The organism is Devosia sp. Root105 (assembly GCF_001424865.1).
Lineage (GTDB): Bacteria > Pseudomonadota > Alphaproteobacteria > Rhizobiales > Devosiaceae > Devosia_A.
Genome location: NZ_LMCR01000012.1, coordinates 670576 through 783845, shown reverse-complemented (window position 1 = coordinate 783845; position 113270 = coordinate 670576). Strand labels below are relative to the sequence as shown.

The following is a 113270-nucleotide window of genomic DNA, read 5'->3' as shown; positions in this document are numbered from 1 at the left end:
CATGCTGCCGGATATCCCGGGCCGTGACGTCTATTTCTACGTGTTCACCGGCGACATCGAAGCCGGAGGCCAGAGCTTTGGCGAAGCCGAGCAGGGCCTGTTGCTCGCTGGCGAGACGCTGGAGATCGAGGCAAAGACTGCCGCGGTGGTCGTGGCCTTCCTCATCGATCCCACCGCGCAACTGGTCCGCCAGGGGACCATCGGCGATAGCGCAAAGATTCCGCCGCCCTCACGTGCACGGTTGCTGCTCTGGCTTCTCGGCGTGCTGCAATGGTTCCGGCGGCGAACGTGATCCATCACCGGAGCCCGACGAACTCATCCATCTCACCGCGGTTGCCAAGCACGTACTTCGTCCCCTCGAAGCCATCCCACAGCCGCTGATGCGCCTGCCGCGAGTTGGCGTTGCTCCTCGTCGGATACTCGGCAACCCAGGCCAGCAGCGCCGCGAACGAGGCTTCGCTGCCGCCGCCCTGGTTGCCGCGCCGGCGCACATTGTCGAGACACGCTTCGACCGGCAGATCGAGGAAGATGAACTCGGTGGCGCGGGGCAGGGCGGCCGGCAGCAGCCAGCCATAGACGCCCTCCATCACCCACGAACCCTCGGTGGCGCGTTCGACCACCTCGTCGAACACCACCTGTTTCTCCCGCTCCTTGCCGCCATAGGCACCCTCCCAGTAGAGGTCGTCGAGCCGCACCAGCGGCAGCGACAGGCGCTGCGACAACCGCTCGCCCAGCCAGGTCTTGCCGGAGCCGCCATTGCCGGTGATCAGCACGCGCACGGCGTCAGCCATCGATCCGTACCCCGCCCTGGCTCATACGGTCGGCGCGGCGCTTTCCATGTAGTTGCGCGAGTAACGACCCTTGAGGCTGGTCAGCACTTCGTAGCCGATGGTGTTGGCGATGTCGGCATGGTCGTCGACGGTGATCTGCCTGCCGATGATCTCGGCCATCTCGCCCGGCGCCGGTGGCCGCGGCAGGTCGGTGACATCTACCCCGATCATATCCATCGACACGCGCCCGACCACCGGGCAGGGCTGGCCATTAATCACCACATGCGTGCCGCGGTGGTTGTTCGACGAGCTCAGCGAGCGGAAGAAACCGTCGGCATAGCCGATGGCAACGATGGCGAGGCGGCTGTCGCGCGACATGGTCTGCAGCGCGCCATAGCCGACCGTCTCGCCGGTCTTGACGTCCTTGGTCATCAGCACCGGCGCCTCGAGCGTCACCACCGGCGCCATCGGGTTGCGCCGCCCGGCGACCGCCCGCCCGCCATAGAGCGCGATGCCCGGGCGCACCATCTGGAAATGGTTATCGCGGTTGCTCATCAACCCGGCCGAGTTCGAGAGCGACGCCGGAATGCCGGGGAACTGCGCCATCACCGAGGTGAACAGCGCCAGCTGTGTGCGGTTCTTCTCGTGCGCCGGCATATCGGCGCAGGCGAGATGGCTCATGATCATCTGCGGCGCATAGCCGATCGAGTCGATCAGCCGCTTGACGATCGAGGTCTCGTTGAGCCGGAAGCCGAGCCGGTTGATGCCGGTATCGAAATGCAGCGCCGCCGGCAGCGCCTGATTGGAAGCGGCGCAGGCCGAGAGCCATTCCTCCAGCATCGGGATCGAGGCCAGGCACGGCATCAGTCGTTCGCCGACATAGAGCGGCGCCGACCCCGGATAGAGCCCGGAGAGGATGAAGATGTGGCTGTCCTCGGGCAGCGCCGCGCGCACCGCGATGCCTTCGTCGGGCGTTGCCGCAAAGAAGAAGCGGGCGCCCGCCTCGTAGAAGGCGCGCGAGGCCTGGGCGATGCCTGTGCCATAGGCATCGGCCTTCACCACCGCGCCGGTCAGCGCGCCGCGGCTCACCTTGTCGAGAGCCTGCCAGTTGCGCTTCAGCGCGCCCAGGTCGACCGTCAGCCGCCCGCCGTAACCGGTCGCAATGGCCGGTGCCGCCATCACTATTCCATCCTTTCGGGAAGGTATTCGGAGCGCGCCAGATTGCCGAAGCGCGTGAACTGCGCCTCAAAGCTCACCTGCACGGTCCCCGTCGGGCCGTGACGCTGCTTGCCGATGATCACTTCGGCCTTGCCGTGCACCTGTTCCATCTCGCCCTGCCACGCCATGTGTTCCGGCGTGCCCTCCTTGGGCTCCTTGTTCTTGAGGTAGTACTCCTCGCGATACACGAACAGCACCACGTCGGCGTCCTGCTCGATAGAGCCGGATTCGCGCAGATCCGAAAGCTGCGGATGCTTGTCGTCGCGGTTTTCCACCTGTCGGCTGAGCTGGCTGAGCGCGATGATCGGCACTTCCAGCTCCTTGGCCAGCGCCTTGAGCGTGGTGGTGATTTCGGTCAGTTCCTGCACGCGGTTCTCGCTCGACTTCTTGGACGAGCCGCTGAGCAGCTGCAGGTAGTCGACGATCAACAGGTCGAGGCCCTTCTGGCGCTTCAGGCGCCGGGCGCGGGCGGCCAGCTGCGCCACCGAGATGCCGCCGGTATCGTCGATATAGAGCGGCACCTGCGCCATCAGGTTCGAGGTGTCGACGAGCTTCGAAAACTGGCTCTCGTGAATGTTGCCGCGCCGGATGTCGGACGAAGAGATCTCGGCCTGCTCGGCGAGAATACGCGTCGCCAGCTGCTCGGCGCTCATTTCGAGGCTGAAGAAGCCGACATGCCCGCCATCGATGGTCTTGCTGTGCCCATCCGCCTGCACTTCGCCGCGAAAGCTCTTGGCCACATGGAAGGCGATGTTGGTGGCGAGCGACGTCTTGCCCATGGCAGGACGCGCCGCGAGGATGATCAGGTCGGAGCGCTGCAGCCCGCCCATCAGCCGGTCGAGATCGGTGAGCCCGGTCGAGGTGCCGCTGAGCGTGCCGTCGCGGCCATAGGCTTCGCCGGCCATCTTGATGGCTTCGGTCAGCGCTGCCGAAAAGCTCTGGAAGCCGCCGTCGTAACGGCCCTTTTCCGCCAGATCGAACAGCGCCTTCTCGGCCTCCTCGATCTGCTTGTTGGCCGTCGCCTCGACATCGGAGTCATAGGCGATCTGCACCATCTCCTCGCCGATCTGGATCAGGTTGCGGCGGATCGCCAGATCGTAGATCGATTGGCCGTAATCGGCCGCGTTGAGCACGGTCGTTGCTTCCGCCGCCAGCCGCGCCAGGTATTGCGGCATGGTCATTTCAGCGGTCAGGGCGTCGGCGAGGTAGGTCTTAGCGGTGATCGGCGTCGCCGTCTTGCCGGCGCGGATGATCTTGGCCAGCACCTCGTAGATGGTGCGATGGATCGGCTCGTAGAAGTGCTCGGGTATGAGGAAGTCGCTGACCCGGTAGAACGCCTCGTTGTTGACGAGGATCGCTCCCAGCAAAGCCTGCTCCGCCTCCACATTGTGGGGCGCGAGGCGGAAGCCCTTTTCGTCTTCCGGACGCAGGCGATGCACGTTGTTGTCGGCCATAGCGACTCGATACTCCCCCGCTCGTTAAGGTTTGCTTTACCAGCGGCTGTCCCGGCGACGGTCAAAAATGTGACGCCGGGGTGACCGAATCGGGTCCTCGGCGCGACGCCTGTGGTTAGTGTTGAAAGCGGGGGAAACCAAGGCGGCGCGTTTGCATTCGCGTCATCAGGCCGATCGCCGATTCGTACCCCTCATTCAGTGCCGGAATCGCGCTCCAGCGCTGCGATGATCCGGCGCATCATGCCGTAAAACACCTCGCGCTCCTCGGGCTCTAATGCATCGGTGGCGAGGCCGTTGACCTCGATGGCGGACACGAAAGCGGCCCTGGCGCGCTCGCGCCCGAGCGGCGTCAGCGACACCCGGGCGCTGCGTCGGTCGTTGGGGTCGGGCGTCCTCGCCACCAGCCCGTCGCGCTCCATGCGATTGAGCGTGTTCGCCATGGTCGGCTGTTCCACCGCGGCAAGCAGGGCCAGCTCTTTCTGCGTCATCGCCCCACCGTCCTGCAGCGCGAAGAATACCGGCATCGGCCCCGAACTGCCGCCCGCCAGTCGCCGCTCGATGGCGCGGGCGAATAGCCGCGCCGCCCAGTTGGTGAGGTAGCCGGCTGAGGTCTCGCGGACATAGCTCATTTACATAGCTTGCTATTTAAATTCATAGTGTGCTATGTAACCGTAGTTGGCCACGAAACGCAAGGAGCCTTCGATGTCCGCAACAAGCAGTTCGACGCGCTACGGCAGCGTCGCCATCGCTATCCACTGGCTCACCGCGCTGATGATCGTTGCGCTGTTCGCCACGGGCTTGCTCGCCGCCGCGCAGGTCGACCCGGCCGCCAAGCTCGTATTGTTGCGCGCCCACATTCCGTTCGGGGCAGGGGTGTTGCTGCTGACGCTGCTGCGTATCGTCTGGTGGCTCGCCATCGATCGGCGCCCGGCTCCGCCCGCCGATCAGCCCGGCTGGCAGAAGCTCGTGGCCAAAGCGGTGCACATCGCCCTCTATGCGGTGGTTCTCGTCACCGCCTCGAGCGGCATCGCCACCATCATCCTGTCGGGTGCGCTTCCCGCCATCATCGGCTCCGCCACGCTCCCCAACCTGGAGACCGTTCTGCCGCGTGCCGTCCACGGCATCGCCTCGCGCCTGATGCTGGGGCTGCTTGCTCTCCATATCGGCGCCGCTCTCTACCACCAGTTCATCCGTCGCGACCGCCTGCTGGCCCGAATGGGCGTAGGGGTCGCCTAGCGCACTTTCTAGCGCCCGGCGATCAGCGCCTCGATCCCGTCGAGCAGCCGCTCGAGGCCGAAGCGGAAGGCCTTCTCACCCCAGAACTCGCCCTGCCGTGCCGCCGTGGCAGCCTGACCCACCCGTGCCGTGAGGGGAAAGCGGCGCGGATCGACTAACCGCTCAAGCTGCGGCATGGCCTCGCGCCACCATTCCGGATCGCCCAGCCCCGTCTTCTCCCGTTCCGCCAGCAGCCCGGACTGCAGCGCGGCGGTGTGGGCCGCGTGGTTGAGCACGGCGGCCAGCGCCTGCTCCATCTCGAAATCCGTGAGGCCGATGCCCTCGAGCACTGCCAGTTCGACCTCGTTCTTCTCGATCTCGTGCGGTCCCATCGGCGAGCGCGCCGGGCGCGCTGCGGTTAGCCACGCGTTGGCAAGGAACAGCCTATGGTTCGCCTCGGCGACTAAGCTCAGTCCTTGGCGCCAATTGCGGCCATGCGGCGGGGCTCCATCCGGGTAGAGGCCGGCATAGACCCGGTCGACCATCAGCGCCAGCAACGCCGCCTTGCCTGGTGCGAAGCTGTAGGTCGCCATGGTCCGCACGCCAAGCCGAGCGGCAATGACACGCATCGACAGCGCCTCGAGCCCCTCGGCCCGCACCAGCTCGGTCGCCGCCGAAACGAAGTCGTTGATGGTGCGACCGCTGCGCCCGACTGGGCGAGAGTGGTCACTCCACAGCAGCGCAATGGTGTCGGCAAGGGAGCTATCGGTGTCGTTGCCGGCCAAAATTGTCTCCGGGCTGATGCTCCTCACTCCATAGCACCGTCACTTGGCTCGACCATAGGTTTGACGATCAGTCTTGCAGCCGATACAGTGTATCGGTACGTTGTATCGAAAAGGAGTGATCATGACCACGGACAACGCGCTTCGCATCGAGGACTCGCTGGCGTGGCGGTTCGCCGCGGAGGGGAGACTTGATCCCTCGGCTCCGGTTGCCGCGTCGGGGAACATTGAGATAGCCCGTGCTCCCGAAGTGGTGTGGCGCTTGCTGCACGACGTTACCAACTGGCCCGACATCCGTGCCGATGTTCAGGACGTGGTCGTCCTGGACGGCGGCGCCTTCACCTGGTCCGCCGGCCCGATCCCGGTTCGCTCCCGCTTTGCGCTCACTGAACCAGGGTGCACGCTGACCTGGTGCACGCTGACCTGGTGCACGCTGGCGGCGGGCCTCGAGGCCGTACATGTCTACCACTTCGAAGCGGTTGGTTCGGGCACCCGGCTGAACGCGGCGGAATCGATGAGCGGGCCGCTTGCCGGGCCGGCAATCAGCAGCGCGCAGCTGCAATCCCAGATCGCTTCCTGGCTTGAGGGTATCAAAGCGCTCGCCGAGACGCGCTGAAAACAAAAAGGCCGGGATCGCTCCCGGCCTTGTATTCGCTGCGATTGTGCCGGCTTAGAAGCCGAAGGTCAGACCGACCTGCACCACGTGCGAGCCGAGGTCCGCAACGGCATCGATGGCACCGCCCTCAACTTCAGCGCCGACGATCGCCTTGTAGCGATAGCCGAGGTCGAGCGTCATATTGTCGGCCACGTCGACCTTGACGCCGGCGCCGACCTGGTAGGCCCAGCCCCAGCCGGACAGGTCGACCGAGGTGCCGACGGCGGTGCCGTCGGCGGTCACATAACCGGCGCCGAGACCACCGCCGATATAGGGCGTGAAACCCGAACCGGTGTCGATATCGAACCAGAGGTTGCCGAGCAGGTAGGTGGTAGAGGCCCAGCCGTCCGTGATCGGGTAGGTGTCGTTATCGAACAGTGCGGGCGGGCCGCCGCTGATCGTCACGTCAGGCAAGCCAACCGCGCCGGTCGACAGTTCGACTTCGCCGCGCAGATTGTCGGTGAAGTTGGCGCCGAGTGCGACGCCGAACTGCCAGCCGATATCGCTGTCGAAGTCAAAGAACTGCCCACCCGGCGGCGAGCTGTCATCGGCCGAAATAGTGGTCCACTGGGCGCCGCCAAAGACGCTCAAGTACCAGCCCATATCAGCAACTGCCACGGGCTCGTCGACCGGGACGTCAACGACCAGATCCGCTGCCAGGGCAGGGGTGCCGACAATCAGCGCCACAGCAGCAGCGCCGCTGAGCAGTTTGAACATGTTCATAATGGGAGCCTCCCGCAATTAAGTTGGCACCATGATTTGCAGATGAATTGTATTCGTGGAAGTAGGGAACGCAGCTTTCAAGGCATCAATTTCGGTCGTGGCACATAATGGCAACACCAGGCAGAAAGTGAGGCAAGCAACCAGGCCGCGGCCGTTGCTGATACATTCCGGATCGGAAGAAATCCGACCTGTCCAAAAGCTGGACTCGGGCCGTACCGCCAAGCTCTAGCGGAAGGTCGCCGCCCGGCCGGGGCGCGCAAACAAAAGGGCCGGGATTGCTCCCGGCCCTTTCTCGTATCGATGCGATACGTTCTTACTCTTCGTCGCCGAAGGCCTCGGTAGCGGCGGAGCCGACTTCGGCCTGGCCAGCAGCGAACTGTTCAGCCGCTTCGTCGTCGTAGTTGATCGCGGTGAGATCTTCACCGGCGGCCTGACGGGCAGCCTCGTCTTCCGAGCGCGCCACGTTGACGGTGATCGACACGGCAACTTCGGCGTGCAGGTGCAGCGGCACCGGGTGGACGCCGACGGTCTTGATCGGGTTGGCGAGGTCGACCTGCGAACGCGAGACGGTGAAGCCGTCCGAGATCAGTGCGTCGGCCACGTCACGCGACGATACCGAGCCGTAAAGCTGGCCGGTTTCGCCGGCTTGGCGGATGATGACCACCGACTTGCCGTTGAGGCCCGACGCGATACCGGCAGCGGCCTCGCGGCGCTCCTGGTTGCGCTGCTCGATGTCGGCGCGATCGCGCTCGAACTTCTTGCGGTTGGCTTCGGTGGCGCGCAGCGCCTTCTGCTGCGGGAGCAGGAAGTTACGGGCGAAACCGTCCTTCACCGACACTTCGTCGCCGATGTGGCCGTGCTTGCCGATACGCTCGAGGAGAATGACTTTCATGGTGCTTTCCTTTGCTGTCCTGCCTCGAAGGCAGTTAGGAGCCGCCGACGATCGGCAGCCCCAGCGAGTCCCTGAAACCGGTTCTTACTGAACGGCGTAGGGCATGATGCCGATGAAGCGGGCGCGCTTGATGGCCTTGGCCAGTTCGCGCTGCTTCAGGGCGGAGACCGCAGTGATGCGGGAGGGGACGATCTTGCCGCGCTCCGACACGTAGCGCTGCAGCAGGCGAACGTCCTTGTAGTCGATCTTCGGCGCGTTCGGGCCCGAGAACGGGCAGGTCTTGCGGCGGCGCTGGAACGGACGGCGGGCCGTGGTCGTGGTCAGGTCTTTGATGGCCATTTGGCTTATCCTTCTGGGTGGGTCGCATTCCGAACCGGAAAAGTCTGCAACTTTTCCTGGAATACTCCCGAAGCGTTCTTAGAAGCGGCGCGGGCGACGGTCGCCGCGGTCGAAACCACCACGGTCGCCACGCGGGCCACCCGGACGGTCACCGCGGTCGTCATCGCGATCGCGCTTCTGCATCATGGCCGACGGGCCTTCCTCGAGCTCGTCCACCCGGATGGTCATGAAGCGCAGGATGTCTTCATTGATGCCCATCTGGCGCTCCATCTCGGCCACCGCGGCGTGCGGAGCGTCGATGTTGAGCAGGGTGTAGTGCGCCTTGCGGTTCTTTTTGATGCGGTACGAGAGCGACTTCAGGCCCCAGTACTCGTTCTTGGTGACCTTGCCGCCGCCATTGCTGAGCACTTCGGTCAGGGCTGCGGTCAGCTCTTCCACCTGCGTGGGGGAAACGTCCTGGCGGGCCAGGAAAATGTGTTCGTAAAGGGCCATAAGCGCCTTCCTTCAAGTTGGTTCACAACACTTCCACTCGGCGCGGAGCCCCTTTGAAGCCGGAAAGGCGATCAAAGCAGTCTTCTAAAGAGCGGGAACACGGGAGGACGGGCGAACCCTATCGTACAAATGCACGAACCCTCCGTTCAGCCCCCGGCCGAACGAATGCGAGGCGGGCTATAGGGGAAAACGCCGGCAATGGCAAGCCGCGTGGGGCGGGGACATCCCGAAGGCGTCTGCCACAGGCGGAACGATATCGGCCAGCCGACCCTTTCCCTTTACATAAGGAGAAGGTCATGACCAATCGCAAAACGCCAGTGCCGCCTGCCACCCAGCCCGACGACATCCCCTTGGACATTCCCGATGCCGAGCAGACCGAGAGGGAACTTCCGGAAGGACAACTGCCGGGCCTGCCGGTATGGCGCGATCCGCTGCTGAACCCGGGGCCGACGCCTTCGGAGCGCGAAACGCCACCGCTCGACTGATCCGGTCAGCCCGATGCGGAGGTCTCGCCGGCGCGCTTCGGGATCTCATACCCCTCTGATACCAGCAGCGAGGTGATGGACGGCGTCAGCGCCCGGCAGCCGCAGTGCTGGGCGTGCTCGTAATGCCAGGCGGCGCGCTGCTTTTTGGTCGCATTGGCCGGCATCCGGTGTTCGCGGTGCCACTCGGAGTTGATCTTGCCCATCGTCGCGGCCTCTTTCATCGTCCCGACACTTGCTTTAGGCAGGCCGGGCGGCTCCACTATGTTAACCTTGTCGAGACCGCCATGACCACCACCGAAGCTGTCGCGTCTGCTCCGCCTGATCGCAACGCGATCCGCGCCGCCGAAGCGGTGATCCGCCCGCACATCCGGCGCACCCCGGTGGTCGAGGTGGCGGCGGCCGATTTCGGGCTCGATGGTGCGCCGTTCTCCTTCAAGCTCGAATTCATGCAGCACTCCGGCACCTTCAAGGCCCGCGGCGCCTTCGCCAACCTCTTGATTCGGCCGGGCGCCGCACGCGGCGTGGTGGCGGCATCGGGCGGCAACCATGGCGCCGCCGTCGCCTACGCGGCGCATAAGCTCGGTATCAAGGCGCATATCTACGTGCCGCGCATCTCCTCGCAGGCCAAGATCAACCGCATCCTGCAATATGGTGCCGAGATCGTCATCGGCGGCGACACCTACATCGATGCCTACAATGCCAGCCACGCCTTCGCGGCAGAGAACGACCTGCTCGAGGTACACGCCTACGACATGTTCGAGACGCTGTGCGGGCAGGGGACGGTCGGGCTCGAATGGCTGGAGCAGGCGCCTGGCCTCGATACGCTGCTGGTGGCCGTGGGCGGTGGCGGGCTGATCGGCGGTATTGCGGCGGCGGCTACTGGCCGGGTCCGGCTGATCGGCGTCGAGCCGGAGAATGCGCCGACCCTGCACAACGCCATCGAGGCCGGACGACCGGTCGACGTGCCGGTGAGCGGCGTTGCCGCCGACAGCCTCGGCGCCCGGCGCATCGGCAGTTTGAGCTTTGCGCTGTCCGGCTTCATCGATCGCTCGGTGCTGGTTACCGACCAAGCCATCGTCGCGGCGCAGAAGGCGATCTGGGACGTGTTGCGCGTGGCGGTGGAGCCGGGCGGGGCCGCCGCAATGGCCACCGTCCTCTCGGGACGCTATGTTCCGGCGCCGGGTGAAAAGGTCGGCGTACTGCTCTGCGGCGCCAACACGACGGCGGTGAAGTTCGACTAGATCGGCTGCGAAACACCGACACCGAGCCGGTTGGCGGCCTTGCTCAGCCGGTCATCGCGGCTCCAGAGTTGGCAGCCAACTGTCAGGCGGGCAGAGGCGAGCAAGTGAACATCCACGAAGTTCAGCCCGGTTGAGAACAGTTTCTCATTCTCGATCAGCAGAGCCACCTCTGCCTCACTCGACACTACCGGCGGTAGCAAACGGCGCAGGAAGCGCAGCGTCATAGCTCGGTCGGGCAGCGATCCCAGTGAAAGCTCAGTCAACACGAAGGGATGCATCAGGATGTCGGCCCGGGCGGCAAGCTCACCGACCGATGCGACCCCTCGCCTGAAGTGATCGATCCAAATCGAGGTGTCCGGCAGGATCATGCGCCACCGAGGCGGCGAGGCCGCGGGGCGTCAAAGTCCGGAACGGAGCCGCCGAGCATAGCCAACCGCTTTCCCGCCTCCCTCGCCACGAACCAGCGCAGCGCCTCGTTGATTACGGCCGACTTCTCCTTGATGCCGGAGAACTCCTGGGCATCCCTGAGCAGTTCATCATCGATGGTGATCGTCGTGCGCATTGGCACCTCCTGATGCACGAAAAATAGCATCATTTGATGCGATATTCAATGCGCGCCCCATCCCGCCTTGACTTTGCCATCCCCCTCCTGCAAACGCCGCCGCCAACTGGACGCCTGTCCGGGCGGGGCTTAGGCTCGGCCTCAACGACGAAGAACAACGGCGGAGGCCACCACCTTGACCAAGCGCGCATTCACCTTCCCGGGGCAGGGCAGCCAGGCTGTCGGCATGGGCAAGGATCTCGCCGACGCTTACCAGGAAGCCCGCAACGTCTTCGCCGAAGTCGACGACGCGCTCGGCCAGAAACTCTCCGCCATCATGTTCGAAGGGCCGGACGAGACGCTGCGCCTCACCGAGAACGCCCAGCCGGCGCTGATGGCCGTCTCCGTCGCGGTGACGCGCGTACTCGAAAGCCGCGGCTTCTCGCTGAAGGATAATGCCGCTTACGTGGCTGGCCACTCGCTCGGCGAATACTCGGCGCTGGCTGCGGCCGGCGCCTTCAGCCTTGCCGACGCGGCGCGGCTGCTGAAGATCCGCGGCCAGGCCATGCAGCAGGCCGTGCCGGTCGGGCAGGGCGCCATGGCGGCGATCCTCGGGCTCGACCTCGAAACCGTGCTGCGCGCCGCCAATGATGCCGAGGACGGTGAGATCTGCGGCGTCGCCAATGACAATGCCCCCGGCCAGGTGGTGATCTCCGGCCATGTCGGCGCGGTCAACCGCGCGATCGAGCTGTTGAAGGCGGCCGGCGCCAAACGCGCCCTGCCGCTGCCGGTCAGCGCCCCGTTCCATTGCGCGCTGATGCGCCCCGCCGCCGACGCGATGGAGCATGCGCTCAACCAGGTGACGGTGAAGTCCCCCATCGTGCCGGTGGTCGCCAACGTCCTGGCCAAGCCCATCACCGATCCCGAAGAGATCAAGAAGCGTCTCGTCGAGCAGGTCACCGGCATGGTCCGCTGGACCGAGTGCGTTGGCTGGCTGGTGAAAGACGGGGGCGTGACGCAGCTGGTCGAGCTCGGCTCAGGCAAGGTGCTCTCGGGCCTCGCCAAGCGCATCGCGCCGGAAACGGCGGCCGTATCGATCGGCGCACCGGCCGATGTCGATGCGTTCCTCGCCGAACTCGGCGCTTGAATCAGTTTCTCCTGAGGAGTCCGTAAATGTTTGATCTCACGGGCAAACGCGCCCTCGTCACCGGTGCTTCCGGCGGCATCGGGCGCGAAATCGCCAAGGCCCTCGCCGCGTCCGGCGCGCGCGTGGCGCTGAGCGGCACCCGCGTCGGTGCCCTCGAAGAGACCCGCGACCTGCTCGGCGGCGGCGATCACCCGATCCTGCCGACCAACCTCTCCGACCTCGACGCGGTGGATAAGCTCATCCCCTCGGCCGAGGCGGCGCTGGGCGGCATCGACATTCTCGTCAACAATGCCGGCGTCACCCGCGACAACCTATTCATGCGCATGAAGAACGAGGAGTGGGACGAGGTGCTGGCGGTGAACCTCACCTCGGCGTTCCACCTCACCCGCGCCGTGCTGCGCGGAATGATGAAGCAGCGCTTCGGCCGCATCATCGGCATCACCTCGGTGGTCGGCGTCGTCGGCAACCCGGGGCAGGGCAACTACGCAGCGTCGAAGGCCGGTCTCATCGGCATGAGCAAGGCCCTGGCCTATGAGGTCGCCTCGCGCAACATCACGGTCAACACCGTGGCGCCCGGCTTTATCGGCTCGGCCATGACCGACGAATTGAACGATAAGCAGCGTGAAAGCATTCTGGGTAAGGTGCCGGCTGGCCGGCTCGGCGCCGCCGATGAGGTTGCTGCTGCGGTGGTGTTCCTTGCCAGCAACGAGGCCGGCTACATCACCGGCCATACGCTGAACGTCAACGGCGGCATGGTGATGCTGTAAGCCGGAGCGTGAGCAGCAAAAGTTGCAGACTTTTGCGGTTCGCGAGCGCGACAAAGGAAAACGTGCCATCGCGAAGGCTGGGGAAACCGGGGCCTGCGCAATATGGCAATGGCGGGGGAAGTATGTTACCTCCGCCGCTGATTTCGGGTTCGGCCCGTACTTGCGAGGGTACGAAGCCGCGCCTACAGTCTGCCGCGAACGGCGGCAAAGGTCAGTGGGCCCGGGCAATTCCGGTGTCTGGGGCCGCGTACGAACGAACAACCTGTTTGGTAACAAGGGAAGTCAAATATGAGCGATATCGCTGATCGCGTCCGCAAGATCGTGGTCGAACACCTCAACGTCGATGCGGAGAAGGTCGTCGATAAGGCCAGCTTCATTGACGATCTGGGCGCGGACTCGCTCGATCAGGTCGAGCTGGTTATGGCTTTCGAAGAAGAGTTCAACGTCGAAATCCCGGACGATGCCGCGGAATCGATCCAGACCTTCGGTGACGCCGTCGCCTATCTGACCAAGGCCGTCGGCTGATCGCCGACCGCTAACGGCTCTTCTTCGATGGAACTGCGCCGCGTCGTCGTCACCGGGATGGGGATCGTCAGCCCTTTGGGCTGCGGGATCGAACCAACCTGGGCCAACATCCTCGCATCCAAGAGCGGTGCTAAGCGCATCGACGACTTCCAGGTCGACGATATTGCTTGCCAGATCGCTCACCGGATCCCGTTGGGCGACTACGCCGACGGCAAGTTCAATCCCGACGAATGGATGGACGTGAAGGATCAACGTAAGGTTGATCCCTTCATCATCTACGCCATGGCGGCGGCCACTCAGGCGATCGAAGATGCCGGGGTGGAACCCAAGACCGAAGAAGAAAAGCACCGCATCGGCACGCTGATCGGCTCGGGCATCGGCGGCATCGGGGGCATCTACGAGACCTCGATCATCCTGCATGAAAAGGGGCCGCGCCGCGTCAGCCCGTTCTTCATCCCGGGCCGCATCATCAACATGGCATCGGGCAACGTCTCGATCCGCTTCGGCCTGAAGGGCCCGAACCACTCGGTGGTGACGGCCTGTTCGACCGGCGCGCACGCCATCGGCGATGCCGCCCGGCTGATCATGCTGGGCGATGCCGACGTGATGGTGGCCGGCGGCGCTGAATCGCCGGTCAACCGCATCTCGATCGCTGGCTTCGCCGCCTGTCGCGCCCTCTCCACCGGTTTCAACGATCGCCCGGAAATGGCTTCGCGTCCCTACGACAAGGACCGCGACGGCTTCGTCATGGGCGAAGGCGCCGGCATCGTCGTGCTCGAGGAATACGAGCGCGCCAAGGCCCGCGGCGCCAAGATCTATGGCGAAGTCATCGGCTACGGCCTCTCTGGCGATGCCTACCACATCACCGCTCCCTCCGAGGACGGCGATGGCGGTTTCCGTTGCATGCAGATGGCGGTCAAGCGGGCCGGCATCGATCCCTCCGAGATCGACTACATCAACGCCCACGGCACCTCGACGCCGCTCGGTGACGAGATCGAACTCGGCTCGGTCACCCGCATGCTGGGTGACGCTGCTCCGAAGGCGGCGATGAGTTCCACCAAGTCGGCCATCGGGCACCTGCTCGGCGCCGCCGGTTCGGTCGAAGCGATCTTCTGCCTGCTCGCCATGCGCGACTCGATCGTGCCGCCGACCATCAATCTCGACAATCCGTCGGTCGCCTCGGTGATCGACCTGGTGCCCCATAAGCCCAGGAAGAAAGAGGTCAATATTGCCCTCTCGAACTCCTTCGGCTTCGGCGGCACCAATGCCTCGCTGATCTTCCGCAAGGCGAGCTAAGCGACCGAACCCTGGCATCCTGCCGGATGCCGGGTTCGCATTGATGTCATTTTTCAAGCGATTAGTGCGCGTTTCTGGAGGTTCGACCGATGGCTAACGAGCGCAGCGAGAAGCGAGCCCGCAAGAAACGGCGGAGCGGCGGCCTCCTCAGCGTCATCAACGCGCTGCTGACTCTGCTTGTGCTCGGCATCCTCGTTGCCGTCGGGATTTTCCTTTACGGCGCCAGCCAGTTCTATGCCCCAGGCGCGGTCAAGACCGAGGCCAACTTCACCGTCGAGAAGGGCTCGTCGGTAATGACCACGGCTCGCCGGCTCGAAGAGCAGGGGCTGATCCCGCAGGGCCAGTTGCTGCCGTCCGAATGGTTATTTTGGGGCGGCGCTCGTGCCTTGAAGAAAGAGGGTGACCTCAAGGCCGGCGTCTACGCGCTGAAGCCGAATTCGTCGATGGCCGACATCCTCACCGAGCTGACCGAGGGCAAGCCGCTCGATTTCTTCGTCAACGTCATCCCGGGCGATACTTCGTTTCAGGTGGCCGAGCGGCTGAATGCCGTAGGCCCGAACCTCACCGGCGAGCCGGTCCCGGTTCCCCCCGAAGGGACGCTCCTGGCGGTGCGCTATGATTTCTTCCCCGGCGACTCCCGCATCTCGGTGCTCGAAAAGATGCAGGCCGAGATGAAGAAGACGGTCGACGAGATCTGGGCCGGCCGCGACCCTGCCATCGACTCGGTGATCAAATCGCCGGCCGAACTGGTGACCATGGCTTCGATCGTCGAGAAGGAAACCGGGGTCGCCTCCGAGCGCCCGCAGGTGGCCGCGGTGTTCATCAACCGGCTGAAGAAGTCGATGCGCCTGCAGACCGACCCCACGGTCCTCTACGGTGTTACCGAGGGTAAGGCGGTGCTGAGCCGCGGCCCGACCTCTTCGGAGCTGAAGGCTAAAACCGCCTACAACACCTACCAGATCGATGGCTTGCCCCCCGGCCCGATCGCCAATCCGGGCGAGGACGCGCTGCGCGCCGTCGCGCACCCGGCGGCGATCAAGGACCTCTACTTCGTCGCCAAGAGCGCCAACCCGGCCGACGGCCACCTCTTCGCTGAGACTTATGCCGAGCACCGAAAGAACGTGAGGCTCTACCGTAAGGCGGCGGCCGAGGCGGACTCGGAAGCCGCCAAGGAAGCGCTGGAAGCCGAGCAGGCCGAGGACGCCGGCGAGACCGTCGAGCCCGCCAACTGATGGCTGCATCGCTTGCCAGCATGACCGGCTACGCCCGCGCCGGCGGTTCGCTGCCGGGCGTCGGTTTCACCATCGAGATCAAGTCGGTCAATGGCCGCGGCCTCGACCTCAGGATGCGCCTCGCCTCCGGCTTCGATGCGCTGGAGAGTGAGATCCGTCGGCTGATCGGCAAATCGATCACCCGCGGCTCGCTGACCATATCGCTGAATGTCGACCGCGAAGGGGAGGGCGGCCGCGTCGTCGTCAATCACCAGGCGCTGGAAGCCGTGCTCGAGGGCTTCAAGTGGCTGGAGGGCCGCGTCGATGCCGACAAGCCCCGCCTCGACGGCATCCTGGCGCTGCGCGGCGTGCTCGAGCAGCACGAGACGGCGCTGTCGGCCGACGAGGAGGAAGCGCTCAACGCCGCCATTCTCGGCGCCGTGGCGGAGGCCGTCACCGGCCTGGTCGCGGCGCGACGCGAGGAGGGGGCCCGTATCGCGGCCATTCTCGCCGAGCGCATCGACGAGATCGCCGCCCTCACCAAGGCCGCCGAGATCCACCCGGGCCGCAGCCGCGACGCCATCCTCGCCCGGCTGCGCCAGCAGGTGGCCGAGCTCAGCGAAGCGAGCCCGACGTTGTCGGATGAGCGGCTGGCGCAGGAAGCCGTGCTGCTCGCCACCAAGGCGGATATCCGTGAAGAGCTCGATCGGCTCGGCGCCCACATCGCTGCGGCGCGCCAGTTGATCTCGGGCGGCGGACCGGTGGGCCGCAAGCTCGACTTCCTGTCACAGGAATTTAACCGCGAAGCGAATACGCTTTGCTCGAAATCCAACGACGTGGCCCTGACCGGCATCGGCCTCGACCTGAAGGCGGTGATCGATCAGCTCCGCGAACAGGTCCAGAATATCGAGTAACCCGGCGAGCGCCGCGAAGCGGCCGAGAGTTCTGCGCAGGGCATAAGGACGAAGTACGAATGGAATTCACCCGACGCGGAGTGATGCTGGTTCTCGCCTCGCCGTCCGGCGCGGGCAAGTCGTCGATTTCTCGCGCCCTGTTCGAGGACGACCCGAACATCGCACTGTCGGTCTCGGTGACGACGCGCGCCCGCCGCACCGATGAGATCGACGGCAAGCACTACCACTTCATCGACGTGCCGACCTTCAAGAAGATGCGTGAGGACGGCGAGCTCTTGGAGAGCGCCGAGGTGCACGGCAATTTCTACGGCACGCCGCGCTCACGCGTCGAAGAGCGGCTCTCGGCCGGCCGCGACATCCTGTTCGATATCGATTTCCAGGGCACGCTGCAGCTCTATGAGAAGTGCCGCAGCGACATGGTGACCATCTTCATCCTGCCGCCATCGATCAAGGAGCTGCGCAAGCGCCTCGAGCGGCGCGCCCAGGATAGCGCCGGCACCATCGAGAAGCGGCTGAAGAACGCCCGCATCGAAATGGAGCACTACGGCGAGTACGACTACGTGCTCGTCAACGAGGATCTCGAGGATTCCACCTCGCGCGTCCGCACGATCCTCGCCGCGGCTCGCCTTGCTCGTCCGCGATTCATCCAATTGGATAAGTTCGTCAAAGACTTGCAGGATCAGATCGACTCTCTCTAACAAGAGACGAGAGGGTTGCGAGCCTCAGGGCGCCAGCAAGGCGCAATAAAATCGTTAAGGTAACACCTTAACTCTTCCGATAGCTGCCTGTGGATAAGCCATGGACATCTGTGGATGGTTCGCGCGCCCGCAGTTCCGAAACCTCGGAATTGGGCGGAACCTACCCTCGCGGGGGACTTGAGCATGCCGTTCGAAGTGAAAGCGTGCAGCATCGATGAAATGCAGCGCCATCCGACCTTTGCCGATCGGACCCAGGCAAAGGTGAAGGTGCTGCTGCGCGAGATCCGCTCGCGCGAAACCTTCGATCACAACCTCACCTTGCGCGTCTGGGCCAACACCCACGACAAGATGAGCCCATCGGAAGTCAAGACCGCGCTGCTGGTCAAGGCCGCCGCCATCCTCAAGCGCACTGTCTCGGTCGCCGAGATCGAGATCAGCGGCGACGGCGCCGTGACCCGGCCGACGATCAGCGGCTGATCTTCTCGCCAAATTATGGTCCGGTGCGGGCCGCAGCCACCGGCCTGTAGGGCGGTCGCCTACCGCCGCGACACCAGCATCACGAACTTCGCGATCGCCCCGGCGGCGAAGCCGAACAGCATCAGGCCGAAGGTGAACGGCCCCAGCGTCTGGGTGATGCCGTCGGGTGAGGCGAGGTCGAGGTTGACCCAGGCGAAGAACAGAGCGCCGAGCCCCAGCAGGATAACCAGGGTCCGCCAGCGCTGCGCGAACAGTGGCACGGCGATCGGGATGCCGAACGCCAGCAGTGCGGTGACGATGGCGATGACGCCGCCCATCAGCGCCGTGCCTTCGCCAGTTTCAGGAACGTCTCGACCGGCAGCACTTCGGCGCGCTCGTCGCCCCTGAGTTCGGCCGCCGTCAGCAGCGGCTCCATCGGCACGCCCAGCGATTTGAGGCTCTGGCGCACCATCTTGCGGCGTTGCCCGAAGGCGGCGCGGGTGACCGCCTCGAGGTCGCGTACGGCGACGCCGTCATTGGTCGCCTTGGGCTTCAGGTGCACCACGCTGGAGGTGATCTTGGGCGGCGGCGTGAACGCCTCGCGCCCGACATTGAAGGCGATCCGGGCCTCGGTGCGCCAGCCGCACAAGACGCCCAGCCGGCCATAGTGATTGTCTCCGGCCTTGGCGACGATCCGCTCGGCTACCTCGCGCTGGAACATCAGCGTCAGGCTCTCGAAGAACGGTGGCCAGTTCTCCACTGTGAGCCAGCGCGTCAGCAGCTCGGTGCCGATATTGTAGGGCAGGTTCGAGACGATGCGGGTAGGGCCGTCGGCCAGCGCGGCGTAGTCGATCTCGAGCGCATCGCCAGCGATCACTTCGAGCCGTCCAGGATAGGCCTCGGCGATCTGGGCAAGCGCGGGCAGGGTGCGCTCGTCGCGCTCGATGGCGATGACCTTCCTCGCGCCCTCGGCGAGCAGCGCCCGGGTCAGCCCGCCGGGACCGGGGCCTACTTCGATCACCGTCGTCGCCTCCAGCGGACCGGCGACGCGGGCGATCCGCGCCGTGAGGTTGAGGTCGAGCAGGAAGTTCTGCCCGAGCTCCTTCTTGGCCCTCAGGTCGTGTGCGGCGATGACCTCGCGAAGCGGCGGGAGATTGTCGATCTGCATGGCAGGGGGATAGCGGATTTATCGGCGAAGGCAAATGGGCCGCGCAGAACACGCTTGACCTTGCCACGATGGGAAGGTGCAGGAAGAGGGTACGGCCACTGAATCAGGCCCGATCTGGAAGGAGATTGATATGCACAAGTTCACCCTCGCCGCCGCGCTGCTGCTGGCACTCGCCGCCCCCGCTGTGGCGCAGCAGGATCATGGCGCTCACGCCGCCACGCCGGCCGCCAACCTTCCGGCCATCTGCCTCGCCAACGCTCCTCAGGCGACAGCCCCCATGACCATGCAGCACCAGGCAGGGGCTTCCGAAGCCCATACCGAGCTGATGGCCGGGATGGACGCGATGAACGCCGACATGATGGCCGGCGGCACGGCCACCGATATCGACGTCGCCTTCGTCTGCTCGATGATCCCGCATCACCGCGGCGCCATCGACATGGCCAAGGCGGAGCTCAAGCACGGCGACGATCCGTGGGTGCGGGAAGTGGCTCAGGCGGTGATCACCGCCCAGGAAAAGGAAATCGCCGACATGCTGGCCTGGCTGGCAAAGCAACCGCAGTAGCAGCCGTACTGAAGCAGACGGCCCCTCCCGGCCTCCCCCATGAAGGGGGAGGTGAAGAGTCGAGGCTCGGCCTTCGATCGCGCCAAATACACCGGCGGAGCACCTCCCCCTTCATGGGGGACTTCGAGCCGTCCCGTAGGGCAAATCGCTCCAGTGGAGCGATTTGAGGGGAGAAGGCCATGAGAGCTACGCTCGAATGGCCACGGAGGGGGCCGTCTCTCTCAGTAGTGCCTACTGCGCCGCCGCCCGATGCACTGCGCCGCCAGTCAGCTCATCCGCCAGCCGGATCGCATTGAGGAAGCTTGCATCTGAGCCCTTGCCGGTCCCGGCGAGGTCGAACGCCGTGCCGTGGTCGGGCGAGGTGCGCACGATCGGCAGCCCGAGCGTGACATTGACCGCCTGGTCGAACGCCACCGTCTTGATCGGGATCAGCGCCTGGTCGTGGTACATGGCGATCACCGCGTCATACCTCCGCCAGTGCGGCAGGTGGAACAGCGTGTCCGCCGGCATCGGGCCTTCGGCGAGGATCCCCTCGTGCTGCAATTGGGCGATCGCCGGGCCGACAATGTCATAATCCTCGGTGCCGATATTGCCGCCTTCGCTGGCATGCGGATTGAGCCCGGCAAAGCCGATGCGGGGCTCGGCGATGCCGAAGCGGGTCCTGAGGCTGTGCGCCACGATCCGCCCGGTGCTCACCACCAGCTCGAACGTCAGCAGCGAGGGCACGGCGCTGATCGGCACGTGGATGGTCGCCGGGATCACCCGCAGCGCCTCATGCGCCAGCATCATCACCGGCGTCGGCGTTGCGCCGCCCTGAGCACAGAGCGCCGCGAGGAACTCGGTATGACCGGGATACTTGAAGCCGGCGGAATACAGCACCGCCTTATGAATCGGCGCCGTGACGATGGCGCGGCAGACGCCGGTAAGGCTGTGCTCCACGGCGCGGCTGATCGCTTCAATCACCACCTTGCCCGAGAGCGCTGTCGGATCGCCCGGCTTGTCGGGCACGAGCCCGTCGATATGCACCACCGGCAGCGCTTCGGCGAACCTGGCCGGCGCCTCGAGCGGCGTGCTCTCGACCATCGCCACCGGCAGCCGCAGCCGCGCAGCACGGGCGCGCAGAAAGTCGACATGGCCGTAGACGATAAACGGTGGCAGGCCCAGCTCGTCGCGCTTGGCATAGAGCCTCAGGATCAGGTCTGGCCCGATCCCCGCGGGCTCACCCATGCTCACGGCCAGCGGCGCTTGATTGTCGGCCACGGTGTCCTCGCTTGCGTAAACACAACTGGCGCAGCCAATCGCCGCGCCAGGTCTGCTGCCACTAGCATGGACTCGCTAAGCCAACGGGCTGCTATTGCCTTCGATTTGTCGAAAGGCCGGCAAGAGTCCGTTAGTTGTAGACGATCTTGGCCTTGGTCCGCAGCTCGGCCTTGTACTTCTCGGCTTCGGCCTTCATCTGCTCGCCGCCCTGCTCGCTGCGCAGCTTGTTCTTGAGGAAGGTGGTGTCGCGCGCTTCGTTCTTGGCGCAGATGGCCAGCATCGACACACCCGACTCGGTCACGCGCGGCTTGGTGATGCCGCCCACGTTGAGCTTGGCAAGTTCGGCGGCCAGCGGTTCGGGCAGCTGGGTGGCGTGGCGGCGGCCCATGTCGCGTACTGCGGCATCGGTGAAGTTCAGCGACACCTGCACAGCGCTGTCGCAGCCCTTGAAAGCCTGGCGATACTGGTTGGCCTGGCCGGTGCGGGCCGAAGCATTGCCGGTCGAACTGATGAACAGCACTTCCTTGAGGATATAGTCATAGCTCAAGGCCTGGTCGAGCTTGGCCTCGGCGGCCTTCTCGAGGTCGAGGTCCGACACCTTGACGCGCGAGGCGACCACCATGCCGCTCACCTGCTGCCAGGCGATCGCCGCGCGGAGGCGGGCGCGCATGGTGTCCATGTTGACGCCGGCCTGCTGCAGAATCTGGCGCAGCTTGTCGCTGGACACCTTGATGTTGCGAGCCACCTGCTGGAACGCGTCATCGACCTGCTGGTCGGAGATGACGATGTTCATTCGTTTGGCTTCCTGGACCTGCAACTGCTCGTCGATCAGCTGTTCCATGGCCTTCTTGGTGCCGCCGCCGCCTTCCAGCGCCAGCAGCTTGGTGCGCTGGGCGACTTCGATATCCGAGATCGGCACGCCGTTGACCGTGACCTTGGTCGCGGCGAAGGCCGGCATGACGCTCAGGGTAAGGCCGATCAGCGTTGCAGCGATGAGGCGGAGCATTGTCGTCACCATTTTCAGTTCTTTGGAAAGCCACCGGATCGCCCCCGGCTCGGCCATCTCAATGTTGGAAGAATACGGCCAAAATCGGTTGGCCGAGGTCGTTGCACCGGTCGATCGCACCGACCGGACTAGTAGTTGAGAATATCGAACTGCGCCCCTGGCGCCTTCAGCTTGAACTGCACGCCGAACGTCACCGAGTTTGGCGTCTCGTGCGTCGCCCCGTTCGCCTGCGCAAAGCCGCCTGCGAGGAAGAAGCCGTCGTCATAAATCAGCTCGCCTCGGGCCTCCAGCCACTCGCTGGCGGCGATATCCCACGAAACGCTGCCGATGGCGCGCCAGTAGTCCAGCGGCAGTGGCGTGCTGCCACGCACCGTCACTTCATGTTGATCCACCGGCACGCCCGTTGCAGCGTCGGCAGGCAGGTAGACGTAGTCGCTGCCCACCGAGTAGGGGCCGATGGCATAGTTGCCGCCGACGCCGGCGCGCGCCACGCGTGGACCGTCGGGGTCGACCTGCAGCTTGGCGCCCAGCGTCAGCCCCGCATAGGGCGAGCCGCGAGCGCCCAGCACCATGTAGGACGCATCGTCCTCCATGCCGCTGCCGAGGCCGGTATTGACCGGATCGTCGACGCCGAACGCGTTGACCCCGGCAAGATGGAAGCTCTGCCCGGCGACGATCTCCAGCCACTGGCCACCGGAGAAATTGGCGAGATAGCGTGCCCCGACATTGGCGCGGAGCCCGGTTTCCTGCCGGTCGGTGCCGGTGAAGCGATCGTAGGAGAAGATGTTGGTGTCATCGAGCACGAAGCTGTGCGCGTTGTCGTTGGTGATGCCCACCAGCGAGGTGTCGCTGCCGCGATAGACCAGCTGCGCGATCGGCTCGAGCAGGTGGGTATCGAGCCCGTTGGCGGCAAACAGCGGCCAGCGGAAATCGACCGCGGCAATCGGCGTCGCCGCAAAAAGAAACTGGTCGGAGGGCTCACCAGCGGTGAGGGCATCGCCACTGTCGTAGTTCGCGACGTCGGCGCGGAGCCCAAGGTACGGCGTCACGACCACGCCGCCCGACGCGATGATCTGGTTCTGCCAGACGAGTTCGCCCGAGGCATGGGTCTTGGAGCCTTCGTAGCCGAACACGTAGTCCTTCGTGCCATATGTTGCCGCAGAATCCAGGTCGCGTTGAACGCCGAGCAAATTGCCGTTAGCTCGCACCTGGCCCCAGTCACCGAGGTCGAAGTAGCCAGCTCCTCGAGCATTCGGCACTGCCAGTGCCTGCTGGGCCTGTGCGTCGTCTGCGCCCTTGATCGTGCCGTACTGCCCCAGCTTCAGAAACTCCTGCAGGCGCAGATCGGCATAAAAATCGCTGCTGAGGTGCGTCGCGTAGACCTCGTTGGTCACCCAGTCGGCGGTGCTGAAATCGTAGTCGTCGAAATAGGCGGCATCGGTGAAGGCGCTGTACGACCAGCCGACGGTCCAGTCGGCAATCGGCTGGAAGCGGCCGGAGCTCTGGATCGCGCCGCGCCATTCGCGGTTGCCGAGCTCGCTGAACGCACCCGGATCGAGCTGGTAGAGGCCCGACGCCTTCACCGTAAGCGAGCCGTAGTCGAACTGCTGCTGCCACTCGGCTGCCATCAGGAAGCCCTGGCGCGACATCAGCGAGGGCGCCAGCAGGATCTGCGTGTCGTCGCCGATATTGATGAAATACGGCGCCGTGATCCGGCCGCCATAGATCTGCTTGTAGTTGACCCGGGGGAGCAGGAACCCGTTGCTCTGCTTCGAGCTCGGATCGGGCAGCGACAACCACGGCAGCCAGGCCACGGGAATGCCGAGCACTTCCAGCGACGGCTGCTCGAAATAGATCGTCTTGGTGTCGGCGTTCTGGATCAGCTTGGCGGCTTTCACCCTCCAGCCGATGCGGTTGCCCTTGGCGTCGATACATTCGCCGCACGGCGTGTAGGTCGCCTGGTTGAGCACGGTCTCGAGCGTGCTGGAATACTGCACGTCGTTGGCGGTCACCCGCGCGCCATCGGTGGTCGTAAGGGTCAGCGACTGGATGAAGGCCTGCTTCATCCCGCCGGTTACCTCGATCGTCTCGGCGGTGTATCTGGTGCCCGCCGGATCAACCAGCTGCACGTTGCCGATGCAATTCAGGTTGCCGGTCTGCTGCTCATAGCGCAGGTCGTCGCAGGCGATCGAATAGCCTTCGTACTGCATCAGCACGCGGCCCTGCGCGCTGATTACGTCGCTGCTTTTGTCATAGGAGAGGACGTTGGCCTCGACCTTGGCCGGGGCACCCGGCTCGGGCAGCGTGGCAAAGAACCCTTCGGGCAGGAACTGCGCCGCGGCGGGCGATGCGGCCACCAGGGCGAACACAAGCACCGCGCCGAACTGGCGCAGGCGCGTCCCCATCCCCCGGTCGCGGCGCATAATGCTCACGTCCGCCCGTCTTCCCTGTTGAGCAGCACCGTCACTCCAATGACGATAGCTACTACCGCCGGCCCTGCAACTGCGATGGCCGGATGCATCACGCCGGCACCCCCGGCGCGTCCCGCCATCTCGGTCACGACATAAACCAAGACGCCAAGGACGATACCATAAAGCACCGCCCCACCATACTTATTGGTCCTTCGATAACCGGCCGTAAACGCGAAGGCAATGACCAGCGAGCCACACAGCGTAAGTGGCAGTGCAAGCAGCCTGAGGAACCGCGTTTCCGTCTCGGCGCGTTCCCGGGAATCGGTGAGCCGGGCCGCCAGCGATCCTGCCAGTTCCCACACTGTCATGTCCTTGATCGATGCAATCCGGGCCCGCATGTCGCCGGCCGTCCGAGCCGTTGGCAGCCGGAAATCGGTCATCGCCTCAGGCATTTCGTTGGAGCGATAGCGCGTCGCTTGCGCCATCACCCACTCGTTGCCGACCAGCTCGGCAGCCGGCGCCTCGATCCGGTCGCGCGGGGCTTCCATCATGAAGACGTCGATGCTGCCCAGCGCCGTCCCCGACGGGTTCACGTACCCGGCCTCGAGAATGTAGTGGACATCGCCCCGTCGCTCGTCGAGCCAAAGCGTGCCGGAACTGCCGACCTCGCCGCTCGTGGTGCTTAGCGACAGCGTGCGATTGAGCTGAATCACCGCCGTGTCGACCAGCAGCGTCACCAGCACCCCGCCGGCGAAGGTGACCGCCAGCGGCAGTATCATCACCCGCCAGACCGAGCGGCCCGAGGCCTTGATCACCGTCATCTCGCGTGTCGCCTGGAGGTTCAGCAACCCGGCGACGGTGCCGACGAGAAAGGTGAGCGGCAGCGTGTCGATGATCCATCGGGCCGCTGCCAGCGCCACGGCGGTCAGCGCCAGCGGTGCACCGCCGGTTGCTGAGAGGGCGGAAAAGCGGCTGGTATTGAGCGATTCGACCAGCAGTACGATGCCGAACAGCACGGCGAGCGTCAGCCCGACATTGCTCGCCACGCGCCGAACGATGATCAGGTCGATCCGGTTCATCGGCTGTGCGCCTCCCGGGGCAGCGGAGCAAACAGCCGCAACCGGTAGATCAGGATGGCCGCTGCGATCACGATCAGCGCGATGACGCCGCTGGTCTCGCGCGCCCAGCCCGCAACCGGCGCGTAGGAGGTGACCGCGCGCTCGAACAGCACTGCCCCCAGCACGGTGATTTCTACCGGCAGCACCGGCTCCTTGCGGCGCCCCGAGGGGAAAGCGCTGATCGCGGCGACGAACAGGCAGAGCGCCAGCACCCGGAAGCCGTCCGATGTCCGTTCGGCCATGCGGCGCAGCGACTCGGCGGGCCACTCCCCCTCCGTCAGCCCGCGCATGATCATGCCGTAGGTACTCTGATCGCCGCGCCGCTCGCCGGTGTCCTCATCGCCGGTAAGGCGCTCCAGCGCGATGTCGTAGCGCTCGAACGAGATCTCCGAGAATTGCCCGTCGGCGGTGCGATACTGGATGGTCCCGTCTTCGAGCTGCAGCACGTAGCCGAGCTCGTCGGCCGTGATCAGGGCAGAGTCGGCGATGTAGGTGCGTCGGGTGCCCGCGTCGCGCCGGTCGTCGGCGAAGAACGAGGTGATCTCGCCGTCGGCGCCGCGACCGCCGACCGTGATCGTCACGCCATCACCCAGTTCGGCGAAGCGGTTGGGCACCAGCGAGCGCCCCACCAGGTCCGCCGCAGCCTGGGCCTTGATCTGGTTGTTCTCGCGGCTCGCCAGCGGCTCGATCACATGCGCCAGCAGCAAGACCATCAGCGTGCCGATGGCAGCGTACCCAAGGATGGTACGGATCAGCGCCGGCAGCCGCTGCGAGACATGGATGATGTGCAACTCGCGCGAGCCTTGCATGGCGCGCAGCGCCCGCGCCAGCCCGATGGCGAGGCACACATAGAGGAACGCGATGGAGAGTGGTGGCAGGCCGAGAATGGTCTGCCAGAACAGGGTACCCAGCCCGCGATCGCGCACGGCCCCGATCTCGACGATTCTGAGCAACTGCACGAGGTATAGAATCGTCAGCGCGACCCCGAAAAGCGCAGCGGCCTCGGCGGCAAAAAGCCTGAAAAGATAAGTGCCTAGCCGAGTCATGCCGACAATCTGGTTCCGACGCGCGCTCACCTCCGGTCTGCCCCCGGGCAGGTGAACCGGGCGGACATTGCCCGCCCCCGACATGGCTTGGCAAGCCAATCGGGCGGGGTCGTGGCGGTCGGCCTCCCGGGTGTTGCGGGATTGACGCGACGGGCGTAGCCACTATCAGTCGTGAACCTGCCCTTTCTCGGACAACGCGTCCGCCCCATTGCCATAAGGTATTTTCGCCCATGCCGAACCGGATCGAGATCAAGACCGCCGCCCTGCCGCTGAAGGCGACCGGGACACTGGTTGTCTACGTCGCCGAAGGCGCCGCGCCTGCCGGGGGCGCCGCCGACGTCTGGAAGGCCACCGGGCTCGACTGGCAGAAGGTCTCCGCCGCCGCCAGCTTCAAGGGCAAACAAGGGCAGGTGATCGACCTGCTGGCGCCGGCCGGTGTGGCGGCCGACCGCTTGCTGGTGCTGGGCAGCGGCAAGGCAGAGCAGGGCGCCAGCCTGTCGGCCTGGACCGACCGTGGCGGCTCGCTCGCCGGCAAGCTCACGGCGATCAAGGCAAGCAAGGCTGCGGTGCTGCTGGACGAGGCCGAAGCGACGCCCGAACGCATCGGCGAACTCGCTGCCGGCCTCCGGCTCCGCCACTACAAGTTCGACCGCTACAAGCCGGCCAAGCCCGACGACAACGGCAATAGCGCGTTGACCGTCACGCTGTACGTCGATGCCAAATCCGCCGTCGATAAGGCCATCGCCGACCGCCAGGCCACTGCCGAAGGGACGCTCCTGGCCCGCGATCTGATCCATCTGCCGCCCAACGTCCTGGGCACCCTCGAATTTGCCGCCGAGGCGGCCAAGCTCGCCGAGCTTGGCGTCGAGATCGAACAGCTCGACGAAAAGGCCATGCGCAAGCTTGGGATGAACGCGCTGCTCGGCGTGGCGCAGGGCTCGGCCCGGCCGCCGCGGCTCGTCATCATGCGCTGGAACGGTGGCAAGGCGAAGGAGCAGCCGATCGCCTTCATCGGCAAAGGCGTGGTGTTCGATTCCGGCGGCGTCTCGCTGAAGCCCGGCCTCGGCATGGAGGATATGAAGGGCGATATGGGCGGCGCCGCCGCCGTCACCGGGCTGATGCATGCGCTCGCCAGCCGCAAGGCCAAGGTCAACGCCATCGGCATCATCGGGCTGGTCGAGAACATGCCGTCGGGCACCGCTTATCGCCCGGGCGATATCCTCACGGCGATGAGCGGCACCACCATCGAGATCGTCAACACCGACGCCGAGGGCCGCCTCGTCCTCGCCGACGCGCTCTGGTACACACAGGACCGCTTCAAGCCGAAGTTCATGATCAACCTCGCGACCCTCACCGGCGCTATCGGCGTGGCGCTCGGCAGCGATCACGCGGGGCTGTTCTCCAACAACGACGATCTTTCGGCCAAGCTGCTGGCGGCTGGCCTCGCCACCGGCGAAAAGCTCTGGCGCCTGCCGATGGGCGCTGCCTATGACAAGCAGATCGACAGCCGCTTCGCCGACATCAAGAACTCAGGCGGCCGCCCGGCCGGCTCGATCACCGCTGCGCAGTTCCTCGCCCGTTTCGTCAACGATGTGCCATGGGCGCACCTCGATATCGCCGCCGTGGCGCTTGCCTCACCCACCAGCGAGACCAACACCGCCTGGGCTTCCGGCTTCGGCGTGGCGTTGCTCGATCGGCTGGTGCGCGATAATTACGAGGCCAAATGACCGGCGCCCAAACCACCGGCGCGCTACCTGATCTGCCGCTCGTCGCCAACCCCTCGCGCCTGTGGCTGTCGCCGATCGCGGCGATCGCCCTGTTCGCCGGACTGGTGGCGCTGCTGCCGACCCTCCTGCTGCTGGCGAGCCTCGTTGGCTTGCTCGGCATGCACCCGAGTGTCGAATTGACGCTGCTGGCGCTGCCGACGCTCGCCGTGGCGGTGTTCTTCCTCGCCGTCGGCAGCGTGGTGATCGGTGATCTCCGCCTCATGCGTCCGGTACTGACCATCGACGAGCACGGCGTCTTCGACCGCCGCGTCACCGACAGCCCGATCGCCTGGTCCGACGTGGTGGAAGTCGCCCCAGCCCCCGGGGGTGGTGGCGTCCTGCTGGCGCTGAAGACCCCGCTCGAAACCCGCCTCAGCCCCTATCGCGCCGGCACTGCCGGGTTTCGCCAACCGGCCGCGGGCCTCGCCAATATCCCGGTGCGCGCCATGGACCGCCCGGCAAAGCTGCTTGCCGAGACGCTGACCGCGCTGGCGCTGCGCAACGGCGCCATACCGCCGGCGGAGGAAGCCGCGTGACCGAGATCCTGTTCTACCACCTCGAAAGCCAGCCGCTCGAGCGCGTGCTGCCGGTGCTGCTGGAAAAGTCGCTGGAGCGCGGCTGGAGCGCTGTTGTCGAGACCAGCAGCGACGAGCGTGCGCAGGAACTCGATTACATACTCTGGACCTACCGCGACGACAGTTTCTTGCCGCACTCACTCGCCGGCGGCGATGCCGACCACCTGCAGCCGGTGCTGATCACCACCCGGCCGCACAACCCCAACAAAGCCGAAGTGCGCTTCTTCGTCGACCGCGCCGTGCCGCAATCGGGTGAAGGCTACCAGCGTATCGTCTTCATGTTCTCCGGCCACGACCCGGATGCGGTGACCGAAGCCCGGGCCGCGTGGAAAGCGCTGCGTGATGGCAATGAGGTGACCTACTGGCAGCAGGACGGCAACGGCCGCTGGGCAAAGAAGGGGTAGGGCAGTCGAGGAGCGACTAAGCTCCCGGCTCCCAGCCGGGCTCCGCCTGCTCGAACTTCGAGAACTGGAACCCCGGCGCCACCGTGCAGCCGACCAGCGTCCAGTCACCCAGGCACGCCGCGCGCTGCCAGGCGTTGCCGGGGATCACCAGTTGCGGCCGTTCGCCGGCGGCGAGGTCGTTGCCCAGCGCGTGCTCGGTGACACTCTTGCCGTCGCGCGAGATGTCGAGCCGCATCGGGGCGCCGGCATACCAGTGCCAGACCTCGGCCGAATCCACCCGGTGCCAGGCGCCGGTCTGGTGGTTGCTGAGCAGGTAGTAGATCAGCGTCGAGTGCGGCCGGCCGGCGGCATTTGGCCCATCGGCGAAGGTCTGCCGGTAGAAACCGCCCTCGATATGCGGCTCGAGCCCGAGCAGGGCGACGATCTCGGCGGCGGTCATCGCAGTCATCCCATCGCCCTCTCGGCCTGCTCCAGCTCTTCGCTGAGCGTCAGCCAGCTTTCCTCGATCTTTGCGATCTCGCCTTCGAACCGCGCCTTGTCCTTGCCGAGCAGGATCACCCGCTCGGGCGCCCCATCATAGGTCTTGGGGTCGGCGAGGAAGCCATCCACCCGCGCCAATTCGGTCTTGAGCCGCCCGAGCTTCTGCTCGAGGTCCTTGATCGATTTGCGCAGCGGCGCCACTTCGGCGCGCTTGGCTGCGGCATCCTGTCGGGCCGCTTTGCGGTCCTCGACCACCGGCGCCGCCGCTTCCTTCTTGCCCTTGCCGCTGCTGTTGGAGGTCAACAGCCGCTGGTAAGTATCGAGATCCTCGTCGAATTCCTCGATCGTGCCGTTCTGCGCGATCCACAGCTTGTCGACGGTGGCGTCGATCAGGTGGCGGTCGTGGCTGATGATCAGCACGGCGCCCGAATAATCGTTGAGCGCCGCCACCAGCGCGTCGCGGCTGTCGATATCGAGGTGGTTGGTCGGCTCGTCGAGGATCAGCATGCCCGGTCCGCCGAAGGTGATGAGCCCAAGCAGCAGGCGCGCGCGCTCACCGCCCGAGAGGTTCTTCACCTTGGTGTCCATGCGCGAGGTGGTAAGCCCCATCTGCGCCACGCGCGAGCGGCGCTTGGCCTCGCTGTCATACGGCATCAGGTCGATGACATGCTCGAACGGCGTCTGTTCCGGCTTCAGCTTGTCGAGCTGGTGCTGGGCGAAATAGGCGATCTCCAGCCCCTTGCCCTTGCGCATCTCGCCGCCCATCGGCTTCAGGTCGCCCGACAGGAGCTTGGCGAAGGTCGACTTGCCGTTGCCGTTGACGCCGATCAGCGCGATGCGGTCGTCCGGATCGATCCGGTTGGTGATGTGGCGGAGGATCACCTTGTCGCCATAGCCCACCGACACGTTGTCGAAGGTCATCATCGGCGAGGCCGGGACCTTCTTGGGGTCGGGGAAGTTGAACGGCGACGAGCTCTCGTCGAACATCGCCGCCGGCGGCTTCAGTTTGGCGATCATTTTGACGCGCGCTTGCGCCTGTTTGGCTTTGGTGGCCTTGGCCTTGAAGCGGTCGACGAATTTCTGCAGGTGCGCGATCTGGTCGAGCGTCTTCTCGCGGCTCTTGTTGTTGAGCTCCATCTGCATCCGGCGCGTCTCTTCGAACGTATCGTAATTGCCCTTGTAGAAGGTCAGCTTCCGATGCTCGAGATGCGCGATCGAGTTCACCGCCTTGTTGAGCAGGTCACGGTCGTGGCTGATCATGAACACGGTGTAGGGGTAGGTCGCGAGATACTTCTCGAGCCACAGCGTGCCTTCGAGATCGAGATAGTTGGTCGGCTCGTCCAGCAGCAGCAGATCAGGCTGCGAGAACAGCACACCCGCCAGCGACACGCGCATGCGCCAGCCGCCCGAAAGCTCCGAGGTCGGGCCCAACTGCCGGTCCTTCTCGAACCCCAGCCCCTTCAAGATGGTCGAGGCGCGCGCTTCGGCGGTATGCGCATCGATCTCGGCGAGCCGCGTATGAATGTCACCGATGCGGTGCGGGTCGGTCGCCGTCTCGGCTTCCGCCAGCAAGGCTGTCCGCTCTTTGTCGGCCGACAGCACCACGTCCAGCACGCTGATCGAGCCCGCCACCGCTTCCTGCGCCACCGCGCCGATACGGGCTTTCTTGTTGACCTCGATCGTCCCACCCTCGGGCGCGATCTGCCCCAGGATCAGCTGGAACAGCGTAGTTTTGCCCGTGCCGTTCTTGCCCACGAAACCGGTCTTCGATCCGTCGGGCAAAACGAGCGAGGCATTTTCGAACAGGGGACGACCCTGGATGCGATAACTGAGATCGGTAATGGTCAACATGGCGCGGCCGATGCATCCGCGGCGCGCGGAATGCGTTACGAGAGGGATAGGGTCAAATCGAAGCGACCCAATAGACCGAGAACCCGGAGAAGTCCAATGCGCCTCGTCCCAGCCACCTTCGCCCTGTGCCTCGTCTCCGGCGTGGCCCTCGCCCAGGAACTGGCTCCGCTCAACGATCTGAAGGCTTGCCGCCTCGATGCCGAACTGGTGTCGCTGAGCTTCAGCTACGATGGCGGCGCCTGCGAGCAGACCGGAAACGGCAGCGTCGACCTGGTCGAATCCGGCACGGCGACGGTCACCATCCCGATCGTCTCCACTGCCGAGGTCTGCACCATGCAGGTGGTGAAGGTGAGCCACACCGGCGCCATCAATGCTGTCGAAGACGTCACCGCCCTCGACGTGCAACTGGTCAGCCCCGGCGGCGAAGTGCAGGCCAAGGGCAAGGTCGAGATCGCGCCGCATACCCCGGACTGCGTGCCGCCGGCGCCGAAGGACTAGGGCACTCAGGCCCGGCAAGGGCCGTCGCGGGCCCTGTCACTTCGATCGGTCGCGGTGCGCGAGCCTCAGCGCCACAGCCGCCAGCACAATCAGAACAGTCAGCAGCAAGGCTCGGGTCAGCGTCATCACCACGCCGTACTCAAACGCCCCCTGGTTGGTCCGCAGATACTGCTGCAACAGGTCGTCGATCTCGCCTGACAACGACGATGTCGACGCGTTCCGGAGTTCGAGAAGCCGCTTGAGGTGAGCGACTTCGCCACTCACAACGGCCTGTAGCCACCGCAGCCCATTCCGCGCGTCGTCGGCACTGATATGGGAGTAGATCGAAGAGAGTTGCCGGCTCTCCTCCGCAGTAAGCGTGACGGTGGCGATCGGGTACCGAACGATGCCACTTTCGTCCCTTGGCACTGTGAACAGGCAGAAAAACAGGTCCAGCGCGACCAGTTTGCTGCCATCGGCCATCGTGTCGATGTCGCGTCTGGCGCTCCAGACCGGCGTCGACCACGGATAGCCGGCGGTGCAGGATTGCTCGAGGTCGAGCACCCTCCGCAGGTCCAGGAAAGCCTCGATCATCGGGCCGGCGCCGCCGCTTTCCGCGGTGTTCTCCAGCAGCCTCGTGATGGTCGAGAGGTATGGCGCATCGACTTTGCTGCGCTCCTCCATCAGGAAGATGTCGCGTGAGTAAGTATTGTAGTCGCGGAACTTCGACTTGAGGCTGCCGAACACCTCGCTCGTCGATGCCGAAGCTGCCGAGTTGTCCTCGCTGGTCCTGAAGAAATGTGACCAGGCGTAGCCGAACCCGGCATAGTCAGTCAGTGCGATCGCCAGGGCGATCACCACGATCAGGGAGCCGACCAGAACCCGCCTGTCGGTCCATATCCGGCTGCCGCGCCGGGTGGTCGTGATGTCGCCATGCGGCGTATGCGCAGACCCCACAGAAGACATTTGTCCCCTCCGGTTGAGCCCGACTGTTATCATCCTACTCCCGTTTGACCGTGGTGTCAGAGGGCGCGAGTGCACGTATCTCCCGTCTCGGACGCCGTCCCGCCAACGGAGTAGCGCTAGTTCAGCCCCACGCGCATCAACAGCGCCTTGCCGAACTGCGTCTCGGTCACGCCGGTCTCGACGAAGCCGACCGACCGGTAGAAGGCGAGGGCGTCATCGGCGGCGACGACATGCAGCGTCGACGCGCCCATGGCCCGTGCCAGTTCCTTGGCCCGTTCGACCAGCCGGCGCCCGATGCCGAGGCGCTGCATCGCCGGATCGACGAACAGCCCGTCGAGTTCCGCATCACCGTCCGGCCTCGGCAGCACGACGGCGAAACCGGCCGTGGTGTCGGCGGCGTCCGCCACGCACGCCGTTATCAGCGTCAACTGTTCGATCGGCACCTGCACCGCTTCCGGGTGCGCCAGCAGCGTGTCCCGATCGCGTTCACTTGCCATCACCGTCTTCCAGACGATAGCGACCAGCGTCGGCTGATCATCGGCCCTTGCCGGGCGAATAGTGTATTCGGAGCCCATCGGCCCTCCGGTAGCTGCAATGCTGGTGACGGAACGCCCGTCTTGCGCCCGTCACGCCTTCCCGTTAGAAGGCCGCACCCAATTCAGACCCACTCCAAGGACCAGACACATGGCCATTGAGCGCACCTTCTCCATCATCAAGCCCGACGCGGTTCGCCGCAACCTGATCGGTAACATCCTTGCCGTGTTCGAAAAGAGCGGCCTGCGTCCGGTCGCGCTGAAGAAGATCAAGATGACCCGCGCCCAGGCCGAGGGCTTCTATGCCGTGCACAAGGACCGCCCGTTCTATGGCGAGCTGGTTGAGACCATGACCTCGGGTCCGGTCGTCGTGCAGGTGCTGGAAGGCGAGAACGCCATCCTGAAGAACCGCGAAGTGATGGGCGCCACCAACCCGGCCAACGCGGCCGAGGGCACCATCCGCAAGCTCTATGCCGTTTCGGTCGGCGAGAACTCGGTGCACGGCTCGGACGCTCCCGAGACTGCGGCCGAGGAGATCAAGTTCTTCTTCACCGACGACGAGATCGTCGGCTGATCGCCGGCTAGACCACGATTTTCCGAGGGCCGCCTCCGGGCGGCCCTTTTGTTTTGCTAGTGCCGCATCCACGATGTCCTCCCCGCGCAAGCGGGGACCTCCGTTTTTGCGACCGCGCCGCAGGCCAGAATACTGAGGTTCCCGCTTTTGCGGGAATGACCCGGTGAGTGTGATACTCATCGAGCAAACAGCAAAGATGCACCCGTGAACCTTCCCGAGACCATTCATCCCGCGCTCGCCGCCGCCCTCACGGCCCGCGGCTACGACACGCTGACGCCGGTTCAGTTGAGCGTGCTCGCGCCCGAGGCCGCCGAGCGGGACCTCCTGGTGTCGGCGCAGACCGGTTCGGGCAAGACGGTGGCCTTCGGCATGGCCATTGCCCCGACCCTATTGGGCGAAGCCGAAAAGTTCGAGCGCGCCGCCACCCCGCTGGCGCTGCTGATCGCCCCGACCCGCGAACTGGCCATGCAGGTGCAGCGCGAGCTCGAGTGGCTCTATGCCGAGACCGGCGCGCAGATTGCCGCCGGGGTAGGGGGCATGGACATCCGCACCGAGCGGCGGGCCTTCGAGCGCGGCGCCCATATCGTCGTCGGTACCCCCGGGCGGCTGCGCGACCATATCTCGAAGGGGGCCCTCGATCTGAGCAACGTCCGCGCCGTGGTGCTGGACGAAGCCGACGAAATGCTCGACCTGGGCTTCCGCGAGGACCTCGAGTTCATCCTCGACGCCGCGCCGGAAGGCCGCCGCACCCTGATGTTCTCGGCCACCGTACCGCGCGCCATCGCCGATCTCGCCAAAACCTTCCAGCGCGATGCGCTTCGCCTTGTCGCCACCAGCGCCGGCGAGCAGCATGCCGATATCGAGTACCAGCAGATCGTCGTCCGCAACGACGAGCGCGAGCATGCCGTCATCAACATGCTGCTGCTGCACGACAGCTCCAACACCATCGTCTTCTGCCACACCCGCGAGTCGGTGAAGCATCTGACCGCTCGCCTCGCCAATCGCGGCTTCCCGGTGGTGGCGCTATCGGGCGAACTGACCCAGGCCGAGCGCTCCAACGCGCTGCAGGCGATGCGCGATGGCCGCGCCCGCGTCTGCGTCGCAACCGACGTCGCCGCCCGTGGCATCGACCTGCCCAACCTCGATCTGGTCATCCACGCCGACGTCCCGTCCAATCCCGAGACGCTGCTGCACCGTTCGGGCCGCACCGGCCGCGCCGGCCGCAAGGGCATTTGTGCGCTGATCGTACCGCTGCATCGCCGCAGCGCCGCTGCCCGAGTGCTGCGCGCCGCCAACCTCGACGCCACCAGCCGCGGCGCCCCAACCATCGCCGAAATTGATGCCCGCAACCGCGAGCAGATCATCGCTACGGCGGTGGCCGTCACCGCGCCGAATGAGATCGAGGCGCCGTTCGTCACCGAACTGCTCGCCCGCCTGACGCCAGAGCAGCTCGCCGCCGCCTATATCCGCCGCGAGCTCGCGGCCCGTCCGGCGCCCGAGGAAGTGTCCGAGCAGGCGGTTCCCGCTTTCAACGAGAAGCCGCCGCGCCGCGACAAGCGCTTCGTCGACGAAGACGGCGCACCGCGCGGCAAGCCGGAGCCGATGCAGAATGGCCGTTGGTTCACCCTGTCGATCGGCCGCAACCGCCGCGCCGATCCCAAGTGGCTGCTGCCGATGATCTGCAAAGCCGGCGACGTCACCAAGCGCGATGTCGGCTCGATCAAGATCCTCGACAACGAAACTCGCTTCGAGATCGCCGCCGACAAGGCCGATGCCTTCGCGGCGGCCATCGGTCGCGTCGGCGGGCAGATCGAGAACAACACCACCATTGCCGCCTCCGGCCCGCCCTCGGCGCCGCAGAAGAAGAGCTACAATCGCGACAGCGCCCCGCGCTTCAAAAAGCACGACGACGCGCCGCGCTACGACAAGCCTCCGCGCGAGGACGGCCCGCGCTACAAAGTGCGCTCCGACAAGGGCGCCAAGCTCGCCACCAAGCCGGCCCGCGAGATCACCCCGCCAGTAGCATTCGACGCGCCGCCGGCCACCCGTGAGCCGGTGCTGTTCAACAGGAAGCCCACCGAGAAGCCGAAGGTGAATCCCAAGGACAAGGGCAAGCCGAAATACAAGAACCGCGAGAAGCGCGACCCGCCCGCCGACGCTGCCGGGGCGGCTCCCCGCAAGAAGCCGAAAAAGGGCTACGATCCGCTCGGTTGACGAACGTACCTCGGCTGCCGCATCCTCCGCTCGGCTTAGGGGGAGGAAACCATGCCTTACGTCCGTATCGAAATCACCGACGGCGCGACTTACGAACAGAAGTTGCAGATCTACAAAGAGACCACGGAGATGCTGGTCCGGATCCTGAACAAGAAGCCGGAATATACCTTCGTGGTCATCGAAGAGGTCGACAACAAGAACTGGGGCCACATGGGTACGTCCGTGGCCAAGATCCGCGAGGCCGAGGCCAAAGAGAAGGCGGCCGGCAGCAAGAAAGCCGGGGCCGGCAAGAGCGCCACCAAAGCGGTGAAGAAAAGCTCAACCAAGAAGGCCTGACGTGCCCGAGATTCTCGTCCACATCGTCGAAGGCCGCTCGAAAGAGAGCAAGAAGGCGCTGATGAAGGATATCACCGACGCGGTGGTGAAGAACTTCAACGTCCCCGCCGAGCGCGTCGTCGTGCAGATCGTCGAAAGTCCGAAAGACAGCAAGTCGAGGGGCGGCGTGCCCTTCGACGAAATGTAGGCCGGAGCCAGAGCGCTTCACGGACGAACTGAACCACCCTGCAGCGCCCCTGCCGCTGACAGCCGGCGGTAGTCGTAATGCGGCGCCGTGGTCGAGCCGATCCACCGCGATCACCCCACCTACGATGTCATCCCAGCGAAAGCTGGGACCCAACCAGCAGCTTGTGCAAGCGGTGAAATGGGTCCCAGCTTTCGCTGGGATGACACCGGTGGGTGGGGCACGGGTCGAGCCCATCAGCTTCGCCGGTGAACCGCTCTACTCCCTGGAACTTAGTTCCCCGGATCGGGGATATTCAGCACGTGCCCGCAGGCCTTGCAGTGCACGGCGTCCGGCTCGTGCCGCTGCAAGCCGCATTGCGGGCAGGGGAAGAACACCTTGTGCGGGCGGAACAGTGACTGCGCCAGCCGCACGAACAGCGTGATGCCCACAATCATCACCGCGATCGAGGTGAGCCTGCCGGCCGTGCCCGGGAGCGTTACGTCGCCGTAGCCGGTGGTCGTCACCGAGGTGACGGTGAAATAGAGCGCGTCGACATAGCCTTCGATGCCGGAATCTGGAGCAGCGAAGAAGGTCAGCACGAACCCCGAGACGAGGAACAGGAACGTCACGATGTTGACGATCGCCTCGCCCTGTTCGCGGTACTGCGTCAGCTTGAACTTCTTCAGCGGCCGCCACAGCACGCCGCTTTGCGACAGTGTCCAGAGCCTCAGGATCCGCAGGAAGCCGAAATTGGCCAGCCAGGCAGGGAGCAGCAGCGTCACGAGGATGAACACGTCAACGATCGTTGTCGGTTGCTTCAGCCAGCGCATCGGATCGGTGGAGGCGAGCCCACGCGCCACCAGGTCCGCGATCAGCAGCACGGCGACGGCGATGTCGATCCAGATGAAACTCGGCCGGTCGCGCAGCAGCGGCGTCGCGATAAAGAAAGCGATGATCGCCAGGTCCACCAGCAGCACGGCGAACTGGAAGCGCAGCGCCGTGGTCGAACTGCCGTGGTAGAGCAGCCGTAAGGTCGAGCGGAGCCGCGTCAGGCCGTGCTCGGGCTTTGCCTCATCCATCGCGTTGTCTCCTCACCGGGAGCTTGCCCGGACGGCGTCTGCTGTCAATGCTGCACGGCCGGCTGCCGTTGCAGCACATTGTGCGCCACCACCAGCACCACTGCACCGCAGGTCGCCAGCGCGGCCGCGACCCAGAACAGCTCGAGATACCGACCCGGCGCCGCCACCAGCCCGAAAATCCCGGCCGAAAGCATGCCCGAAGCGACGATGGTCACGTCGAGCAGCGAGGTCGAGAGCCCGACCCGGCCGCGGATCGCCTCCTGCATGTAGCTGATCGGCACGCTCATCAGCACGGCGATCGCAACCGCCCGCGGGATCTGCAGCCAGAACACCTCGGTGACCCCGCTCGCCTGCGTCAGCAGCACCTGGTAGAGCGCGTAGATCAGAGCCCCGGCGGCGATCAGCGTGTGCTTCCTGAACCGGCGGCCGAGCAGGCCCCAGGCCAGCATCAGCGGAATCTCGAGAAATGCCCCGATGCCCGCGGCGATGCCGACATCGCCGATATTGCCGCCGAAATGGCTGACCATCGCCAGTGGCGTCGCCGTGCCGCTGACCTTGATCGCCACATTGATCAGCAGCACGCCGCAGATGCCGACCAGCATCGGCAGCGCGATGCCGCCTTTGCCGTCGGTACTCGGCTTGGGCGGAGCGGAGATCACCCGGGTGGCGGGGTCGGCCAGCATGACCAGCGAGATGGCGCCGCAGACGACATAGGCCACGGCCGCCAAGAGGTAGACGTCGAACACCTGGTAGACCGCGGCGATCCAGCCGGCGAGCGGCGGCACCATCACCCATGATGCCGCATAGATCGAGCGCAGCACGGTGATGCGGAATTCGGCATCTTTAGGCCGCGTCTGGTCATAGTAGACGCGGGCATAAGCAAAGGTCTGGCTGAATGCCGAGTTGCCGAATGGCAGGATCACGCAATAGGCGACGACAAAGGCCATCGGGCTGCGCAGCCAGTACATCAGGCCCATGCCGAGCGCGCCGAGCAGTGCGGTGACCAGCATCAGCAGCCGGCGGTCGCCGATCCGGTCCGACAGCCAGCCGAGCGCCACTGAAGCGACGACGCCGACGATCGAGGCGAGTGTCAGGATCAGCGCGAAATCGCCGTGCCCGATCTTCAGTGCGTCGATGGCGATGATCGCGTCATAGGGTGCCGTCGAGGCATAGCCCACGCCGATCGACAACAGGCTCGCAGAAATGAGCGCCGCCATCGGCAGGCGTGGCTGGGCAGTCTCGGTCATCTCAGGCAGTTCTCCCCCGCGATCCCTAATGCAGAATCGCGCGGGCAGGCCAGTGCTTTACTTGGCTACTTGCAATCGAAGCAGCAATCGTCGCACGGCTCTTCGACCGGCTCTGCAGCCGGCTCGTCGCCATCATCCTTCACCAGGCTCTCGGCCTGCGTGCTGGCGACGAACCCCTTCTGGAAGCACTCCTTGGCTTCTTCGACGCGGAACGCGCCGAGCAGCGGGGCCTGCGACTGCGCATACTTGAAGTTCGCCTTCAGATCGTCGCGGGCAGCGCCCTTGAAGTCGTCGGTGTGCCCAAGAATCTCGGACTTGCCGAGGTCATAGGCGCCCAATTCGCAGGTATCATCGAGCGTCACGCAGGCGTTGCTCAGATTACAGAGCACGACCTGCCCATGATACAGCAGCACCTTGGTTTCCTGGGTGCTGGAGTTGAAATCGAACGAGGTGCCGCGCACCCCGATCGTGCCGGTCGGCGTCTCGATGATGTAGCGATCCTTCGGCGCCCGGCCGGTGGTGAAGCGGAAGGTGCCTGACAGCGCGTTGATGGCGAACTTGCCGGCCGAGTCATCCTGACGCAGCAGGTAGTCTTCGATCAACAGCGCCGAGTTCGGGCCGACCACCAGTTCGGTCTGGTCGCTGAACTTGATCTGCACCTGCCCCTTGGCGCCGGTGACCACACGGTCGCCGATGAAGATGTCGGCGCCGACCGTCAGCGTCTTGGTGTCCGCCTTGGTTTCGACCGCGGCGGCGGGATCGACTCCCAACGCCTTGCCGCTGGCGGCGAGTGTGGGGAATGAAAAGGAAATGAATCCAAGCGCAGCAAGTGCGCAGGCGAGGGGGGCTCGCCACATCAGGGGGTGCATATGCGTCCTCGGCTATGCAGTGGCACGGAAATCGCCCGGCCCCCCGGCGGGTGCGATCGTCGGTCTCCTACACAAGCCAGTATGCCGGTTCCAGCCCGAAAAACCGGATTCATCTGTGCTGGTGACCGGCTTGTTCAGGAATCGTTCAGCTTGTCCGCGCCGCGAAGGCGGGCCAGCAGATCTGCGCCCCGGGCACTTCTCAGCAGCTTGGCCCGAGCCTATATCCAGTGCGCCGGGGACGACCCCGACACTTCCCAATAATCAGGCGGGACGGCCCGCGCTCAAGGAGTAACTCCCATGGCGTGGGTTTACCTCACTATTGCCGGCCTGCTGGAAGTGGTGTGGGCCATCGGCCTCAAATACACCGAGGGCTTTTCGAGGCTCGGCCCGACCGCCATTACCGTGGCGGCGATGGTCGCCAGTATCGTATTACTGGGCATCGCGCTGCGTGACCTGCCCGTCGGTACCGGCTATGCGATCTGGACCGGCATCGGCACTGTTGGTACGGCTGTGCTCGGCATCCTGATTTTCCAGGAGCCGGCGACAGCCCTCAGGCTCGCCAGCATCGGCCTCATCGTCGCCGGCATCGTCGGCCTCAAGCTGGTCAGCTGAACGGGGGCTGTTGCTTCCGCGCCAGCCTGTTTGACGAAAATGCGGGATAACGCAAAAGTTGATGGAACCTTTTGCGCTTTTCCGTAACGTGAGTTGCGGGGGCTCCGTCAGGCGGAGCTAATCCGCGCCGAGCGTCAGCGCATCTCGAAAAGAAAGTAAAGGGGAGCCATGCTGTTCCGCTCTGCTGAGGTCGTGTCTGTCCTCATGCTCGTTGTTGCCTTGATCATTGCCAAGCATCTGCCGCTGTTTTCCGGCCTGCCCTTGTCGCAGATCACCGGCATTGTCTGCTTCATGTTCGCCATCTATCTCAGCCTGCGCATCTACAATGCCGAGCTGAAAAAGCTTCGCGCCGAAGAGTAGGCCGGGCCACAGCCCGCCATTTAGAGAATGAAGTCGGCTGCGTACATCGGCAGCCGGCCATTCAGTTCGATCTGAAAATCCGCCACGCCGTCACCGTCTGTGTCGCCTTCGACCAGCGTTACGGCGGAAAGGTCGGCGCGCTGCTCGTAGACCCAGCGCAACTCGCCGGCCTTGCCGGTGAACTCGGCAAAGCCCAGCAGCTGGAACGCCTGGTTACCGGCGAACTGCTCGTTGGCGTCGATCGACCCGAGGTTGATTTTGTCCCCCGTCGGCTTGAAGTCCCAGATCACGTCGCGCGTCGTCTCGCCGATACCGATCTCCTCGACGCTGCGAAAATCGAAGCGATCCCGGCCCTGTCCGCCGAGCATGAACTCCGTGCCGAGCCCGCCGATCAACAGGTCATTGCCGGCCCCGGCGTTGAGATAGTCGTCACCGTCGCGCCCGTCGAGCCGGTTGCTGCCGCCCCAGTCGATCAGCTCGTTGTCCGACGCGTTGCCCAGCAGCGCCCGGCCGGAATAGTCGATGGCCATGGTGAGGTTCTCGATCTCGGGATAATCCTCGAGATCGATCGCCACCGTGGCGCGGATGGTGTCCACCCCACCGATATCGACGACGGTGTCGGAGCGATCGTCGATAAGCTGGTAGATGTCGTCGCCTAGCCCGCCCTCGAGCAGGTCGGCGCCACCGTGGCCGAACAGCTGGTCGCTGCCGCCCAGTCCGATGATGTGATCGTCACCGGCAAACCCGAGGATGGCGTCGTTGGCATCGCTGCCGGTGAGCGTCTCGGGCGCGTCGGTGCCCATGATGTAGGCCATGGAATTCTCGCTCAGAGCGCTTTCAGGAAAAGTTGCAGGCTTTTCCGGTTCGAAAGCGCGACCAAATCAATGACCTAGATACTTTCGCCTTTTCACTTGAAACGGTGAGAAGATCTAGAGAATGAAGTCGCCCGCCGTCAGCACATGCTGGCCGCGCAGTTCGAGGCCGAAATCGGCCTCCCCATCGCCATCCATGTCACCCTCGATGATGGTCACCACTTCACCATTGGTGAAGGTGAAGTAGTCGTAGCGGAGCTGGCCCCACTTGCCGGTGAACTCGCCGTCGCCGATGAACGTGAAGGCCTGGTTGCCGTTGCGCCAGACGTTCGAGTCGACGCCGGCAAGGTTGATCACCTCGCCCGCTTCGAAGTCGACGATCACGTCGCGACCCACGGTCGGTTCACTCTGGTAGTTGGCGAAATCGAACCGATCCGTTCCGGCGCCGCCAATCAGCACATCGCGCCCAAAGCCACCGATCAGGATGTCGTTGCCGCCGCCGCCCTCGAGCCGGTCATTGCCGTTCCCGCCGGAGAGCACGTTGTCGCCAAAGCCGCCGACCAGTCGGTTGTTAAGGTCGTTGCCGCTCACGTGCCAATCGCCCGCATCGGCAAGCACCAGGTTTTCGATCTCGGGATTACCGGCGAGGTCCCAGTGCGTCGTGGCGCGGATCGTATCGATGCCGCCGCTATCGATGATGCTGTCGGTGCGGTCGGCGAACACGAAGTATTCGTCGTTGCCGAGCCCACCTTCGAGGGTGTCTGAGCCCGCGACGCTGCGCAGCGAGTCATTGCCAACATCGCCGATCAGGTGGTCGTCGCCGCCATGGCTGATCAGCACGTCGTTGCCGAGCCCGCCACGCACCGTCTGGTCGCCGGCGGCGTCGATCCGGGTCACCGCTTCGGTGGGCTTCAGCCCGTACACCACCGCAGTGGTCCCAGAGAGATAGAGGCCGCCCGGGCTGGCGTTGCTGTTGCCGAAGGCGAGGTCGGCGAAGCCGTCGCCGTTGAAGTCGCCGAGTCCGGCAACGTTTTCGACGCCGGAATAGGGGTCGGAGCTGTCGATTTCGAAGCCGCTGCTACCGTCGAGATCGTCGACGTCGAAGCCCGGCGTGTGGAAGTTCGCGCGGCCGAACACGACGTGCGCCCGGCTGTAGCCGGTCTGCACCAGCACATCGTCGAAGCCGTCGCCGTTCACATCCCCGGCGCCGGCCACCTCGGTCCCCAGCCGTGACAGGGTCGGCCCGCGGATGACAAAGCCATCGCTGCCGTCGAGCGCCTCGAGGTCGAGCGAAGCGTCGAACCCGTCAGCCTTGCCGAACACCACATAGGCCTCGCCGCCCTCGATATGGCCGTGCGGTCTGGCATTGGGATTGCCGATGATGAAGTCGTCGATGCCGTCGCCGTTCACATCGCCCGCCGCCGCGACCGTGCGGGTGACATCGGGGTCGAGCCGGAAGCCGTTGCTGCCGTCGAGCAGGTCGACGGTAAAGTCGGCGGGAAAGCCATCTGCCCCGCCGAAGATCACCGCCTCGCCAATGGCGACGTCGCCATACCCGTCCCCATTGATATCGCCGATACCGGATGGAGGCTCGTACCCGCGCTCCAACTGCCTGAAGATCGATGCGGTGACGTCGGTGACGATCGCATCCGCCGCAAAACCGTCCGCCTTGCCAAGCAGGAGCCGGGCCTCGTAGTCGGTGGTGATCAGCACATCGTCGAAGCCGTCGCCATTGGTGTCACCGGCCGAGGCGATGGTGTAGTTGGCGGTCGATCGCGGCGGTCCGTTGAGCGTGAAGCCGTTCTCGCCGTCGAGCTGCTCTAGCCAGAAATACGGCTCGAACCCATCCGCTTTGCCGAAGACGACGTGCACGTCCTCGTAGCCGTACTGGTCAGTGTCGTTGGTGGTGCCGACCATCAGGTCGTCATAGCCGTCGCCGTTGATGTCGCCGGCGCCTTGGACGTGCCAGGGCTTGTCCACCGTATCGATGGCAAAGCCGTTGCTGCCGTCGAGTTCGGTGATGTTGAAATCGGCCGGAAACGGCTCGGCCGAACCGAAGACCAAGTAGTTGTAGACGGCACCGCCCATCCGGTCGCGGCCGCTGACGATGATATCGTCGAAACCGTCGCCGTTGACGTCGCCGGCGTCCTCAACGCTGGTCCCCAGCCTGTCGTCGGTGGTGGCGCCGGTGATGTTGAAGCCGTCGCTGCCATCGAGCGCGTCCGGATCGATGCTAGGTGGATAATAGGCCATGCTGAAAATCCTCCCGAATATCGTTCAAGGCTCCGCCTCGGCCCGCGATCCGGGAACGCAGCGACCTGCATGGGGGACATGTCAGCCGCGCATGGATCGGCCTGCTTTCGGCGCTTCCATCGCCTAACCAGTACTGGCGGATGCCTATTTTTGCGGCATCCGCCTATCTGCCAAGTGACGGCGCCCGTCAGGCGGGCACAGATGAACGCCACCCCTGCTAGAGGATGAAGTCGCCGGCGCTGAGCGCGATGCTGCCACGCAGCTCGATCTCGAAATCGGCGACACCGTCGCCGTCGGTATCGCCGGCAATCACCGTCACCGTTTCGGTGCCGGCATTGATGAGTTCCTCGTAGGTCACGAGCTCGCCGGCCGAGCCGGTGAAGCTGGTGGCGCCTAGAAAGCGGAAGCCCTGGTTGCCGGAATGTCCGGCGTCGGCGTCGATCCTGCCCAGATGGATAAGGTCATCGCCGCGGGTGAAATCCATGATCTGGTCGCGGCGGTCGATGCCCGGACCCGAGCCGATGCCGGTCTCGGCTACGTCGTGGAAGTCGAAGCGATCGTCGCCGCTGCCGCCCTGCAGGTCGTCGGCGCCGAGCCCGCCGGTGAGGATGTCGTCGCCACCACCGGCAACGAGATAGTCCTGGCCCTCGCGTCCATCGAGGATGTTGCTGCCACCCCGATCGAAGATTTCGTTGTTCAGCGCGTTGCCCAGGGCGCGCCGGCCGGAAGCTTCGGTAGCCATCACCAGGTTCTCGATCTCCGGGTAGTCTCTGAGGTCGAGGCTGGTGGTGGCGCGGATGGTGTCCCAGCCGCTGACGTCGATGATGGTGTCCGAGCGGTCGGCGTTGAGCTCGTAGGTGTCGTCGCCCTCGCCGCCCTCGAGCAGGTCGGCGCCAGGGCCGCCGATGAGGCCGTCATTGCCGTTGAGCCCGATAAGGTGATCGTCACCACCGAGGCCCAAGATCCTGTCGTCGTCGTCCTCCGCGCCGATAATCGTATCCGGCCCGGACGTGCCGATAATGATTGCCATGATGTTCTCCCTCTCACACCCCAGCTTGCGACGGCCTTGTTCGGCGCAGCACAACCGCGATCGGCATGACGGCTACGCTCAGGCCGCATGGCGACAGCAGATTCTGCTGCAAATGGTCCCGGCGGCTGCCTAATTCCTGGGCGTGACGGGTCTCGGCGCTCGGCGCTGCCTGGCCACTTGGCAGCGGCCTCGCCAGTCGCACGCGACGTCGCCCCGTGCTAAATGTGCGCCCATGAACGCCATCACCACGCCTCGCACCGCCCGTTCGGTGTGCCCACATGATTGCCCGTCGACCTGCGCGCTCGACGTCGAACTGATCGACGAGCGGACCATTGGCCGGGTGCGCGGCGCCAAGGACGATCCGTACACGGCCGGCGTCATCTGCGAGAAGGTGGCGCGCTACGCCGAGCGGATTCATCACCCGAACCGTTTGACGCATCCCCTTCGCCGCGTTGGCAAAAAGGGCTCCGGCGAGTTCCAGCAGATCAGCTGGGATGAAGCGATGGATGAGATCGTCGCGCGCTGGCTGGAGATCGAGCGCACTGACGGCCCCGAGGCGATCTGGCCCTACTTCTACGCCGGCACCATGGGCCACGTGCAGCGCGACGGCATCGAGCGGCTGCGCCACGCCCGCGGCTACTCGCGGCAATACGATACCATCTGCACCGGCACCGCCTGGCCCGGCTTCATCGCCGGCACCGGCGTGCTGGCCGGCCCCAACCCCGAGTCGATGGCCGACAGCGATTGCGTGGTCATCTGGGGCACCAACGCCGTCGCCACCCAGGTCAACGTGATGACCCACGCCATTCGCGCCCGCAAGGAGCGCGGGGCCAAGATCGTCGCCATCGACATCTACCGCAACGGCACCATGGAGCAGGCCGATATGGCGCTGGTGCTGCGGCCTGGCACCGATGGGGCGCTGGCCGTGGCGGTGATGCACATCCTGTTGCGCGACGGCCTCGCCGACCGTGCCTACATGGCCAGCTACACCGACTTCTCGACCGAGTTCGAGGCGCACCTTTCGACCCGCACCCCCGAATGGGCCGCGGCCATCACCGGGCTTGCTGTCACCGAGATCGAGGCTTTCGCCCGGCTGGTCGGCACCACGCCGAAAACCTATTTCCGTCTCGGCTACGGTTTCACCCGCCAGCGCAACGGCTCGACCTCGATGCATGCGGCGCTCTCGGTCGCAGCGATGACCGGCTCCTGGCAGCACCATGGCGGCGGCGCCTTCCACTCCAACTCCGGCTCGTGGAAGCTCGATAAATCAATGATCACCGGCGCCGACATGGGCCCCGGCGGGCGCGAGCTCGACATGAGCGAGATCGGCAAGGTGCTCACCGGTGACAGCACGGCACTGAAGGGCGGCGGCCCGGTCAAGGCGTTGTTCATCCAGAACACCAACCCGGTCAATGTCAGCCCGGAGCAGGGGCTCACCCGCGCCGGCTTCGCGCGCGACGATCTGTTCACCGTCGTCCACGAGCAGTTCATGACCGATACGGCCAAGCTTGCCGACATCGTGCTGCCCGCTACCATGTTCCTCGAGCACAACGACTATTACCGCCGCGGTGGCCATACTCGGCTGCTCTACGGCCCCAAGCTGGTCGACGCTCCCGGCGAGTGCCGTTCCAATTTCGAGGTGGTCAACGAGCTGCTGCGGCGCCTCGGCAGCGACCACGCCTCGATGCACCTCACCGATCGCCAGATGGTGGCCGAGACTTTCCGTCGCTCCGGCTTCGGCGAGCTCGACGAGATCGAAAAATTGGGCTTCATCGACGGCGCCTGGCCGGACGAAAAGGCGCGCTTCGCCGACGGCTTTGCCTGGCCCGACAAGCGCTATCGCTTCGAGCCGGACTGGGACGCCGTGGCGCGGCTCAAGGGCTACACCTGGGTCTGCGATCCCTCAGAGATGCCGCGCTTCGCCGACCATTGGGATGTCACCGAGCGGATCGACGCCGAAACCCCGTTCCGCCTTGCCACCAGCCCGTCGCGCAGCTTCCTCAACTCGACCTTTGCCGAAACCGCCGGCAGCCAGAAGCGCCAGCCCGAGCCGACCGTGTTCGTTCATCCCGACGATGCTGCCGAGCTCGGCATCGCCAATGGCGTCCCGGTGACGCTCGGCAACCGCCGCGGCGAGGTGGCGCTGAAGGCGGTGTTCTTTGCCGGCATGCAGCGCGGCGTGCTGATCGCCGAGGGCATCCACCCCAACTCGGCGCATCGCAACGGCCAGGGCATCAACACGCTGATCGGCTCGGACCCGGTCCGTCCGTTCGGCGGCGCCGCCTTCCACGATACGTCGGTGTGGGTGCGTAAGGACTGAAGCTAGCCACCGGCCTCTCGGCCACCTCCCCCCTGGCGGGGGAGAGAGCGAAAACTCGGGCTTAGCGCAGCTAAGTCCTTAGTTTTCGCCAGAGAGGGGGGTGCGGAGCCACCAGATCGTGGCTCAGCCGAGCCATGGCTACGCCCCGTAGGCCTGCCAGAAAAACCAGCCGGTCAGCCCGATCCCGTAGACGATGACCAGGCCGCGGATCAGCTTGGTGGGGATCCGCTTGGCCACCCGCGCCGCGACATAGCCGCCGATCGTCACGCCGACCAGCGCGATCGAGCCGTGGTACCAGTCGATGGCGCCCGAGAGCGCGAAGCGGATCACGCAAACCAGCGCCACCAGCGTCGAGATCCACAGCTTCAGCCCGTTCATGGCGTGGATATCGGTGAACCCGGCAAGGGCCAGGAAGGCCAGCAGCAGCACGCCAAGCCCGGCGTTGAAGAAGCCGCCATAAACGCAGATGCCGGCGAGCAGTACGAACAGCAGCACCACGCCGGCATGCCGGCTGCGGCCGTTGCCGCCGCCTAGCTGGCGCACATAGCTGTTGATCCGCCCGCCAAAGGCGAACAGCAGCACTGCGAACAGCAGCAGCCACGGCACCACCAGCACGAAGGTTTCGTTGGAAACCCTCAGCAGCAGCTCGGCCCCGACATAGCCGAAGACCAGCGAGACGATGGTGTAGCCGATCAGCTTGTCTCGATGCGCGACGATCTCGCGCCAGAAGCCGAACGCGCCGCTCGCATAGCCGGGGAAGCTCGCATAGGTGTTCGACGCATTGGCGATCACCGGCGGCACGCCGGCGAACAGCAATGCCGGAAACAGGATGAACGAGCCGCCGCCCGCCAGCGTATTGATGGTGCCGGCAATGAGCCCCGCGACGAACAGCATGGGTTCGGGAAAGCGGGCCATGTCGGCAATAAGGCTGGTGAAGAAAAGCATGATCTCGGCCATGTGACTTCCCTAGCCCCTTGCACGCCGGCACTCCAACGAGAAACGGTGATCTTCGCCATCAGCGGCACGAATGGCGGCAAGTTGACAAAGCCCGCCCGATCCACCACATGTCGCGCCGTGCTGCTGGCGCCTGCCGCTCGCTGGGGAAACCCGATGGTCAAGTCCAGCCGCGGATCATCCGTGACGCATCACATGATCGCTCCCTTCGAGGCGGTTCATGGCAAGGCGAGCCCCATGAAGAAATCCGCCTCTGTTGAAGAGGACCGACATGACTTTCTCTCTCGATACCCCCAGTGCCGCCACGCTCAAGGCTGAGGCTAAGGCGCTGCGCGCCGAACGCGCCCTCGCGGGCAATCCGCTGGGGCAGGGCGCCGCGCTCGAAGAAATCGCCCACCGCCACGGCTACCGCGATTGGAACACCGCATCAGCGGCAATGCCGGAACGCGCGGTCAGCCCGGTGCAGGTTGGCCAGCGCGTCAAGGGCACCTACCTCAGCCAGCCGTTCATCGGTATGGTCATCGGGGTACAACTGCTCGCCGACATGAACCACTACGAGGTCACCGTGAAGTTCGATCGCCCCGTAAACGTGTCGAAATCCGAGCTGATGGGCCCGATCTACCGCCAGCGCGTCCGCGCCACGGTCGATCTGCGCGGCATCTCGGCGGCGCGCACCAGCGACGGTGAACCGCATATGCGCATCCAGCGCGCCTAACAGAATGGATTTTCAACGGCGGGGCTCGCTCCGCCGTTGTCATTCCCGTGTGCGGGTTGTCTTCCATCGTCAGGTGCCGATATATGGAGCCCTCGTCCTCCGGTGGCGTTCCGTCACCACTTCAGCAGCAGACCGGGACTCCCCCAATGACCACCCAGACCTTGCCGATCGATCTCTACTACGCCGCCACGCCGAATGGCCGGAAGATCACCATCATCCTCGAAGAGCTGGCGCTGCCCTACGCCATCTACCCGATCAACATCGGCCGCGGCGACCAGTTCAAGCCCGATTTCCTCGCCATCTCGCCCAACAACAAGATCCCGGCGATCGTCGATCCCGAGGGGCCGGAGGGCAAGCCCGTCTCGATCTTCGAGTCCGGCGCGATCCTCAAGTACCTCGCCGAGAAGTTCGGCAAGTTCTACGGCACCAACTGGTCCGAGCGGATCAAGATCGATGAGTGGCTGTTCTGGCAGGTCGGCGGCTTCGGCCCGATGCTGGGGCAGAACAACCACTTCTCGCGCTACGCCCCCGAGAAGATCCCCTACGCCATCAAGCGCTACCAGGATGAGAGCCACCGGCTCTATCGCGTGCTCGATACCCAGCTGAAGAAGCAGGCCGAGCTCGGCAAAGACTATGTGGCAGGCGATTACTCGATCGCCGACATCGCCATCTTCGATTGGTCGCGTGGCTCGGACAACCACGGCATCGACATCACCGAGTTCCCCAGCTTCGCCGCCTGGCGCCAGCGCGTCACCGATCGCCCGGCCGTGCAGCGCGCCCTCGGCATCACCCTCGAGCAAAGCCAGCAGATCAGCGCCGCCACGGACAAGGAAGCGCAGAAGATTCTGTTCAACCAGCGCTGAGTTCGGTGATCCTCCCTGCTTGGCGGGGGGAGCCGCAAACACCGTGGCTCCGCACACCCCCTCCGAGCTTCGCTAGCTCGCTGCGCTCCCAAGCTTCGCTTGCCTCCCCCGTCGAGGGGGAGGTGGGCATCGAGTGCATGGCTGGACCTTGCCATAACCACCGGCCGGCACCCTCCCCTTGACGGGGAGGGATGGGGTGGGGTGTGCCACACGCGCTATGCTAGCTGATCCCACCTGTGCTGTGAGCCGACGCCAGTGATTAGTCGTCCGAGCGAAAGCAGGGCCCTCCCGCAAGCGCTCTACTCAGTCACAACTTCCAGCGGGACCCGCGACCAGTCCTGCTCCTGGCAGAGCACATAGAGCACGCAGCCTTTCAGCCGGATCAGGTCGGCCGACAGCACCTCGACCGAGCCCGAGTAGATGTTGCCATCCTCGGGGTTGTAAATCTCACCTTCATAGAACATCGGGTTGCCGGTCTGCCGCAGCGCCAGGATCTGCAGCCCCTGGATCGGCCGCCCCTGCAACGCCGGATCCTTGTTGTTGGCGTCGGTGAAGGATGCCGAATCAACGCTTTCCAGCTGATCGCCATACTTCTCTTTGATCGCCTCGGGGATCACGATCTTGGTGATGTGACCGCAATAGCCGATAGGGCAGGCGACAATCGTCAGCTCGGTCTGGGCCGTTGTCAGCCAAACCCCCTCGATCAGCGCTGGCAGCGTCTGCTGCGCTGCCACGGGGCCCGCGCCCAGCGCCATCGATATCGCCACGATGCTCGTCAGCTTCTGTAACCAGGCCATGGGTTCATCCTCCGCAAAGATCGCCCATCCGGTCCGCTCGAATCGAGGAGAACTCCCCGATTGCGGCAACTACGGCCATCGTTGCGCAGCCTCTGGTCAAATCAATGGCAAAGTTCAGCAAGTATCGTGACGGTGCGGCCGGCGCGGCACTTCTGCATCACTTGCCCGGCGCCGGTCATTTATTGCGTTGCGCGCGCCCCCGAAAAACCCCTTGCCCGCCCGGACGATTGCCCCTATCAGACCCTCCGACGGAGAGGTGGCCGAGTGGTCGAAGGCACGCCCCTGCTAAGGGCGCAGACCTCTAAAGGGTCTCGTGGGTTCGAATCCCATCCTCTCCGCCACCCTGCGCCCTGACGGGCTTCGGGTGGCAGGCCACCTGGAGCCCGGCAGGGTGCAGGGTGATCTCCCCAAGCTGCGGAGCAGCGCAGGGAGACAGGTCCCCCGTGCGGCCCCCCCAATTCCTCGGCAGACAATCTGAAGCGGCGCCACCTCATCGAGTGCGCGGGTTCTTTCAAGACCCGCCTGCCGTCGCGCTGAACTCCTGCGTCCGTGGGCGGAGCACGCGCGAGTTTCCACTACCGCAACTCCGTTTCATGCAAGGCCACGGGCCGAAGCGCTCACGAGAGTGACTTGCGGACGGACCGGTCCCTGCGAAGAGCCGGGCCGGTCGCATCGAATGCGGTCCGATCTCATCGATCTCGGCACGTCAGAGCGTCGGAAGCGTGAGCGCCCGACGCTGCCGAACCACGGTGGCATGACGTGCGTACGACAATCCCGATCGTCACCGTTGCTTAGAAGTTTGATCATTCGGAACAAAAGCCTCCGCCAGCAGAAGCTCTCTCTCGAGCAGATGACCGCCGTCAAACAAAGTCACCCGCGTTGATAAAGATTTCTACGTATTCCCCCTTGTTAAGAACTTGGCCATGTGATCCTGTGAGGTCATAGGGGCCAATTTCACAATAGAGAGCAAATCCCGATGGATGCGCAGGTCAACCCGGTCGACGAGACCGGCGAACGGTCGCGCTTGCCTGAAAGTCAGGGGGTGGTCATCGTCAAGATGACGTCGCCGCGGGAGGCCGTACTATTGCTGCCGCTGGTGCGCACCTGGCACGCCGAGAGCCAATACCGCCACCTGCCATTCTCCGAGCGCAAGTTTCTCGCCCAGGTCATCCGTGCGCTCCAGCGCCGCGACGACGGCGCGACCTTCTACGCCCTCCACCGCGGCGAGGCGATCGGCCTGATCGATGTCGCCGCTGGCGAGGCTTGGCTCAGCGAGGGCGGACGGTACGCAACCTGTTTGGCTTGGTTCGTGCGGCCGGATACTCGGATAAGTATGCTTGGAGGCCGGGTGGCTCGGCAGTTGCTGGATCAGGCGAAGACTTGGTCCGTCCAGACGAGAGCGGCAATGCTATTCCTCAACGGTACACACGGCCCACGCACCAGCTTCAAAAGAATGGGAGGCACCCCTATGGGAGAAAACATCGCGTTGGCCCTTGGCTGTGCTGAATGATCACCTTGGTACATTGGATCCAACTTCCTCGCAGCGGTTGTGACGCCGGGTTACGTGTCCATACCGCTGGGTTGCGCCCTCCGATCGTCAATGGTCGTTCTAAATAATAATACCTGAAACTGGAAACATCCGGGGGTCTGTGCATGGCGGTGGTAGAATGAAAGTGATCCGATCGTACCGAGGCGTGTTTGAACTTGTTGTTCTCGTTCTTCTATCTGCAGTCACAACTATTCCTCTCTCCTTGTCATCGAATATTGCGGTTGCAGAATCTGGTGTCGACACGTTTGGGGAGGTAGTTTGCAGGCATAGAGAGGCGCTGGATGTGTACGAGATGATACACAAGTACTTACCCAAGGCGGTTCTCCGAGGTGGAGTAGTATCTATTGGCGACACAGTTCTGCTGGATGCCGGGAGGGTATCTATCATTTGTCTCGGAGAAGCGCCAGCCGATGGATACGTGGTGGACTCGTTTGCTGCTCGCGGAGAGGGAAATACATATAGCTTCTCAATTTGGCGGATGTCGATGGACGAAGCGATTGCGTTCAATAATCACTTCTTGTTCAATTCAACAAGTGAATGGATGCAGACATCTGAATTCTTTATGATTGACAGTAACACAACTGCTGTTTCTACAAGGGCTGCGAGGAAGTAACAGATGGGCAAGTTCATTTACGACGCATCTGTACCTGAACTATTTCGCGAAGAGATCAATGCAATATACAATACGATTAGCACATCTCATGCGGAAATACTCAGCGCAGTCAAGAAGATAGACCCGGCCGCGGCAAAATATGTTGACGAGCTGGACTACGATGTCAATTTGTCGATGGTATCCAGGCCAGATAAGGCGGGAAGCAACGGCATAACGGGATCAAAGACCAGTATCTGGATTAATCCGGATAGCGTGAATAAGGTAAAGCCGCTATTTGATATTGTTGTTCATGAATTGATACACTCAATTACGTGGGCAACGTCCGGTAGGCCTCCCATTGGCGCGAAGACGCCGCACGAAATCGCGTTCTATGAGATACTGTATGCCACCGTGTGGGAGGCCTTTGGCAAACAGCCGCATAGCAGCGAAGAATACTGGCTGATTAAGGCAGTAAATGGCGAGGTAGTTAGTGCGGTGCCTGGGGCCAACGACCTAGCGCCTTGGATGTCGGGGGGCACCACGTCCAAGGGCGCGCCCCAGATCAAGTTCGAAAGCGCCGCCGCCCTCGAAGCAGCCATAGGGCGCAACATTACGCCGACACAGCAGTACGAATTGGCTAATCAGGGGGCGTTTCTCAAGTACCAGGTGAATGGTAGCGGCCCGCTTGTTAAGCTCGCCTCGGGCTCCGTCGCGGCCGTCGGGACGAAGTTTGCCACAGGTGACGGCTACGAAGCGATCGTCAACCCAAACGGCTCAGTTACGAACCTCAAGACCGGCTACACGTCCGCGCCCGGCAGCGCTTATAAGGAGGAGTACAAACAACAGTCCGACGGCTCATTCAAGGACAGTTCTGGAACCTACTATCCGCCAACCAACACTGTTTCCGCCTCCACCGGGCAGCCGCTCTACAAACAGACGGTATCTACTTACAATCACGACACTGGGAAGTTCGAGCAGAAGACCGTCTACAAATCTACGCCGCCATCGTCGAGCAGCAGTTCATCGGGCGGTTCTTCCAGCGGCGGTTCTTCCAGCAGCGGATCCTCCAGCAGCTCATCAAGCAAATCCTCACCCATTCTAATCGACCTCGACGGGGACGGCATCGAGATCGATCAGCTGACCGCGTCGAACTTCTTCTACGACGTGGCGGGCGACGGCCTGCAGCATCGGACCGCCTGGGCTGGCGCCGGTGACGGTGTGCTGGTGCGCGATTCCGGCAATGATGGGGTGATCAACCTTCGCAACGAGATCGATTTCACCCAGTGGGACCCGACGGCCGAGGGGGATATGCAAGCCCTTCTCAACGTCTTCGATACCAACAAGAACGGCAAGCTCGACGCGGGCGACGCCGAGTGGGCGCTGTTCAAAGTGCTCGTCACCAATCCTGACGGCACCACCACGCTCAAGACGCTGGCCGAGCTTGGCATCACCTCGATCAACCTGGTGAGCAACAACCAGGAAGTCAATTACGCAGACGGTTCCAAGATCTCGGGTACGGCAGGATACACCAAAGCCGACGGCTCGACCGGCATCGTGGCCGACGCCACCCTCTCCTACGATCCAAACGGCTATGTCGTGGGCAACACCGTCACCCACAACGGGGACGGTTCGACCACCGTGGTCAATCGCGCTGTGCGCCCTGACGGCAGCGTGGCGCATCAGACCACTACGGTCACCAGTGCCGACGGCAAGTCCAAAACCCTCACCTTCGATACCGATGGCGATGGTGTTCCCGAGCGGAAGCAGACCGATGTGACCGTGGTGAACGGCGACGGTTCGATAACTCGCACGGTCCAAGACTATGACGGTAGCGGTGCGATCCTGGCACGCAAGGAAATGACCGTCACCAGCGCAGATGGCAAGACCGTAACGGTGAGCCGCGATGTCGATGGCTCCGGCAATTACGACCAAGTGGAGTCGCGCGTCACCGCAGTCGATGGCAGCCTGTCATTGACCATCACCAACCTCCACCCCAACGGCACCACCAAAAACGAGCAGACCGTTGTCACCAGCGCGGACGGGCTGACCAAGACCACGCAGATCGAGCTGACCGGTAGTGGCGCGATCAATGCCACACGCACCGAGACCACGTCCGTCGCCGGCAATGGGACACGGACCGAGACGGTCACCGACTATGCCGGCAATGGCACCAGCGGCGCGCACATGGTGGCTCGCCAGGTCACTGTTGCGAGCGCCGATGGCAGCAACAAGAGCGTCGCCGCCGACCTTGATGGCAACGGTACCACCGACCTCACCGACACCAGCACGATCGTCCGCAATGGCGACGACAGCACAACGATGACCGAGCGCCGGACGAACGGCGACGGCTCGGTGCGCCAAAGCACGGTCACCGACCTCAGTGCAGACGGGCTCAGCGAGACAGTCCGCGTCGACGTCAATGGCGACGGTTCCTACGAACTGACGACAACCGACCTCACTCTGTTCGGAGTAGACGGCTCTACTACGAAAACCGTCACCAGCAGGGCCGCCAACGGCACGCTGCTCGACCGCGCCGTCGCCACCTGGAGCGCCGATGGCAAGACTCGCAGCACCAGCATCGACACGGATGGCGATGGGGCGTTCGACCGCATCGAGACGGTCGCCGTCGTCTCCGGCAACTCGGTGAACACGGCCTCGATCTACGCGCCGAATGGCTCGACGCTGCTGTCAAAGGCTGTAACGACGACCAGTGCGGACGGCCTTAGCAAGACCACGCAGGTCGATGCCAATGGCGATGGCGCTTATGACGCGACCAGCACCTCGACAACCGTCGTTAATGGCGACGGTTCGTCGACCATCACCACTATTGTCAAGAACGGCGCCGGCACGATCCAGGTTGGCAAGACTGTCGTGACAACCAGCGCCGATGGTCTGTCGACCACCGCCCAAAGCTACCTGAACGCCCAGACCTCGCCCTACAAAACCGTCACCGACGTGACGGTGAAGAATCCCAACAGTTCCCTGACCCAGACGGTGACGGTGCTCGAAGGCACCAGCCAGGTGCAGACCGGCAAGGTGATCACCAATGTCAGCGCCGACCGGCTGACCACCACGGTGAGCAGCTACGTTGGGACCAACGCATCGCCGCAGGATGTGGTCACCAGTGTGACCAGTGCCGACGGCTCGAAGGTTCAGACGAGCTCCAACTACAGCCCGAACGGAGCGACGCTGCTTGGCCGGACGACTATCTCGACCAGTTCCGACGGGCTGACGCAGACCAAGGTGGTGGATGCCAACGGCAACGGCGTCACCGACGCTACCGAAGTGACGGCGAAGGCGCTGAACACAGACGGCACCACAACCCTTACCACCACCGCTTACCAGGGGTCGGGTACGGCTGGTGCCAACAAGGTCGGCCAGACCGTGGTCACAACCAGCGGCAACGGCTTGGCCATCAGCAAGCAGGTCGACGCCAATGGCGATGGAACTTTCGACGCCAAGGCGACTGAGAGCACGGTGCTCAACGCCGATGGTTCCAGGACGCAGACCACGGCCAATTACAATGGCGCCGGGACGGTCCAGACCGGCAAGTCGGTCACGACCGTCAGCGATGACGGCCTGAGCAAGACCGTCTCAACCTATCTCGGTTCTCACACCACCGCCGACGTCGTCACCACCAGCACCACAACGCTAAACCCGGATGGCTCGAAAAGCGATACCGTCTCCACCTACAGCGCCAGCAGCGCCCTCGTCGGGCGGACGATAGCGACCACCAGCGGCAACGGCCTCTCGGCGACGGTCGCCTCCGACCTCGATGGCAACGGCGTCAACGACCTGGTGGTCAGTTCGTCGACCAACGCCAATGGCTCGGTTACGACGGTTTCGTCGACCTACGGCGCCACTGGCGCACTGGCCTCGCGATCGACGCAAACCGTGTCCAGTGATGGCCTAAGCAAGAGCGTTTCGACCGACCTCGACGGCAACGGTACCGCCGACCTGTCGCAAACCATTGCCACGGTGCTCAATGCCGATGGCTCGAAGACCCAGACCATCTCGAACTTCCTCGCAAGTGGGGCGCTCAAGGACAAGACGGTCATCACGACCAGCGCCGACGGGCTGTCGACGACAACCCAGTGGGACAAGACCGGCGGCGGCAGCTTCACCGGCAGCCAGACCGATGTGATCACCATCAACGCGGACGGCTCGGCGACGCGGGTTGTGTCGGTATTCAATGCCAATGGCTCGCTGCACGATCGCACCACGATCGTCACCAGCGCTGACAAGCTGACGGTTACGACCACAGAAGACGTCGACGGCAACAGCAGCGTCGATCATACCTTCGTGCAGGTCCGCAATGCCGACGGCACGCTGTCGATCTCGAGCATGGACGGCGCGGTGCAATCGGCATCGGGCCGCCTCTATGGCAACGCCAAGGGCGAGTACCAGACCCAGAGCGCCGACGGCCTGTCGACGACCATTCGCTACGACGCGAACGGCAACGGCCTGGCGGAAAGCCAAGTCACCGACACCGTAACCTTGAATACCGATGGCTCAAAGGTCGAGACGATTTCCTACTCGAACCTCAGCGGCGGCACCGCCTCGTCGGCCAACCCGGTCTACACCGAGACGCTGAAAGAAAAGGCGGTCGTCACCACCAGCGCCAATGGCCTGTCGACCACGTCACAGTACGATCTGACAGGATCGGGCACCTATGGTGAGAGCAAGACCGACGTCACCGTGCTCAATGCGGATGGCTCGACGACGCAGACCACCAGCACCTTTGCCGGCGCGACGCTGAAGAGCAGGTATGCGCTCACCGAGAGTGCGGATGGCCTGTCGACAACTGCGCAATGGGATCGGGCGGGCACCGGCACCTACACCGAGACCTCGACGAAAGTTGTCGTCAAGAACGCCAACGGCTCGACCACCGAGACGGTGACCAGCACCGGTGCTGGCGGCGCGCTCATCTCCAAGCTTGTGACGACAACAAGTGCGGACGGACGGACGACCACCACCCAGAAGGACATGGACGGCAACGCCGCTTACGAGGAAAGCCAGACCGTTACGACGTCCACGGCTGCCGATGGTTCCACCACGGCCGTGACGAGCACCTATAATGGCTCGGGCGGGCTGATCAACCGCTCGACGGTCCAGGTGAGCGCCGACCGGCGAACCGTCACCTCCACCCGAGACGCCGACGGCAATGGAACCGTCGACCAAACCGAGGTGACCACGACGCTTGTCGACGGCAGTTCGAGCAAGGTGGTGACCGACTGGGCGGCGAACGGCAGCAAGACAGGGGTGCTGACCTCGACCACCAGTGCCGACGGCCTGCTCGTCACGTCCAGCCGCGACCTCGATGGCGACGGCATCATCGACCGCACCTACACCCGCAAGCAGGTGAACAACGCCGACGGCTCCACCAGCAGTACTCTTGAGACCTTCAAGGTCAGCGAGAAGGCGGCGAACGGTACTGTTACGGTCATCTCGCCAAGCCTGACTCATAAGACGGTCACCACCGTCAGCGCCGATGGCCGCACCACCACCGTCACTACCGACGTCGACGGCAGTGGTGGTATGGATGAGACCATCACCACCAACACCAAGATCAACGGCTCCGCGGTCACTACGACCACAGACGATGCCGATGCACGAAAACTCGGTGCTGGGCCGGGCGACGTGGCCTGGGTGTCCGCCCTCAATGGCGCCGGCACAGCAGCCTCCACCACAACCACCATCAGCGCCGACGGCAATACCCGCACGGTCGAGGCCGACTACGACGGCAACGGCAGCAAGGAGCATACCGAGACCTGGATCACCCGGATCGATGGCTCTCAGGTTGGCACCATCACCGACAAGAACGCCAAGAACAAGGTGGTTGCGTCAGCCACCGAGACCATCAGCGCCGATGGTCTGACGGTGCGGCTGGCCAAGGACAAGGACAACGATGGCGATATCGACGTCGTCGAAACGTCGGTGATCCGCGTCGACGGCAGCAAGGTGAAGACCATCACCGAGTATAACGGCGCCACGGTCACCAAGCAGACCGTGATCACCGTCAGCGCCAATGGCGAGCGTGCCGACTACGCAATCACCGGCGGGAACTCTCAGGATACCCTCTATGGCGGTGGTGGCAATGACAGCCTCAACGGCGGCGGCAGCAACGATCAGCTGGTCGGCGGCAAGGGTGACGACACCTATTACGTCGATAACGCCAACGATCAGGTCTACGAGTCGGCCAATGAGGGGACCGACACGGTCTATTCCTCGACCAACTTCCAACTCTCGGAGAACATCGAGAATCTGTTCCTCACTGGTTCCGGACATATTTCGGGAACCGGCAACTCGTCCAACAACTGGATCGTCGGCAATACCGGCAACAACCAGCTGAGCGGCGGCGGCGGTGATGACACCCTTGTCGGCGGTGCCGGCAGTGACGTGCTTTCCGGCGACAATGGGACCGACACGGCCAACTACAGCAGTTCGGCCTCTGCCGTGACCGTCTCGATGGAAAAAGCGGGCAAGAAATCCGGCGTCCAGACCTCGGTCAACGAGAACGGCTCGGCCGATACCCTCGCCAGCATTGAGAAGCTCATCGGCTCGGCCTTTGATGACAAGCTGCTGGGTAGCCACGTCTCCGGCGGTGCGGGCAATGACATTATCGACGGCATGAGCGGCAACGACACGCTGTTCGGCGATAGCGGCGATGACCTGATTGACGGCAAGACCGGCTCCGACACCATGGCCGGCGGCGCCGGCAACGACCGCTTCCTGGTCGATGTCTCGGGCGACGTGGTCACCGAACTCGCAGATGGCGGCAACGACACCGTCATTACCGCGCTTGGCTATACGCTCGGCGCCAACGTCGAAAACCTGACGCTTACCGGCACTGCTGCCGTCAACGGGACCGGCAACGCCCTCAACAACGTCCTCGTCGGCAACTCGGCGAACAACATCCTGACCGGTGGAGGGGGCAACGATATCTTCAACGGTCTCGAGGGCACCGACACGCTGATCGGCGGCCTGGGGGATGATCTCTACATCCTCGAGACGGGCTCGCCGGACACCATCACCGAGGCGGCCGCAGAAGGCACGGACACTGTCCAGGCCGGGATGACCTACACTCTGGGCAGTAACCTCGAGAACCTGATCCTCTCGGGCACTGCCGCGATCAATGGCACCGGCAATACGCTCGACAATGCCCTGCTCGGCAATGCCGCCGCCAACGTGCTCACCGGCGGTTCCGGCAACGACGTGCTCGATGGTGGCGCCGGCGCCGACACGCTGATCGGCGGCATCGGCAATGATGCCTATGTCATCGACAATGCGGGCGACGTCATCCAGGAGAATAGCGCAGAGGGCACCGATACGGTGTACACCGCCCTCGACGCCTACACCTTGGGGAGCCATTTCGAGCAACTGGTGCTGCAGGGCAGCGCCGCGCTGAGCGCTACCGGCAACTCGCTCGATAACTACATGCTCGGCAACGCTGCCGCGAATGCGCTCACCTCCGGTGCCGGCAACGACATCCTCGATGGCGGCGCGGGTGCCGACACCCTCACCGGCGGCACCGGGGACGACGTGTATTACGTCGATACCGGCTCCGATTCGGTGGTCGAACTGGCCAGCGAAGGCACCGACCTGGTGGTGTCGTCGGCCGCCGGATACCTGCTCGCCGCCAATGTCGAAAACCTGACGCTGACCGGCACCGCCGGTAACGGCACCGGCAACGCCCTCAACAACACCATCACCGGCAATGCCGGCGCCAACGTCCTCGACGGCGGCGCCGGAGCTGACAGCCTGATCGGCGGGGCCGGCAACGACACCTATGTCGTCGACAACGCTGGCGACACCGTCACGGAGACGGCGAGCAACGGCACCGACACGGTGCTGTCCGCCGTCAGCTTCGTGCTCGGGACAAATGTCGAGCACCTGACCCTCACCGGGGCGGGCGCAGTCAACGCCACCGGCAACACGCTGAACAACACGCTTATCGGCAATGCCGGCGCCAACACCCTCGATGGCGGCGCCGGCGCCGATACCATGACAGGCGGCGCCGGCGACGACATCTACGTCGTCGATCAGGCCGATGACGTGGTGGTGGAGCTGGGCAGCCAGGGCAGCGATACAGTGCGCTCGGCGATCAGCTATTCGCTCGGGCAGAACGTCGAACACCTGGTCTTGACCGGCAGTTCGGCGATCAGTGGCCTCGGTAATGCGCTGGCCAACAGCATGACCGGCAACTCCGCCGCCAATACCCTCGATGGCGGGGTAGGGGCGGACACCCTGATCGGCGGCGCCGGCGACGATACCTATGTCGTCGACAACGCCGGTGACGTGGTGACGGAAGCAGCGAGCGAGGGCACCGATACGGTGCAGGCGCGCGTCTCCCATACCCTTGCTGCCAATGTCGAGAATCTGGTTCTCGTCGGCAATGCGGCGAGCAGCGGCACCGGCAACTCGGCCGCCAACGTGCTCACCGGCAACTCCGCTGCCAACAGCCTCAACGGGGCCGGTGGCAACGATACGCTCAATGGCGCCGGCGGTAATGACACGCTCACCGGCGGCACGGGCAATGACAGCTATGTCTATGCCCGTGGCGGCGGCAACGATGTGGTGATCGAAGGGGCCGGCGAAGGCACCAGCGACGAGCTCGTGCTCTCCGGGATTTCCAGCGGCGCCATCAGCTTCACCCGCAACGGCTTCGACATCCTCGTCACCATCGCTCCGTCGGCGGTGGGTGCCGGCGATGGCGGCACTATCGTGCTGAAGGATCAGCTCCGCACCGGCGAGTATGGCGTCGAGACCGTCACCAACGGTGCGGGCGCCAGCTGGACCAAGGCCCAGTTGGTCGGCATGTTCGAAGCGCCCAGCATCACCTCGAGCGGGGGTGGCGCTACGGCATCGATCGAGCTGCCGGAAAACAATACCGGCGTCGTCACCGTCACCGCCACCGATAGCGGCACGGTGACCTATTCGATCGTCGGCGGCGCCGACGCGGCTAAGTTCACCATCAACAGCACCACCGGCGCGCTGAGCTTCGTTTCCGCCCCGGATTTCGACGTGCCGGGCGATACCAACGCCGACAATATCTACATCGTCACCGTGCAGGCCTCTGACGGCACGCTCACCGACACGCAGACCATTTCGGTTAAGGTCGGGGACGCCAACGACGCGCCGATCATTGCCTCGGGCGGTGGCGGCGCCACGGCCAGCATCAGCGTCAGCGAGGGGGCGACTGCCGTCACGACGGTTGTCGCGACCGACAGCGATGTCGGCGCAGTGGTGACCTATTCGATCACCGGCGGCGCCGATGCCGCCAAGTTCGTGATCGATGCGCATACCGGTGTGCTGAGCTTCGTCGCCGCTCCGAACTTCGAAGCGCCCGGCGATGTCGGGGCGAACAACGTTTATGACGTGGTGGTCACCGCCGCGGACGGCTGGCTGACCGACAGCCAGGCGATCGCGGTGTCGGTCGGCAATGCCAACGAAGCGCCGACCATCTCGTCGGGCAGTGGCGCCGACGAGGCGGCCGTTTCGCTGACGGAAGGCACGTCGGCAGTCACCACGGTGACGGCCACCGACGTCGATGCCGGCACGACACTGACCTTCGATATCGCCGGCGGTGCCGATGCCGGCAAGTTCACCATCAACGCCACCACCGGCGCCCTGAGCTTTGTTGCAGCTCCCGATTACGACCAGCCGGCCGATGCCGACGGCAACAATGTCTACGACGTGATTATCAGGGTTTCCGACGGCACGCTGAGCGACACGCAGATCATCTCGGTGACGGTGGGCAACCAGAACGAAGCGCCCACCATCCTGTCCAATGGCGGTGGCGCGACCGCTTCGATCGCCATCGACGAGCTGAGCTCCGCCGTCACCACGGTGGCGGCGGGCGATCCGGACGCCGGGACCAGCATCGTCTATTCGATCGTTGGTGGCGCCGATGCGACGAAGTTCAGCATCGACCCGACGACCGGGCAGCTCAGCTTCAAGAGTGCGCCCGACTTCGACCATCCGACCGATGTCGGGGCCAACAACGTCTACAACGTCACGGTGCAGGCCTCCGATGGCTCGCTGACCGATACGCAGGCTATCGCCGTCACCATCAACAATCTCGATCGGACGATTGTCGGCACTGCCGGCGTGGACGAGCTGGTGAGCGGAAGGGGCGACGACCTGCTGGAGGGCGGGCTTGAGAACGACACTTACCGTTACACCCGAGGCGATGGTGACGACGTCATCGACGAAGGGCAGGGCGGTGGCAGGGGGGATGTCCTCCGCGTCGCGGGTGTCAACGGCTTCACCCAGACCTACCTGGTCGCCGTCGGCGCCGACTTGCACATCCAGATCGCCGAAAGCGTTACCGGCGCCGGCGATGGCAGCACCATCGTGGTCAAGAACCAGTTCAGGACCGACGGCGAGTGGGGTGTCGAAACCATCATCGATGGTGACGGCAACATCTGGACCAAGGAGGCCCTGGTCACCTTCATGTTCGGGGCAGGTGGCCCCGGCCAGACCGGCACCTCCGGCAACAATACCCTCACCGGATCGGTGCTGAGCGAGACCTTCTATGGCCTCGGCGGTAACGATCAGATCAGCGCCGGCGAGGGTGACGACATCCTGATCGGCGGCGCTGGCGCCGACGTCCTCAATGGCGGGCTTGGCTGGGATATCGCCTCGTATATCACGGCGGCCGCCGGCGTGAATCTCGATATGCGCAATGCCAGCTCGACCTGGTCCGGCGACGCCACCAGTGACACCCTGACCTCGATCGAGCAGATCATCGGCACTGCATTTGCCGACAACATCGTCGTCAACGTGGACGGGATGTCAGTGCTCGGCGGCGCCGGCAACGACTATCTCGAGACGGTCGGCGACGGCAGCTACCTCGACGGCGAGGACGGCGACGACCAGCTCGCGGGTGACCGCGGCGTCGACATCCTCATCGGCGGCAACGGTGCCGATCTGATCTACGGCTATGGCGGCGGAGACCGCATCTTCGGCGGCGATGGCATCGACACCATCCTCAGCGGTGACGGCAGTGATGTCATCTTCGCCGGGGCCGGCGATGATGCGGTCGCCGGCGAAGCCGACGACGACGCCATCTTCGGCGAGGAGGGGGATGACTCGCTGCAGGGCGGCGACGGCGACGACGCCATCCAGGGCGATGACGGCAATGACTGGATCGATGGCGAACTGGGTGCCGACTGGGTCAGCGGTGGGCTGGGGGATGACAACCTCAACGGCGGCGATGGCGACGACTACCTCGTCGGCGGCGCCGGGGCCGATCAGCTGAACGGCGGCGACGGCTTCGATATCGCGGGCTACGAAAATGCCGAAGCCGGCATCAGCCTCAACACTAACCTCGCGGCCTCCACCTATACCGGCGATGCCTTGGGCGACACCTTCTCCAGCATCGAGTTCTTCTGGGGCAGCGCCTACGCCGACAGCATCACCGTCGGCTACAACGGCATCGAAATCTGGGGCGGCTCCGGCGATGACACCATCACCGTCACCGGGGTGGGCAGCAAGCTGCGCGGTGACGACGGTGCCGACGTGATCACCGGCGGCAGCGGCGTGGATGAGATCCTCGGTGGCGAAGGGAACGACACCATCGGCGGTGCCGGCGGCGACGACGCCCTCTCCGGCGAGGAAGGCGACGACATCCTCACTGGCGGTGCCGGCGCAGACTGGCTGCACGGCAGTGAAGGCAACGACACGCTCAATGGCGGCGACGACAACGACTACCTGATGGGTGGCGCCGGAGCCGACGCGCTCAATGGTGGAGCAGGCACGGACTCGGTCAGCTACTTCTGGTCAGAAGCCGGCGTGAGCTTCGACACGGCAGCTGCCGCCTCGACCTATGGCGGCGATGCCCTGGGCGACACCTTCGCCGACCTCGAAATCTTCATCGGCAGCGATTTCGGCGATGCGATCACCGTGCACTTCAACGGCACCACTATCCATGCCGAGGCTGGCGACGACGTGGTCACCGTCACCGGGGTGGGGAGTTTGGTACATGGTGACGGCGGTGACGATATCATTACCGGCGGCACCGGCATCGACACCATCTTCGGCGACGACGGCGACGACACCATCCACGCCGGCGACGGCGCGGATTCCCTGCAGGGCAGCGCTGGCAACGACGAAATCCATGCCGGCGCCGGCGACGACTGGGCCGGCGGCGATGACGGCGACGACATCCTCTACGGCGATGATGGCGTCGACTACCTCTCGGGCGGCCTCGGCGCCGACTCGCTCTTCGGCGGCGCCGGCAACGACCGGTTCACCTACGGCTCGACCACGGAAAGCGTCGCCGGCGCCATGGACCGCATCGAGGACTTCACTACCGGCGATCGCGTCCGGCTGATCGACATCGACGCCAACGAAGGCGTCTCCGGCGATCAGGCGTTCGTGCTGGATACCAACAGCTCCTTCTCCGCCGGCGAAATCCGCCAGACGGTGGTTGGCGGAGACCTGCTGCTCGAGATGAACGTCGATGGCGATGTCACGCCGGAGATGAGCATCCTGATTGTCGGCAGGACGACGGTGCTGGCCAATGGCGACTTCCTGTTCTGATCGCCGATTGGGGGCTTAGTTGGTAGTGCGTACGAATGGGCAGGGCGCGATGCCCACGCTTCTTGGGCTGGCTGCGAAAGCAGCCGGCCCGATTGCTGCTTTCACGTTGGTGAGCTTGCTCTCCAACCTCATCATGCTGGTCGGCTCGATCTTCATGCTGCAGGTTTATGATCGGGTGCTGCCGAGCCGGTCGCTGCCGACGCTGTGGGCGTTGGCCCTGCTGGTGGTCGGCATGTACGGGGTCTATGCCATCGTCGAGGTGGTGCGGACGCGGATGGCGGCGCGCTTTTCCGCGCTGGTCGATGCGACCGTTGCGCCATTAGCGTTCCAGGCGGGGATCCGGGCAAAACTCCTGAGCCAGACCGGGCCGCAGGCCGATCCGGTGCGCGATGTCGATTCGGTGCGCCAGTTCCTCGCCGGGCCCGGGCCGATGTCGCTGTTCGATCTGCCGTGGCTACCGGTCTATGTGGCAGCGATCTTCCTGCTGCATCCGCTGCTCGGCTGGGTGACGGTGGGCGGTGCGGTGGTCATGACGCTGCTGCTGGTCGCCAACGAGCTGCTGTCGCAGCGGCCTTCGAAGGACGTGGCGGTGGCCACCGCCCGGCGCCAGACGCAGTTCGACGATGCGCGCTCCAGCGCCGAGTCGGTGGCGGCGATGGGGCTGATGCCGGCCATTGTCGCGCGCTGGAAGGGCGCCAGCGCCGAGCTCAACCAGGCGCAAAGGCGGGCCGGCGACAGCAGCGGTCTCTATTCGGCACTCACCAAGTCGTTCCGCTTCCTGCTCCAATCGGCGGTGCTGGCGGCGGGCGCCTATCTGGTCATTCGCAACGAAGCCACCGGCGGGGTGATGATCGCCGCCTCGATCATTTCGTCGCGGGCGCTGGCGCCGATCGAACAGATCACCGGGCAATGGCGGGCCTTCGTTGCGGCGCGGCAGGCCTGGCGCCGGCTCGCCAGTGCGCTCTCTGCCACCCAGACCCGGCAGCCGGAGGTGACGCTGCCGGCGCCATCGCACAGCCTCAGCGTCCAGCAGCTCGCCGCGGGGCCGAGCCGTCACGCGGTCATCGTGCAGGGCGTGACCTTCGAGCTCCAGGCCGGTGAGGCCGTGGGCATCCTGGGGCCATCGGGCTCCGGCAAATCCACCGTGGCCCGTGCGCTCGTGGGCGCGTGGCCGGTGCTGCAGGGCGAGATCCGCCTCGATGGGTCCGAACTCAGCCATTTCGATGCCGATCGGCTGGGCCGGCATGTCGGCTACCTGTCGCAGCACGTCGAACTGTTCGCCGGCACCGTCGCCGAGAACATCTCGCGCTTCCAGCCCGACGCCGACGAGCAGGCGCTGTTCGCCGCGGCGACGGCGGCGCAGGTGCACGAGCTGATCGCCTCGCTGCCCAAGGGTTATGAAACGCTGATCGGCGAGCGCGGCGCCGCGCTCTCGTCGGGCCAGCGCCAGCGGATCGGGCTGGCACGGGCGCTCTATGGCAATCCGTTCCTCATCATCCTCGACGAGCCGAACTCCAATCTCGATCCCGAGGGCGACCAGGCGTTGACCGAAGCGATCAAGGCGGCCAAGGCGCGCGGCGCCATTGTCGCCATCGTGGCGCATCGTCCGAGCGCTATCGTCGCTGCTGACAAGGTGCTGTTCATGCGCGGCGGGCGGCAGCAGGCGTTCGGGCCCAAGGACGAAATCCTCGCCCGGATTGCGCAGCCGCCACCGGCGACCAAGCCCGTGGCGGCGACGCAGCCCGCTCCGGCGACCAAGCAGAGAAGCATAGCCGTGGTGCCCAATGTCCAGTGATAGCGCTGAGGCCCAGGCCAGCAGCAGCCTCAAGCGACATTCGGCGTTCGCCGTCGGGCTGACCGTCGCGGTGGTTGGCGGGCTCGGCCTCTGGGCCTCGCTGACCGAGATTGCCGGGGCGGTGGTGGCGAGCGGCACGGTGGTGGTCGAAGGCGGGGCCAAGCGGGTGCAGCATCAGGAGGGCGGCATCGTCGCCGAGATCCTGGTCGAGAACGATGAGCTGGTCGAACAGGGCCAGTTGCTGCTGCGGCTCGATGGCACCTCGGTCGAGGCCTCGCTGGCCGTGGTTGAGGCGCAGCTTGATGACATGCTGGCGCGGCGTTCGCGCCTCGTGGCGGAAGGCAGCAATGCTGCTCAGATGCAGCATCCATCGGCTCCCGGCTGGACCCCCGGTCCGGGTTTCGAGGCTGTCTACGCCGAGCAGGAGCGGCTGAGACAGTCGCGGGCGTTGTCGCTGGAAGGCCAGCAGGCGGGGCTCGAGGAGCAGGGCGAGCAGCTGATGCAGCAGATCGCTGGCCTTGGGGCGCAGCGGGCCGCGCTCAGCACGCAGCTCGAGGTGCTAGAGGAAGAGTGGCGCGGCCTCAACGAGCTGCTCGATGACGGGCTGACCAATGTCGGCCGCACCAATGCTAACAAGACCCAGCGCGCCGGCATCGCCGGCGAGATCGGACGGATCGATACCGATATCGCGGCCGCGAGAGCGTCGATCGCCGAGCGCGAGATCGCCCACGCGCAGCTGCGCGACGCGTTCCAGGCCCAGGTGCTTGAGGAACTGCAGCAGGTCAATGTCAGCATCGCCGAGCTGCTGCAGCAAAAGATTGCCGCCGAGGATCGGCTGCAGCGGCTGGAGCTTCGCGCGCCGCAGCCGGGCATGATCCACGAGTCGAAGGTGCAGACGGTGGGCGGCGTGGTTTCTGCCGGCGAGACACTGATGCTGATCGTGCCGGCCAATCCCGACATCGTGGTCGATGCCCGGGTCAGCCCCATGGATGTCGACAAGGTGGCGGAACGGCAGGAGGTGGTGCTGCACCTCTCGAGCCTCGATACCCGCACTACGCCGGAGCTGATGGCCTCGGTCCGCGCCATTTCACCGGCCACCTCGGTCGACCCGACCACCGGTGCGTCCTTCTACACGGTGCGGATTTCGGTCGGGAGCGAACAGCTGGCGCTGTTGCCGGCAGGAACGCGGTTGGTCCCGGGCATGCCTGCCGACGCCTTCATCGAGACCGGCAACCGGACGGTGCTCAGCTACCTGATGAAGCCGCTGCTCGACCAGGTGATGCACACGTTCCGCGAGGATTGACGGGGCGCGGGCCCCACCTATCTGATGCCCTCCGACAGCCAGGACATTCGCCCAAAAGTGCGCCATCCGTTGCGAATTCAGCCACTTGCTCCAACCTACGCTGCATATGGTGCAGTGCTGGAACTGCTTGCCGGCTATGCCCCATTTGCCGGCTTCCGTCTTGACCAGGCCAGCGCGATCGTCAGGGCGCAACTGAAGAGCGGGAACCACATCGCGGTATTTGCAGCCGACGACCAGTTGGTCGGCTACCTGGGCTGGATCCGTACCAGCCCCGTAGCGGCGGAGCGCTGGGTGAAGGACTTGGGCGAGCTGGAGACTGTTCCAAACGGCGAGGCGCTGGCCATCACTGTCGTCGTCAGCACCACACCGACTGCTACGCAGATGATGGCTCGTCGATGCCGGGAGCTACATCGGGGGTATCGAGGCTACTTCATACGTACCTACGGCGACGGCCAGGAGTCGACGAAGCGGTCGGTGCTCAGTCGGTAGGCGTTCGTCCCAGCGCGGGATAGTGCTGTCGTATCGCTGAGCACCTGAAGTCCGTTGTTTCTGGAACTGTGCTTTGCCCCGGTGCGAGGGGCGCTGACGCCCTCGCACCCAGCTCTATCCCAATGCCTTACGCGGCCGCAGGGGCGTCGGTCAGCTGGGCCAGCTTCACCTGGGTCAACAGGCTCAGCTCGTCATAGACGGTCCACTCGTCGACGATCTTGCCGTTCTTGTAGTGGTAGTGGGTCATGCCCATCACCTGGACGCGCTTGCCGGTCGGGTGCTCGCCGAGGCTTTCGAGGATGCCGTAGCCGAGGTGGTGGCCCTCGATGATCCAGCGCACGGCGACCTTGGTGCCGCCCTCTTCGCTGGGCACCGAGCAGATATATTGCGGCATATAGGCGGCGTCGGGCAGCGAGCCGACCAGTCCCAGATGCTGATGGATCACCGCGGCGACACCGTAGAGCTCCTTCATGTTGGGGCCGTGATACTGCACGGTCGGGGCATAGATCTCGCTGATCTTGCCGAACATGCGCTTGTTGAACACCTCGTGGGTCCAGCGCAGCGTCTCGGCCTCGAGGTCGTTGTTGGCGATCGAGGTGTCGGCCTCGGTCTCGGGCGGATACTGGCCGAGCAGGCGCCGGTTCTCGCCGATATCGAGGTTGGTCTGGCCGCGGTCGAGTGCCGCCTTGGCGAAGCGCAGCGCGAAGGCATCGAGGTCGAGCCCGAGCTGGCGGATGATCGCCGCGGTGTCCGCCACCACCCACTCGCGGTAGATCTTGTTCCTCAGGATCATGCAGTCGGCGATGGTCCGCGATACGAACGGCCGGCCGGTGGGCTGGCCGAGATGGCCGAACTGCGTGTGGCGGCCCGAGCCGGTGACGAGGTGCGAGGTGTAGAACCCGTCCTTGTCGTTGCCGTTCCAGATCACCTGCGTGGCCATGCCGCGGCGCTCGGGGAAGCTGACCAGCCGCTGGATGGTGTCGCGCACCACGTCCTCGCGGTTGTAGATCGTTCCCATAGTGCCGTAGAGCACGCAGTTATGGGTGTAGTGGGTGTAGATCAGCCCGATATCACGCTCGTCCCAGATCTTGTGGGTGCAGCGCACGATGTAATCGACGATGTCGGTATAGACCTCGTCGAAGCCGTCGAGCGACTGGCTGCGGGGCCGGTCGGTCGGCGTCAGCTCGGGATAATCGCGCCGCTCCACCTGCAGCACCTGCTCCTTGGGGGTGTCGATGCGGGCAATGCGGGCGGTCTTGGCCTTGTCGTCGTCGCTCATGAGAACTCCTTGGAGGCGATGCTGTTCGGTTGGGCGGGAGCGGCCAGCCATTCGGCCAGCAGCTGCGCGGTGATTTCCGGTTGATCGAGGGTCAGGTAGTGGCCGGCGCGGTCGACAATGGCGAGGCGGGCGCCGGCAATGCCGTCGGCGATTTCGCGGCTGAGTTCGGGCGGGCAGACGCGATCCTCCGCGCCACAGGCGACGAGCGCCGGCACGGAGATGGCGGTGAGGCCCGGTCGCCGGTCGTCCCGATTGATCGATATTTCAATCTGCTCCTCGAAGGTGGTGAGGAGGGTGCTGGTGGCCATGGCCTCGAGCTCGGCGCGGAGCCCCGCGTCGTCACGCCGCCAGGCCGGCACCGAGTTGTCCCAGACGTCGGCAATGTGACCGGCCGTGCCCTCCTGCGCTGCCTTCGCCACGGCGGCGCGGCGAGCGGCGGCGCGTTCGGCCGGCATGGCGCGGGCGTTGCAGCCGAGGAGCGCGACCCGCTCGACCCGATCCGGCGCCTGGGCCACCACCTCGAGCCCGACAATGGCGCCGAGCGAGAACCCGAGCAGGGCAAAGCGGGGCGGCGCCAGTTCGAGCACGCGCCGCGCCATCTGTGGGGCGCTCAGTTCGCCCGCCATCTCGACCGTGTAACGCTGGCGGCCGAGCGCCGAGGTGGCCGCGGCGAACACCCGCTCGTCGCAGAGCGTTCCAGGCAACATCAGCAGGGGAGCGCCAGCTGTCGTCAGCATCCGGGCATCCTAACGCCAAACCCGCGAGGGCGCTGCGGCAACCTCGGGTCGCGGTGAATCTCGGAACTCTGGCGCATCGCCGTCGGCATCTGTTCTTCCGGGTCGGGGGAGCCGATAGCGAGGCCTACGAAAGGCCGATCGGCGTCCGCGAAGAAAACACTGGCAAATACTGCATACGTATGCAAGAGGTTTCTGCGTCGGGCCGACAAGGCTCGAAACACCTGCGAAACCACGCTTTCACCTTCAACCGGAGGCCGCTTCCTCATGTCCGATTCAACCCGCGCGCCCTCGGGCATCAGCTACGTCAAGGCACCGTCCCGCAATCAGGTGAGCGACAACGCTCCGGTCGAGGCGTTGGTCACCGAGATCATCAGCAATGTGCGCGAGCGCGGCGACGCGGCGGTGCGCGACTACAGCCAGAAGTTCGACAAGGCCGATGTCGCGGTGTTCGAGGTGACGGCGGCCGAGCGCGAGGCGGCGCTGGCCGAACTCGACCCGCAGACCCGGGCCGATACCGAATTCGCCATCGCCAATGTGCGCCGCTTCGCCGAGGCGCAGCTCGCAACCATCCTGCCGCTCGAGATCGAGACGCTGCCCGGGGTGCACCTCGGCCACCGCGTCATCCCGATCGAGCGGGTCGGCTGCTACGTGCCGGGCGGCCGCTATCCGCTGCTGTCCGCGCCGATCATGACCATCGTGCCGGCCAAGGTCGCCGGCGTCGATGAGGTGATCGCCTGCCTGCCGCCCAATGCTCACAAGGCAATGATCGCCGGCTGCCACCTCTCGGGCGCCGACCGTATCTTCCGGATCGGCGGGGCGCAGGCAATTGCCGCCATGGCCTATGGCACCGAGAGCGTGCCGGCGGTCAACAAGATCGTCGGGCCCGGCAATGCCTTCGTCAACGAGGCCAAGCGCCAGGTGTTCGGCCCGGTCGGCATCGACCAGCTCGCCGGCCCCTCGGAGATCTTCATTGTCGCCGACGCGACGGGGGACGCCGAAATGATCGCCACCGACATGCTGGCACAGGCCGAGCACGATGTGCGCACCCGCGTCGGGCTGATCACCATCGACCGGGCCCTGGCCGAGGCGACGCTCAAGCAGGTTGAACGCCAGCTCGAGACGCTGTCGACCGCGCCGGTGGCCGGGGTGGCGTGGAAGGACTATGGCGAGATCGTCGTCTGTGACGATGAAGCAGCGCTGATCGCCTATTCCGATTATGTCGCCGCCGAGCACCTGCAGGTGCACACCGCCGACCCACAGGCGATGGCCAACAAGCTCCGTAACTACGGCTCGCTGTTCATCGGGCAGTTGGCCAGCGTCGTCTACTCCGACAAATGCGTCGGCACCAACCATACGCTGCCCACTATGGGGGCAGGGCGCTATACCGGTGGGCTATGGGTGGGCGCCTATGTGAAGATCGCCACCCACCAGTGGCTCGACGAGCGCGGGGTGAAGGCGGTCGCGCCGCCGGCCGCCCGCCAGAGCGCCAGCGAGACACTCGAGGGGCACAGGCGCGCGGCGCAGCTGCGGCTAGATCGGATGCAGGGGTAGGGGACTTCTGAGTTTTGCGCCGAGGCGGACAGTCGGCGAACCTCTCCCGCTTGCGGGGGAGGGGGACCGCCGTCAGGCGGTGGAGGGGGGTGCCCCACGCGCGATAGTTGCCAGCACCACCGCCGGCCTTGCGCCGATCTCGTCAACGGTAAAACGGATCACTCTGATCCCTTCTTTCGCCAACCACGCGGTTCGTCGCTGGTCGCGTTCAGTTCGCTCCTGGTGCATCGGGCCATCGACTTCGACGCAAAGCTTGGCCGCAGCGCAATAGAAGTCGAGAATGTAGGGGCCGATCGGGTGCTGGCGGCGAAAGTATAGTCCGAGCTCCTTGCGCCGGAGCAGAAACCATAGGGTCTTTTCCGACGGCGTCATGACGCGCCGCATGTCCTTCGCCCGCTCGCGAATGAAGTCTGGTGCCCGCAAGATCAGCTCCGCGCGTGGCGCTCCCCCCTCCACCACGCTAAAGCGTGGTCCCCCTCCCCCGCAAGCGGGAGAGGTTCGCCGACTGCGGAGCTCGTCACTTAATCCCGTCCGCCTCCAGCCAAGCCGCCCGCAGCTTTTCCACCGTAAACCCCGGGGCTCTGGCCGCGCGCAGGATCGGCTGCTCCTTCCGAACCACAATGTCGATGGCGGCCGGCATCTTCTCGATATGCTGGGCCGGGATCACCACGGCGCCGTGCCGGTCGGCGTGGATCAGGTCGTCCGGCTTAACCGCCATACCGAACACCGTCACCGGCACGTCGAGCTCGGTGACGTGGACGAAGGCGTGGCTGGGGCCGACCGAGCCGGCGATCACCTGGTAGCCGGGGTCGAGCATGCCGAGATCGCGCAGCACGCCGTTGGTCAGCGTCCCGGCGAGCCCCAGACCCTTGTGCTGGGCCACCTGCATCTCGCCCCAGAAGCCGCCGATGCAGTGCGGCCAGTCGGTATCCTCGATCACCACGACGTTCGGGCCGGCGCCGGCCGAGACGTATTCGTAATAGGCCATGCGCAGGGCCCGGATTTCGGCAGCCGGCTTCTGGGCCGGCGACGAGGCGCGGATCTTTGCGGTGCGGGCAAAGCCGACGACCGGCGGCAGGCTGGGGTCGGCCGAGACCGTCGGGCTTTTGGTGAAGCCCTCGGCGGTGCGGCCACCCATCACATGTTCCAGCGCATTGCAGACGGTGGGGGTGTCGTTGCGGCGCAGCACCGCGAGCGTTTCGGCTGAAATGGCCGGCATCAGGTTCTCCCGGGAGTGAAGGGCGGGCGCGCGGCCCGCCTGGTGCTTATTCCGCTGCGACGCGGCCTTCGGCGAACACCGGAGCGGCAGGGGCGGCGGCGCCACGGATGACGAAGGCGATGGCGTCGGCCGAAGCCGGGTTGCGATAGCCGTGCATGAGGCCGATCGGCACAGTCAGCGTGTCGCCGGCGCCGAGGATCAGCTTGCCGCCATCCCAGTTGAACTCGAGCGTGCCGGATTGGACGAAGATCACTTCCTGTTCCGAGCGCGCATGCGCGGGAATCGTCGCGCCGGTTTCAAGCTTCAGCCGGCGCAGGGCGAAATCGTGTTGCCAGTGGCCGATGATCGGCCCTGCCGCAAAACCGTCGCCAGCATCGACGTCGCCGATCAGCGCGTCTTCCTCGACGCCCGGGCCTGACAGCGGCGAGTTGGGATTGGCTCGCATGTCGGCAGCCTTCACCGCATATTTCGCAAGCTCGGACATCGGCGGCGTCGCCAACTCCTTGAGCTTCTGCGCGTCAGGCGGCTGTTCCATTTCGGCGCCCTCGGGCACCTTCTCGCCCAGCGTCGTATCGATCAGTTTGCCGCCCTTCAGCAGCTTCAGCCCGAAATCCTCGGCCATCTTGAACACCGACGGGGCCCAGACCACCTTGCCCGGATCGTCGTGGCCGAGCACCACGAACAGAAAGCCAGTGCCTTCATCGCGCTTTTCGAAGCCGCGGAACATGTGGGTGGGCACCGTCGCCACGTCACCGGGCTCGACGTCGATATAGCCCTCGTCCTTGTTGGCGCCGAAGACGAAGCGCCACTTGCCGGTGTGTACCACGAAGGTCTCGGCAGTGAGGTGGCTATGCTGGCTGTTGGTGCAGCCGAAGGGCTGGCGCGCCGCGCCGATGTTGAAGCCATGCGCCTCTGGGATATGCACCACCTGCGCCGGGTTCTCCGAGACGCCCGGACCGATGATGGTGAAATTCTCCTTCCGATCCGAGCCCGGGGTGCGGGCGTCGATGAAGGCGTTCTTCAGGCCCTTGAGATCGGCATAGCGGACGAGGCGCTTCTCCATCGCCTCCAGGGTCCAGTCGCTCATTGGAATTTCCTTTCCTTTTCAGATGCATTCGTATGCACAGCGCGCGCCATCAAAGCGGGACTCTCTTAGTTGCCCCCGGGCGGTACAGGCGCTGGCCATCGACCTCGAATATGCCGGCCTTGGGCAGGCGAGCGGAGCTGCGGACGATCAGTTCGCCGGGCAGCACCTTGTGCTGCGGTTCGATCTCGCCCGAGTGGATCTGGTCCATCAGGATATCGACCGTGGCTTCGACCATCGGCTCGATCGGCTGGGTGACCGAGGTGATGCCGTAGCTCGGCCAGCGGGCCGGTCCGACATCGTCATAGCCGACGATCGACAGGTCCTCGGGGATCCGGAGGCCGAACTCATGTCGAGCCACATCCATCACCGCCACCGCCATGTGGTCATTGGCAACGAAGATCGCCTCGGGGCGATGGGGCAGGGCGAGCAGCTCGCGCGCCGCGGCCTCGGCCTCGCTGCGCGAATAATTGCCGGTGCGGATTTCGATCTCGGTGATGCCATGCGCCGCCAGCGCCTCGCGGAAACCGCCGAAGCGGTCGCGATTGGTCGAGGAGTTCTCGAGTCCGGCGACATAGCCAAAACTCTTGTGGCCACCGGCGATCAGGAACTCGCCGAGCAGCCGGCCGCCTTCGTGGTTGCGCGTGGTGACCGACGAGGTTTCGTCGCGTTCGGTGGTGCGGTTGAACAGCACCACGGGGATGCCGGCCACGGCGCATTCGGCGGCAAGCTCGGAGCTGAGCGACGTCGAGGCGAGGATGATGCCGTCGACGCGATACTGCATCAGCTGGTCGAACACCGGGTCGCTGTCGCGGTCCTTGAAGCCGGTGAACAGCAGCATGTGATAGTTCTCGGCCGAGAGCCGCCGGCCCAGTTCCTCAAGCACGTCGGGGTAGAACAGGTTCTCGAGATAGGCCATCACCACGGCGATGATGCGCGATCGGTTGGTGATCAGCGAGCGGGCAATGGCATTGGGCCGATAGCCCAGCTCCTTGGCGGCGGCCAGCACCTTGGCGCGGGTCTTGGGTGAGATCGATGCGCCGGGCGTGAAGGTGCGCGACACGGCGGACTGGCTGACGCCCGCGTGCTCGGCCACCTGCGACGAGGTGACTGGCGCCTTCTTGGTTATTCCGCCGTCCATCCGCCATCCACCATCAATGCCGAGCCGGTAATCATCGCCGCCCAATCGGAGGCGAGGAAAACCACTGGTCCCATGATGTCCTCGATCCGCCCCAGCCGCCCCAGCTTGATCTTGCCCAATACCCAGCCACGAAAATCCGCATCGCTCAGGTTTTTCGCCGTCATCTCGGTTTCGATGAAGGTCGGGCAGATCGTGTTGACGCGAATATTGTGTGGTCCCAGCTCGATGGCCATGCCCTTGCTGAGGCCTTCCACCGCAAACTTGGTGGCCGAATAGACCGCCCGACGCGGCGCCGACACATAGCCCATCTGCGAGGAGATGTGGATGATCGAGCCGGGCCGGCCGGTTTCGACCAGCCGCCGCGCCGCCGCCTGCGAGACGAACAGCAGCGCCTTGAGGTTGAGCCCGGCCACCGCGTCGTAATCGGCCTCCGTTACGTCCAGGAATTCGCCGTGCCGCGCGCCACCGGCGCTGTTGACGAGAATGTCGAAGGGCGGGCTCGCGGCGATCAGCTCGGCGCTTGCCGTGAGATCGGTGACATCGAGCGCGGCGCCGGCGACATCGAGGCCGGCTTGCCGCATCTCGGCGACCACCGCTTTGACGTCGGAGGCAGTACGGGCGGTGATGGTCACCGCCGCGCCAGCCTCCGCCAGCGCCACCGCAGCGCCCAGCCCGATGCCGCGCGTGCCACCCGTCACCAGGGCGCGCTTGCCGTCGAGCCGGATGCTGGGGGTGCGCGGCAGGCTCATCTTACTCGGCGGCCGCCTTGGGGCTGGCGGCGGTACCGTAGGGAACGTTGCGCCCGCCGTAGCGGCGGACCCGGATATTGCCCTGCTCGGCATGGCCGGCAAAGCCTTCGAGCATCGAGAGCCGCGAGGCATATTCACCGACCATCGCCGAGGCTTCGTCGGATTCGACGATCTGCCAGGTGCAGGTCTTGAGGAACTTGCCCACCCACAGCCCGCCGGTGTAGCGGGCCGCCTTCATGGTGGGCAGCGTATGGTTGGTGCCGATGACCTTATCGCCATAGGCGACATTGGTGCGCGGCCCGAGGAACAGCGCGCCATAGTTCTGCAGGGTATCTCGGAACCACAGGTCGCGATCGGTCATCACCTGCACGTGCTCCGACGCGATGCGGTCGGCGACCTCGACCATTTCCTCATAGCTGTCACAGACGATCACCTCGCCGAAATCCAGCCAGGATTGCCGCGCCACTTCGCCGGTCGGGAGGATCTTCAGCAGCCGCTCGACATAATCCATGGTGTCGCGCGCCAGCTTCTCGGAATTGGTGAGAAGGATCGCCGGGGAAGTCGGGCCGTGCTCGGCCTGGCCGAGCAGGTCGGTGGCGCAGAGTTCACCATCGACGGTTTCGTCGGCGATGACGAGGGTCTCGGTGGGGCCGGCAAACAGGTCAATGCCGACGCGGCCGAACAGCTGGCGCTTGGCTTCCGCCACATAGGCGTTGCCGGGGCCGACCAGCATATCGACCGGCTTGATGCTTGCGGTGCCGATGGCCATGGCGCCGACCGCCTGGATGCCGCCTAGCACGTAGATCTCGTCGGCACCGGCCATGTGCTGCGCCGCGACGATCGCCGGCGCCGCCTTGCCGTTGAATGGCGGAGCGCACGTGATGACGCGGCCGCAGCCGGCGACCTTGGCGGTCAGCACCGACATATGGGCCGAAGCGAGCAGTGGATATTTGCCGCCGGGGACGTAGCAGCCCACCGAGGCGATCGGCACGTGCTTGTGGCCCAGCGTCACGCCGGGCAGGGTCTCGATCGCCAGCTCCTGCATGGTGCCCTTCTGCGCCCTCGCGAAGTTGCGCACCTGGGTCTGGGCGAACCTGATGTCGGTCAAGTCCTGCTCAGAAAGCTGCGCGATGCAGGCGTCGATCTCGGACTGGCTCAGACGATAGTCGGGGCGATCCCAGCCGTCGAACTTGCGGGACAGCTCGCGCACCGCGTCGTCGCCGCGCTTCTCGATATCGGCGAGGATGGTCTCGACCGTCAGGCGCACCTGCTTATTGGCCTCGGCGCGCTCCTCGACCGTCTTGCTCTGCTTCAACCAACGCGCCATTGCCCGCTCCCGCACTGCTTCTTGAGTTGTTGTGTCACATTAGCTACCGTTGCATACGTATGCAACGAAGTAAAGTCGCAGCTTACTCAGGCGGGCTGCAAATCGATATCAGACCTTAGGGGAGGGCGCTGCACTGCGTGGTCGGTGGCGTTTTCGAACGCCTGGCCGATGGCGCAGATGCCGGCTTCGTCGCCCAGCCGGCCGACCACCTGCATGCCGAGCGGCAGGCCGGCGGTAAAGCCGATCGGCAGCGCCAGCACCGGGTTGCGCGTCAGGTTGAACGGCAGGGTGCGCATGTGCGTCCACACCGAGGTTTCTCCGTCGAAGGCGGAAAAGGGCAGGGCGGGGGTGAGTGTATTGACGGTCACCAACGCGTCGAACCGTCCGAAGATTTCGGCCTCGATGCGGCGGGCCAACTCGTCCGCAGCGCGCCGGGCGAGGGCGACATCGTCGGTACTGAGGCTCAGGCCGCTCAGCAAGTTGCGCCGGGCGAGCACGCCGTATTCGTCGCCGCGGCTGCGCAGCAACTCGGTGTGCACCGCCAGTGCCTCGGCCTGGATGATCACCGCACCGGCCGCCTCGAAGAGGTGATAATCCGGCAGCGAGACTTCCTCGATCCGCGCGCCCCGCAGCGACAGGGCCGAGACAGCATCGTCCATCGCGGCGATGACTGCCGGGCTCGTTGCGGGGTCGTTGGCGAACCACGCGCGGGCATAGGCGATACGTCGCCCTTCGATCCCCTCGGCAAGCCGCGCCGTGGCGTTGCAGCCGTCGGCGATGGCGTCGAGCGTCAGGGCCGCTTCTTCGACACTGGCGCTGATCGGCCCGACATGGTCGAGCGACGGAGAGAGCGGGAAGACGCCGGCGCGAGAGACGCGGTCGTAAGTCGGCTTCAGCCCGACGACGCCGCAATAGCTGGCCGGGCTGCGGATCGAGCCGCCGGTATCGGTGCCGATGCTGGTGCGCAGCAAGCCGCCGGCCACCGCGGCGGCCGACCCGGAGGACGAGCCGCCGGTGATGTGCTCGGTATTCCAGGGGTTGCGAGAGGCGGGGAAGGGCAGGTCGAAGCTCGGTCCGACCAGCGCGAACTCATAGGTCGTGAGCTTGCCGAGCAGCACCGCTCCGGCGGCGCGCAGCCGCTCGGCGACGGCGGCGTCACGGGCCGGGACATGGGCCGCGAACAGCCGCGAACCTGAGGTGGTGCGGATGCCCGCCGTGTCGATCAGGTCCTTGAGCCCGATAGGGATGCCGTGCAGCGGCCCGCGGTCGACCCCTTCACCGAGCTCCCGGTCGGCCCGTGCGGCATCCTCCAGCGCCCGTTCCGCCGTCACGGTGACGAAGGAATGGTAGCGCGTGTCGCGCGCCCCGATCCGAGCGAGGTGAGCCTCGACCAGCGCCACCGCGGTCAGCGAGCCATCACGCAGGCGCGCGCCGGCAGTTCCGATCGAATAGTCAGCAGCACTCAACGCAGCAGGTCCGATTTCCTCAACAGCGCCATGCAGCCCTCGAGCCAGCGGGCTCCGGCGAGCACCGCCGGCAGTTCGGCGGGCGCAATGGCGATCCGCTGCTTTCTAGCAGCTTCTGCGAGGTCTGCGCTGCTTGGCGTGTCGTACATCAGGCGGCCGCCTCGATGCGCTCGCCGCTGGTGCGGTCGAACAGGTGGCAGGCGCCTGGCGCGATATTGGCCCGCACCAGGTCGCCGATCTGGGCGCGATAATCCTTGGCAGTCTTGATCGATACCAGCTCGCCGCCGGCCCGCATCGAAATCATCGTGGCTTCGCCGAGCAGTTCCACCGAATAGATTGGCGCGGCGACGTTGCCGCCTTCGCCGGCGAGCGTCGCATCCTCGGCTCGGAAGCCGAGCGTCACCGGGCCCTTTGCCCCACGGGGCAGGCCGGCGACTTCGATGTTCTCGCCGCGAAACACCCCGTCGGCGATGTCGCCCGGCACCAGATTCATCGCGGGCGAGCCGATAAAGCCGGCAACGAAGGTATTGGCGGGCCGATCGTAGATCTGCATCGGGGTGCCCACCTGTTGCACCACGCCGCGGCTCATCACCACGACGCGGTCGGCCAGTGTCATGGCTTCGATCTGGTCATGCGTCACGTAAATGGTGGTGGTCTTCAGCGTGTGGTGCAGGTTCTTGATCTGCGCCCGGGTCGAGACGCGCAGCTTGGCATCAAGGTTGGAAAGCGGCTCGTCCATCAGGAAGGCGTTGGGTTCGCGCACGATGGCGCGGGCCAGCGCCACGCGCTGCCGCTGCCCGCCCGAAAGGGCGGCGGGGCGGCGCTCGAGGAACTCGTCGAGCTCCACCATTTTGCTGGCGCGCATCACCCGCTCATGGTGCTGCTCGGTCGGCACTTTCCGCACCTTCAGCGGAAAGCGGATGTTCTCGTACACCGTCATGTTGGGGTAGAGCCCATAGCTCTGGAACACCATCGAGATGTCGCGGTCCTTGGGCTCGAGCTTGTTGACCAGCCGGTCGCCGATCCAGATCTCGCCGTCGCTGACATCCTCAAGCCCGGCGATCATCCGCATGGTGGTGGTCTTGCCGCAGCCCGATGGGCCGAGCAGCACCAGAAACTCCTGGTCGGCGATATCGAGGCTGAATTCCTTGACGCCGACGAAATTGGTCCAGCGCTTCGACACGTTCTTGAGTTGGATCCGGGCCATCGGGATCAGCCTTTCACTGCGCCGGCGGTGAGCCCGCTGACGATCTGGCGTTGGAAGAAGAGCACGAGAATGAATAGCGGCACCGTCGCCGAGACCACCGCGGCCACCGCGTACATGACATTGCCCTGTTCCTGCACCGAGCCAAGGAAGCTCGAGATCTTGGGCACCATGGTCTGGTTGTCGGCACTGAGCAGCATCGAGGTGGTGGCGAAGTCGTTATAGGCAAGCAGGAAACTGAACAGCCCGGTGGTCACCACGCCTGGCCACATCACCGGGATGATGACGCGGCGGAACGCCTCGAAACGCGAGCAGCCATCGACCATGGCGCTCTCATCAAGATCCTTGGGGATCGACAGGAAGAACGAGTGCAGCATCCACAGCGTGAACGGCTGGTTGATGGCCACGAGGACGATGATCGAGGTCGGCAGTACGCCCCAGATGTTGAGCTGGAAGAAGGGGAGGAGGTAGCCCGAGACCAAAGTGATGTGCGGCATGGCGCGGAACACCAGCGCCGCGATCAGGATCCAGAAAGCATAGCGCTGGCCCGAGCGGGCGAGGGCATAGCCGCCGAGCGTTCCGAGCGTCAGCGAGATGATGGTCACCGACACCGTGACGATCGCGGTGTTGAACACGGCGCGCCAGAATTCGCGCGTTACCCAGGCACCGTAGTAGCCGTCGCCGGTGAAAGCCGAACCCGTCTCCTTGATAGTGTTGGTGCCGAAGATGGCGTTCCACCAGCTCTCGCGGGAGAAGAAGTCGACCTCGACCTTGAACGACCCCCACACCGTCCAGAGGAACGGGAAGGCGGCGAGGATCACCCACAGCACAATGAAGGCGGAGACGATCAGCTTGAGCGGCAGCGGGCGCCGGAGCGCGATGGAGTCCGACATCGTCACACCACCTTGTGGTTGAATTCGCGCCAGGTGCGTACCAGCACCGGCAGCAGCAGGATGACCACGCCGACAATGGTCAGCACCGAGGTAGCGCCGGCCGAGCCGAACAGCTGGGCATCGCCCGAGAGGTCGTTGAAGATCATCCAGCTCAGCGAGGTGGCATTGGCCTCGGCCGAGAACCCGACGATCGGTTCGAAGACGCGGAAATTGTCCATCAACTGCACCAGGGCGACAAAGGTCGCGAGCGGCGCGAGGTGGGGCATGATGACGAAACGGATGCGCTCCCAGCGCGAGGCGCCGTCGATCATCGCCGATTCCAGCGTATCGGCCGGCACGGTCTGCAGCCCTGCATAGAACACCACGAAGGAGAACGGCGCATTGGTCCAGATGCCGTAGAACAGCAGCGACAGCCAGGTCAGCAGCGGCGAGGCGCGCAGCGACAGGCGCGGATCGTTGAAGATGTCCTGGATGGTGGCGCCGATAATGCCTTGCGGGTGGATCATCCAGTAAAGGATGAGCGAGCCGACCAGCGGCGTAATGATCATCGGCAGCAGCGAGAAGAAGATCACCGGCCCCTTGATGAAGCGGGGGATGGTGTTGACCGCCAGCGCGATCAGAAAGCCCAGCGCCATGGCGAGCGGCGTCACCACGAAGCAGAACACCAGGGTGAAAGCGAGTGCCTTATAGAAGGGCAGGTTGTAGATGCGGGTGAGGACGTCGGCGAGCCCGCGGTTATCGGCGAAGATGGCGCCGAGCTCGTTGACCGCCAGGTGCCCGCGGTTGAGGTAGGTGCCGAGCCCGTTGAACTGGCCGAGCGGCTGTTCCTGTTCGAGCCTGGCGGTCGCGTCGGCGTCGACCCGCACCTCCTTGGTGCAGCCGCCGAACGGCTGGCAGTTCTCGACTTCGACGAGGATGCGCCCGTGTTCGACATAGAATGATTGCACCACCACCGAGACGATGGGCAGGGCGATGAACAGCACCATCGCGATCAGCGATGGGAGAATGAAGGCGAAGAATGTCTTATGCGGCATCGAGCGCCTCCAGTTCGGCTGACAGAAGTCGGGAGAGGCCGGAGAACGGTGGCCTCTCCCGATGAACCGGGCTTAGAGGAAGCCGCCTTCCTTGGCGGCAGTGTCATAGGCCGCCTTCACGTCGGCAAGCGCTTGCTTCGCATCCTCCTGGCCGGCCATGAATTCGGCGAGCTCGGCCGAGAGCGCTGTGTGCAGCAGGCCCATATAGGGCTGCATCGGGTAGGCACGGGCGCCACCGGTAGCATTGGCGATGACGCCGACCGCTGCTGGGCCGGGGGTGTAGCCCTTGACCAGCCAGGTGGCGACGGCAGCGTTCTTGGCCACCATATCCGGGCTGATGCCGTGCACCATGGCGCGGAACGAGGCCTCGGCATCTTCGTCCGAGATGTTCTTGGCGATGGTGAAGCCATCCCACCACAGCGCGGCGCCCGGGATGGACTGGCCGGCAATGGTCGGCGCGGCGGCGAGCACGGTGTTGGCGACGACGCCGTCGGCGGCGCCTTCGGCATCCAGCGTGGCACCGGCAAGCGAGCCCCACTCGTTCATGATGGCGACCTTGCCCGCCTCGTACTCGGCCTTGATGCCGTTGGCGTCGAAGGTGAGGTAATCAGGGTCCATGTAGGCGGTCATCGCCTTCATGGTCTCGAGCACCTTCAAGCCATTGTCGTTGTCGATGGCGAGCTCGGCGCTGCCGGGGGCAAAGAACTCGCCACCGGTGCCGAGATAGCCGTTGACGAACTCGGCGGCGAGATCCCAACCCGGCTTCACGCTGGCGGCCAGCGGGGTTTCCATCAGCCCGGCATCCTTGATCGCCTTGGCGGCAGCGAGCACGTCGTCCCAGGATTTGGGCGCGGCGACGCCGGCCTTGTCGAGGATGTCCTTGCGGTAGAACAGGTGCTGGCCGTTGCCCATGAAGGCGATGGCCATGACCTTGCCGTCGATCTTGATCAACTGGTTGGGTTGCAGGTCCTGGCCATACTTTGCGACCAGGTCGTCGAGCGGCCGGATCAGGTTGTCGTTGAGCAGCGGTACGATCGAGTTGTTGGCGACCACGGCCACGGTGTACTCGGCCGGATTGATCGAGAGTGCCGGCACCTGCAGGTTCTTGTGCTCGGCAGTGGCGTTGGCGGTGACCTTCACCGCATCGGTGGCGCACTCCTCAGCCGTGCTGTTGACGAGGCGCAGCGCCTCGAAGTCGTTCGACAGAATGCGAACCGAACCCGCGGTGACCCCGCAATCGGCAAACGCCGCGCCTGCGCCTAGACAGAGCGCCGCGATGGACACGCCGGCCGCCAGAAAATGCTTCATCTCGTCTCTCCTGTGTTCACCGGGCTGTTCCTCATGCCCAGGTGATGTTCTCCCGCGCAGGAGCTGCGACAGACCCGAGGGACGAAGGAGCGTTTCGGGGTCGCCGTGCCTGCGATGTGCAAACGCTATGACAATTTTGCATACGAATGCAAATTGATTCTGCATACGAATGCATGGCGGTGTGCGGCTGTGGATTTTTGCTTTGTCCATCAAGCCATAAGGGGAGGGCGCGACGTCGACAACTGCCGTGCGAGCAGCCGGCTGAGGCCACCCTCAGCGCAGCGTCTTGCTCATGTGCCGATGCGGGATCGTCACCTCGATGAACTCGTCACTGTCCACGGCGTAGCCCTGCCGCTCGTAAAAGCCGATCGCGGTGCGGCGCGCCGCGAGCCCGATATGACGCACCCCGAGGGCGCGGGCATGTGCCTCGAATGCCTCGAGCAAATGTTCGCCGACACGCTGGCCCCGCATATCCTCGGCAACGGCCATCTGGCGCAACTTGACGCTGTCCACGCCCTCAGGCCTGAGCATGACGACACCGATAAGCCTCGCATCGCGATAAGCGGCGAACAGGGTATCGCCGGCTTCAGCGGCAATATCGGCAGCGGTGAAGTCGAGCCCCAGTGGCGTGCGCAGCACGGCGCGACGCAGCACGAGGGCATCGTCCCAACCCGGGGTGCCGAACGCGGGGCGGGTAATGGTCACGGGTCAGCCGGCCTCCGGACGTCATAGTCGCGCAGCAGCTTAGCCCAGGCGCTCGCCCCCATCAGCCCCAGGCGCACGCGACCCGTCATATCCTGTCCCTCAAGGTGCCAATCCGAGACAAACGCTAGCACGTCTGCTCGTCCTGGTGGAGTTATGCAGAATTCATTGGCCGTTCGACTGATGTGAGGCGTCACATCAACTGGCGTTGATCTGTTCAAACACCTATGGTTGGTCGTATCTGTGGAGGAAGTGACGACGTTGGCTGACGGATTGGTGCTTCATCCACTCGATAATCATCTCTGGAACGCCCTGAACGGGGCGTGGGCAGGCTACAGCCGGGCGGTCGGTCGCATCCGGCTGCTGTCGCCCGACATCGCCCGTGTCGTGGCCCTCGAAGCGGTTTCGCCGGCCAACCTGTCGACGCTCGCCTGGGCGATGGCTGTTGGGGAGGAAATCCTCGTCATCGCCCCCCAGGTGCTTCAATCCACCGCTGAGCTCGAGGTGCAATCGGTCAAGCCGGTCCTGCAGATGGTTGCGGATGGGCCAATCCCGGCTGCACCTGACATCGCGACGTTCCGGCTGAGTGTGGCCGATTTTCCGCAGATGCTGGCATTGGTGGATGTGGCGCGCCCGGGGCCGCTTGGCCCACGTGCCCTGGAGCTGGGTAATTTCCGCGGTATCTTCGATGGCGCCAAGCTGGTGGCGCTGGCGGGTGAACGGCTGCGCTTCGACCGCTACACCGAAGTCGCCACCGTCTGCACCCACCCCGACTATCGGGGCAGGGGCTACGCCAGGGCGGTCGTCTCGGCCGTGATGCAGGAAATCGTCGATGCTGGCCGAACGCCGTTCCTCGGCGTCGATGATGGCAACATCGCTGCGATCCGGCTCTACGAGGCACTTGGGTTCACGCATCGCAGCACCTTCTACCTGAGCCTCGTGAAGCGCACCGGCGAGGCCGGGCAAGCTGACCGATGAAGGAGCAACTGGCGCGGATCTTCGCCGCCATCCCGCCTGCCGAGTTGGCCCAGGTTGCCTCCCGTGTGCTCGACGTTGCTGACGCGGACGTGCAATCGGTGGCCTTCGCCGAGATCGAAACACCGCATGCCGATCCTCGAACAATCGGCATCGTTCGGGTCTCGGGGCTTGCGTCGGCGGGCGGCGCCGGGGGCGCCTGGTCCTCGGTGACCAAGCTGATCGACCTCTCGGTGCCCAATGTTCTCGGCACGCCGGTCGACCCGCGCAACGAGGTGCTGGTCTACGAGAGGCGATATTTCGTCGGCGGTGGTGGTGGTCTGAGGCCAGCCAAGTGTTTTCACATCTCGCGGCCCAACGACACCCTGACCATCCTTTGGCTCGAGGATCTGACCGAGGCGGAGGCGCCGCCATTCTCGGTCGAGCAACTGGGCGCCATGGCGTACGACCTCGGGTTATGGAATGCCGGGGCGGCAGCCGAAGCCCCGCTATTCGAGTTTCCGATCGGAAGCGATTTCCAGGTGAAAAGCGCCGAGGGCTTCGATTTCGCGACGCGCGCCTCCGACCTCCTGGCGCTGCGGGACGAGCCGATGGTCCGCGCCATGTGCGCGCACCAGCCGGTGGAGACCGTGGTGGCCTATGTGGCGGCCTATCTCGATCTGGTTGAGCGGTCGAAGAGCTTGCCGCATGCACTGGGATTGGCCGATTGCCCGATCAGCAACTTCTTTCACCGGCCGGGCGAAACCATCGCCATCGACTGGGCCGGCCTCGGCAACGAGCCGCTGGGTGCCGATGGTGGCCGCTTCATCGGATCGGCGCTGAGCTGGGGCAGGCGCTTCGTCGAGGTGGCGCGGAGCGAGCGGCAGCTGTTCGAGTGCTATCTGGCGGGCCTCAGGGCAGGCGGCACCATGGCCGATACCGCGACCTTGCGGAGCGGCTACCTCAGCGAATTGGGGTTCTACCTTGCCTCGATGACGACCCTCCCCACCACCCTGGCGCGGCCGAAAGCCGGCCTGTCGCTCGCCTATTTCGAGAAGCGCCTCGATATGCCGATCGGCGATTTCGGTGCCGCCGCGGCAGACCTGGTGCAACTGCTGCCCTCCTACACTGCGGAAATGCGGGCGCTGCAGGGGCAGTAGGGTAGCGTTCGATCGGACCGCTGGACTCGAGCTGTGGGCCAACACATTTAGTCCACAAAAATTATGGACTAAATTCAAAAATAGCATGGCGTTCTCAATCGGGCCGGCTCTCGCGGCACAATTTGTAAGGGGCTGCCGAGATTAGCAACGGCTGCTCTCGCGCCGGTGCGGCCTGTCGTGGTGCAATTTGCTCCATGTCGAACGTCACGCCCCAGCGCCGCCGAAGCCTCCCACAGCTCCTGTGGTCGCTCAGCGTTCGTGGTGTCCGCTCAGCCGCGCCTCGTCGCTATGTCCTGACCCACGGAGTTGCGTGATGACTTTGCTCGATCCCAATGTGGCCGCCGCGGCCCCGCAGGATGCATTGACCCAGGATGCATTTGCCGACGCAGCCGCATTCAAGCGCGCGATGCGTCACCTGGCGGGGGCGGTGAGTGTCATCACCACTGGACGCGGCGAGCAGCGCACCGGCTTCACCGCGACGTCGGTCTCATCGTTCTCCATGGATCCGCCGGCGATGATCGTCTGTCTCAACCGTTCGTCTTCGTCCTGGCCGGTGGTTCGGGAGCATCAGAGCTTCTGCATCAACCTATTGGCACATGACCAACTGCACGTCGCCGACCGCTTCAGCGGTCGCGGCGGCGCCACGGGTGTTGCGCGTTACGAGGGTGCGGCCTGGCAGGAACTGGCCACCGGCGCGCTGGGCCTTTCCGACGCGCTGACGGTGATCGACTGCGAGCTCGACGAAGCGATCGAGCGCCACTCACACGCCATCCTGATCGGCCGGGTCCGCGCCATCCGCACCCGCGAGACGGCGGAGCCGCTGCTCTATTGGCACGGCGCCTATCGCCATATCTCGAATCTGGACCGCGTACTGACCTCGGCCTGAGGCCGGGGCAGGCCAATCACCACACAACGCGGGAGCTGAAGTTGGACATCAAGCGTATCGACGAGCGGGTCAGCGTCTCACCCCAGATCGATGTCGAAGACGTGGCGCGCCTCAAGGCAGCGGGGTTCGTCGCCATCATCAACAACCGGCCGGACGGCGAGGACACCACCCAGCCGCCAGGCGCGGTGATCGCCGAAGCCGCCGCCGCCGCCGGTCTCCGCTATTTCGCCATTCCACTGGGCCGTGACGGCGTCCGTGACGAGCTGATCGAGGCGACCCGCCAGGCGCTCGACAGCGTCGAAGGGCCAGTTCTCGCCTATTGCCGCTCCGGCACCCGCTCGACCACACTATGGGCGCTCAGCCAGGCCGGCCGCGAGGCGACCGAAGACCTCATCGGCAAGGCCGCGGGCGCCGGCTACGACATCTTGCACCTGCGCGGTCATCTCGACGCCGGAGTGTAGCTCTAGCGCCGCCCTGACCACGGGATCAGCAGTTTCTCCGCCAGGAGCCGAACTGCTGTTGCTGGGTGAGGGGACACGTCGACCGGCCGCTCCTTCCACCTGAGCGGCCGGCTTCGGTAGCGGGGTCGGAAAACCTCTATCCCTTCCCCGCCGCCCAGGCAGTCACCTCAGTCGCATCCCGCTTCCCGGTGATCGCATCGGCCAGCCCCGACGCAATCACCGGACCCAGCTTGAAGCCGTGCCCGGAGCACGCGCTAAGCAGCCAGCTCCTCGCCCCGATCGGCTCGACCACGAAGCGCTCATCGTCGGTGACGGTGTAGTAGCAGACCTTGGCCTCGAGCAGCTCGTAGCGCTCGAACCCTTCAAAGATCTCGCTTGCTGCCGTCTTCACCGCCGCCACGTCCTCCGGTGTCGCGATGCGATTGTCCGAGCCGTCGCCGCGGCGGGTGAACACGTGATCGCCGATCTTCAGCCGGGTGCCGCCGCGCGGTGGCAGGATGTAGCCGCCATGGGTGACGCCCTGGTCGACCAGCACCGGCGCCGCGGCCCAGGCCGTTGCCAGTTCGACCGGCGGCTGCAGGTAGAGCATCACCTGGCGCGAGGGGGTAAGGCGGGGCCGCGCCGCGGGATAGATGGCGGGCAGCCAGGCGCCGGCGGCGATGACGACCACGTCGGCAGAGCGACGCTCGCCGTTCACCGTGAAGCTGCCGGCTTCGGTGTCGACCTCGCTCACCCGGCTATGCGGATGCAGCGCCACGCCGGCCTCGGCCAGCCACCTGGCCAGATCAGTGACGATGCGGCTGGCGAACAGCATGCCGGCGCCCTCAGCTTCGAACGCCTCGGCGATACCCTCCTGGCGCAGCATCGGCAGCCGCGTCGCGATTTCCGCCTTCGACACCGGTCGGTGGGCGATGCCCATGGCGTCGAGTTCACCAGCTGTTGCCTCGTACCAGTCCGAAGCGCGGCGGGCGACATACAGCAGGTTGGTCGGCAGGTAATGCGTCGCGCCGAGATCGCGCCACAGCTCCTCATAGGCCCGGAACGCCAGCGGCATCAGGGCGCCATAACCGCTCAGCCCGCCATAGGTGTGCCGGGTGATCCGGTGCTCGTCGAACGACGAACTGATCGGGTTAGGGATCGCTCCCTGTTCGTAAAGCGACACCCGGGCACCCCGCTTGTGCACCGCCCAGGCCAGCGACAAGCCGCCGATTCCGGCGCCGATGATTGCGATGTGCTGCTGCATCTCTTTGTCCCGTGTTCCTGCTCTCAAGGAGAGGGAAAGCCGTTCGGCGCGTCCACTGCCGCCAAGGACATAGTTTTTCCCGCCATGTGCCCAGAAGGCAAAGTTCTATGCCTCCAGCGCCTCGCTTTGGCGAGCATGTATCTTTATTGTCCATAGAATTAATAGACTAATGGAGATCATCGTGCCGGCACGCGACAAGGCCACGCTCTACCTGCTCGAGCCCAGCTTCGAGGACGCTGCCTTTCCCGGACAGAAATTCTTCTGCCGGCACGGCGCCCTGGTCGAAGGCGTGCTCGGCCACCATCCTGAGGTGCGCGACAAGCTCAAGGTCGAGCGCATCGCTTTCTCGCGCCCGCGCCAGGCGGTGATCGCGGCGATCGGCGAAGCCAACCAGGCGCTGCCGGTGCTGGTGCTGCCGGCCGGTGAGACCAGCCCATCCGCCACCGGCATCGCTAATGGCCATGCCTTCGCCGCTGGCGCCAGCGCCATCCTCGCGACGCTCGCCGAGCGCCACGGCATCCCCCTCATCCATCCGTGAGGCCCCGGCCATGAGCTACACGCTGAGCCTGCTCGATAAGAGCCCCATCGCCAAAGGCGAGACCGCCCACGACGCGCTGAAGCGCACGCTGGCTTTGGCGCAGGCCGCCGAGCGGCTGGGCTTTCACCGCTTCTGGGTCGCCGAACACCACGACACCGCCGACCTCGCCAGCTCGGCGCCGGAACTGGTGATCGCCTGGCTGCTGGCGGGCACGCGGCGCATCCGCATCGGCTCGGGCGGCGTCATGCTGCAGCACTACAGCCCCTACAAGGTGGCGGAGAGCTTCAACACGCTCGCTTCGATCGCTCCGGGCCGTGTCGACCTCGGCGTCGGCAAGGCCCCTGGCGGCCTGCCATTCTCCACCAAGGCGTTGCAGAGCGAACGGGAGGCGGGCAGGAAGCTCGATTTCAACGGCCTCCTCACCGACCTCACCACCTTTCTCGACGGCACACAGGGCCCTGATCGCGCCAAGGCGACGCCGTCACCGGTAACCGCACCCGAACGCTTCCTGCTCGGCGCCAGCGTCGACAGCGCCGAACTGGCGGCGGGGCAGGGCTGGGGTTTCGTTTTTGCCCGCCACCTCAACGGCGACGGAGCGCTGCTGGCCGCGACGGTCGAACGTTACCGCCAGCTTACCGGCCGTTCGCCGGTCGTTGCGGTCGCGGCGATCCTGTCGCGCGATGGCAGCGAGGCCAAGGCGCAGGGCGACCGGTTCCGGCCGCTGAAACTCCACATTGCCGGGCGGCAAAGCGTCACCATCGGCAGCGAAGAGCAGGCCCGGGAGTTTGCTCGCCAGGCCGGCGTCAGCGACTACCGCACCGAACCCGCAACCCCGAGCGTCGTCACCGGCTCGCCGCGCGACCTGCTCGACGAACTCGACCGGCTGAGCGGCACGCTCGGCGTCGGCGAGTTCATCGTCGATCTGTTCAACCAGGGCGACAGCCGCCTCGAAGCGGTCGAGCTGCTGGCCGCGGCGCACGCCGCCGCCGGCCGTGTCGCCATCCCCGCCTGACCCCCTAACGGAGCCCTTAAGATGAGCAAGCGCATCCCATTCGGCATCATGCTGCAGGGCCCGGGCGGCCACATGAACGCCTGGAAACACCCGAGCGTCCCGGCCGATGCCAGCGTCAATTTCGACTATTACGTGCGGACCGCCAAGCAGGCCGAAGCCGCCGGCATCGCCTTCGCCTTCATCGCCGACGGGCTCTACATCAACGAAGTGTCGATCCCGCATTTCCTCAACCGCTTCGAGCCGATCGCCATTCTCTCGGCGCTTGCCGCCGTCACCGACAAGATCGGCCTCGTCGGCACTCTTTCCACCTCCTACTCGGATCCCTTCACCGTGGCCCGGCAGTTCGGTTCGGTCGATGCCATCAGCAAGGGGCGTGGCGGCTGGAACGCCGTGACCTCGCCGCTCGAGGGCTCGGCCAAGAACTACAGCCGTGAAAAACACCCCGAGCATGCGCTGCGTTATCAGATCGCCGGCGAGCATATCGACGTGGTGAAAGGCCTGTGGGACAGCTGGGACGACGATGCGTTCGTCCGCAACCGCGAGACCGGCCAGTATGCCGATTTCTCGAAGCTGCATCGGGTCAACTACAAGGGCCAGTTCCACTGCGTCGAAGGCCCGCTCAACCTCGAGCGCTCGCCGCAGGGGCAGCCGGTGCTGTTCCAGGCCGGCGGCTCCGACGACGGCATCGCGCTCGCCGGTCGTCACGCCGACGCGGTGTTCGCCAACGGCGCCTCGATCCCCGAGAATCAGGAGTTGACCAGTAAGCTCAAGGCCAGTGCCGTGGCGCATGGCCGGCGCTCCGACGACATCAAGGTGTTCCCCGGCATTTCGCCGATCGTCGGCTCGACCGCCGAGGAGGCGGAGCGCAAGTATCGCGAGATCCGCGACCTGGTCAGCGTCACCGAGGCGCTGCGCTATATCGGCCGCTTCTTCGACCACCACGATTTCACCCAATACGACCTCGATGCGCCATTCCCTGAGCTGGGCGACTTGGGCAAGAACCAGTTCCGCTCCGGCACCGACCGCATCAAGCGTATCGCCAAGGAGAAAAACCAGACGCTGCGCGAAGTGGCGCTCGAAAACACCACGCCGCGCAATGACTTCATCGGCACGCCCGATGTGGTCGCCGACAAGCTGATCGAGTGGGTGGAGCAGGGGGCAGCCGATGGTTTCGTGCTCGGCTTCCAGGTCATCACCCAGGGTCTCAACGACTTTGAGGCAGAGGTGCTGCCGATCCTCGAAAAACGCGGCTACCACTCGCGTGAACTGATCGGCACCACCCTGCGCGAGCATCTCGAACTGCCGCGCCCGGTGAACCGCTTCGCCGACGAGGCGGCGGCCAAGGCCGGGGCAGCGGAATGAGCATTGATGTCGCGGAGTTCGTGGCGCTCCGGCACCGGCTCCACTCCGAGCCGGAGCTGGCCTACGAGGAGAAAAACACCAGCGCGCTGGTGGCCGAGCTCCTCACGGGCTGGGGCTACGAGGTCGCGACCGGTATCGGCGGCACCGGCGTCGTCGGAACGCTCAGGCGCGGGCCGGGCGCGCGGACCATCGGCATCCGTGCCGACATGGATGCGCTGCCGATCACCGAGACGACGGGTGTCCCCTATGCCAGCAAGACGCCTGGGGTGATGCATGCCTGCGGGCATGACGGACACACTGCGATCCTCCTCGCGGCGGCCAAAGACATCGCCGCAACGCGTAACTTTTCCGGTACCGTTCGGCTGATCTTCCAGCCCGCCGAGGAGAATGGCGGCGGCGCCCGCAAGATGATCGAGGATCGGCTGTTCGAGCGCTTCCCGGTCGATGCGGTGTTCGGGCTGCACAACTGGCCGGGGGTTCCGGCCGGCGAGTTCCGCTTCATCGACGGCCCGGCGATGGCCTCGGTCGACATGGTCGTCGTCACCATCACCGGCAAGGGTGGGCATGGTGCCCGGCCGCACGAAGCGGTGGATCCGATCGTCACCGCTGCCTCGCTGATCATGGCGTTGCAGACTATCGTCTCGCGCAACATCGATCCGCTCGAGGCGGCGGTGGTCACCGTGGGCGCCATCCACGGCGGCAACGTGCCAAACGTCATCCCTGAGAGCGTCGAGCTGCTGCTCACCGTCCGCGCTTTCTCCGCGTCGGTACGCGAGAGTATCAAGCAGCGGATCGCCGCGCTCGCCGAGGCCCATGCCCAGAGCTTCGGTGCGAGTGCCAAGGTTTCGGCGCCGCGCGGCTATCCTGTGCTGGTCAACCACGCCGCCGAGAACGCCTTCGCGCGGGGCGTGGCGCAGCGGCAGCTGGGGGAGGGGAGTGTCGGTACGCTCCCGCCGATCACCGCCAGCGAGGACTTTGCCTTCATGCTGGAACAGCGCCCTGGCGCCTACCTGTTCGTCGGCAATGGCCCGAGCGCCGATCTCCACAGCCCCAACTACGACTTCAACGACGAGATCCTCGGCATAGCTGCCCGCTACTGGGTGGCGCTGGTCGAGGATTACCTCAGGGCCAACGAGGAGGCGGCAGCGGCATGAGCGACTATTTCTACTACACCACCCCTGACCACCCGCTGGCCGAACCGCTCGTCAACCAGCTGACCGCGGAGTACGACCGGCGCTACGGCGCCTATTTCGGCGAGACGGCCGACAAGGAAATGAATCGCTACCCGGCAGCGCTGTTCGCGCCGCCCGATGGCAATTTCCTCTTACTGCTGCGCGACGGTTTTCCGATCGCTGGCGGCGCCTTCAAGCGCTTCGATGGTGAAACCGCCGAGCTCAAGCGCATCTGGACCGATGAGAACCATCGCCGCCAGGGTTTGGCCCGACGGGTGGTGGCCGAGCTCGAGCAGCAGGCGTTCCGGCAGGGCTTTTCGCGCCTCTACCTCACCACCGGCTTCCGCCAGCCGGAGGCGCGCGACCTCTACCTCAATGCGGGCTACACCCCGCTGTTCGATGTGGATGCCGATCCCGAGATCTACGGCGCGCTGCCATTCGAGAAATTTCTCGTCAACCCGCCGCCCGGCTATGTCCCGACGTTGGTGACCCCGCCCGAGGGCGGCTGGAAGGCGGCGCGCGAGCGCCAACTCGCCGAGCACAGATAGCCACGGCACCGCATTTTCGCAGGCAAACGAACTCTCCGGCGACCCAACAACAGACGCCGATGCTTTGACCCCGCGACGTTAAAGTCTATCATTTTGATAGACTAATAATGACGGGCCCAAGCCCCAGGAACAACGAAGGCACCTCTGAATGGCTACGACCGATGCAAGTTCTGCGAGTGTCGAACTCGACCTGGCGCGCTCCTCCGCCGATCCGGGCGGTTATCGCGTCGTGCCGGCCAAGCACCCATGGCGGATCGCCGGCACGGTGGTGGCGGGGCTGCTGATCCTCGTCACGCTCCACTCGGTGCTCACCAACGAGCGCTGGGGCTGGACGGTGTTCGCCCAGTACTTCTTCGATGGGGCGGTGCTGATCGGCCTCGGCCGCACTCTGTGGCTGACGCTGCTGGCCAGCGTGCTCGGCTTCTTCCTCGGCGGCCTGCTGGCGTTCGCCCGGGTGTCGAAGTCGAAGCTGCTTTCCGGCCTCTCCTGGGCCTATATCTGGCTGCTGCGCTCGATCCCGCTGATCGTCCTGCTGCTGGTGCTCAACAATATCGGCTACCTCTACCCGACCGTCGATATCGGTATCCCGTTCACCGATATCCTGTTCGCCCAGTACGGCACCACCTCGGTGCTCAGCGTCTTCGCCGTGGCGGTGATCGGCCTCAGCCTCAACCAGGCGGCCTTCTCGGCCGAGATCATCCGGGGCGGCATCCTGTCGATCGACCAGGGCCAGCAGGAGGCCGCAGCCGCACTTGGCCTCTCCTGGCGCCACCAGTCGCTGCGCATCGTCCTGCCGCAGGCCATGCGCGCCATCATCCCCTCGGGCTTCAACGAGATCATCGGCCTCGCCAAGGCCACCTCCATTGTCTACGTGCTGGCGCTGCCCGAGCTCTTCTACACCGTCCAGGTCATCTACAAGCGGAACCTCGAGGTCATCCCGCTGCTGATGGTGGCAACGGTCTGGTACCTGATCATCATGAGCGTGTTGTCGCTCGTGCAGTTCGGCATCGAGCGCTATTTCGCCAAGGGCGCCACTCGCGAGGTGCAGGCGCCGCTGCTCGGCCGCTTCCTCGGTCCCAACCGCACCGCCCGGACCATCGCCGCCGTCCGTGCCGCGCCGCAAGCCCAGCGCGCGCCGCTCGCCGCCTTCGATCGGCACAGTCACGATGTCGGCCGCATCGACATCCGCCGCATCACCAAGAGCTTTGGCGACTTCAAGGCGCTCGACAATGTGAGCCTCACGGTCGAGCCCGGCGAAGTGACCGTGATCATCGGCCCCTCGGGCGCCGGCAAATCGACGCTGCTGCGTACCATCAACCACCTCGAGCGGCCGGATGGCGGGTTCGTCTCGATCGATGGCGAGATCATCGCCTACGAGCAGCGCGGCAACGTGCTCTACGAACTCAAGGATCGCGCCATCCGAGAGCGCCGCGCCGGCATCGGCATGGTGTTCCAGAACTTCAACCTGTTCCCGCATCTGACGGCGGTGGAGAACCTGATCGAAGCCCCCATCGCGGTGCAGAAGCTCGAGCACGGCAAGGCCGTCGGCCAGGCGCTCGACCTGCTCGATCGTGTCGGTCTCTCCGACAAGGCCGAGGCCTATCCGCGGCACCTGTCGGGCGGGCAGCAGCAGCGCGTCGCCATTGCCCGCGCCCTGGCGCTGAAACCCAAGGTCTTGCTGTTCGACGAGCCAACTTCGGCGCTCGATCCCGAGCTGGTGGGCGAAGTGCTCGACACGATCAAGGAGCTGGCGAAATCGGGGACGACGATGGTCATCGTCACCCACGAGATCGGCTTCGCCCGCGAGGTCGCCGACAAGATCGTCTTCATGGAAAACGGTCGCATCGTCGAAGCCGGCGCGCCCGAGCGGCTCTTCAACTCTCCCTCACACCCCCGGACGGCCGAGTTCCTGGCCAAGGTCCTCTGACACACAAGGTTTCCTGAAATGCGCCTTCTTTCTCTCGTGCTTGCCGGTGGCCTCGCCGCTGCCGGCTTCGGCGGAGCCTACGCCGCTGAAGACATCTTCGATCTCAGCCCCGAACAGCCCGGTCGCATCCATGTCGAGGCCGATCCGGCGCTGGCCGCCAAACTCCCCGCCGACTTCAAGTGGGTGGTGCCGGGCAGCTTCACTGTGGCGGTTGCCGCCGCCGGCGAGCCGCCGCTCGGCACCTACGCCACCGACGCTGCGACGGTGGTCGGCGCCGACCCTGATATCGCCTGGCTGGTTGCCGACAAGCTCGGCCTGAAGCTCAACCTCGTGCCGGTGGCCTGGGCCGATTGGCCGCTCGGCCTCACCTCGGGCAAGTATGACGCGGTGATCAGTAATGTCGGCGTTACCGAAGAGCGGAAGCTGAAGTTCGACTTTTCGACTTACCGGCAGGGCCTGCACGGCTTCTTCGTTGTCACCGACAGCCCGATCACCTCGCTGAAGCAACCCAAGGACGTGGCCGGCCTCAAGATCGCGACCAGTTCGGGCACCATCCAGGATCGCATCATCAACGAGTGGAACAAGGAGAATGTCGCCGCCGGCCTCCCGGCGAGCGACATCCTCTACTACGAGGACACCCCGGCGGCGCTGCTCGCCATCCAGTCCGGGCGCGTCGATGCCATCTTCAACGTCAATTCGATCTTCACCTACCAGGGCCTGAAGACCGGGGCGATCCACCAGGTCGGCACCGTCAATGCCGGCTGGCCCAACACCACCGAGGTCGGCATCACCACCCGCAAGGACAGCGGTCTCGCTCCGGTGCTGACCGAGGCGCTGAACGCGGTGATCGCCGACGGCAGCTATTTGAAGACGCTCGAGCGCTGGCACTTGGCACCGGAGGCGGTGGAGACCGCCAAGACCAACCCGCCGGGCCTGCCTAAGTACTGAGCTCAGGGCATTTCGCCGTTTCGCTTGAAACGGTGAAATGTCCCCAAAGCTTCTACCAGACACGCCGGCGACAGTGCGAAGCGCCGGACGCATAGCGTCGCATTACCGGGGACACCGGGATGTGCGCCCAGCCTCTTCGCGCCCAATTGGACCCAAGAAAGGCGTCAAAAATGACCCTCATTCGCACGGCAGCCGCAGGCATTCTCGCCGCCGGCCTGCTGTTCTCCGCCACTTCAGGGGCTTTCGCCCAGGGCGGCTTCGACCTCACTCCCGAGCAGACGGCTCGCCCCAAAGCCGAAGCCAATCCGGACGCGATCGCCAAGATCTCACCCGACTTCAAGCCGGTGAAGCCGGGCGCCCTTACTGTGGCGCTGACTGTCGGCGATCCGCCGCTCTCGACGTACGCCACCGACTCCTCGACGCCGGTTGGCGTCGAGGAAGATACGGCCTCGATCATTGCCGACGCGCTGGGCCTCGAACTCGTCCTGGTGCCGGTGGCCTGGCCCGATTGGCCGCTGGGCCTCGAATCCGGCAAGTTTGACGCGGTGATTTCCAACGTCACCGTCACCGAGGCGCGCAAGGAGAAGTTCGACTTCTCGTCCTATCGCCTCGACGTCCTCGGCTTCTACGTGCCGAACGAGAGCAAGATCACCGAGATCAAGGAACCCAAGGACATTGCGGGCCTCAAGGTGATCGTCGGGGCTGGCACCAACCAGGAAAAGATCGTCGTCGAGTGGGACAAGCAGAACGTTGCCGCCGGCCTGCCGGCCGCCGAGTTCCAGTATTATGACGATACCGCCGCGGCGCAGCTGGCGCTGCAGTCCGGCCGCGCCGACGTCGAGTTCAACCCCAACGCCCAGCTCGCCTACCGCGCCGTGGTGAGCGGCAACACCCGGCTCGTCGGCATCGTCAACGGCGGCTGGCCGCTGACCGCCGAGATCGCTGTCGCCACCAGGAAGGGCGCCGGCCTCGCCGATGCGCTCACCGCCGCCATCAACGGGCTGATCGCCGACGGCAAGTACATCGAGGCGCTGAAGCGCTGGGGCCTCGACGCCGAGAAACTCGGCGAATCGCGCACCAACCCGCCGGGCCTGCCCAAGACCTGATCACTAACAAGACCTGACCAGACCTGAGCCCCAGATCGTCCTACCCCTTCCTCGGGACGTAACCGGCGCCGCGTGTCCCCTCTCTCCTTGGCACGCGGCGCTTCAACGCGAACGCTCCCATGACCATCAGCAAGCTCAGCTTTCTTATCCCCGGCAACTACGCGGAGAACGATCCGCATACCGGCCTCGAGGCGACGCTTCGGATCATCGAACTGGGTGAGGCGCTGGGCTATCACGGCGCCTGGGTGCGTCAGCGGCACCTCGAACACGGCATTTCGTCGGCAGCGGTGTTCCTCGCCGCGGCCAGCCAGCGCACGCGCCGGATCGAGCTCGGCAGCGCAGTGATCCAGATCGGCTACGAGAGCCCGTTCCGCCTCGCCGAGGACCTCGCGATGGCGGAGGCGCTATCCGCCGGGCGGCTGAATGTCGGGCTCAGCGCCGGCCCGCCACAGCACCTCGACCTGCTCGGCCCGCTGGTGTTCGACGGCGACTACCGCTCGTTCGATTTCTCGCACCGGCGCATCGCGCGGCTGGTCGAGCTGCTGCGCGCAGAGCCGTTGGGCGAGCCGATCGCCATCCCCGGCGGCAAGGCGGTGCCGCGGCTGCAGCCGGGCGTGCCCGGCCTCCTCGACCGACTATGGTATGGCGGCGGTTCGCTGAAATCGGCCGAATGGGCGGGTGCGAACGGCTTCAACCTGCTGGTCGGCAACGTCACCTCGGGCGAAGGGACAGACGATTTCGTCACTGCGCAACTCAACCAGATCGCGGTCTATCGGGCCCAGGCTCGGGGTGCCTCCGGCCGCATCGCGCTGGGTCGGGTGATCGTGCCGCTCGACAGCGCCAGCCGGACCACGCGGGAGCGCTATCTCGCCTATGCCCAGTCCCGCCATGCCCGCACGCTGCAGCCCAATGGCGACAAGCGCACCCTGTTCGCACCCGACCTGGTCGGCACGCTGGCCGATATCGCCGAGCGACTCACCGCGGACGCCGCAGTGGCAGCGGCCGACGAGTTGCGCCTCGAGCTGCCCTATGAGTTCGACGAGGCCGACTACGCCCAGATCCTCACCGACGCCATCGGCTTGCTGACGAAGTCCTGAATAACCTGCCGAGGCGGGCGTCAGCGACTTGCCCCCCGGTCGAGCGACGCGCTTTTCGCCGACAGCAGTTGAGTACCGCAAAGCCACACGCTCACGTAACGCTCGCTTAACACACAATATCGGAACCTAGGCGCCAATCAGGAGTGCATTGATGGGTGCGACCGTGCTGGCTGCCTTGCTTGCCAGCGGACTAGGCTTGATAGCCGGAGGTTACTATTCGACGGTCGGCTGGATCGTGGTGGGTAACCTGTTGCTCGTGACCACGGCGACGGCGTCGTTCGCGGCGCACGCCGATCTCGTCACGGCCCTGGGCTGGACAGCGCTCTCTATCGTCGCGTTCAATATCGGCCTGATGCTCGGCCTCATCATCCGGCGCCCGGTGGTCCTTATTCCCGCGTGATTGCGTAAAGTTTTACTCAAACGCTGAACCGGGCAGCAAAGTCCAGCTGTCATGGTGTTCCCAATGAACGCGCGCCAGTTGCGCCACAGGGGGATTGCATGAGCGTCCAAACCGCTACGGGTTCGAACCGGAAGATCGCAGCCGTCATCATGGCGGCCATGGTATCGCTGGCCGCCGGCGCGATGTCGACGGCAGCCAGCGCGGGCAGCGTGCACGCGCCTCTCGGCTACCAGGTGATGTGCCTGAAGAACCCCGCCGAATGCAAAGGCGGCGGCAAGGCCAAGGTCGATCTTACCGCCGACGTCATGTCGACGCTGAAGCGCGTCAATGGCCACGTCAACCGTTCGATCAAACCGCGTTACGACAGCGGCGCCGATGTCTGGTCGGCCAGCTCCTCCTCCGGCGATTGTGAAGACTATGTGCTGGCCAAGCGCAAGGCGCTGATCAAGGCCGGCATCCCGGCCAGTTCGCTCCGCATTGCCTACGTCAAGACCCGCAGGGGCGAGGGCCATGCAATCCTGGTGGTCAAGACCAATGGCAAGGATCTGGTGCTGGACAACCTGACAGCAAGCATCAAGCCGCTCAGCCAGTCGGGCTACCGCATCATCTCGATGTCGGGCGCCAACCCGCGCAGCTGGAGCTGATCGGCAAGCCGGCTCAGGTCGGCGTGCCGCGCTTGAGCTTGTTGAGGACGCGGTCGAGCAGCGCCTCATGCTCGGCAAATACCCCAAAATCGTCCGGTGCGCTGGCATGGCCTTCCGTCAGCGCCCGGATGCGTTCGGCTTCAACCAGCACCGGCAGCACGTCGCCACCGGTCTCGATGGTTTCGAACAGCTGCCGGCGCAGATCGTCGAGCTTCGAAATCGTGTCGTTGGCATAGACCATCTCGGCACGATCGGCAGGGAACGCCGCGCCGCCCACCTGCACCAGATAGCTGAGCGACACCAGGTAGTAGCTCGCTTCGCTGAGCAGTTGCTGGTCAAGTTCGGCCAGCGCCTCGGCCGGCGGGGTCGCCTTGCCCCAGCGCAGCGCCTGCTCCTCGAGCGCCGCTCCCAGTTCCTCCCGCGGCACGACGTCGAACGTCGCGCGGATCATCTCCAGCGACAGGTAGCGCGACAGCGCCTCGCGCAGCGGCAGCGCGGCTGGCGCCACCTGTTCGGAAGGGGTAGGGCCGAGGTCTGCCGCCTGCAGCGGCACCGCGGCAACCGACAGGCTCAGCAGCAGGGCTCCAGCCAGTGGCAATAGTCTCGACGCGAAACGCAACTTCAACCTCACGCGATGCAATAGCGCATCCCTATCAGCTAGCGCCCTTGAGGTGGTCGGTAACCGCTTGGTAAGGATAATTTCCGCGCCAAAGCGAGCGAGCCGGCAGCTGATCGCCTCTATCTGGCGGGGCTGATGGATGCTATCGCGTTCATGGTACAATTCTCCATCACGCCGACGCAGGACGGCCATGGCATCGTTGCTTACGCCAGGGCGGACGGCGTCCTCACCCAGCTGAATCAGCAGTCAACCACCACCTCGCATGACTTCGCGGCAAGCATGCGGGCTATTACGCCGAGGCCCAGAACCGATGACTGAAGCCAATTTGATCGTACCGGTGATCCTTGCAGGCGGGCAGGGGACCCGGCTCTGGCCGATGTCTCGTGCGGCTCGCCCCAAGCAATTCCTGCCGCTGACCGGCCCGACCTCGCTCTATCAGCAGACGCTGCTGCGTGTTGCCGACCCGGCGCGCTATCATCCCGCTGTCATCGTCACCAACGCCGAGTATCGCTTCCTCGTCGCCGAGCAGGCACAGGAGGCGGGCGTGCCGACGTCCGCCGTGCTGCTCGAGCCGATGGCGCGCAATACCGCCGCTGCCATCGCCGCGGCAGCGCTGCATGTGCAGCAGGCCTTCGGCGACGATGCGGTCATCCACGTTCTTGCCTCCGATCATGCCGTCGACGCCGATGACAACTATTGGTGGAGCGTCGCCACCGCAGCTGCTGCCGCCCGGGCCGGCCGGCTCGTCACCTTCGGTATCACCCCATCGGCCCCCGAAACCGGTTACGGTTACATCGAGGCAGGTGCCGAGCTCGGCAACGGTGTTCGCGCCGTGGCGCGCTTCGTCGAAAAGCCCGACCACGACACCGCTGAGAAGATGCTGGCCACCGGCGGCTACTACTGGAACTCCGGCACCTTCATGCTCGGCGTCGCGAGCTTCCTCAGCGAGGTGGAGGCGCTGGCGCCCGAGACTTTCAGCGCCGCTGCGGCCGCTGTTTCCGCTGCCAGGACCGACCTCGATTTCATCCGCCTCGACGAAGCGGGTTTCAGCACGGCGCCCAACATCTCGGTGGACTACGCCATCTTCGAAAAATCGAAGCAGGTCGCCCTGGTTCCGGTGACCTTCCCCTGGTCGGATCTTGGTGCCTGGGATGCCGTGTGGAAGGTGTCCGGCAAGGACGCCGCCGGCAACGTCGTCAGCAACGGCAACGCCACGCTGTCCAACACGCGTAACTCGCTGATCGTGTCGGAGCGGGCGCATATCGCCGTCGAAGGGCTGGAGGATGTCGCCATCATCGCGTCGGAAGACGCCATCTATGTCGGCCGCCTGTCAGACGCGCAGCGGGTTGGGCCGATGGTCAAGGCATTGCGGGCCAATCCCGCTACCCAGGGCCTCACCGAGATCCATCGCACGGCCTACCGTCCTTGGGGTGGTTACTCCTCGGTGCTGAACGGCGATCGCTTCCAGGTGAAGCGCCTGTTCGTCAAGCCCGGCAAGAAGCTCAGCCTGCAGAAGCACCACCATCGGGCCGAGCACTGGGTGGTAGTCAGTGGCACCGCCGAAGTGACCGTCGACGGCAAGGTGACGATGCTGACCGAGAATGAGTCCATCTACCTGCCGCTTGGCTGCGTGCACCGGCTCGCCAACCCCGGCAAGATCCTGCTCGAGCTGATCGAGGTGCAAACCGGCTCCTATCTGGGCGAGGACGACATCATCCGCATTGAGGACGAGTTCGGTCGCGCCTGACCGGGCTTGCGCTTCGAGGCAGAGACGCTGATCCGGCCATCGGCGCTGCCCATGTCGCGCTGGTGGTTGCTAGGCGCCGTAATTGCCGCGCATATAGGCTGCGCGTTCTCTTCGGGGCTCTGAATGAAGATCACGATATTCGGCTCGGGCTATGTCGGCCTCGTCACCGGCGCCTGCCTCGCCGATGCAGGCAACCAGGTTGTCTGTGTCGATATCGATGCGGCCAAGGTGGCGTTGCTCAACAGCGGCCATGTCCCGATCTACGAGCCGGGGCTCGAGGCGATCGTCTCCGGCAATCGCGCTGCGCGGCGGCTCTCCTTCACCACCGACATTGCAGCCGGTGTCGAACACGGTGAAGCGCTGTTCATCGCGGTTGGGACCCCGCCTGACGAAACCGGGTCGGCCGATCTCAAATATGTGCTCGCTGTGGCGCGCAGCATCGGCGAGCACGTCACCGGCTTCAAGGTCGTGGCCGACAAGTCCACCGTGCCGGTTGGGACTGGCGATCGCGTTGCCGAGGCCATCACCGCCGAGCTGGTGAAGCGCGGCTTTGCCGCCGACCCGGCGGAACGGGTCCGCCTCGGCCAGCCCGATTTCACCGTCATCTCCAACCCCGAGTTCCTCAAGGAGGGCGCGGCGGTCACCGATTTCAACCGCCCGGACCGCATCATCATCGGTGCGGACGGCACGCCGGCCGGTCGGCGCGGCCTCGAGCTGATGCGCCAGCTCTACGCGCCGTTCACCCTCAACCACGATCGCACCATGGTAATGGACGTTCGTTCGGCCGAGCTCACCAAGTATGCCGCCAATGCCATGCTGGCGACGCGCATCTCGTTCATGAACGAGCTGGCCAATCTGGCAGAAGATCTGGGCGCCGATATCGAGCTGGTCCGTCGTGGCATCGGCTCCGATCCGCGCATTGGCTACAGCTTCCTCTATGCCGGCACCGGCTATGGCGGCAGCTGCTTCCCCAAGGATGTGAGCGCGCTGCGCCACAGCGCGGCGGAGCAGGGGCGCGAATTGCGCATTCTCGCCGCCGTCGAGGAAGCGAACACGGCGCAGAAAGATGTGCTGGGCGGCAAGATTCGCACCCGCTTTGGCGAAGACCTCACCGGCCTGACCTTCGCTGTCTGGGGCCTGTCATTCAAGCCCAACACCGACGACATGCGCGATGCGCCCAGCCGCGTGCTGATCGCCGATCTCCTCCGCCGCGGCGCCGCGATCCGGGCCTATGACCCCGTGGCGATGGAGGAAGCGAAACGCGTTCTGGCGTTCGATCTCGATGGCGGGATGGGGCGGATCGATTTCGTCGAAACCGCGATGGCGGCCGTGACGGGGGCCGATGCCCTGGTGATCGTCACCGAGTGGAAGGTGTTCCGGAACCCCGACTTTGCGGCCTTGGCCAGGGGGCTCGGGCGAAAGGCGATTTTCGATGGCCGCAACCTCTACGAACCCTCGATCGTCGAGGACGCCGGGTTGGCCTATTTCCCCATCGGCCGGCGTCAGGTGTCCTGAGCCTCCATCGATACGACGACGCAAAGCTCTACTTGTATAGCTAGTCGCTGGAAATTATATCTCGTGCGCTTTTTGCTGCCTGGGATGATTTTCGGCGATGCTGACTGCCAAGGGAAAATACGGCCTGAAGGCGCTGGTGCATCTGGCGCAGTTCCCTCCAGGGGAGTTGGCGCTGGTCGCCGACATCGCGTCGGCGAACAAGATTCCGAAGAAGTTCCTCGATGCCATCCTCGGCGATCTTCGCAATGCCGGCATCGTGCAGAGCCGCAAGGGCAAAGGCGGCGGCTATCGCCTGGCCCGGGCGCCCGAGGAGATCAAGGTCGGCTCCATCGTACGCGTGCTCGATGGCCCGCTGGCGCCGATCCCCTGCGCCAGCCACACTCGCTACGAAGCGTGCGACGACTGCGATGTGGCGACCTGCCAGGTCCGCCACACCATGCTCAATGTCCGTAACGCCATCGCCGAAGTGCTCGATCGCACGACGCTTGCGCAAATGCGCGACGCCAATGGCGAGGTCCTGCCGATCGAGCTGCAGACCGCTTAAGATCTAGTGCAGCTCGGCTAGCCGCTTCTCGCCCGCCTCGATGCGGAATGGCAGCACGTTTTCCGGTGGCGGCAGCGGGCATACCGCGAACTCGGTGAAGGCGCAGGGCGGGTTGATCGCCTTGTTGAAGTCGAGGACGATGCTGTTCTCAGTCACCTCCTCGCCATAGAGGAAGCGTGAGGCCGGATAGGTCGAATCCCGCGAGGTCGGGTCGCGGATCACGAATTGCGGCGCCTCCGGCGTGCCGTGCGTGGCGATCAGCTCGTAGGTCTTGCCCTCGTGGGTGAACACCGCCTTGTGCGTCACCGCGACGCCGGTGCGGATATTGCCGGTGGTGTCGACATCCATCTCCAGGGGCGCCTCGAACGGCACCCACTGGGCGGTGATCCGCCAGTCCTGCTGTGCCGGGAAATACTCGATCCCCGGGAACGCGGCCGGCGCCGCCGAAGCGGTGTCGCGGATGCGCAGCGCATTGTCGCCGTTCACCGTGGTGATCTCGCACAGCAGGGTGCCGAGCTGGAACCGCGGCGGATGCTTCTTGTTCGGCGTGATGTGGATCGGCTCGCCGTCGGTCGGCTTGAACGTCACCGTGCCGTCAGGCTCCTGCGTCACCGCCCCCAGATGCGCCGGGCCGGCGGAGAGGACGATGTCGTTGTCCTCGGCGGTCCCGACACTGGCAGTGCCGGGGTCGAGCACAAAGCGGCCGATGATGTTGAGCCAGCCGTTCGGCGCCTTGAGGTTGTTGAGGCGCTTCGCCTTCCAGGCGTCGAGTGCGGCGAGATAGTCGGCAGAGTTAGTCATTGGAGTCGTCCTTGGGGTCAGGCAGATCAGGCAGGCATGCGCGGCACGCTGCCGAGCAGCTTCCGGGTGTACTGATGTTGGGGGTCGGTGAGAATTTTGCGAGTGGCGCCGGCCTCGACGATCCGGCCCTTCTCGAGGATCACCATCTCGTCGCAAAGCGCGGCGACAACGCCGAGGTCGTGCGACACGAAGACCAGTGTCATATCGGCCGCCAGCTTCTGCAGCAGCTCGACGATGCGGATGCGGGTCGAGAGATCGAGCGCGCTGACCGCCTCGTCGGCCAGCAGCAGTTTCGGCTTGGCGACGATGGCGCGGGCAATGGCGATGCGCTGCCGCTGCCCGCCCGAGAACTCGTGCGGGTAGCGCCCGAGAATGCCCGGCTCCAGTCCCACCGAAACCAGTGCCGCCTCGACCAGCATCCGCCGATCGCCTGGAATGCCCAGCGAGCGCAACGGCTCCGAGACGATGCCGAGCACGTTCTGGCGCGGATCGAGCGAAGAGTAGGGATCCTGGAACACCGCCTGCACCTGCCGGCGATAAATCCGCATGAAGCTGCCGCTGCGCGTGTCGAGGATCTCGCCGTCAAAGCGGATCTGCCCCGCGCTTGGCCGGGTCAAGCCCAGCAGCAGCCGGAGCAGGGTGGTCTTGCCGGACCCGGATTCCCCGACCAGACCGACGCTGGCGCCGGCACGGACCTCCAGCGACACCCCATCGAGCACCAGCCGATCGCGGGCATAGCCGAAGCTGACATTCTCCACGCTGACGAGGCTCATGCTGTACCCTCCAGCGCGTCGTCGAACGCCTTGGCGGCCGCGACCAGCGAGCGCGTGTAGTCGTGCTGCGGCGCGCCGAATACCTCGCGCACCGGTCCGGCCTCCACCGCGATACCCCGTTTCATCACCACCACGCGCTCGACGATTTCGGCCACCACCGGCAGGTCGTGACTGATGAACAGCAGCGCCATGCCGCGCTCCCGCACCAGCCCGTCGAGCAGCTTCAGGATCTCCGCCTGCGTCGTCACATCGAGCGCCGTCGTCGGCTCGTCGGCGATCAGCAATTGCGGCCGGCAGGCCAGCGCCATGGCAATCGCCACCCGCTGCCGCTGTCCGCCAGAAATCTCATGCGGATAGGATCGGGCGATGCGTTCCGGCTGGGGCAGCGCAACCTGCTCGAGCAGCGCCAGCACTTCGCGGTTGAGCAGGCTGCCCGTGAGCTCGCGCCCATCCCGCCGGGCTCGCCGCTGCAGCGGCTCGGCCACCTGTTGTGCCACCCGCAGCAATGGGTCGAGCGCCGTCAGTGGCTCCTGGAACACAAACGCCGCCACCATGCCGCGCAAGCCGTTCAGCACCCGGTCCGGCGCCCCGATCACCTGCTGCCCGCCCAGCACCACCGAGCCGCTTGCCTTGATGGCCCGCGGCAACAGCCCGGTCGCCGCCATTGCGGTGAGCGATTTGCCTGAGCCGCTCTCGCCGATCAGCCCCAGCCGCTCGCCCGGCGCGATCGCGAACGACAGGTCGGAAACCAGCGGCTTGCCGTCGACGGCTAGGTTCAGGTTCTTGATGTCGAGAAGTGGCACCATCACGCCACCCCCTCGATGTCATCCCAGCGAAGGCTGGGATCCATCTTGCCGCTGGCGCGGGCTGTGAGTTGGGTCCCAGCTTTCGCTGGGATGACACCGGTGGCTGGGGCAGCAATGGTGACGACAAATAGCCGGAAGCTCATCGCGAAACCCTCCGCGTCGGATCGCCGATGTCGCGCAACCCATCGGCGAGCAGGTTCACCCCGATCACCAGCGACACCAACGCGATGCCCGGCGCGATGGCGCCGATCGGTGCGGTATAGACCGTGCCTTGCGCCTCCTGCAGCAGCCGGCCCCACGAGGCGTTCGGCGGTGGGGCGCCCAGTCCGAGATAGCTGAGCGACGCCTCGGCGATCACCGCCAAGCCGAACTGCAGCGCAAAATTCACCGACAGTGTCGGCCAGATATTGGGCAGCACATGCTGGAACACGATGCCGAGCCACGAGGTGCCCGACGTGCGCGCCGCCGTGATGTAATCCATCAGCAGCACCCGCTTGGCGAGGATGCGCGTCAGGCGCGCGACGATCGCCGACAGCGCAATACCGAGTGCCAGCACCGCCGTACCGAGGCTCGCCGTGTCGCTTGCCGCCACCACCAGCATGGCGATCAGCAGTGTCGGAAAGGCGATGAGGATGTCGAGTGTCGCTGCCAACGCGTCATCCAGCAGCCGCGTCGCGAACGCCGCCAGCACCCCGAGCGTCACCCCGATCAACCCGCCGATCGCCACCGCGGAGATCCCGACAATCAGCGCAATGCGCGAGCCGATCATGATCTGGGTGAAGAAGTCCCGGCCCAGCCGGTCGGTCCCCGCCCAGTGCTCCCAGGACGGTGGCGCCAGTCGTCCGCCGGTCAGCGCCGTCGGATCGTAGGGCAGCCACACCAGCGTCAGCAGCGCCACTGCGACGTGGAGGCCGACCAGCAGCAGCCCGAGCCACAGCGTCAGCGAGCCGCGCGAACGCCGCGCGCTTGCAACCACCGCGCTCATGACACCCCCGCCCGTCCGCGCAACCGCGGATCGATGAAGCGCTGCAAGAGGTCGGCGGCAAAGCCGATCAGCAGCACCAGCAGCGTCGAAATGAACAGCACGCCCTGCACATTGGGATAGTCGCGCTGCTGGATGGCGAGCAGCAGCATCGAGCCGAGCCCCGGCAGCGCGAACACCTTTTCCACCACCACGGCGCCGAGGAAGGTCGTCGCCAGCTCAATCCCGAGGATCGAGATCACCGGCACGGCGCCATTGCGGATGCCATGTCGGACCAGTGCCTCGACGAAACCCGAACCCAGTGCCCGCGCCGTGCGGATGTAGTCGCTGCCGATGACGTCCTGCGTCGCTGACCGCACATAGCGTAGCAGCGATGCCGCGATCACCAGCGCCACTGTCAGCACCGGCAAAGCCAGCGCAACGGCAGCTTCGCCGAAATTCGCCCAGCCCTTCAGCGGGAAGCCGCCCGAGGGGAACAACCTGAGGTTGATGGCGAAGATCGTGACGATGAGGATCCCCAGCCAGAACACCGGAATGGCGATCCCTAACTGGCTGACGATCGAGATCGCCGCCCCGTACCAGCGGTCCGCCTTCACTGCCGCGATGATCCCGAGCGGCAGCGCAATGACGATGGCCAGCAGGAACCCCAGGATGGTCAGCGGTACCGTCACGCTCAGCCGGTTGCCGATCTCGCTGAGCACGCTCGCCTTGCTGACGAACGAGGTGCCGAGGTCGAAACGCGCCAGGTTGCCGACGAAGCTCACGAACTGGGTCAGCAGCGGCTGGTCGGAGCCGACCTGCGTCCGCGCCGCCGCGATCTGCGCTTCGGTCGCGCCGACACCGAGCAGTGCATTTGCCGGATCGCCCGGCAGCAGCCTGAGCAGCACGAACAACACGACCGCCGCGATCAGCAGCGACAGCAGCAGGATGGCAAGACGCCGGAGGAGGTAGGTGAGAATTGTGAATGCTCTGAAAAAATGGACAGCACCGCACTCTAGCGTGCGGCGCTCGTGGCGTCATTGCGGTGACAAGCGGCAGCAGACGGCCCCCTCCCGGCCTCCCCCATGAAGGGGGAGGTGAAGAGTCGAGGCTGTGGCCTCGATCATGCCAGGTGAACCGGCGGGGCACCTCCCCCTTCATGGGGGAGGATGGGAGGGGGCCGTCTGTGTCAGTCTGCGTCCCGCTTACTTCGCCTTCTGGATTCCATAAGCGAAGAACTGCGAGTTCAGCCCGTTCACCGGGTAGCCGGTGACATTGGCGGCTGACACCACGATCTGCGGGTAGAGATAGAGCCAGTTGCTGGCCGCGTCTTCGGCGATGAGCTTGTTGGCTTCCGTCAGCTTGGCGGTCTGCTCGTCGATCGTCGCCGCGGCTTCCGAGTCGGCGATCAGCTTCACCACTTCAGGGTTGTTGTAGCCCCAGTAGAAGTCCGGGTTGCCGTAGAACACGATATCGCGGTGGTTGACGTGCTCCTGCAGGGTCGCCTGGAAGTCGTGCGCCTTATAGATCTTCTCGTACCACTCGTTGGCGGTGATGATGTTGATGTTCACCTTCACGCCGACCTTGGCATACTCGGCCTGCAGGAACTGCGCGACGATCGGGTGCGGGTCGTAATCGGGCGTGTCGAGGGTGAACTCGAAGCCATCGGGGTAGCCGGCTTCCGCCAGCAGGGCCTTGGCAGCCTCCACGTCATAGGCATCGACGCCGGTCAGGTCGACGTACCACGGGTCGGTCGGCGGCACGAACGAGCCGATCAGCGTGCCATAGTCGCCCCAGATCGAGTTGAGCAGCTTCGCCTTGTCGGTGGCCTTGGCCAAAGCCTTGCGCACCTTCACATTGTCGAACGGCGCGACGCGATCGTTCCAGGCCAGCAGTTCCTTGGTCGTCGAGGCACCCTCGGTCACCTTGTAAGCCGGGTTGCCGCTGAACTGCGCCAGCGAATCCGGGCTCTGCACGGAGGTGATCACGTCGACTGCGTTGGTCAGCAGCGCATTGTTCAGCGCCGTCGCGTCGGTGAAATAAGTGTAGATCACTTCGCCGTTGGTCGGGGCGGTACCCCAGTATTTGTCGTTGCGAGCCAGTGCCAGCGCCGAGCCACGGCGCCATTCGCCCAGCGTATAGGGCCCGGTGCCGTCTTCGGCCGCGGTGATATCGGTCGCCTTGTCGTTGACGATCCACACATAGCTGAGGTTGTAGGGCAGCGAGATCGAGCGGGCCGACAGCGTGATCACCACCGTCTGATCGTCAGGCGTCTCGATGCCGGTAATGGTCGACAGGCTCTTCTTGCGCGAGCTCTTCGAGGCTTCGGCGGTGACGCGCTCGATCGAGTATTTCACGTCGGCCGCAGTGAGCGGATCGCCCGAGTGGAAGGTCACGCCCGGCTTCAGCTTGAAGGTGTAGGTCAGGCCGTCTTCGCTGGCGCTGTAGCTGTCGACGAGCTTGGGCTCGACGGCACCCGCATCGGTCAGCTGGAACAGCGCCTCATAGACGTTGCCGTTGAACGCCTCGTTGATGCCCTGGCCGGCGCCGGCGGTGTTGTCGAGGTTCTGCGGCTCATAGAGCGACCCAATGCGGATCGTCGCATTGGCGTCGTAGTCCTGCGCCATCGCAAGCGGCGCCACAGCAACGCTGCCCAGCAGCGCAGCGGCGACCAGCGCGCGGCGGATGGAAATCTGGTTCATTCGGGGAACTCCTGGTTTCGGCGTGGACCGCGTGGATGAAAGCGGTCTCACATTGGTATCTGTGTACCTCGCTGCACCGCAAAACCCTATGCTTTTGCTGGTTGAATCGAACTATGTGCGGCGCTTGAGGCGGAACACTCTTCGGCCGTCGCCCGAGAACGGAAAATCTGGTTCCGAACCGGATTCGCGGCTATAGCCAGACGCTGCGCGCGCACCGGCATGATGCCTGCGTCGGGTAGGCCGTTTGATGGTGGAAATGATGGGTAGCGGTAGCACGCAGCGAGTTCTGGTAACGGGCGGCGCAGGGTTTCTCGGCAGTCATCTTTGCGAGCGGCTCGTAGCGGAGGGCCACGATGTCATCTGTGCCGACAATTTCTATACCGGTTCAAAGGGCAACATCGCGCACCTGCGGGGCAACCCCAGGTTCGAGTTGCTGCGCCACGACGTGACTTTTCCGCTCTATGTGGAAGTCGATCGCATCTTCAATCTGGCATGCCCCGCATCGCCCGTGCACTATCAGCGCGACCCGGTGCAGACCACCAAGACCAGCGTCCACGGCGCCATTAACATGCTCGGTCTGGCAAAGCGCGTCGGTGCTCGCATCCTTCAGGCGTCCACCAGCGAGGTATATGGCGATCCTGAGGTGCACCCGCAGACCGAAGACTATTGGGGGCGCGTTAACCCCATAGGTCCGCGCGCCTGCTACGACGAGGGCAAGCGTTGCGCCGAGACCCTGTTCTTTGACTATCACCGCCAGCACCGCCTAGACATAAAGGTGATGCGGATCTTCAATACCTACGGCCCCCGCATGCAGCCCGACGACGGGCGGGTGGTTTCCAATTTCATCGTCCAGGCCTTGAAAGGCGAACCGATCACGATCTATGGCGACGGCAGTCAGACCCGCAGCTTCTGCTATGTCGACGACATGATCGAGGGCATGTTTCGGCTGATGGAGACGGGCCCGGACTTTCCCGGGCCGGTCAATGTCGGCAATCCCGGCGAGTATACCATGCTCGAGCTCGCCGAACTGGCGATCCGCCTGACGGCCAGCCGCTCCGAACTGGTGTTCATGCCGATGCCGCCCGACGATCCGCGCCAGCGTCAGCCCGATATCACGTTGGCCCGCGACAGGCTGGGCTGGGCGCCGACGGTCGAGCTCGAGGCAGGAATGATCCGGACCATTGCGTACTTCCGCGAATTGCTGGCCGCGTGACGCCGGAATCGGCGACATCAACGCCGCCTGCGGCAGACTCGCAAGGTTAACCAGAGTCGAAGCAATTCCAGCAGTTTGTCGACTGAATGGCGCCGTTGCGCTATGATACTTCGAATAGGCTATGTATCGCCGCCAGTGTTCTTGCCGGCGCGGATCAATTCGATCTGAGGAGGTATTGGGTGAAGGGGTCACCGCGTGTTGCGCAAAGCGCCATGCTGATTGTGACCTTGGCGCTCGCAACCTCTGGAGCGGCGGTCGCATTTGTCGAGGCCAAGGCGTATCTGTCTGCCGGCATTTTGCCCAAGGAGCGCTTCGATGCGTTGGCAGCCGGTGGCATCGATGTCGGCCTCTCAACCGCCTCGCACACCCTCATCCTCAACAACTGCTATGAGGCGCTCACCTCGGTTACCGCTCGCCTGCAGCCTGCCGCTCGCCGTAGCGCTGTCGCGGCCAACTGCCTCCTGGTTGCCGACGGGATCAGTGCAGGCGAGCCTGCAAACGCCTTCGCCTGGTATGTTGCTGCGCTGGCTGCGGCGCACAATGACGATTTGCCCACCATGACGGAGCGACTTCGTATGTCGCAGATCTCCGGACCGAGCGAGCAATGGATCGTCGAGTTGCGGGTCAACCTGGCTGAGGATCACCTGGCGGCACTGACGCCCGAGGTCATGGCGGGCAATGACCGGGACCTCACGCTGCTTGCCCAGAGTCAGCGTGGCGTCGCCTCGATCGCCCAGCGTTATGTTCGCCAGGCGGATTTTCGCGAGCGCATCACCGCCCTGGTCGAACGGTTGCCAGCCGAGCAACAGCAGAGCTTCCTCTACAATGTCCGCCTTGCCGCGGACCAGCTGTCGCGAGGCTGAGATGTCAGGAATCGAGGTCACCGCAACGCGCCCCGCTTCGCGCGGCACGCGCATGGAGACCCGGGCAGGGGCGAGCCGTCAGTCCACCTTCAATGAGATACTCGCCAGGGCTCTTCTGGTGTTCGTGGCGCTCACCCCCATCCCGCTGGGCAGCAATCGCCCCTTCTTCTGGGCGGTGAACGCCCTTGCCGTCGGGTTGCTAGGCCTCATCTACGTGGTCGCATTGCGCCAGACCCGGGAGCCGTTTCGCATCGGCCTCGAGCGCATGTGGCCGTCGATTGTGCTCTATGGCGGCGTCGCGCTCTATCTTGTGATCCAGGCATTGCCCCTGGCGCAATTCGGCGGGCCCGCGATTGCCGCCTTGCTGACCGTCCCGACCGCCGCTGGCGGGGTGGTGACAGGGCAGGCGATCAGCCTTGCCCCGAGTTCTACGTGGCTGATGCTGCTTCGCTGGGCAACTTATGGTGTGCTGTTCCTGCTGGTCGTCCAGGTTGCCTCGCGAACGCATCGCCGCGAGCTGCTGCTCAACGGCATTGTCGCCATCGTCGTGGCTTACGCGATCTTCGGCCTCGCCTCGCTGCTGCAGCTGGGTGACACGCTGCTGAGCATGCCCAAATGGGCCTACGAGGGCAGTGCCACGGCGACGTTCGTCAAC

109 protein-coding genes and 1 tRNA gene (2 of these 110 only partly in view) are annotated in these 113270 nt (G+C 65.0%); 56 read left to right on the top strand and 54 right to left on the bottom strand.

Annotated elements, in window-relative coordinates; all coding sequences use genetic code 11:
• Positions 1 to 292, top strand: the 3' portion of a protein-coding gene (locus ASC68_RS12445) for a pirin family protein (protein WP_055879923.1). 521 nt of this gene lie to the left of the window's left edge; only the last 292 of its 813 coding nucleotides appear in the window; the start codon falls outside the window, past its left edge; the stop codon is at positions 290 to 292.
• A 4-nt stretch (positions 293 to 296) separates the two neighbouring features.
• On the opposite strand, the gene ASC68_RS12440 is transcribed toward ASC68_RS12445, so the two are convergent.
• The 4 genes from ASC68_RS12440 to ASC68_RS12425 form a co-directional block, all read right to left on the bottom strand.
• On the bottom strand, positions 297 to 791 hold the full coding sequence (locus tag ASC68_RS12440; protein ID WP_055879335.1) for a hypothetical protein: 495 nt from the start codon (positions 789 to 791) through the stop codon (positions 297 to 299).
• 21 nt (positions 792 to 812) lie between these two features.
• A complete protein-coding gene (gene alr / locus ASC68_RS12435; protein WP_055879333.1) occupies positions 813 to 1949 on the bottom strand; it encodes an alanine racemase in 1137 nt (378 codons plus the stop codon).
• Positions 1950 to 1951: 2 nt separating this feature from the next.
• Positions 1952 to 3442, bottom strand: a complete 1491-nt coding sequence (locus tag ASC68_RS12430) for a replicative DNA helicase (RefSeq protein ID WP_055879330.1) — start codon at positions 3440 to 3442, stop codon at positions 1952 to 1954.
• Positions 3443 to 3633: 191 nt separating this feature from the next.
• Entirely contained in the window at positions 3634 to 4071 is a 438-nt protein-coding gene (locus ASC68_RS12425) for a MarR family transcriptional regulator (RefSeq protein WP_055879326.1), read from the bottom strand.
• Between the two features lie 73 nt (positions 4072 to 4144).
• Between ASC68_RS12425 and ASC68_RS12420 the strand changes: the two genes are divergently transcribed.
• A complete protein-coding gene (locus ASC68_RS12420; RefSeq protein WP_055879323.1) occupies positions 4145 to 4678 on the top strand; it encodes a cytochrome b in 534 nt (177 codons plus the stop codon).
• An 8-nt stretch (positions 4679 to 4686) separates the two neighbouring features.
• Here ASC68_RS12420 and ASC68_RS12415 read toward each other — a convergent pair whose 3' ends face one another.
• Positions 4687 to 5442: a TetR/AcrR family transcriptional regulator C-terminal domain-containing protein gene (locus ASC68_RS12415; RefSeq protein WP_197421182.1), complete on the bottom strand. Its 756-nt coding sequence runs from the start codon at positions 5440 to 5442 to the stop codon at positions 4687 to 4689.
• A gap of 121 nt (positions 5443 to 5563) precedes the next feature.
• Here ASC68_RS12415 and ASC68_RS12410 point away from each other — a divergent pair, with 121 nt between their 5' ends.
• Positions 5564 to 6055, top strand: a complete 492-nt coding sequence (locus ASC68_RS12410) for an SRPBCC family protein (RefSeq protein WP_156387322.1) — start codon at positions 5564 to 5566, stop codon at positions 6053 to 6055.
• Between the two features lie 54 nt (positions 6056 to 6109).
• Here the strand turns inward: ASC68_RS12410 and ASC68_RS12405 are convergent, their stop codons facing one another.
• The 4 genes from ASC68_RS12405 to rpsF form a co-directional block, all read right to left on the bottom strand.
• Positions 6110 to 6817 carry an outer membrane beta-barrel protein gene (locus ASC68_RS12405; protein WP_055879318.1) on the bottom strand — a complete coding sequence of 236 codons (708 nt, stop codon included), beginning with the start codon at positions 6815 to 6817 and terminating at the stop codon, positions 6110 to 6112.
• A gap of 313 nt (positions 6818 to 7130) precedes the next feature.
• Positions 7131 to 7709, bottom strand: a complete 579-nt coding sequence (rplI, locus tag ASC68_RS12400) for a 50S ribosomal protein L9 (RefSeq protein ID WP_055879315.1) — start codon at positions 7707 to 7709, stop codon at positions 7131 to 7133.
• A gap of 84 nt (positions 7710 to 7793) precedes the next feature.
• Positions 7794 to 8048, bottom strand: coding sequence for a 30S ribosomal protein S18 (rpsR, locus tag ASC68_RS12395; RefSeq protein WP_055048535.1), 255 nt, complete (start codon positions 8046 to 8048; stop codon positions 7794 to 7796).
• Between the two features lie 78 nt (positions 8049 to 8126).
• On the bottom strand, positions 8127 to 8540 hold the full coding sequence (gene rpsF, locus ASC68_RS12390; protein ID WP_055879312.1) for a 30S ribosomal protein S6: 414 nt from the start codon (positions 8538 to 8540) through the stop codon (positions 8127 to 8129).
• Between the two features lie 296 nt (positions 8541 to 8836).
• Here rpsF and ASC68_RS12385 point away from each other — a divergent pair, with 296 nt between their 5' ends.
• Positions 8837 to 9025 carry a hypothetical protein gene (locus ASC68_RS12385; protein ID WP_055879310.1) on the top strand — a complete coding sequence of 63 codons (189 nt, stop codon included), beginning with the start codon at positions 8837 to 8839 and terminating at the stop codon, positions 9023 to 9025.
• Between the two features lie 5 nt (positions 9026 to 9030).
• Here ASC68_RS12385 and ASC68_RS12380 read toward each other — a convergent pair whose 3' ends face one another.
• Positions 9031 to 9228, bottom strand: a complete 198-nt coding sequence (locus ASC68_RS12380) for a hypothetical protein (RefSeq protein WP_055879918.1) — start codon at positions 9226 to 9228, stop codon at positions 9031 to 9033.
• Between the two features lie 81 nt (positions 9229 to 9309).
• Here ASC68_RS12380 and ASC68_RS12375 point away from each other — a divergent pair, with 81 nt between their 5' ends.
• Complete coding sequence (locus ASC68_RS12375) at positions 9310 to 10266, top strand: threonine/serine dehydratase (protein ID WP_055879307.1); 957 nt, start codon at positions 9310 to 9312, stop codon at positions 10264 to 10266.
• On the opposite strand, the gene ASC68_RS12370 is transcribed toward ASC68_RS12375, so the two are convergent.
• Together ASC68_RS12370 and ASC68_RS12365 are read right to left on the bottom strand one after the other, a co-directional pair.
• A complete protein-coding gene (locus ASC68_RS12370; RefSeq protein ID WP_055879304.1) occupies positions 10263 to 10634 on the bottom strand; it encodes a PIN domain-containing protein in 372 nt (123 codons plus the stop codon). The genes ASC68_RS12375 and ASC68_RS12370 overlap by 4 nt on opposite strands.
• A complete protein-coding gene (locus ASC68_RS12365) occupies positions 10631 to 10828 on the bottom strand; it encodes a type II toxin-antitoxin system VapB family antitoxin (protein ID WP_055879916.1) in 198 nt (65 codons plus the stop codon). Before ASC68_RS12365 ends, ASC68_RS12370 begins: the two co-directional genes overlap by 4 nt.
• Before the next feature lie 175 nt (positions 10829 to 11003).
• On the opposite strand from ASC68_RS12365, the gene fabD reads away from it, so the two are divergent.
• From fabD to ASC68_RS12325, 8 genes are all read left to right on the top strand, one after another.
• The gene (gene fabD, locus ASC68_RS12360; RefSeq protein ID WP_082528110.1) at positions 11004 to 11954 is read left to right on the top strand and encodes an ACP S-malonyltransferase; all 951 of its coding nucleotides are present in this window, start codon (positions 11004 to 11006) and stop codon (positions 11952 to 11954) included.
• 26 nt (positions 11955 to 11980) lie between these two features.
• The gene (gene fabG / locus ASC68_RS12355) at positions 11981 to 12721 is read left to right on the top strand and encodes a 3-oxoacyl-[acyl-carrier-protein] reductase (protein WP_055879302.1); all 741 of its coding nucleotides are present in this window, start codon (positions 11981 to 11983) and stop codon (positions 12719 to 12721) included.
• A 288-nt stretch (positions 12722 to 13009) separates the two neighbouring features.
• Positions 13010 to 13246 carry an acyl carrier protein gene (locus tag ASC68_RS12350; protein ID WP_055048542.1) on the top strand — a complete coding sequence of 79 codons (237 nt, stop codon included), beginning with the start codon at positions 13010 to 13012 and terminating at the stop codon, positions 13244 to 13246.
• Positions 13247 to 13279: 33 nt separating this feature from the next.
• Entirely contained in the window at positions 13280 to 14542 is a 1263-nt protein-coding gene (gene fabF / locus ASC68_RS12345) for a beta-ketoacyl-ACP synthase II (protein ID WP_055879909.1), read from the top strand.
• Between the two features lie 89 nt (positions 14543 to 14631).
• Positions 14632 to 15774: an endolytic transglycosylase MltG gene (gene mltG, locus ASC68_RS12340; RefSeq protein WP_055879299.1), complete on the top strand. Its 1143-nt coding sequence runs from the start codon at positions 14632 to 14634 to the stop codon at positions 15772 to 15774.
• On the top strand, positions 15774 to 16667 hold the full coding sequence (locus ASC68_RS12335; RefSeq protein ID WP_055879296.1) for a YicC/YloC family endoribonuclease: 894 nt from the start codon (positions 15774 to 15776) through the stop codon (positions 16665 to 16667). The genes mltG and ASC68_RS12335 overlap by 1 nt, the downstream gene beginning before the upstream one ends.
• A 59-nt stretch (positions 16668 to 16726) precedes the next feature.
• Positions 16727 to 17365, top strand: coding sequence for a guanylate kinase (gene gmk / locus ASC68_RS12330; RefSeq protein WP_055879293.1), 639 nt, complete (start codon positions 16727 to 16729; stop codon positions 17363 to 17365).
• Between the two features lie 183 nt (positions 17366 to 17548).
• Positions 17549 to 17842, top strand: coding sequence for a hypothetical protein (locus ASC68_RS12325; protein WP_055879290.1), 294 nt, complete (start codon positions 17549 to 17551; stop codon positions 17840 to 17842).
• A gap of 59 nt (positions 17843 to 17901) precedes the next feature.
• Here the strand turns inward: ASC68_RS12325 and ASC68_RS12320 are convergent, their stop codons facing one another.
• The gene (locus tag ASC68_RS12320; protein ID WP_055879287.1) at positions 17902 to 18159 is read right to left on the bottom strand and encodes a hypothetical protein; all 258 of its coding nucleotides are present in this window, start codon (positions 18157 to 18159) and stop codon (positions 17902 to 17904) included.
• On the bottom strand, positions 18159 to 18989 hold the full coding sequence (gene rsmA / locus ASC68_RS12315; protein ID WP_055879284.1) for a 16S rRNA (adenine(1518)-N(6)/adenine(1519)-N(6))-dimethyltransferase RsmA: 831 nt from the start codon (positions 18987 to 18989) through the stop codon (positions 18159 to 18161). Before rsmA ends, ASC68_RS12320 begins: the two co-directional genes overlap by 1 nt.
• A gap of 130 nt (positions 18990 to 19119) precedes the next feature.
• Here rsmA and ASC68_RS12310 point away from each other — a divergent pair, with 130 nt between their 5' ends.
• On the top strand, positions 19120 to 19551 hold the full coding sequence (locus ASC68_RS12310) for a DUF305 domain-containing protein (protein ID WP_082528109.1): 432 nt from the start codon (positions 19120 to 19122) through the stop codon (positions 19549 to 19551).
• A 231-nt stretch (positions 19552 to 19782) separates the two neighbouring features.
• On the opposite strand, the gene pdxA is transcribed toward ASC68_RS12310, so the two are convergent.
• The 5 genes from pdxA to ASC68_RS12285 form a co-directional block, all read right to left on the bottom strand.
• Positions 19783 to 20811 (bottom strand): 4-hydroxythreonine-4-phosphate dehydrogenase PdxA, encoded by a 1029-nt coding sequence (gene pdxA, locus ASC68_RS12305; RefSeq protein WP_082528108.1) that lies wholly within the window; start codon positions 20809 to 20811, stop codon positions 19783 to 19785.
• A 130-nt stretch (positions 20812 to 20941) separates the two neighbouring features.
• The gene (locus ASC68_RS12300; RefSeq protein ID WP_197421180.1) at positions 20942 to 21817 is read right to left on the bottom strand and encodes a SurA N-terminal domain-containing protein; all 876 of its coding nucleotides are present in this window, start codon (positions 21815 to 21817) and stop codon (positions 20942 to 20944) included.
• Positions 21818 to 21945: 128 nt separating this feature from the next.
• Complete coding sequence (gene lptD / locus ASC68_RS12295) at positions 21946 to 24240, bottom strand: LPS assembly protein LptD (protein ID WP_082528107.1); 2295 nt, start codon at positions 24238 to 24240, stop codon at positions 21946 to 21948.
• 5 nt (positions 24241 to 24245) lie between these two features.
• A complete protein-coding gene (locus ASC68_RS12290) occupies positions 24246 to 25307 on the bottom strand; it encodes an LptF/LptG family permease (protein WP_055879277.1) in 1062 nt (353 codons plus the stop codon).
• Positions 25304 to 26392, bottom strand: a complete 1089-nt coding sequence (locus ASC68_RS12285; protein ID WP_055879274.1) for an LptF/LptG family permease — start codon at positions 26390 to 26392, stop codon at positions 25304 to 25306. The genes ASC68_RS12290 and ASC68_RS12285 overlap by 4 nt, the downstream gene beginning before the upstream one ends.
• A gap of 230 nt (positions 26393 to 26622) precedes the next feature.
• Here ASC68_RS12285 and ASC68_RS12280 point away from each other — a divergent pair, with 230 nt between their 5' ends.
• The 3 genes from ASC68_RS12280 to ASC68_RS12270 are packed head-to-tail and all read left to right on the top strand — an operon-like array spanning position 26623 to position 29137.
• The gene (locus tag ASC68_RS12280; RefSeq protein ID WP_055879271.1) at positions 26623 to 28119 is read left to right on the top strand and encodes a leucyl aminopeptidase; all 1497 of its coding nucleotides are present in this window, start codon (positions 26623 to 26625) and stop codon (positions 28117 to 28119) included.
• Entirely contained in the window at positions 28116 to 28694 is a 579-nt protein-coding gene (locus tag ASC68_RS12275; protein ID WP_055879269.1) for a hypothetical protein, read from the top strand. The genes ASC68_RS12280 and ASC68_RS12275 overlap by 4 nt, the downstream gene beginning before the upstream one ends.
• Entirely contained in the window at positions 28691 to 29137 is a 447-nt protein-coding gene (locus tag ASC68_RS12270; RefSeq protein ID WP_055879267.1) for a DNA polymerase III subunit chi, read from the top strand. The genes ASC68_RS12275 and ASC68_RS12270 overlap by 4 nt, the downstream gene beginning before the upstream one ends.
• A gap of 16 nt (positions 29138 to 29153) precedes the next feature.
• On the opposite strand, the gene ASC68_RS12265 is transcribed toward ASC68_RS12270, so the two are convergent.
• Together ASC68_RS12265 and ASC68_RS12260 are read right to left on the bottom strand one after the other, a co-directional pair.
• Complete coding sequence (locus ASC68_RS12265; RefSeq protein ID WP_055879264.1) at positions 29154 to 29585, bottom strand: cupin domain-containing protein; 432 nt, start codon at positions 29583 to 29585, stop codon at positions 29154 to 29156.
• Positions 29582 to 31468 (bottom strand): ABC-F family ATP-binding cassette domain-containing protein, encoded by a 1887-nt coding sequence (locus ASC68_RS12260; protein WP_055879263.1) that lies wholly within the window; start codon positions 31466 to 31468, stop codon positions 29582 to 29584. The genes ASC68_RS12265 and ASC68_RS12260 overlap by 4 nt, the downstream gene beginning before the upstream one ends.
• A 96-nt stretch (positions 31469 to 31564) precedes the next feature.
• Here ASC68_RS12260 and ASC68_RS12255 point away from each other — a divergent pair, with 96 nt between their 5' ends.
• Complete coding sequence (locus ASC68_RS12255) at positions 31565 to 31966, top strand: hypothetical protein (protein WP_055879260.1); 402 nt, start codon at positions 31565 to 31567, stop codon at positions 31964 to 31966.
• Positions 31967 to 32002: 36 nt separating this feature from the next.
• On the opposite strand, the gene ASC68_RS12250 is transcribed toward ASC68_RS12255, so the two are convergent.
• Together ASC68_RS12250 and ASC68_RS12245 are read right to left on the bottom strand one after the other, a co-directional pair.
• On the bottom strand, positions 32003 to 32911 hold the full coding sequence (locus ASC68_RS12250; RefSeq protein WP_055879257.1) for a hypothetical protein: 909 nt from the start codon (positions 32909 to 32911) through the stop codon (positions 32003 to 32005).
• Between the two features lie 116 nt (positions 32912 to 33027).
• A complete protein-coding gene (locus ASC68_RS12245; RefSeq protein WP_055879255.1) occupies positions 33028 to 33486 on the bottom strand; it encodes a GNAT family N-acetyltransferase in 459 nt (152 codons plus the stop codon).
• Positions 33487 to 33595: 109 nt separating this feature from the next.
• On the opposite strand from ASC68_RS12245, the gene ndk reads away from it, so the two are divergent.
• The 4 genes from ndk (at position 33596) to ASC68_RS12225 (ending at position 36755) form a co-directional block, all read left to right on the top strand.
• Entirely contained in the window at positions 33596 to 34018 is a 423-nt protein-coding gene (gene ndk, locus ASC68_RS12240) for a nucleoside-diphosphate kinase (RefSeq protein ID WP_055879252.1), read from the top strand.
• A 204-nt stretch (positions 34019 to 34222) separates the two neighbouring features.
• Positions 34223 to 36232, top strand: coding sequence for a DEAD/DEAH box helicase (locus tag ASC68_RS12235; protein ID WP_055879251.1), 2010 nt, complete (start codon positions 34223 to 34225; stop codon positions 36230 to 36232).
• 51 nt (positions 36233 to 36283) lie between these two features.
• The gene (locus ASC68_RS29355) at positions 36284 to 36568 is read left to right on the top strand and encodes a 4-oxalocrotonate tautomerase family protein (RefSeq protein ID WP_082528104.1); all 285 of its coding nucleotides are present in this window, start codon (positions 36284 to 36286) and stop codon (positions 36566 to 36568) included.
• Between the two features lies 1 nt (position 36569).
• Positions 36570 to 36755 (top strand): 2-hydroxymuconate tautomerase, encoded by a 186-nt coding sequence (locus tag ASC68_RS12225; RefSeq protein ID WP_055879248.1) that lies wholly within the window; start codon positions 36570 to 36572, stop codon positions 36753 to 36755.
• Between the two features lie 269 nt (positions 36756 to 37024).
• Here ASC68_RS12225 and ASC68_RS12220 read toward each other — a convergent pair whose 3' ends face one another.
• From ASC68_RS12220 to ASC68_RS12210, 3 genes are all read right to left on the bottom strand, one after another.
• Positions 37025 to 37813, bottom strand: coding sequence for an ion channel (locus ASC68_RS12220; RefSeq protein WP_055879245.1), 789 nt, complete (start codon positions 37811 to 37813; stop codon positions 37025 to 37027).
• Positions 37814 to 37857: 44 nt separating this feature from the next.
• Positions 37858 to 39060 (bottom strand): sugar efflux transporter, encoded by a 1203-nt coding sequence (locus ASC68_RS12215; protein ID WP_055879244.1) that lies wholly within the window; start codon positions 39058 to 39060, stop codon positions 37858 to 37860.
• 65 nt (positions 39061 to 39125) lie between these two features.
• The gene (locus ASC68_RS12210) at positions 39126 to 39830 is read right to left on the bottom strand and encodes a FecR family protein (protein ID WP_055879241.1); all 705 of its coding nucleotides are present in this window, start codon (positions 39828 to 39830) and stop codon (positions 39126 to 39128) included.
• Between the two features lie 396 nt (positions 39831 to 40226).
• Between ASC68_RS12210 and sugE the strand changes: the two genes are divergently transcribed.
• Together sugE and ASC68_RS12200 are read left to right on the top strand one after the other, a co-directional pair.
• Positions 40227 to 40541 (top strand): quaternary ammonium compound efflux SMR transporter SugE, encoded by a 315-nt coding sequence (gene sugE, locus ASC68_RS12205; RefSeq protein ID WP_055879238.1) that lies wholly within the window; start codon positions 40227 to 40229, stop codon positions 40539 to 40541.
• A gap of 204 nt (positions 40542 to 40745) precedes the next feature.
• A complete protein-coding gene (locus ASC68_RS12200; protein ID WP_156384573.1) occupies positions 40746 to 40901 on the top strand; it encodes a hypothetical protein in 156 nt (51 codons plus the stop codon).
• A 20-nt stretch (positions 40902 to 40921) separates the two neighbouring features.
• Here ASC68_RS12200 and ASC68_RS12195 read toward each other — a convergent pair whose 3' ends face one another.
• From ASC68_RS12195 to ASC68_RS12185, 3 genes are all read right to left on the bottom strand, one after another.
• Entirely contained in the window at positions 40922 to 41716 is a 795-nt protein-coding gene (locus tag ASC68_RS12195) for a M10 family metallopeptidase C-terminal domain-containing protein (RefSeq protein ID WP_055879234.1), read from the bottom strand.
• Positions 41717 to 41830: 114 nt separating this feature from the next.
• Entirely contained in the window at positions 41831 to 43966 is a 2136-nt protein-coding gene (locus ASC68_RS12190; RefSeq protein WP_055879231.1) for an FG-GAP repeat protein, read from the bottom strand.
• 217 nt (positions 43967 to 44183) lie between these two features.
• Positions 44184 to 44996, bottom strand: a complete 813-nt coding sequence (locus tag ASC68_RS12185; protein ID WP_055879229.1) for a M10 family metallopeptidase C-terminal domain-containing protein — start codon at positions 44994 to 44996, stop codon at positions 44184 to 44186.
• Between the two features lie 232 nt (positions 44997 to 45228).
• Here ASC68_RS12185 and ASC68_RS12180 point away from each other — a divergent pair, with 232 nt between their 5' ends.
• A complete protein-coding gene (locus ASC68_RS12180) occupies positions 45229 to 47316 on the top strand; it encodes a molybdopterin oxidoreductase family protein (protein ID WP_055879227.1) in 2088 nt (695 codons plus the stop codon).
• A gap of 138 nt (positions 47317 to 47454) precedes the next feature.
• Here ASC68_RS12180 and ASC68_RS12175 read toward each other — a convergent pair whose 3' ends face one another.
• Complete coding sequence (locus ASC68_RS12175) at positions 47455 to 48273, bottom strand: sulfite exporter TauE/SafE family protein (RefSeq protein WP_248310533.1); 819 nt, start codon at positions 48271 to 48273, stop codon at positions 47455 to 47457.
• Between the two features lie 268 nt (positions 48274 to 48541).
• On the opposite strand from ASC68_RS12175, the gene ASC68_RS12170 reads away from it, so the two are divergent.
• Positions 48542 to 48985, top strand: a complete 444-nt coding sequence (locus ASC68_RS12170; RefSeq protein WP_055879224.1) for a glyoxalase superfamily protein — start codon at positions 48542 to 48544, stop codon at positions 48983 to 48985.
• Positions 48986 to 49131: 146 nt separating this feature from the next.
• Positions 49132 to 49848: a glutathione S-transferase N-terminal domain-containing protein gene (locus tag ASC68_RS12165; protein ID WP_055879221.1), complete on the top strand. Its 717-nt coding sequence runs from the start codon at positions 49132 to 49134 to the stop codon at positions 49846 to 49848.
• Positions 49849 to 50147: 299 nt separating this feature from the next.
• On the opposite strand, the gene ASC68_RS12160 is transcribed toward ASC68_RS12165, so the two are convergent.
• Positions 50148 to 50645, bottom strand: a complete 498-nt coding sequence (locus ASC68_RS12160) for a DUF2147 domain-containing protein (RefSeq protein ID WP_055879218.1) — start codon at positions 50643 to 50645, stop codon at positions 50148 to 50150.
• Positions 50646 to 50895: 250 nt separating this feature from the next.
• Here ASC68_RS12160 and ASC68_RS12155 point away from each other — a divergent pair.
• The 7 genes from ASC68_RS12155 (at position 50896) to ASC68_RS12130 (ending at position 68919) form a co-directional block, all read left to right on the top strand.
• A tRNA-Ser gene (locus tag ASC68_RS12155) sits at positions 50896 to 50986 on the top strand.
• 635 nt (positions 50987 to 51621) lie between these two features.
• The gene (locus tag ASC68_RS12150) at positions 51622 to 52155 is read left to right on the top strand and encodes a GNAT family N-acetyltransferase (RefSeq protein ID WP_055879217.1); all 534 of its coding nucleotides are present in this window, start codon (positions 51622 to 51624) and stop codon (positions 52153 to 52155) included.
• 157 nt (positions 52156 to 52312) lie between these two features.
• On the top strand, positions 52313 to 52807 hold the full coding sequence (locus ASC68_RS28670; protein WP_156387320.1) for a hypothetical protein: 495 nt from the start codon (positions 52313 to 52315) through the stop codon (positions 52805 to 52807).
• 612 nt (positions 52808 to 53419) lie between these two features.
• Positions 53420 to 65332: a cadherin domain-containing protein gene (locus tag ASC68_RS12145; RefSeq protein ID WP_197421177.1), complete on the top strand. Its 11913-nt coding sequence runs from the start codon at positions 53420 to 53422 to the stop codon at positions 65330 to 65332.
• Between the two features lie 49 nt (positions 65333 to 65381).
• A complete protein-coding gene (locus ASC68_RS12140) occupies positions 65382 to 67127 on the top strand; it encodes a type I secretion system permease/ATPase (RefSeq protein ID WP_082528102.1) in 1746 nt (581 codons plus the stop codon).
• A complete protein-coding gene (locus tag ASC68_RS12135; protein WP_055879211.1) occupies positions 67117 to 68430 on the top strand; it encodes an HlyD family type I secretion periplasmic adaptor subunit in 1314 nt (437 codons plus the stop codon). Before ASC68_RS12140 ends, ASC68_RS12135 begins: the two co-directional genes overlap by 11 nt.
• A gap of 114 nt (positions 68431 to 68544) precedes the next feature.
• Positions 68545 to 68919, top strand: a complete 375-nt coding sequence (locus ASC68_RS12130; RefSeq protein WP_055879208.1) for a hypothetical protein — start codon at positions 68545 to 68547, stop codon at positions 68917 to 68919.
• Between the two features lie 127 nt (positions 68920 to 69046).
• On the opposite strand, the gene ASC68_RS12125 is transcribed toward ASC68_RS12130, so the two are convergent.
• Entirely contained in the window at positions 69047 to 70198 is a 1152-nt protein-coding gene (locus ASC68_RS12125) for an ester cyclase (protein ID WP_055879205.1), read from the bottom strand.
• Complete coding sequence (locus ASC68_RS12120) at positions 70195 to 70935, bottom strand: alpha/beta fold hydrolase (protein WP_055879204.1); 741 nt, start codon at positions 70933 to 70935, stop codon at positions 70195 to 70197. Before ASC68_RS12120 ends, ASC68_RS12125 begins: the two co-directional genes overlap by 4 nt.
• A 264-nt stretch (positions 70936 to 71199) precedes the next feature.
• Here ASC68_RS12120 and hisD (ASC68_RS12115) point away from each other — a divergent pair, with 264 nt between their 5' ends.
• The gene (gene hisD, locus ASC68_RS12115; protein WP_055879201.1) at positions 71200 to 72486 is read left to right on the top strand and encodes a histidinol dehydrogenase; all 1287 of its coding nucleotides are present in this window, start codon (positions 71200 to 71202) and stop codon (positions 72484 to 72486) included.
• 72 nt (positions 72487 to 72558) lie between these two features.
• Here the strand turns inward: hisD (ASC68_RS12115) and ASC68_RS12110 are convergent, their stop codons facing one another.
• The 13 genes from ASC68_RS12110 to ASC68_RS12055 all read right to left on the bottom strand — a co-directional run bounded on the left by ASC68_RS12110 (position 72559) and on the right by ASC68_RS12055 (position 84616).
• The gene (locus ASC68_RS12110) at positions 72559 to 72909 is read right to left on the bottom strand and encodes an endonuclease domain-containing protein (RefSeq protein ID WP_244488439.1); all 351 of its coding nucleotides are present in this window, start codon (positions 72907 to 72909) and stop codon (positions 72559 to 72561) included.
• A gap of 94 nt (positions 72910 to 73003) precedes the next feature.
• The gene (locus ASC68_RS12105; RefSeq protein WP_055879196.1) at positions 73004 to 73705 is read right to left on the bottom strand and encodes an RraA family protein; all 702 of its coding nucleotides are present in this window, start codon (positions 73703 to 73705) and stop codon (positions 73004 to 73006) included.
• Between the two features lie 46 nt (positions 73706 to 73751).
• Positions 73752 to 74792 (bottom strand): cupin domain-containing protein, encoded by a 1041-nt coding sequence (locus ASC68_RS12100; RefSeq protein ID WP_055879193.1) that lies wholly within the window; start codon positions 74790 to 74792, stop codon positions 73752 to 73754.
• Positions 74793 to 74841: 49 nt separating this feature from the next.
• Positions 74842 to 75930 carry a LacI family DNA-binding transcriptional regulator gene (locus tag ASC68_RS12095; protein WP_055879190.1) on the bottom strand — a complete coding sequence of 363 codons (1089 nt, stop codon included), beginning with the start codon at positions 75928 to 75930 and terminating at the stop codon, positions 74842 to 74844.
• A complete protein-coding gene (locus ASC68_RS12090) occupies positions 75915 to 76679 on the bottom strand; it encodes an SDR family oxidoreductase (RefSeq protein ID WP_055879187.1) in 765 nt (254 codons plus the stop codon). The genes ASC68_RS12095 and ASC68_RS12090 overlap by 16 nt, the downstream gene beginning before the upstream one ends.
• Position 76680: 1 nt before the next feature.
• Positions 76681 to 78006, bottom strand: coding sequence for a histidinol dehydrogenase (gene hisD, locus ASC68_RS12085; RefSeq protein ID WP_055879185.1), 1326 nt, complete (start codon positions 78004 to 78006; stop codon positions 76681 to 76683).
• Positions 78007 to 78092: 86 nt separating this feature from the next.
• Complete coding sequence (locus tag ASC68_RS12080) at positions 78093 to 79472, bottom strand: amidase (protein ID WP_055879182.1); 1380 nt, start codon at positions 79470 to 79472, stop codon at positions 78093 to 78095.
• Positions 79469 to 79621, bottom strand: a complete 153-nt coding sequence (locus ASC68_RS28665) for a hypothetical protein (RefSeq protein ID WP_156384577.1) — start codon at positions 79619 to 79621, stop codon at positions 79469 to 79471. The genes ASC68_RS12080 and ASC68_RS28665 overlap by 4 nt, the downstream gene beginning before the upstream one ends.
• Positions 79621 to 80679 (bottom strand): sn-glycerol-3-phosphate ABC transporter ATP-binding protein UgpC, encoded by a 1059-nt coding sequence (gene ugpC, locus ASC68_RS12075; RefSeq protein ID WP_055879180.1) that lies wholly within the window; start codon positions 80677 to 80679, stop codon positions 79621 to 79623. The genes ASC68_RS28665 and ugpC overlap by 1 nt, the downstream gene beginning before the upstream one ends.
• A gap of 5 nt (positions 80680 to 80684) precedes the next feature.
• Entirely contained in the window at positions 80685 to 81569 is an 885-nt protein-coding gene (locus ASC68_RS12070; RefSeq protein ID WP_055879177.1) for a carbohydrate ABC transporter permease, read from the bottom strand.
• Positions 81570 to 81571: 2 nt separating this feature from the next.
• Positions 81572 to 82603, bottom strand: coding sequence for a sugar ABC transporter permease (locus ASC68_RS12065; RefSeq protein ID WP_055879174.1), 1032 nt, complete (start codon positions 82601 to 82603; stop codon positions 81572 to 81574).
• A gap of 72 nt (positions 82604 to 82675) precedes the next feature.
• Positions 82676 to 83911, bottom strand: coding sequence for an extracellular solute-binding protein (locus ASC68_RS12060; RefSeq protein WP_055879172.1), 1236 nt, complete (start codon positions 83909 to 83911; stop codon positions 82676 to 82678).
• A gap of 273 nt (positions 83912 to 84184) precedes the next feature.
• Positions 84185 to 84616: a GNAT family N-acetyltransferase gene (locus ASC68_RS12055; RefSeq protein WP_055879169.1), complete on the bottom strand. Its 432-nt coding sequence runs from the start codon at positions 84614 to 84616 to the stop codon at positions 84185 to 84187.
• A 249-nt stretch (positions 84617 to 84865) separates the two neighbouring features.
• Here ASC68_RS12055 and ASC68_RS12050 point away from each other — a divergent pair, with 249 nt between their 5' ends.
• The 4 genes from ASC68_RS12050 (at position 84866) to ASC68_RS12035 (ending at position 88074) form a co-directional block, all read left to right on the top strand.
• A complete protein-coding gene (locus ASC68_RS12050) occupies positions 84866 to 85591 on the top strand; it encodes a GNAT family N-acetyltransferase (RefSeq protein ID WP_156387318.1) in 726 nt (241 codons plus the stop codon).
• A complete protein-coding gene (locus ASC68_RS12045; protein WP_055879165.1) occupies positions 85588 to 86727 on the top strand; it encodes a hypothetical protein in 1140 nt (379 codons plus the stop codon). Before ASC68_RS12050 ends, ASC68_RS12045 begins: the two co-directional genes overlap by 4 nt.
• A gap of 406 nt (positions 86728 to 87133) precedes the next feature.
• Positions 87134 to 87613 carry a flavin reductase family protein gene (locus ASC68_RS12040; protein ID WP_244488451.1) on the top strand — a complete coding sequence of 160 codons (480 nt, stop codon included), beginning with the start codon at positions 87134 to 87136 and terminating at the stop codon, positions 87611 to 87613.
• Positions 87614 to 87654: 41 nt separating this feature from the next.
• The gene (locus tag ASC68_RS12035) at positions 87655 to 88074 is read left to right on the top strand and encodes a TIGR01244 family sulfur transferase (RefSeq protein ID WP_055879162.1); all 420 of its coding nucleotides are present in this window, start codon (positions 87655 to 87657) and stop codon (positions 88072 to 88074) included.
• 136 nt (positions 88075 to 88210) lie between these two features.
• Here the strand turns inward: ASC68_RS12035 and ASC68_RS12030 are convergent, their stop codons facing one another.
• Entirely contained in the window at positions 88211 to 89317 is a 1107-nt protein-coding gene (locus ASC68_RS12030; RefSeq protein ID WP_055879160.1) for an FAD-dependent oxidoreductase, read from the bottom strand.
• Positions 89318 to 89498: 181 nt separating this feature from the next.
• Here ASC68_RS12030 and ASC68_RS12025 point away from each other — a divergent pair, with 181 nt between their 5' ends.
• The 11 genes from ASC68_RS12025 to ASC68_RS11975 all read left to right on the top strand — a co-directional run bounded on the left by ASC68_RS12025 (position 89499) and on the right by ASC68_RS11975 (position 100071).
• On the top strand, positions 89499 to 89855 hold the full coding sequence (locus ASC68_RS12025) for a DUF3088 domain-containing protein (RefSeq protein ID WP_248310532.1): 357 nt from the start codon (positions 89499 to 89501) through the stop codon (positions 89853 to 89855).
• A 10-nt stretch (positions 89856 to 89865) separates the two neighbouring features.
• The gene (locus ASC68_RS12020; RefSeq protein WP_055879156.1) at positions 89866 to 90867 is read left to right on the top strand and encodes an MsnO8 family LLM class oxidoreductase; all 1002 of its coding nucleotides are present in this window, start codon (positions 89866 to 89868) and stop codon (positions 90865 to 90867) included.
• Between the two features lie 21 nt (positions 90868 to 90888).
• Positions 90889 to 92229 carry an LLM class flavin-dependent oxidoreductase gene (locus ASC68_RS12015; RefSeq protein ID WP_055879154.1) on the top strand — a complete coding sequence of 447 codons (1341 nt, stop codon included), beginning with the start codon at positions 90889 to 90891 and terminating at the stop codon, positions 92227 to 92229.
• Positions 92226 to 93383: a M20 aminoacylase family protein gene (locus ASC68_RS12010; protein WP_055879152.1), complete on the top strand. Its 1158-nt coding sequence runs from the start codon at positions 92226 to 92228 to the stop codon at positions 93381 to 93383. Before ASC68_RS12015 ends, ASC68_RS12010 begins: the two co-directional genes overlap by 4 nt.
• Positions 93380 to 93949, top strand: a complete 570-nt coding sequence (locus ASC68_RS12005) for a GNAT family N-acetyltransferase (RefSeq protein WP_082528101.1) — start codon at positions 93380 to 93382, stop codon at positions 93947 to 93949. The genes ASC68_RS12010 and ASC68_RS12005 overlap by 4 nt, the downstream gene beginning before the upstream one ends.
• Positions 93950 to 94097: 148 nt before the next feature.
• Positions 94098 to 95876, top strand: coding sequence for an amino acid ABC transporter permease/ATP-binding protein (locus ASC68_RS29350; protein WP_156387317.1), 1779 nt, complete (start codon positions 94098 to 94100; stop codon positions 95874 to 95876).
• Positions 95877 to 95894: 18 nt separating this feature from the next.
• Complete coding sequence (locus tag ASC68_RS28660; protein ID WP_055879149.1) at positions 95895 to 96824, top strand: ABC transporter substrate-binding protein; 930 nt, start codon at positions 95895 to 95897, stop codon at positions 96822 to 96824.
• Positions 96825 to 96994: 170 nt separating this feature from the next.
• Positions 96995 to 97930: an ABC transporter substrate-binding protein gene (locus tag ASC68_RS11990; protein WP_055879146.1), complete on the top strand. Its 936-nt coding sequence runs from the start codon at positions 96995 to 96997 to the stop codon at positions 97928 to 97930.
• 119 nt (positions 97931 to 98049) lie between these two features.
• Positions 98050 to 99027, top strand: a complete 978-nt coding sequence (locus ASC68_RS11985; protein WP_055879143.1) for an LLM class flavin-dependent oxidoreductase — start codon at positions 98050 to 98052, stop codon at positions 99025 to 99027.
• Between the two features lie 151 nt (positions 99028 to 99178).
• Entirely contained in the window at positions 99179 to 99427 is a 249-nt protein-coding gene (locus tag ASC68_RS11980; RefSeq protein WP_055879140.1) for a hypothetical protein, read from the top strand.
• Positions 99428 to 99525: 98 nt separating this feature from the next.
• Positions 99526 to 100071, top strand: a complete 546-nt coding sequence (locus ASC68_RS11975; protein ID WP_055879138.1) for a transglutaminase-like cysteine peptidase — start codon at positions 99526 to 99528, stop codon at positions 100069 to 100071.
• Between the two features lie 13 nt (positions 100072 to 100084).
• Here ASC68_RS11975 and ASC68_RS11970 read toward each other — a convergent pair whose 3' ends face one another.
• A complete protein-coding gene (locus ASC68_RS11970) occupies positions 100085 to 100690 on the bottom strand; it encodes a hypothetical protein (protein WP_156384580.1) in 606 nt (201 codons plus the stop codon).
• Between the two features lie 310 nt (positions 100691 to 101000).
• Between ASC68_RS11970 and ASC68_RS11960 the strand changes: the two genes are divergently transcribed.
• The 3 genes from ASC68_RS11960 to ASC68_RS11950 all read left to right on the top strand — a co-directional run bounded on the left by ASC68_RS11960 (position 101001) and on the right by ASC68_RS11950 (position 104496).
• Positions 101001 to 102437 (top strand): mannose-1-phosphate guanylyltransferase/mannose-6-phosphate isomerase, encoded by a 1437-nt coding sequence (locus ASC68_RS11960; RefSeq protein WP_055879130.1) that lies wholly within the window; start codon positions 101001 to 101003, stop codon positions 102435 to 102437.
• A 123-nt stretch (positions 102438 to 102560) separates the two neighbouring features.
• Positions 102561 to 103952 carry a UDP-glucose/GDP-mannose dehydrogenase family protein gene (locus ASC68_RS11955; RefSeq protein WP_055879128.1) on the top strand — a complete coding sequence of 464 codons (1392 nt, stop codon included), beginning with the start codon at positions 102561 to 102563 and terminating at the stop codon, positions 103950 to 103952.
• Positions 103953 to 104049: 97 nt separating this feature from the next.
• On the top strand, positions 104050 to 104496 hold the full coding sequence (locus ASC68_RS11950) for an Rrf2 family transcriptional regulator (RefSeq protein WP_055879125.1): 447 nt from the start codon (positions 104050 to 104052) through the stop codon (positions 104494 to 104496).
• Between the two features lie 3 nt (positions 104497 to 104499).
• Here ASC68_RS11950 and ASC68_RS11945 read toward each other — a convergent pair whose 3' ends face one another.
• The 6 genes from ASC68_RS11945 to ASC68_RS11920 all read right to left on the bottom strand — a co-directional run bounded on the left by ASC68_RS11945 (position 104500) and on the right by ASC68_RS11920 (position 110539).
• Positions 104500 to 105297 carry a DUF1684 domain-containing protein gene (locus ASC68_RS11945; protein ID WP_055879122.1) on the bottom strand — a complete coding sequence of 266 codons (798 nt, stop codon included), beginning with the start codon at positions 105295 to 105297 and terminating at the stop codon, positions 104500 to 104502.
• 26 nt (positions 105298 to 105323) lie between these two features.
• Positions 105324 to 106070: an ABC transporter ATP-binding protein gene (locus ASC68_RS11940; protein ID WP_055879120.1), complete on the bottom strand. Its 747-nt coding sequence runs from the start codon at positions 106068 to 106070 to the stop codon at positions 105324 to 105326.
• The gene (locus ASC68_RS11935) at positions 106067 to 106876 is read right to left on the bottom strand and encodes an ABC transporter ATP-binding protein (protein ID WP_055879118.1); all 810 of its coding nucleotides are present in this window, start codon (positions 106874 to 106876) and stop codon (positions 106067 to 106069) included. The genes ASC68_RS11940 and ASC68_RS11935 overlap by 4 nt, the downstream gene beginning before the upstream one ends.
• Before the next feature lie 139 nt (positions 106877 to 107015).
• Entirely contained in the window at positions 107016 to 107861 is an 846-nt protein-coding gene (locus tag ASC68_RS11930; RefSeq protein ID WP_055879115.1) for an ABC transporter permease, read from the bottom strand.
• Positions 107858 to 108817: an ABC transporter permease gene (locus tag ASC68_RS11925; RefSeq protein ID WP_156384581.1), complete on the bottom strand. Its 960-nt coding sequence runs from the start codon at positions 108815 to 108817 to the stop codon at positions 107858 to 107860. Before ASC68_RS11925 ends, ASC68_RS11930 begins: the two co-directional genes overlap by 4 nt.
• A 225-nt stretch (positions 108818 to 109042) precedes the next feature.
• On the bottom strand, positions 109043 to 110539 hold the full coding sequence (locus ASC68_RS11920; RefSeq protein WP_082528100.1) for an ABC transporter substrate-binding protein: 1497 nt from the start codon (positions 110537 to 110539) through the stop codon (positions 109043 to 109045).
• A 259-nt stretch (positions 110540 to 110798) separates the two neighbouring features.
• Between ASC68_RS11920 and ASC68_RS11915 the strand changes: the two genes are divergently transcribed.
• The 3 genes from ASC68_RS11915 to ASC68_RS11905 all read left to right on the top strand — a co-directional run.
• On the top strand, positions 110799 to 111752 hold the full coding sequence (locus ASC68_RS11915) for a UDP-glucuronic acid decarboxylase family protein (protein ID WP_156384595.1): 954 nt from the start codon (positions 110799 to 110801) through the stop codon (positions 111750 to 111752).
• 86 nt (positions 111753 to 111838) lie between these two features.
• Positions 111839 to 112615: a hypothetical protein gene (locus ASC68_RS28975; protein ID WP_197421175.1), complete on the top strand. Its 777-nt coding sequence runs from the start codon at positions 111839 to 111841 to the stop codon at positions 112613 to 112615.
• 1 nt (position 112616) lies between these two features.
• A protein-coding gene (locus ASC68_RS11905) for an O-antigen ligase family protein (RefSeq protein WP_055879105.1) crosses the window boundary here: on the top strand, positions 112617 to 113270 show its 5' end (the start). It continues 783 nt past the right edge of the window; 654 of the gene's 1437 nt are visible here — the first part of the coding sequence; it begins with the start codon at positions 112617 to 112619; its stop codon lies beyond the right edge, outside the window.

Bases quoted from the DNA above. Each gene is read 5' to 3' on its own strand.
- ASC68_RS12440 (WP_055879335.1), bottom strand. From the start codon at position 791: ATGGCTGACGCCGTGCGCGTGCTGATCACCGGCAATGGCGGCTCCGGC.
- alr (WP_055879333.1), bottom strand. From the start codon at position 1,949: ATGGCGGCACCGGCCATTGCGACCGGTTACGGCGGGCGGCTGACGGTC.
- ASC68_RS12430 (WP_055879330.1), bottom strand. From the start codon at position 3,442: ATGGCCGACAACAACGTGCATCGCCTGCGTCCGGAAGACGAAAAGGGC.
- ASC68_RS12425 (WP_055879326.1), bottom strand. From the start codon at position 4,071: ATGAGCTATGTCCGCGAGACCTCAGCCGGCTACCTCACCAACTGGGCG.
- ASC68_RS12420 (WP_055879323.1), top strand. From the start codon at position 4,145: ATGTCCGCAACAAGCAGTTCGACGCGCTACGGCAGCGTCGCCATCGCT.
- ASC68_RS12410 (WP_156387322.1), top strand. From the start codon at position 5,564: ATGACCACGGACAACGCGCTTCGCATCGAGGACTCGCTGGCGTGGCGG.
- ASC68_RS12405 (WP_055879318.1), bottom strand. From the start codon at position 6,817: ATGAACATGTTCAAACTGCTCAGCGGCGCTGCTGCTGTGGCGCTGATT.
- rplI (WP_055879315.1), bottom strand. From the start codon at position 7,709: ATGAAAGTCATTCTCCTCGAGCGTATCGGCAAGCACGGCCACATCGGC.
- rpsR (WP_055048535.1), bottom strand. From the start codon at position 8,048: ATGGCCATCAAAGACCTGACCACGACCACGGCCCGCCGTCCGTTCCAG.
- rpsF (WP_055879312.1), bottom strand. From the start codon at position 8,540: ATGGCCCTTTACGAACACATTTTCCTGGCCCGCCAGGACGTTTCCCCC.
- ASC68_RS12385 (WP_055879310.1), top strand. From the start codon at position 8,837: ATGACCAATCGCAAAACGCCAGTGCCGCCTGCCACCCAGCCCGACGAC.
- ASC68_RS12380 (WP_055879918.1), bottom strand. From the start codon at position 9,228: ATGGGCAAGATCAACTCCGAGTGGCACCGCGAACACCGGATGCCGGCC.
- ASC68_RS12375 (WP_055879307.1), top strand. From the start codon at position 9,310: ATGACCACCACCGAAGCTGTCGCGTCTGCTCCGCCTGATCGCAACGCG.
- ASC68_RS12370 (WP_055879304.1), bottom strand. From the start codon at position 10,634: ATGATCCTGCCGGACACCTCGATTTGGATCGATCACTTCAGGCGAGGG.
- ASC68_RS12365 (WP_055879916.1), bottom strand. From the start codon at position 10,828: ATGCGCACGACGATCACCATCGATGATGAACTGCTCAGGGATGCCCAG.
- fabG (WP_055879302.1), top strand. From the start codon at position 11,981: ATGTTTGATCTCACGGGCAAACGCGCCCTCGTCACCGGTGCTTCCGGC.
- ASC68_RS12350 (WP_055048542.1), top strand. From the start codon at position 13,010: ATGAGCGATATCGCTGATCGCGTCCGCAAGATCGTGGTCGAACACCTC.
- mltG (WP_055879299.1), top strand. From the start codon at position 14,632: ATGGCTAACGAGCGCAGCGAGAAGCGAGCCCGCAAGAAACGGCGGAGC.
- ASC68_RS12335 (WP_055879296.1), top strand. From the start codon at position 15,774: ATGGCTGCATCGCTTGCCAGCATGACCGGCTACGCCCGCGCCGGCGGT.
- gmk (WP_055879293.1), top strand. From the start codon at position 16,727: ATGGAATTCACCCGACGCGGAGTGATGCTGGTTCTCGCCTCGCCGTCC.
- ASC68_RS12325 (WP_055879290.1), top strand. From the start codon at position 17,549: ATGCCGTTCGAAGTGAAAGCGTGCAGCATCGATGAAATGCAGCGCCAT.
- ASC68_RS12320 (WP_055879287.1), bottom strand. From the start codon at position 18,159: ATGGGCGGCGTCATCGCCATCGTCACCGCACTGCTGGCGTTCGGCATC.
- rsmA (WP_055879284.1), bottom strand. From the start codon at position 18,989: ATGCAGATCGACAATCTCCCGCCGCTTCGCGAGGTCATCGCCGCACAC.
- ASC68_RS12310 (WP_082528109.1), top strand. From the start codon at position 19,120: ATGCACAAGTTCACCCTCGCCGCCGCGCTGCTGCTGGCACTCGCCGCC.
- ASC68_RS12300 (WP_197421180.1), bottom strand. From the start codon at position 21,817: ATGCTCCGCCTCATCGCTGCAACGCTGATCGGCCTTACCCTGAGCGTC.
- lptD (WP_082528107.1), bottom strand. From the start codon at position 24,240: ATGCGCCGCGACCGGGGGATGGGGACGCGCCTGCGCCAGTTCGGCGCG.
- ASC68_RS12290 (WP_055879277.1), bottom strand. From the start codon at position 25,307: ATGAACCGGATCGACCTGATCATCGTTCGGCGCGTGGCGAGCAATGTC.
- ASC68_RS12285 (WP_055879274.1), bottom strand. From the start codon at position 26,392: ATGACTCGGCTAGGCACTTATCTTTTCAGGCTTTTTGCCGCCGAGGCC.
- ASC68_RS12280 (WP_055879271.1), top strand. From the start codon at position 26,623: ATGCCGAACCGGATCGAGATCAAGACCGCCGCCCTGCCGCTGAAGGCG.
- ASC68_RS12275 (WP_055879269.1), top strand. From the start codon at position 28,116: ATGACCGGCGCCCAAACCACCGGCGCGCTACCTGATCTGCCGCTCGTC.
- ASC68_RS12265 (WP_055879264.1), bottom strand. From the start codon at position 29,585: ATGACTGCGATGACCGCCGCCGAGATCGTCGCCCTGCTCGGGCTCGAG.
- ASC68_RS12260 (WP_055879263.1), bottom strand. From the start codon at position 31,468: ATGTTGACCATTACCGATCTCAGTTATCGCATCCAGGGTCGTCCCCTG.
- ASC68_RS12255 (WP_055879260.1), top strand. From the start codon at position 31,565: ATGCGCCTCGTCCCAGCCACCTTCGCCCTGTGCCTCGTCTCCGGCGTG.
- ASC68_RS12250 (WP_055879257.1), bottom strand. From the start codon at position 32,911: ATGTCTTCTGTGGGGTCTGCGCATACGCCGCATGGCGACATCACGACC.
- ASC68_RS12245 (WP_055879255.1), bottom strand. From the start codon at position 33,486: ATGGGCTCCGAATACACTATTCGCCCGGCAAGGGCCGATGATCAGCCG.
- ndk (WP_055879252.1), top strand. From the start codon at position 33,596: ATGGCCATTGAGCGCACCTTCTCCATCATCAAGCCCGACGCGGTTCGC.
- ASC68_RS29355 (WP_082528104.1), top strand. From the start codon at position 36,284: ATGCCTTACGTCCGTATCGAAATCACCGACGGCGCGACTTACGAACAG.
- ASC68_RS12220 (WP_055879245.1), bottom strand. From the start codon at position 37,813: ATGGATGAGGCAAAGCCCGAGCACGGCCTGACGCGGCTCCGCTCGACC.
- ASC68_RS12215 (WP_055879244.1), bottom strand. From the start codon at position 39,060: ATGACCGAGACTGCCCAGCCACGCCTGCCGATGGCGGCGCTCATTTCT.
- sugE (WP_055879238.1), top strand. From the start codon at position 40,227: ATGGCGTGGGTTTACCTCACTATTGCCGGCCTGCTGGAAGTGGTGTGG.
- ASC68_RS12200 (WP_156384573.1), top strand. From the start codon at position 40,746: ATGCTCGTTGTTGCCTTGATCATTGCCAAGCATCTGCCGCTGTTTTCC.
- ASC68_RS12195 (WP_055879234.1), bottom strand. From the start codon at position 41,716: ATGGCCTACATCATGGGCACCGACGCGCCCGAGACGCTCACCGGCAGC.
- ASC68_RS12190 (WP_055879231.1), bottom strand. From the start codon at position 43,966: ATGGCCTATTATCCACCTAGCATCGATCCGGACGCGCTCGATGGCAGC.
- ASC68_RS12185 (WP_055879229.1), bottom strand. From the start codon at position 44,996: ATGGCAATCATTATCGGCACGTCCGGGCCGGATACGATTATCGGCGCG.
- ASC68_RS12180 (WP_055879227.1), top strand. From the start codon at position 45,229: ATGAACGCCATCACCACGCCTCGCACCGCCCGTTCGGTGTGCCCACAT.
- ASC68_RS12175 (WP_248310533.1), bottom strand. From the start codon at position 48,273: ATGGCCGAGATCATGCTTTTCTTCACCAGCCTTATTGCCGACATGGCC.
- ASC68_RS12170 (WP_055879224.1), top strand. From the start codon at position 48,542: ATGACTTTCTCTCTCGATACCCCCAGTGCCGCCACGCTCAAGGCTGAG.
- ASC68_RS12165 (WP_055879221.1), top strand. From the start codon at position 49,132: ATGACCACCCAGACCTTGCCGATCGATCTCTACTACGCCGCCACGCCG.
- ASC68_RS12160 (WP_055879218.1), bottom strand. From the start codon at position 50,645: ATGGCCTGGTTACAGAAGCTGACGAGCATCGTGGCGATATCGATGGCG.
- ASC68_RS12150 (WP_055879217.1), top strand. From the start codon at position 51,622: ATGGATGCGCAGGTCAACCCGGTCGACGAGACCGGCGAACGGTCGCGC.
- ASC68_RS28670 (WP_156387320.1), top strand. From the start codon at position 52,313: ATGAAAGTGATCCGATCGTACCGAGGCGTGTTTGAACTTGTTGTTCTC.
- ASC68_RS12140 (WP_082528102.1), top strand. From the start codon at position 65,382: ATGCCCACGCTTCTTGGGCTGGCTGCGAAAGCAGCCGGCCCGATTGCT.
- ASC68_RS12135 (WP_055879211.1), top strand. From the start codon at position 67,117: ATGTCCAGTGATAGCGCTGAGGCCCAGGCCAGCAGCAGCCTCAAGCGA.
- ASC68_RS12125 (WP_055879205.1), bottom strand. From the start codon at position 70,198: ATGAGCGACGACGACAAGGCCAAGACCGCCCGCATTGCCCGCATCGAC.
- ASC68_RS12120 (WP_055879204.1), bottom strand. From the start codon at position 70,935: ATGCTGACGACAGCTGGCGCTCCCCTGCTGATGTTGCCTGGAACGCTC.
- hisD (WP_055879201.1), top strand. From the start codon at position 71,200: ATGTCCGATTCAACCCGCGCGCCCTCGGGCATCAGCTACGTCAAGGCA.
- ASC68_RS12105 (WP_055879196.1), bottom strand. From the start codon at position 73,705: ATGCCGGCCATTTCAGCCGAAACGCTCGCGGTGCTGCGCCGCAACGAC.
- ASC68_RS12100 (WP_055879193.1), bottom strand. From the start codon at position 74,792: ATGAGCGACTGGACCCTGGAGGCGATGGAGAAGCGCCTCGTCCGCTAT.
- ASC68_RS12095 (WP_055879190.1), bottom strand. From the start codon at position 75,930: ATGGACGGCGGAATAACCAAGAAGGCGCCAGTCACCTCGTCGCAGGTG.
- ASC68_RS12090 (WP_055879187.1), bottom strand. From the start codon at position 76,679: ATGAGCCTGCCGCGCACCCCCAGCATCCGGCTCGACGGCAAGCGCGCC.
- hisD (WP_055879185.1), bottom strand. From the start codon at position 78,006: ATGGCGCGTTGGTTGAAGCAGAGCAAGACGGTCGAGGAGCGCGCCGAG.
- ASC68_RS28665 (WP_156384577.1), bottom strand. From the start codon at position 79,621: ATGTACGACACGCCAAGCAGCGCAGACCTCGCAGAAGCTGCTAGAAAG.
- ugpC (WP_055879180.1), bottom strand. From the start codon at position 80,679: ATGGCCCGGATCCAACTCAAGAACGTGTCGAAGCGCTGGACCAATTTC.
- ASC68_RS12070 (WP_055879177.1), bottom strand. From the start codon at position 81,569: ATGTCGGACTCCATCGCGCTCCGGCGCCCGCTGCCGCTCAAGCTGATC.
- ASC68_RS12065 (WP_055879174.1), bottom strand. From the start codon at position 82,603: ATGCCGCATAAGACATTCTTCGCCTTCATTCTCCCATCGCTGATCGCG.
- ASC68_RS12060 (WP_055879172.1), bottom strand. From the start codon at position 83,911: ATGAAGCATTTTCTGGCGGCCGGCGTGTCCATCGCGGCGCTCTGTCTA.
- ASC68_RS12045 (WP_055879165.1), top strand. From the start codon at position 85,588: ATGAAGGAGCAACTGGCGCGGATCTTCGCCGCCATCCCGCCTGCCGAG.
- ASC68_RS12040 (WP_244488451.1), top strand. From the start codon at position 87,134: ATGCGTCACCTGGCGGGGGCGGTGAGTGTCATCACCACTGGACGCGGC.
- ASC68_RS12030 (WP_055879160.1), bottom strand. From the start codon at position 89,317: ATGCAGCAGCACATCGCAATCATCGGCGCCGGAATCGGCGGCTTGTCG.
- ASC68_RS12020 (WP_055879156.1), top strand. From the start codon at position 89,866: ATGAGCTACACGCTGAGCCTGCTCGATAAGAGCCCCATCGCCAAAGGC.
- ASC68_RS12015 (WP_055879154.1), top strand. From the start codon at position 90,889: ATGAGCAAGCGCATCCCATTCGGCATCATGCTGCAGGGCCCGGGCGGC.
- ASC68_RS12010 (WP_055879152.1), top strand. From the start codon at position 92,226: ATGAGCATTGATGTCGCGGAGTTCGTGGCGCTCCGGCACCGGCTCCAC.
- ASC68_RS12005 (WP_082528101.1), top strand. From the start codon at position 93,380: ATGAGCGACTATTTCTACTACACCACCCCTGACCACCCGCTGGCCGAA.
- ASC68_RS29350 (WP_156387317.1), top strand. From the start codon at position 94,098: ATGGCTACGACCGATGCAAGTTCTGCGAGTGTCGAACTCGACCTGGCG.
- ASC68_RS28660 (WP_055879149.1), top strand. From the start codon at position 95,895: ATGCGCCTTCTTTCTCTCGTGCTTGCCGGTGGCCTCGCCGCTGCCGGC.
- ASC68_RS11990 (WP_055879146.1), top strand. From the start codon at position 96,995: ATGACCCTCATTCGCACGGCAGCCGCAGGCATTCTCGCCGCCGGCCTG.
- ASC68_RS11985 (WP_055879143.1), top strand. From the start codon at position 98,050: ATGACCATCAGCAAGCTCAGCTTTCTTATCCCCGGCAACTACGCGGAG.
- ASC68_RS11980 (WP_055879140.1), top strand. From the start codon at position 99,179: ATGGGTGCGACCGTGCTGGCTGCCTTGCTTGCCAGCGGACTAGGCTTG.
- ASC68_RS11975 (WP_055879138.1), top strand. From the start codon at position 99,526: ATGAGCGTCCAAACCGCTACGGGTTCGAACCGGAAGATCGCAGCCGTC.
- ASC68_RS11960 (WP_055879130.1), top strand. From the start codon at position 101,001: ATGACTGAAGCCAATTTGATCGTACCGGTGATCCTTGCAGGCGGGCAG.
- ASC68_RS11955 (WP_055879128.1), top strand. From the start codon at position 102,561: ATGAAGATCACGATATTCGGCTCGGGCTATGTCGGCCTCGTCACCGGC.
- ASC68_RS11950 (WP_055879125.1), top strand. From the start codon at position 104,050: ATGCTGACTGCCAAGGGAAAATACGGCCTGAAGGCGCTGGTGCATCTG.
- ASC68_RS11945 (WP_055879122.1), bottom strand. From the start codon at position 105,297: ATGACTAACTCTGCCGACTATCTCGCCGCACTCGACGCCTGGAAGGCG.
- ASC68_RS11940 (WP_055879120.1), bottom strand. From the start codon at position 106,070: ATGAGCCTCGTCAGCGTGGAGAATGTCAGCTTCGGCTATGCCCGCGAT.
- ASC68_RS11935 (WP_055879118.1), bottom strand. From the start codon at position 106,876: ATGGTGCCACTTCTCGACATCAAGAACCTGAACCTAGCCGTCGACGGC.
- ASC68_RS11930 (WP_055879115.1), bottom strand. From the start codon at position 107,861: ATGAGCGCGGTGGTTGCAAGCGCGCGGCGTTCGCGCGGCTCGCTGACG.
- ASC68_RS11920 (WP_082528100.1), bottom strand. From the start codon at position 110,539: ATGAACCAGATTTCCATCCGCCGCGCGCTGGTCGCCGCTGCGCTGCTG.
- ASC68_RS11915 (WP_156384595.1), top strand. From the start codon at position 110,799: ATGGGTAGCGGTAGCACGCAGCGAGTTCTGGTAACGGGCGGCGCAGGG.
- ASC68_RS28975 (WP_197421175.1), top strand. From the start codon at position 111,839: ATGGCGCCGTTGCGCTATGATACTTCGAATAGGCTATGTATCGCCGCC.